Below are 94,807 nucleotides of genomic sequence, written 5' to 3'. Positions count from 1 at the left end.
CCCGGAAGTCCATCAGATCCGCCGCGACCGGCCCGCCAAGCGGCGCGCCCTCCGAAGCCGAGCCGACGCCGGCCGCCGAAACGCCCGCCTGCGCGGGCTCCACCGTCTGGGTCTTTCGCCAAAACATCTCCGCGCCCCTTTCGAGTATTCATGCGGTTCAATTGTTTGAAGTGAGCATGCCGTTTGGAGACGTTCACTCCGGTTTTGCGAGGTAATGATTCGCACGATCCTCTTAAAAATGGGTAAAGACCGTAAACATCATAAGGTATCAGAATTTTATATTATCATGATACAAAATATACATTGATGCACAATTTCGTATTAAATATTAAGTATCATGACGAAATTTGTGGTTAAGAATCTTTTTACACGTCTTCTCTTAATGTGTTCATCTTGTTACGCAAGCAACTCACCGGTGTGAAGGGATTTCTCGCGTGCCAGACGCCCCTGCTCTCCCTCCGTTCGGCGGATTGACCGAACCGCGGGTTCTGATCGTCGACGACCACTCCAGTGTGCGGATGGGCCTCAACAGCTGCGTTCGGGAGCTTTGGGTCAGGGCGTCCGTCACGGAGTGCGGCTCCTTCCAGGGGGCGCTCGAGGCGCTGGAACGCGTTCCCTACGATCTGGTCATCCTCGACCTCATGATGCCGAACGGCTCGCCCGAAGAGATGCAGCGCGTCGTGCGCGGCGCGGCCGGCGCGAAAGTTCTGGTGATGTCGATGGTCGAAGACGCGGAGGTGATCAAACGAACGTTGGCGCTCGGCGTCGCCGGATTTCTGCCCAAAAGCGCCTCGCTTGCGGCGACGCGTCTCGCCCTCGCGATGGTGATGGACGGCGAAACCTACGTCCCGGCGCAGATCCTATCGGGAGGGCGCGAAGCCTATGAGCGGACCGCGCGCCACGCCCCGTCGCCCGTTGCAGGCGGGCGCGCGGACAGGGCCGGATTGACCGCGATGCAGATGCGCGTGCTTCGAGAGATGAACACGGGCGCCAGCAACCAGATGATCGCGAACGCCCTTGATCTTGCGCTTCCGACCGTCAAGGCGCACGTCGCGGCCGTGATGCAGAAGTTGAAGGCCAAAAACCGCACTCAGGCGGTGCTGATCGCTCAGGAAGCGGGGCTTCTTCAGCTTGAAGTACCCGGCGTGTCGACGCAGTGATCGGCGCAACCTCTCACGCCTAGCGATGTCGGACCCCGAGCGAGAGGGATCGTGATTGGCTAGACACGAGCCCGAATTAGTCACCTTCTTCGCGCGCGCGCCCTCAGACAGAGGGGCCGCCTTTGCGGAGCGCGATCCAGACTTCCAAGCCGTCCTGGAGGCTGTCAGCGAAGACGACGCCGCACGCGCGCGCGCGCTCTTGCTTGAGTGCGCCGCAGGTCGAAAGCCGGCGGTCGACCTGACCCTTTCCCGCCGCGCGGGGGGTGAGCCGGGCTGGCGGCTTAAGGCGAAGCATGCGCCGGAGCTCGGCGGCTGCACCGTCGCCCTCGCGCGGGACCGCGGCGCGCCCGCGCAGAGCGTCGCCCAAGCGATCATCATGAGCGCGCCTTTCGAAATCAATCTGCGCGATCCGGAGCGCCGCTACGTTTTCATCAATCCGGTCTTCGAGCGCTTCTTCGACATGCCCGCCCGCGAAGCGCTCGGCCGGCGCAGCGACGAGGTTTTCGGAACCGAGGCCGGCGCGCGTTACGATGCCGACGTCGAGAAGACGATGCGGCATGGAGTCGTCAAGCATCTGGAACGCGGGCCGCACGGCGGTGCGGAGGAGTTCAGCGTCTTCACGGTCCGCTATCCGTGCGTCGACGCGACGGGCGGGCTTCTCGGCGTCGCCAGCATCAGCATCGACGTGACCGATCTTGACCGCGAGGCGCTCCGCTGGCGCGAGATGCTGGAGGCGACGCCCGACCCGGTGCTGGTCTGCGATGCGGCCGGCGAAATGCTTGCGGGCAATAGCGCCGCGATGGAATTGCTCGCCGCTGACGTCGATCGCGGAGCGAAGCGTCTGCGCGCCGCGCAAGATGCGTGGCGCGCCGTCAGCTGGCGCGATGAAGCCGGGACCGCGGTCAGGTTGCGCGAGCGCCTTCGGGCGGTCGCATCAGACGGGGGCGATGCGGCCGCCTCTCTGATCGTCCAAGCGCTTTTGCCGGCCGCCGGCGAGGCGGCCGCGTCGGCGCGCGCCCCCTGGTTTCAAGTGATCGTGCGCCCGATCGTGGGCTCGCGGTCCGACGGCTCGGGCGCTCTCGTGCTGCTGCAACGGTGCGAGGAGCTGCTCCGATTGAGGGAAGCCACGCGTCAAAGCGAGCGCTGGTATCGACTGCTCGCAGAGAACGTGGTCGACATGATCCTCCTGGTGTCGGCCGACCGACGGATTCGGTACGCCTCGCCCTCATTCAAGCGCGCCCTCGGCCTTTCGCCCTCCGACCTGCTCGACACGGCGGTCCTGCGGCTCCTCGACCCGAGCGTCCGTGAGGCGTTCGAGCGCCGCCTGCAACGTCTCATCGCGGGCGAGACGCCCGAGCGGGCGGAGTATCCGGTCCTCGACGCCGACGGCGAGCGGCGCCTTGTCGAATGCAACGCAACTCCCATCGTGAAAGGGGATTTCGGCGACGAAGCGGCGGTTGCGATGTGCTGGCGGGACATCACGTCGCGGCGCCAAGCCGAAGGCGAGCGTTACCTGCTGCAGCGAACCCTCGAAGGCATGACGCAGGCCGTGTGCCTTTTCGACGGTCGCAGCGGCGCGCCCGTGCAGTACAATCAAGCCTTCATCGACCTCTTGGGCGAGCCGCACGGCGGCTGTCAGGACTTCTGGCGGCGCCGGCTTTGGGATCCGACAGGGTCGGAATCAAGCGCGCTGTTGGAGGCGCTGGCCCTCGGCAAAGCGTTCGTCGGCGTGGTGATGGTGTCCGGCTCCGGCCCGCAGGCGCGCCGACCCGTGCGCGTCATCGTCGATTGGATCGACGATCCCGAAACCGGGACCAAGCGCCATATCGCCTGCCAATGCGTGGACTACAGCGCCGAGTACGCGCGCCTCGCCAGTTTGGAGGCGGCGTACGAGCGGCAACGATGCGCGCACACACGCCGGGAAGCGATGATACGAGCGCTCGGCCACGATCTGCGCCAGCCGGTGTTCGCGCTCGATCTGATAACCGGCGCCGCGGCGCCGATCCTCGAACGCGAGGCGCCGGAGATGGCGCTCGCGCAAAGGCGCGCGGTCGAATCGTTGAGAAAAATGCTCGGCGACCTCGCCGACGTCAGCCGGCTCTCCGGTCACGACGTCAAGCCGGCGCCGCGCTTCTTCGTCGTGCGCGAGCTCTTGGAGCGCGCCTTGCAAGAGTTCCTGCCGGTCGCCAACGAGGCCGGCGTCGCGATCCGAATCGCCGATCAGGCGAAGGCGGGTTCTCTCTACAGCGATCCCGACCTGGTGTTCCGGATCGTGCGCAATCTCTTGGCCAACGCGATCGATCATTCGGGCGGCCGCTTCGTCACCCTGGACGCCAGGCCTCACCGGTCGGGTTGGCGGATCGAAGTGTGCGACGACGGGCGCGGCGTGCCGCCCGACCTCGGCGCGCAAATCTTCGAGGCGTATGTCAGAAGACCCGGTCGGACCGCCGACGGCCTGGGGCTCGGCCTCTCGATCGTAAAAGGGCTCGCAGAGTTGCTTGGCGGTGAGGTCCGCTTGGAGGACGCGCAAGGCGGCGGCGCCCGTTTCATCGTCGACCTCCCCAATCTGGGCGAGACGCCGACGCACGAAAAGGCGGATCGGCGCGCCGACTGAGGCGGGGGCTTCCCAGGCGCTACATGCCGTAGGGCAGGATGTCGAAGCGTCGAACGCCGGCGTCGCGAACCTGCGCGAGCGCCTTGCCGTATTCGAGCAGGAGGGTCAGCGCGTAGTCGAGGCGGAAGCGGATATAGGCGTCGTCTTCAGAGGCCGGCTGATCGGGATCGTTCAGAACGTCCCGAACCCGGCGTACGATCACCTGCTCCGGCAAGTAGCAGATTTGGGTGTCCTTGTAACTGCTGAGGCGCAATTCCGTCGCGGGCGACGCGCCGCCCGAGCCGGAGGAGACGCCGACGATCACCGCCGGCCGATCGGCCAACTCATGCTCGGTGCAGTACAGGAAGAAGTTCTTGAGCGCCGGCGGCGCCATGCCGTTCCACTCCGGCGCGACGAGCACCAGACCGAGCGATTCGCGGATCTGAGGCCGGATCGGCGCCCAGGCGGCGTTCTGCGCCTCCTGCGCCTCGGGCGCGTCGCTCCACATCGGCAGGCTGGTTCGGGTGAAGTCGAGCACGTGGCAGCCGAGGTCCGCGCGCGCTTCCGCCAGTTTTCGCACGAAGCCGGTCACCTTGCTCGACTCGGCGTTCGGCCGCTGGCTGCCGTTTACGATCATCACATGAGGCATGGCGGGTTCCCTCTTTTTGGCCGCCGCGCGACCAGGCGGATCAAAGCAAGGCCGGCGCGATCGGCCCGAGGGCCGTCAGGCGCTCATTGTGGATGCGGTAGCGATGCGCCGTTCCGCTGCGCCCGAAGGTGACGAAGTCGAGCGGATAGGCGTCGGCGCGTCCGGGCAGGTCGAGCCAGGCGAGACCTTTCGAGAAATCGGCCTGATCGGGCGTGACGCAGAGCTTCTCGCCGGACTTGAAATCGCACAGCACCACCTCCGTGCGGTAATTGACCAAAACGAGGTAGCGTTCCGAGGCGTCCCAGATGAAGTCCTCGATCGTATTGCCGCAATCGGCGACATAGGGGCGCATCGCGCGGCTCTCCAAATCGAAGCGCCAGAGCTCTCCAGTGCGCACATAGATCAGCGTGTCGTTCCACCATTTCATGCGCTTGGGCCGGGATGTCTTGCGGGCGACGTGGAGCACATCCAGCGACTCCCCGTCGGCGATCACCAGATTGCCGCGCCGCTCTGCAAAGGCGAGGAGGTTGCGCGTCTCATGATAGGCGAGCGACCAGATCGGTTCGCGCAAACGGTCGTGATAGACGGCGACGATCTTGCCGTCCTCGGTGCGAAGCTTGCGCACCTCGCCGCGCTCCGTGCACACGAAGGCGGCCGTCTTGTCGGGATTGACGGCGATGTCGCGCAGTTCCTGGCCGATATCGACGAGCTGACGCACCCCGTGTTCGCCGACCTCCAGGACGCGGCCGTTCTTCTCCGCCAAGATCAGACCCGACGGCCCCATCGCCATGCGTTTGGTGAAAGAGGACGCGTCGGCGCCCCGTTTCTCCAACGCAGGGCGGAGCGCGACCTTGGCCGCCTTGGCGACCGGTTCGACGCCGTCAAGCGCCACCTCGCGAACGAGACCGCCCTCCCCGGCGAAGAACAGGCTGTCGCCCGCCCGCACGCTGGTCCAGACGGTGTTCGGCGTCTCCTTGATGCAGTCCAGGACGCGCTGGCTCGCAAGATCTACCTTGTAGAGTCCGCCATTGAAGCAATGGCCGATCAGGACGTTAGGATCGCGCTCCAACGTCTTCACCCAGCGCATCTTGTAAGGCGCGACCCAAGCGATGCGCGCGTAGTCGCAGCTCTCCGGATTGATTTCATAGACCGTTCCGTCGAAGCCGGCGACGAAGGCGCGCTTGGACGTGGAATTGTAGGTCACATGCTCCAGGTCGTCTCGGGTCAGGCGCAAACCGCGCAGCGGCGGCTTCCGGTCCTGGATGTCGAGGCGGATGACGTAGAGCTCGTCGCAGGCGATCAGATATTCGTCGTCCCCCAGCGGCTCGAACCAGTGCAAATTGAAGTCGCCGAGGGTCCAGCTGCGAAGCTCCTCGCCGTCGCGCGACAGCACGGCGTGACCGCCGGCGGCGCTGATCAGCGCGTCCCCGTCCTCGGTGTAGCGGACGGTCACCAGATCGATATCGCCGTGGAAGCGCGTGCAATGCCGCAGCGCGAACCGGTCGGCGTCGAAGTCCAGTTCCAGCACCCCGCCGCTGCCGCTGCGCGTTGCAAGGCGCCTGTCCGTCGGATGGAAGGTCAGCGCCTGACTGAGGGAATGGGTCGGGGACGCTGCGAAGGTGTCGTTGCGACAGGGCGTGTCGCGGAAGGTGAAGCGATCGAGTTGCGTCAGGGTCGGCGGCTCCGGGGTCGGATCGCCGGCGCCCGGACGCGTCATCAGGCTGACGCTGCGGTCCATCGACATGGCGGCGACGTAAGGCAGCCGCGGATGCGCCGCGATCGCCTCGATAGCGCCCGCATGAACGTGGCGGCGCGCCACGATCTCGAACGAGTCGATGTCGACGGCCAGGACGTCGCCGCCCATTGTTCCGGCGAACAGGATGCGCTCGTCCGGATCGACCGTGAAGGAGCCGATCTTCTGCGATGTCTGCATGGCACGCTTCTAGAGACCGGGGGCCGGGAAGCCCGAAAGGCTTCCCGGCTTTCGATCGCGGACGATTGACGCGAGATCAGATCACGGCGCGAACGCTGAAGCCGTGGTTGAGCAGCGTCGGGCCCGGCATACGGGCGGCCTCTTCGGCCGGCACGGTGACGACCTGTTCGTTGAACAGGGTTTGCATCACATAGCGGAATTCCGCGTCGTTAAGCTCAACGCCGAGACGGCCGCGGAACCCCTTCAGATGGGTGTGAAGCTCCTCAACCGCCTTCGCGCCCTCATCGGTCTTGAGACCGTTCAGCGCCTTCGACGCTTTGTCCAAATCGAGCATCATGTCAGTCTTCCCCCTAATCGTTGCGGATGCGGATCACCCGGCGTCGGCCGGATGTCGCGAACAGGCGCCGAGGCGAGGCCAAACCCGCTGACGGCCGCTCCCCACGCCCGCAAACCATATGGCGAATCGTAAAAGTTGTAAAGTTATTTAACTGCCCGTATAAAGGTGCAATAGGATTCTGTGGGGGCCGCTCGCAGGACGATCGCGACAGGGGGCGGCGGCAAAAAATGGACGCTACGCCTGCGGCCGATTGGGAAAGAACGGCGGCGCCGTTTGGGGACGCGTCCGGCGGCGAAGCGTCGCCCGGTCGGAAGTTGTGCGCCGCGACCCGCGCGGACCTGCTTCACCTGGCCGCCGCCGGCCGCAACGCCTGCCTGCTCTCCCTCGGCGTTGAAAGCGGCGTGTTCGTCCGACTGGCGCAGGGACCGGCTTCGCTCAGCGAACTCGCGGCGTCCCTGCGCTTGCCGGACCCGGCGGCGCGGGCGTTGCTCGGCGGGCTGGGGTCGATCGGGCTGGTCCAGCGACAGAACGAGCGCTACGCCGTGCCGGGGGATGTCGCGGCGATGTTGGGGGCCGGTCCATGCAGCGTTGCGCCGGAAATGCGGCTGCACGCCCGCGAACACGCCGTCTGGCTTCGCGCGGCGGCGATCCTCGCGGAACGCGAGGCCGCGCCGGACGCCTATCGCTTGGAGCTCATGCAAAGTCAGCTGGGTCGCTATCGCGGCATTGTGGCGATGAACCGAATCCTCGGCGCGGAGATCGCCGAGCGTCTGGCGCCGATCTTAAGCGGGCCGGCGCGGGTTCTGGACGTCGGCGGCGGCGACGGGGTGTTGGCGCGCCTGTTGTTGGACCGCTTTCCCGACATCTCGGTCGAGATCCTTGATCTGGAGGGCGGCATGGAGATGTGCCGCGGCGAGCGCGACCGATTGGAGAACGGTCGGCTGCGCCTCACCGTCGGAGACGCGCGCCGACTCTCGCCGGAGGGACGCTACGACCTGGTTCTGATCAACGAACTGCTGGAGCTTTTCCCGACGGCCGAAAAGCGCGCGATCGTCGAGAACGCCTGCGCCGCACTGGCGCCTGACGGACGGATCGCCGTGGTGAAATTCTCTCTCTCGCCGGACGGGACGCGCCCGGCCGGCGCGGCCCTCTTCGCTTTCCGCATGGCGATGAAATACCGCAACGCCTACCTCGAGAGCGACGCAGAGGCGGCGGAGATGCTGGCGGCGTGCGGGTGCGGCGCGCTCACGCTGCATGACTTGGCCGGGGTCAAGTCGATGCTCGTCGCCCGGCGCGGCCCGCCCAACGATCCCTTCCCCCCACACCCACGCGATGGAGAGAGCGAGCCCGTGACGTCATCCCCTGACCGGTCCGAGACCCAAATCACGCTGTGGCGCGAGTTGGTGTCGGTCGCGACCAGCTTTCGGCCGGCCGCCGTTCTGTTCGCGGCCGCCGAACTCGACCTGTTCTCGAAGATTCCGCAGGGGGGCTGCGATACGCCCGACGCTGCGCGGCGGCTCGCCCTTTCCGAGACGGCGGCCCGCGTTCTGCTGAACGCCTTGGCGGCGATCGGGCTGCTGGTCAAGACGGGCGAGCGCTACGCCGCGCCCGAGGACGTGCGCGCCCTGCTTGCCGATGGACCGCACAGCATTCTACCGGAGATCCTGGCCTATCGCCGGGAAAATGAGATCTGGCTGGAGCTGGCCGCTATGCTGCGCGATCCCGATGCGCGCCCCGAAGACGCGGGCCTGATGCAGGGGGAGCGGCTGCCCGGCTATCTGACGGCGGTGGAGCTCAGCAATCTGCCTTCGATCGACCGGTTGGTCGAGCGGCTGGGTCCGAAGCTCGCGGACGGGGCGCGGGTGCTCGATCTCGGCGGCGGGGCGGGCTCCTTTTCGACGCGGCTCATGGCGCGCGCGCCCTCCGTCGCGGTCACGCTGTTCGACCGCGCCGACGTGATCGATCGCAACGCCGCGCGATTGGCCGAAGCGATCGACAGCGGGCGTCTGTCGCTGGTCGCCGGCGACGCGCTGGCTTTCGAACTGCCGACGGCGTTCGACCTCGTTCTGATGAGCGATCTGCTGCATTACTTCGCGCCGGAGGACAAACGGCGCGTCCTGCGCAACGCCGCCGCAGCGCTGGCGCCGGGCGGGCTGCTTGCGGTGGCGAAATTCGCGCTGGGCGAAAGCGGGGTCGAGCCGCCGGCGGCGGCGCTCTTCTCATTGCGCCTCCATATCCAAGAGCCCAAGGCCTTTCTGGAGACGGACGAGGAATTGGCGGCCATGATGGCCGAACTCGGGCTCGAGGAGATATCGCACGAGTCGCTGGGGCCGGCGAAGACGTTGGCGACCGCGCGAAAACCCAGGTGAGCGAACGACCATGACGGCTTATCTCGAGCACATCCAATATGTCAGCCCCGATCTCGATCGGATGGTGGAGTTCTACTGCTCCGTGTTCGGCTGGCGGCTGCGCGGGCGCGGCGTCGAACAGGCGGCGGACCGCAGCTACGGCTGGGTCCATATAGGAACGGACGAGAGCTATGTCGCCTTTCGCACCCCCTATGACGGCGCGCGCTACAGCGAGGACATGGCGCAGCGCCAAACGCATTTCGGCGTCGTCGTCGACGATCTGGACGCGGTGGTGGCGCGGCTGAAAAGCCGGGGTTTTTCGGTGCGCCCGAAGGGCCGCCATCCGTTCCGCGAGCGCGTCTACACCCGCGATCCCGACGGCAACGAGATCGAGATCATCCGCTATCTGAGCGACAAGCCGAGCGAACGCAACGACTACGACCTGGACGGATGACAATGTCCGACGCCCCCCACGCCCAGCCGGCGGACGCCGCCGACGCCGCGCGCCAAACGCCCGACCATGAGGCGCTCTCGCAAGCGCTCCAGGATCTGATGGGCGATGCGGAAATCTGGCGGCCGCGCATCCTGATGTCGGCCGTCCGGCTCGACGTCTTCAGGGCGCTCGCCGAAGCACCCGCCGCGCCGGACGCGCTGGCCGCTCGGATCGGAGCGGACCCCGAGGGGACGGACCGGCTCCTGTGCGCCTTGAAGGAGATGGGATATGTCGAGGAGGGCGCGGATCGGCGTTTCGCCAACGCCTTCGTCTCCCGTCATTTTCTGGACCCGGCCTCGCCCTACTACGTCGGGTCGTGGTTTCTCTTGAACGACGCCGACTGGTCGGCTTGGGGCGGCCTCAGCGACGCGATCCGCACCGGCGCGCCGCCGACGGGCGGCGGGGTTTTCGCGGATCCTGAGCGCCTCGCCCCGTTGCTTCACGCCGCGCACGAGCGCGCGCGGTTGTTCCATCTCGGCGAGGCGCTGCAGGCTCTCGATCTCCGGGGCGCGGGATCGCTGCTTGATCTCGGCGGCGGGCTCGGAACCTATTCCCTCGCCTTTTGCGAGACCTATCCGGACCTCGTCTGCACGCTCTTCGATTTGCCGGCCGCGATCGATCTGGCCCGGGCCGAGATCGCGCGCCACCCCGTCCAAGACCGGATCCGACTGATCGCCGGCGACTTCACACGCGACGCCTTGGGCGGCCCCTACGACGTCGTCTTCATGAGCAATGTACTGCACGGCGAACCGCCCGAGTCCGCGCAAGCCCTGGTCGGCGCCGCGCGGCGGGCGCTGACGCCGCAGGGGCGGCTCGTCATCCGCGACTCGTTCCTGGAGGATGACGGCGTAAACGCCTTCAACGGCGCGATCTTCAGCTTGACCTTGATGATAGAAACCGAGGCCGGCCGCACCCATAAGCGAGCCGCCGTCAAGGATATGCTGGCCCGCGCGGGATTCGGCGCGATCGAAGAGCCGACACCGAAACTGATCGTGGCCCGCGCCGGCTGAAGGCGGCCCTCACGCCCCCCAGCCCGGAACCACGTAGCCGACATCGACGCCGATGTGGGAATAGACTTCGATGACGTGCTCGTCGGGATCGGCGAAATAGAGCACGGTGCGCACGCCGTCCGGGGTGACGTAGGTCTCCGCGCGACCGGTCGGCTGCGGGCCGACCACTTGAGGAACGCCGAGCGACTCGAGCTTGCGGGCGAAGGCGTGAACGCCCTCGGCGCTGGTCTCGACGCCGAAATGGAACTTCGGATGCACGGCGAGCGGCGGCGCCTCCTCAAGGAAGAAGTCGAAGCCGCCGACGTTCAGGATCACCTTGCGCTCGTTCAGATGGCGGACATAGGCGAAGCCCAGTTTGCGCACATAGAAGTCGAGCGACCTTTCGATGTCGCCGACCGGCAGGTTGAGGTGCTTGAGAGTCATTCCGGCGTCCATCGCTCGCCCTTTCGTCGCTTGACCGATCGCACCCGGCGCCGCCTTACATCGCCGTCGGAATCTCGAAGACCAGCCCGTCGTAGGACGCGGCTAGGAAACGCTTGAGACCCGCGTCGTAGCAAAGCGACGAGATCCCGGCCGTCGTGGGGCGTCGGATCGCCGCCCACCGCCGTCGTCCGGCGTCGTAGAGAGCCACCTTGCCGTCGTAGGCCCCGCACGCGACCCAGCGCCCGTCCGCGGACGCGGCGACGCACTTGACCGAATGATCGTGCGGCGTGGGGATCGCCTCGACATCGGCGCCGCGCCAAAGCCGCAACACGCGATCGCGGCTGACGCTGGCGAAGCGGCCGTCCGGCAAAGCGGTGCAGCCGTTGGCGATCCGGTCGTGCGCCCGCTCGATCCGTGCGCATTCGCCGAGATCTTCTATCGCGAACCAGGCGGCCCCCGCGTCGGCGCTGACCGTGAACAGGCGGTCGGCGGAGGCGGCGACCGACTTCACCGCATTGGCGTGGCACGCCAACGTCGCGACCAAGCGGAGCGCGCCCCCCTCGCCCGCGGCGAAGACCAACCCTTCGCCGGTGTAGGCGCCGACGATCAGATGCGAAACGCCGGCGCGCGTGAAGGCGGTCGCGCAATTCAACGGAGACGAATGCTGATGCAGCACCGCGCCGGTGCGCGCATCCATCACGGCGCCCATCTGACCGCCGGTGACGATCCGACCCGCAAAGGGTGTGAGGAAATTGCACAGGCTGCCGACCTCGCCGGCCGGTCGACCGTCGATTTTCAGCACGCCGGCGTCGCCGATGGTCAGGCGCTGGTCGGCGTGAACGGCCACGGCGTTGATCCCGTCGGTCGGCCCGACCCCGTCGAGATCCCATCGGTTCGCCGCGACGTCGTAGACGGCGTAGCTCGACCCGAACGTGGCGAAGACGAGGGCGCCGCCGTTCAGAAACGCGCAGGATCGGGCCCACACCGCCGCCGGCAGCGTAGCGCTTGCGACCGGCGTCAAGCCGCCGTCCGGATCGTCCGCCGCCGCGCCGCCGGGCGACCAGATGCGCATGGTCCGATCGTAGCTTAGGCTGACGAGCAGATTCTCGCGCGGCTCATAGACCAGCCGCTTGACGCCGGCGGCGTGCGCGGCGACACGGCGGCGCCGGCCGCCGCGAATGACGAGGATCGCCCCTTCGTCGTTGCCCGCATAAATCGCGCCGGCGCCGTCGATCGCGACGGTGTCGGTCTCAACCCCGCCGAGATCGATATCCTCCAGAAGCGCCGCGTCGGCGAGCGACCAGCGCTTGATCGTCCCGTCGTCGCTGGAGCTCACGAGCGCCGCGCCGTCGCTCGACCAGGCGAGCGAGATCACGTCGGCGGCGTGGCCCGCAAGCGTGGCCTGCAGCCCCCCCGAAAGGTCGAACAGGCGGACCGCATGATCGCGCGAGGCTGTGGCGACCAGCGGGGCGCTGGGATGGAACGCCGCCATCTCGACGTCGTCGTCATGATCGGCGAGCACCGCCAGCAGTTTGAGGTCGGGCACCGACCAGAGCCGCGCGGTGTAATCGCTGCTGGCGCTCACCAGTCGGCTGCCGTCCGGGCTGAAGGCGATCTGGTTGGCGAGATGGTCGTGGCAGCCGCGCCCCAACGCCGTTCTGCTGGCCGCGTCCCACAGGACGACCTGATTGTCGTAACCGGCGGTCGCGACAAGGCGCCCGCCATGGGCGGCCACGCCGCTGATCGGCGAGCGATGCGCGATCATCCGGCCTCCCCCTTCAGCGCGCAAAGCTCGGGGAGATGATGGCCGCGCGCCGCCTTGGCCTCCAGATAGCTCCGGTTGTCAGGCGTGAGGAAGGCGCCGGTCGGGATCTGCGCAACCACCTCGATGCCCGACTGCTCGAGTTGCCGGCGCTTCTCAGGATTGTTCGACAGCAACGCGATGCGGACGATGTCCAGCGCCTGGAGCATCTCGGCCGCAACGCCGTAGGTGCGCTCGTCCTCGCCGTGCCCGAGGGCGCGGTTGGCGGCGAAGGTGTCCATGCCGCCGCTCTGCAGCAGGTAGGCGTCGAGCTTCTCGTAAAGGCCGATGCCGCGCCCTTCCTGGCGTAAATAGAGCAACGTGCCGCCGGCCTCAGCGAGGCGGCCGATCGCTTCGCCGAGCTGGCGCCCGCAGTCGCAGCGCGTGGAGCCGAAAACGTCGCCCGTGACGCATTCGGAATGCAGCCGGACGGTCGGCGGTCGGCCGGGCTCGGCGCTCGCGGGGCGGTCGAACTGGATCGCGAAGTGCTCGCGCCCGTCGGCCAGTCCGGTGAAGCTGACGAAGCGCGCCGGCGCGGTCTGGCCGTTGGCGAGCGCGAGCGGTATGGGTACGCGCGCACGCACGCTCGGCCGTCGGCGCGTTTTGGCGGCGCCGGCTTGGTCGGCGTGGTCGGCTTGGCCGGCTTGGCCGCCTTGTCTGGCGTCGGTCTTTCCGACTGCTCGCTGCGTCATCGCTCGCCCCCCGATCCACGCCGCGCGTGCGGCCCTGCGCGCGGCGTCCGAACTCAAGAGTGACATACACGAGTTGCGTGCGTCGAGCCTTTCTATCCTCTATGAGTTGATTCTCCGTCTCGCAACCGCTCAAAGGGCGACGTACGGTTCGAGGCTCAGCCCTGTCCGTAAGTCGCACCGACGATCCGGCCCCTGCCTCGACCGGTGCGATCTCGATCCCGGAATTCGTCGGACGCTCAATGGATGGGACGCGCCGAACGCGGGCGCCGTTGCCGAAAGACCGAGCCCGCCCCAAATAACGCAGCGTCGCCGCATCGATCGAGCGACCCGGCGTGGATCAGGAGCGAGGACGGACGATGGACGTGGGCAAGTTGATGGAAAGCGTTCTGGGCGGCGGATCCGGCGCAGGCGGCGAGAAGTCCGGCGGCGGCGGGCTCGCGGGTCTCGCCTCCAACATTCCCGGCGGATTGGCGGGCGGAGCCGCGGCCGGCGGCCTGGTGGCGCTCATGTTGGGCAACAAGAAGGCGCGTAAGATGGGCGGCAAGGTGCTGACGTACGGCGGGATGGCGGCCGCCGCGGCGCTCGCCTACAAGGCCTACACCCATTATCGCGACGACCGTCAGGCGCCCCGCGCCGCGCCCTCGGCGCAGCCGGCCCAGGCCGCCGCCGCGCCGTTGCCCGACCCGGCCTTCGACCCGGCCCAGGCGCGCGACGCGCAGGGCGGCGACGTCCGACTGTTGCTGTTGCGCGCGATGATCATGGCGGCCAAGGCTGACGGCCATATCGACGCCAAAGAGCATGAGACGATCCGCGGCGAGATCGAGCGGCTTTCGCTGGGCGCCGAGGAGAAGGCCTATCTCTTCGACCTGATGGGCCGACCGGCGGATCCGCTGACGCTCGCCCGCGACGCGCGCGACGAGGCGCAGGCGAGCGAGATCTATCTGATTTCGTTGCTCGCGGTCGACGTCGACACGCCGGAGGAGCGCCGCTATCTGGAGCGCCTCGGCGACGCGCTGCGCCTGCCCGACGGCCTGCGGCAGGAGTTGAGCCGCCAAGCCGATCAAGCGAAGGCGGCGGCGGCGTGAGGCGGGCGGCGCATCCTCTCGCCTTCGTCGCGGCGTTGATCCTGCCGCTCGCCCCGGCGGCCGTCCCTCAGATCTCTCAGGCCCAGGCGCTGGAGGAGGAGACGCAGCTCGCCTACCTGACGGTCGAGACTCATGCGGACGGGCTCATGCACCCGTGGGGTCTCGCCTTCCTTCCCGACGGCGCGCTGCTGGTCACGGAGCGGCCGGGGCGGTTGCGTCTCGTCGAGCCGAACGGCGCGGTCTCCGACCCCGTTTCCGGCCTGCCCGAGATCGAGCCCGTGGGCCAGGGCGGGCTGTTGGATGTGGCGCTGGACCCTGACTACGCACAGACCGGGCGCATCTTCTTCTCCTTCAGCGAAGGCGGCGCCCGCGGAACCGCCGGCACGGCGGTCGCGAGCGGAGTCCTGGACCGGGCCGCCGGCGCGTTGAGCGACGTCCAGATCCTGTTCCGCCAGGAGCCGAAGACGCACGGCGGCCGCCACTTCGGCTCGCGCCTCGTCTTCGGCCGGGACAAGACGCTGTTCGTCACCCTCGGCGATCGGGGAGAGCGCGAGCGCGCGCAAGATTTCACCATCAACCGCGGCCAGGTGATCCGCATCAACCGCGACGGAACGATCCCGGCGGACAATCCCTTCGTCGGCGTCGAGGGCCGCCGGCCGGAGGTCTGGTCCTACGGCCACCGCAACCCGCAAGGCGCGGCGCTCCATCCCAACAGCGGCGCGCTGTGGCTCAACGAACACGGCGCCCAGGGCGGCGACGAAGTGAATATCCCCGAAGCCGGGAAGAATTACGGCTGGGCGCGCGTTCACTACGGTGAAGACTACGGCGGCGGTCAGTTCGGCGAAGGCACCAAGGCCCCCGGCATGGAGCAGCCGGTGTGGTATTGGACGCCCTCGATCGCGCCGTCCGGCATGGCCTTCTACACCGACGACGCCGTCCCGGCCTGGACCGGCGACGTCTTCGTCGGCGCGCTGAAATACCGGCTGCTGGTGCGCCTCGACGTCGAGAACGGCCGCATCATCCATGAGGAGCGGATGCTGGAGGAGTTGGGCGAGCGCCTGCGCGCGATCGAACAAGGACCGGACGGGGCGCTCTATCTTCTGACCGACGCGCGCGACGGCCGTGTGCTGCGCGTGACGCCGCGCGCCAAACGACGCTGAGGGAGGCGAGATCATGACCCGCACGCATTCTTTGAAACTTTCCCGCCGCGCGGCGCTCGCCCTGGGCGCCGCCGCGCTGCTTCTGGCCGTCGCGACTCCGGGCGCGATGGCGCATCACGGCTGGGCCTGGACCACCGGCGGCAACATCGAGCTGACGGGGGAGATCGTCGAGACGCGGCTCGGCAACCCGCATGGGATCCTGATCGTCGACGTGAACAGCGAGCGCTGGACGGTCGAAGTCGGCCAGCCGTGGCGCAACAGCCGCGCCGGCCTTGAAGACGGCGACCTCGCGCCCGGCGTCGAAATCCGCGCGATCGGGGAGCCGGCCGCCGACATGGCGGAGAAGCGCTTGAAGGTGGAGCGGTTCTACCTTGGGGACAAGGAATACGACCTCTACCCCAACCGCGACTGAGCGCAGGCCCGCGCGATGGAGACGCTCCTCGCCGCGGTGGAGGCGAGCGGTACGGCCGCCGCCCTGCGGACCGGGCGTTGGAGCTACGCCGCCGTCAACGCCGCGCACATTCTCGGAATCGCGCTGCTGGTCGGGCCGATCATGACGCTCGACCTGAGGATGCTGGGCCTCTGGCGCTCTGTTCCGTTGGCGCCGCTGGCCGTCGTGCTGCGGCCGGTCGCCGCGAGCGGTCTGGCGGTCGCGGTCGCCGCCGGTCTGGCGCTGTTCAGCGTCCAGGCGGCGCATTACGGCGATCTGGCGCTGTTTCAGGCGAAGCTCGCCTTGATCATCGCCGGCGCGGGCGGCGCGCTGGCGCTGCATCGCGCGGCGGGGCCGACGCTCGAGCGCGCCGCGCCCGGGCGGCTGCGTCTCCACGCCCTGCTCTCGATATCCTGCTGGCTCGGCGCGCTCGTCTGCGGCCGGCTGATCGCCTTCGTGGAGGGATGAGGGCCGCCCGCCCCGGATCGAGCCGGCGCCCCCCGCGGAGGCGGGGGCCTCAGGCGGGCGGCGGCGGAGGGAGCGCGGGGCGACGGAGGTCCCCGCCTGCGCGGGGACTCCCCTTATCGCCGACTTAGCGGCACGACGCCCTCTACTCCGCCGCTTGCGCGCGCGGGCGCTCGGGCGTGTAGGCGAGGCTGGGGGCGAGCCAGGTTTCGGTCTCGGAGACGCTCATCCCGATGCGCGCGGCGTAATCCTCGATCTGGTCGCGCCCGATCCGGCCGACGCCGAAATAGCGGCTTTCCGGATGGCTGAAATAGAGACCGGAGACCGCCGCCGCCGGCCACATGGCGCAGCTTTCGGTCAGCGTCACGCCCGCGGCCTTGGGCGCATCCAGCAGATCGAACAGGATGCGTTTCTCTAGGTGATCCGGGCAGGCGGGATAGCCGGGCGCGGGGCGGATCCCCTGATATTTCTCTGCGATCAGCTGCTCGTTCGGCAGCTCCTCGTCGGCGGCGTAGCCCCAGAACTCGCGGCGCACGCGCTCATGCATGCGCTCGGCGAAGGCCTCGGCCAGCCGGTCGGCCAGGCTCTTGACCAGGATCGCATTGTAATCGTCGTTCGCCTGCTCATAGGTCTTGGCGATCTCGTCGGCCTCCTCGCCGGCCTGGACGACGAAGCCGCCGATCCAGTCGGCGACGCCGCTTTCCTTCGGCGCGACGAAGTCGGCCAGCGCGAAGTTGGCGCGCTCCCCGGTCTTCTTCGATTGCTGGCGCAAGGTGTGCATCACCGTGCGCACCCGCTTACGCTCGGCGTCTTCATAGACCTCCAGGTCGTCCCCGACGGCGTTGGCCGGCCAGATCCCGACGACGGCGCGCGGGCGGAACCAAGTCTCCCCAACGATCCGCTGCAGCATCGCCTGCGCGTTGTCAAAGAGCTCGCGCGCGGTCTCGCCCTTCTCGGGGTCGTCCAGGATCTTCGGGTAGCTTCCCTTCATCTGCCAGGCGTGGAAGAAGGGCGTCCAGTCGATGTAGTCGACGAGCTCGGCCAGATCGTAGGCGTCGAAGACCTTTTCGCCGACGAAGGCGGGCTCAGGCGGGCGGTAGCTGTCCCAGCCGCCGTCGAAGGCGTTGGCGCGCGCCTCATCAAGCGTTACGCCCGTGCCCTCCTTCTCCTTGGCGCGGCCCTCTCGGATTTCGGCGCAGTCCGCCGTCACCTGGTCGAGATAGGCTTGGCGGCGCTCTTTCGAGAGCAGGGTCGAGACCACGCCGACGGCCTTGGAGGCGTCGTCGACATGGATCACGCCGTGCGCGTATTCCGGCTCGATCTTGATCGCCGTGTGCTTCTTGCTGGTGGTCGCGCCGCCGATCAGCAGCGGGATGTCGAAGCCTTGGCGGGACATCTCCGCGGCGACGTCGACCATGCGGTCAAGGCTGGGGGTGATCAGACCCGAGAGGCCGATCACGTCCGCCTTCTCTTCCCGCGCGCGTTCCAGGATCGTCTCAGCCGGGACCATGACGCCCAGATCGACGACGTCGTAATTGTTGCACTGAAGAACCACGCCGACGATGTTCTTGCCGATGTCGTGGACGTCGCCCTTCACGGTCGCCATCAGGACCTTGCCCTTGGCCTGTTTGACGCCCGAGGCCTCCTGCTCCGCCTCCATATAGGGGATCAGATGGGCGACCGCAGTCTTCATCACTCGGGCGCTCTTCACCACCTGGGGCAGGAACATCTTGCCCTGGCCGAACAGGTCGCCGACGACGTTCATCCCGTCCATCAGCGGGCCTTCGATGACGTGCAGCGGGCGTTCGGCGCGCTGGCGGGCCTCCTCCGTGTCGTCGACGATATGATCGGTGACGCCGTGGACCAGCGCGTGGCGGATTCGCTCTTCGACCTCCGCCTCGCGCCACTTCGGATCTTCTTTTTTCTGCGCCTCGCCCGAGCCCTTGTACGTGTCGGCGATCGCCAGCAGTCGCTCGGTGGCGTCTTTGCGGCGGTTCAGCAGGACGTCCTCGACATGCTCGCGCAGCTCGTCCGGGATGTCGTCATAAACGGTGATCTGGCCCGCATTGACGATGCCCATATCCATCCCCGCCTGAATGGCGTGATAGAGGAAGGCGGAATGCATCGCCTCGCGCACGGGATTGTTGCCGCGGAAGCTGAAGGAGATGTTCGAGACGCCGCCCGAGACGTGCGACAGCGGCATGGCTTCTTTAATGCGCCGGGTCGCCTCAATGAAGGCGACGGCGTAGTCGTCATGCTCCTCGATGCCGGTCGCGACGGCGAAGATGTTGGGGTCGAAGATGATGTCCGCCGGCGAGAAGCCGGCTTTCTCCACCAGCAGGTCGTAGGAGCGCTTGCAGATCTCGAATTTCCGCTCGGCCGTGTCCGCCTGGCCGTCCTCGTCGAAGGCCATGACCACGACGGCGGCGCCGTAGCGGCGCAGCAGACCAGCCTGCTCCAGGAAGGAGTCCTCACCCTCCTTCAGGCTGATCGAGTTCACCACCGCCTTGCCCTGCACGCATTTCAGACCGGCCTCGATCACCTCCCACTTGGAGCTGTCGATCATAACCGGCACGCGCGCGATATCCGGTTCGGCCGCCATGAGGTTCAGAAAGGTGACCATCGCCTCTTCGGAATCGAGCAGGCCCTCGTCCATGTTGACGTCGATGATCTGGGCGCCGTTTTCGATCTGCTGGCGTGCGACCTCGAGAGCGGTCGTGTAGTCGCCCTCCATGATGAGCGTCTTGAACCGGGCGGAGCCGGTGACGTTCGTGCGCTCGCCCACATTGATGAAGCTGGAGACGGCTTGGCTCATGCGGCTTCTCCCGTCGCGATGGAGGCGGCCTCGAACGGCTCCAGCCCCGACAGGCGCAGCGCCGGCGTGACCTCCGGGATAGGACGCGGCGTGTGCGGGGCGACGGCGTCGGCAATGGCGCGGATATGCTCCGGCGTCGTGCCGCAGCAGCCCCCGACGGCGTTGACCAGCCCGTCCTTCGCCCATTGACCGAGGGCGTCCGCCATCTGCTCGGGCGTCTCGTCATAGCCGCCGAATTCGTTCGGCAGCCCGGCGTTCGGATAGGCGCAGATCCGCGTGTCCGCGACCTGCGAGAGCGCCTTGACGTGTTGGCGCAGCTCCTTCGCGCCGAGCGCGCAATTGAGCCCGACCGACCAGGGACGGGCGTGCGCGACCGATATCCAGAACGCTTCCGGCGTCTGGCCGGTCAGCGTCCGCCCGGAGCGATCGGTGATCGTGCCGGAGATCATTACCGGCCGCTCTTCGCCGCGCGCCTCAAAGGTCTGGGAGACGGCGAAGATCGCGGCCTTTGCGTTCAGCGTGTCGAAGATGGTCTCCACCAGGATCAGATCGGCGCCGCCGTCGATCAGACCGTCGCAGGCCTCGGCGTAGATCTCGACCAACTCGTCGAAGGAGATCGCGCGGAAGCCCGGATCGTTCACGTCGGGCGAGATCGAGGCCGTCTTGTTCGTCGGGCCGAGCGCGCCGGCGACGAAGCGCGGGCGAGCGGGATCGTCCTGCTCGGCCGCGTCGGCCGCGGCGCGGGCGAGGCGCGCCGCCTCGACGTTCAACTCGCGGCTCAGATCCTCCAGCCCATAGTCGGCCTGACTCACCCGATTGGCGTTGAAGGTGTTTGTCGTCAGGATGTCGGCGCCGGCTTCCAGGAACTGTGCATGGATCTCTCGGATCGCCTCCGGACGCGTCAGCGTCAGCAGATCGTTGTTGCCGCGCAGGTCCGAGCCGTGCGCCGCGAAGCGCTCGCCGCGATAATCCGCCTCCGACAGGTCGAGGGCCTGAATCATCGTACCCATCGCCCCGTCCAGCACCAGGATGCGGCGGTCGGCCTGGTCATTAAGGCGGGCGAGACGGTCGTCGGCTGCACTCATCGGAAAAGCGCTCCAATCTTATGAGAAAAAGGGACGGCGCGCGCTCAGGCGGCCGCCTTGTGCGCGGCCCCGCGCACGCCGAGCGCGTGGCACACGGCGCGCGTCACCTGAGCGCGGTTGAGGGTGTAGAAGTGAAAGGATTCGGCCCCCTCGGCGCGCAGGCGCGTGCATTGGTCGATCGCCACCGAGGCCGCGAGCATCGAGCGCGTCTCCGAGTCATTTTCCGTGCCCGCGAACAACTCTGTCAGCCAGCGCGGCACGGTCGCCCCGCACGCGCGGGAAAAGCGGATCAGGCTCTCCATATTGGTGACCGGGATGACGCCGGGGACGATCTCGTGCCGGATTCCGGCGGCGGCGATGCGGTCGCGAAACCGCAGGAAAGTCTCAACGTCGAAGAAATACTGGGTGATGGCCCGCGCGGCGCCGGCGTCCAGTTTGCGCTTCAGATTGTCCAGGTCGGCGGCCGCGCTGGACGCTTCCGGGTGGACCTCCGGATAGGCGCCGACGCTGATCTCGAAGTCGGCCACGCGACGCAAACCCGCCACCAGTTCTGCGGCGAACGGGTAGCCGTCGGGATGCGGGGTATAGCGGTCCGCGCCCTGCGGCGGGTCGCCGCGCAGGGCGACGATGTGGCGGATGTCGGCGTCCCACAGCTCCTGCGCCAGCGCGTCGATCTCGGCCCGGCTCTTGCCGACGCAGGTAAGGTGATGGCCGACCGGCGCGCCGGAGATCTCGCGCACCCGCTCGACCCATCGCCGCGTGAGCTCCTGGGTCGATCCGCCGGCCCCGTAGGTGACCGTCATGAATTGCGGCGCGAGCGGCGTCAGCGCGTCGATCGCCTCCTCCAGCCGGGCCGCGCCCTGATCGGTCTTGGGCGGAAAGAACTCGAAGGAGACGCGCACGCCCCCCGTCCGGGCCGAGCCGCGCACGGCTCCGGATGCGGCGCCGCGCGCCCGCGGCGGGAAAGTGGGTCCAGTGGCCATGACGCTCGTCGCCTCTCCCGGTTCGGCGCGCTGTCGGACGGTCGCGCGCGGTTGTAGCCCCCGATCCTCGCGTCGCCGCCGTCTTTGGAGCGGCTAACGTCCCGAGCTTGTAGCAAATTCACAAAATCATATCAAGATATCTTTATATCGTGTTATTTGCATATTTAATTCCCCTTGCCCGGATGGGTTCACGAAAAGGTGTAGAGGTCTGATTCCCCGCCCGGGCCGTAGACTCTTACGATCCGCGTTGCGACGCCCCAAATCCGTCGCAATTCAGGCGGATCGTGCGCCGCCTTCTGAGCCCGACGATCGGCGTCGGACCGGCGGCAGACCTGCGGGAGCGAGAGGAAGTGGTTGATCTGGACGGCCGCGATCGGACGATCGAGTCGCATTTCAAAGGATCATTCGGCGATCTGACGGCGGACGGCCGGCGCGAGGGGGCGCGCTCGGTCTATGCTTGGCGGCGCGCCTTGGTGCTGGCCCTGAACGTTGCGACGGTGACGGCGCTGATCGCCCTGATGGCGGTGATCCTGGGCGCCGGGGGCTGGACCGTCGCGGAGGGCGTCATGCTCTTCTGCTTCGCGATCACCCTGCCCTGGTTGTCTATCGGGCTTTGGAATGCGCTGATCGGATTCGCGATCTATCGCCTCGCAAAGGATCCGGCGGGATACGTCACGCCAGCGCTGACGCTGGCCAAGCGCGACGATCCGATCGCCTACAAGAGCGCGGTCGCCATGACGGTGCGCAACGAGGACCCGAGCTACGCCGTCGCGCGCCTGCGCGTCGTGCAGGAGGATCTGGACCGCGCCGGGCTTGGCGGCCGCTTCGACCTGCATGTGCTGAGCGACACCGACAAGCCGGAGATCGCCGAGACGGAAGAGGCCGCGATCGCCGCCTGGCGCGCCGAGATCGGCGATCCCGACGGTGCGGGCCGGCGCGTTTATTACCGCCGGCGGACCAGCAACGAAGGCTTCAAGGCCGGCAACGTGTGGGAATTCGTGCAGCGCTCCGGCGACCGATACGATCTGTTCCTGCCGTTCGACGCCGACAGCCTGATGTCGGCCGCCGCGATCGCGCGCATGGTGCGCGTGATGCAGGCGAACCCGCGGATCGGGATTCTGCAAGGCCTCGTGGTCGGCATGCCGTCGACACGCTTCTTCAGCCGTATCTTCCAGTTCGGCATGCGCCACGGCATGCGCTCCTACACCGCCGGCTCCGCCTGGTGGCAGGGCGATTGCGGACCCTTCTGGGGGCACAACGCCGCAATTCGGATTCGGCCCTTCCGCGATCATTGCGCCCTGCCGACGATCCCGGGCAGAACGGTGCTGTCCGGCGACGTGCTGAGCCATGACCAGGTCGAGGCGGTGCTGATGCGACGCGCCGGCTACGAGGTGCGCGTGATCGCCGAAGAGGACGAGAGCTGGGAAGAGAACCCCCACACGCTGCCCGACTTCATCAAGCGCGACCTGCGCTGGTGCCAGGGCAACATGCAGTACTGGGCGCTGCTCGGCCTGCCGGGCCTGCCGGTGATGAGCCGCATTCAGCTGGCGCTCGCCATCCTGATGTATCTCGGCGCGCCGGGTTGGATGGCCTTCGTGCTGCTGGGCGCGGCGCACGCGTTCGTGCCCGGTTCGGGCGCCTTTCCGGTGACGCTGGGCGTCACGCTGTTCGTCACCGTCGTGACCATGAGCCTGATGCCGAAGCTGATGGGCATGCTGGACGTGCTGCTGAGCCGCCGCCAGCGCCGGCGCTATGGGGGCGGCCTTCGGGTCGCCGCGGGCTCGGTCACGGAAATCCTCACCTCGGCGCTGATCGCGCCGATCGTCAGCTTCGCGCAGGCGCGCTTTATCGGCGGGCTGCTGCTGGGCCGCAAGATCGGCTGGGGGACGCAACGCCGGGAAGGCGAAGCGCTCGGCTGGGCGGAGGCGGCGAAGGGCCTGTGGCCGCAAACGCTGTTCGGCGCGCTGCTGGCCGGCGTGCTGGCCTACAAGGTCCCGGGCGCGCTGCCGTGGGCGGCGCCGCTGCTGGCGGCCTTCCTGCTCGCCATTCCGCTTGCGGTCTGGACGGCCTCGCCCGCGCTCGGCCGGTGGAGCGCGCGCGTCGGCCTGTGCGACATTCCCGAAGACCGGGAGACCGCGCCCGCGCTGAGCGCGTTGGAGGCCAAGCTGGCGGCGCGGTGAAAACGGGGCGAGATCGGCTTAGACGGCCGGCTCGCGCCGGGCCATGACCGATCAATCGCCTGAATGACGCGGAACAACCGTCATCCCCGGGCTTGACCCGGGGATCTGGCGACGCGCTCTACTCCGCCCGCGCCGCGCGCTCCGCGCGGGCGGCGGTCGCTTCTGCGGCGGTCTCGCCATTGACGGTTTGGCCGGCGCCGGCGCTTTTCGTCTTCTCGCGCCAGGGCTGACGCTTAAGCATGGTGCACCAATAGGCGAAGCCGATCAGCACGGCCATGCCGCCCAGATTGATAAGCGCATAGGTCGCCGCGTGGCGCCCGATCAGGTCGAGGATCATACCGCCGATCCGCGCGAGCCCCATCGACAGCAGAAAGACGGCCAGCGAATTGCGTCCGACCGTCACCACCGGCATCGCCCAGCGCGAGAGCAGATGCGCCTCGCGCCCCTCGACGATCCGCAGCGCGAGATAGGCCAGCGCGAGGAAATGCAGATACCGCAGGATCCCGAAATCGGTCTTGCCCTGCAGCTCCCAGATCGCTTCGCGCACCCAGCGCAGCGTCTCGAAGTGCTGGGCGATCGGCCAATGGGCGGACGGGATGCTGACCAGCACGAACAGCGCGCAGGCCCAGGTCAGCGCGCGCGAACGCGGCGGCGCGGGCAGCCACCCCATAGCGAAGGAAAAGCCGGTGAAGAACAGCAGTTGCCAGGCCAGCGGGTTGAAGAACCATTCGCGCGAATAGCCCTCCTTCCACAATTCCGCCGGCAGACCCCAACCCAGCGTGAAGTTGAGCCAATAAAGCGCGACGCTTGCCGCGAAGGGTCCCAGAACATGCACGCGCGAAAGCGCCATCGCCGCCGGGATCATCACCAGCGCGCCGATATACATCGGCAGAATGTCGAAGTAGTTCGGCACGTAGGTCAGCGTGAAGACGCCGAGGATCGCCGTCGGCGCCTCCTCGAACAGGAAGGTGAGGTTCAGCTGCGCGATATAGTCCCGGGTCTCCAGCCAGAAGGTCCCGGCGGCGACGATCGCGGCGATGTAGAAGACCATCCCGATATGGGCGGCGTAGACCTGCCAGGTGCGGAACAGGATGCGCACGCTCCCGTAGCCGAAACCGGCCTTCAGGAACGTCCCGCCAAAGGCGATCGCGGCGGCGAAGCCGGAGCAGAAGACGAACATCTCGGTCGCGTCCGACCAGCCGAAGCGCGCGGGAATGTAGCCGACCCAGGCGTTGCCCGGGACGTGCGCGATGAAGATGATCAGCATGGCGATCCCGCGGAAGAAATCGAGCCGCGGGTCGCGGGGTTTCCTGGCCGGCTGCGGGGCGGCGGGGGCTTGGGTCATCAAAGGCGCTCTCAAGCAGCGATGTCGCCTGCGTCTGGGACCACGCAAAGGCGGCGGAACGAGGGCGACCATACAGCGCGCGTCCGCCCGCGGCGAGACGCCGCCGGATGACCTTTCGTCACAATCGCGTCATGCCGACTTTCGGGGACGCAATGCTAAATCGCCCGCCGGACGCCGCCGGGTCCGGCCGCCGCGCTCGATCTTCAATTATGACGCCCCCGAAATAGCGGGGCGGTTTACAGATCGCCCGGGCCGGCTATCGTTCGCCGCCCTGGGATTGAACCGAACAGTGAGGAGCCCCGATGAGCGACGCGCCCGTGCGCCTGGAGCGAGATGGAGAGATCGCCGTCGTCGTGATCGACAATCCGCCCGTCAACGCGTTGAGCCAGGCCGTGCGGCAGGGCCTGCAGCAGGCGCTCGATACGGCGGAGGCGGACCCGGCGGTGAAGGCGATTCTGTTGATCGGGGCCGGCCGCACCTTCATCGCCGGCGCCGACATCAAGGAATTCGGCAAGCCGCCCCTCGAGCCCGGCCTGCCGGACGTGATCGCCGGGATGGATCGGCTGACAAAGCCGACGATCGCGGCGCTGCACGGCACGGCCTTGGGCGGCGGGCTGGAGACGGCGATGGGCTGCCACTATCGGCTCGCGCTCAAAGGCGCGCAGGTAGGGCTGCCGGAGGTGAAGCTGGGCATCCTGCCCGGCGCCGGCGGCACCCAGCGCCTGCCGCGCCTGACGGGCTCGGACAAGGCGCTCTCCATGATGACGACGGGCGCCTTCGCGCCGGCGGACGAGGCGCTGGCCTGCGGCATCGTCGACGCGGTGAGCGAGGAGAGCGACCCGCGCGCGGCCGGCCTCGCCTTCGCGCGCGAGATCGTCGCCGACGGCCGAACGATCCGCCGGGTGCGCGATCTGCCGGCGCCGGAGGTCGACCCCGGCGCCGTCGCGGCCTGGCGCGTGAAACTCGAGCGCGAGGCGCGCGGCCTGTTCAGCCCTTTCCGCATCCTGGAGTGCGTCGAGGCGGCCGGCGCGCTGTCCTTCGACGAAGGCATGGCGCGCGAGCGCGAACTCTTCCGGCAATGCATGGAGAGCCCGCAGCGCGCCGGCCTGATTCACGCCTTCTTTGCGGAGCGCGCCTGCCAAAAGATCGCCGATCTTCCGGCTGAGGCGAGCGCACGCGCCGTCGACGACCTCCTGCTGGTCGGCCAGGCGGCCGCAAGCGACGCGGTTCACGCGCGCTTGGAAAAGGCGAAGATCGCCGTCGACCGCGCGCCCGACCCCGCGTCGGCCGGCGCGGCGCTGGCCGACGCGCCGGTGATCCTGGAAGCCGATCCCGACGGGGCCGCCGCGATCGCCGCCGGCGCCCGCGAGGGGGCGGTGCTGGTCAGCCTGAGCGCAGGCGGCGACCTCGACGCCCACGCCGGGGCGGCGGGCCGGTCGGAAGCCTGGGTCGGCCTGATCCCGCCGCAAGCCGGCTCGACGGGCCGCCTTTTCGAGATCGTACGCGCCCGGGCGACCGGCGGCGACGCGCTGGCGACGGCCCAGGCCCTGGTGAAGCGGCTCCGCGGCGTCGGAATCCCGGTGCGCGCCGGCGGCGGATCGATCGCCGGGCGGTTGGCCGACGCCTACCGCCGCACGGGCGAGGCGCTGAAGGCGGAAGGCCTGAGCGAGGAGGCGGTGGACGCCGCCTGCGTCGCCTTCGGCATGGCGGCCGGCCCCTTTGGCGGAACCGAGCCGGCGGACGGCGAGCCCGAGACGGCGATCGCCGATCGGCTGCTGCACGATCTGGCGCGCGCCGGCGAGGCGCTGCTGGCCGACGGGACGATTCAACGCGCCCTCGACGCGGACATGGGCGCGATCCTGGCGGTCGGCTTCCCCAGCTTCCGCGGCGGACCGCTCTTCGCGGTCGGCGTTAAGGACCAGTGATCCTCGCCCGCTTGACGCACATCAAAGCCCTTCCTTAATCGAGGGTGTTCGCTTCGGAACGCAACTTTCAACCGCCCCGACCCGCCGGCCCGGCGGGCGGGCGAGACGAAGGAGGCATTCGGAATGAAAACCGACGAAAGCCAGGCGGGCGATCGGTCCGCGGCGCGGCCGAGCTTGAGCGCTTGGCCAAGCTTCTTCGAGCCGTTCCGTCAGGTCGGCCAAGCGGTGGCGACTCTGTTCTCCCCCTCGGCCGACGCCAGCCACGTCGACGACGCCTATCGCATCCGCCTGGAATTGCCGGGCGTCGAGGAGGACGACGTTGAAGTCTCCGTCCATGACGGCGTGCTGACGATCAGCGGCGAGAAGAAGGAGGAGCGCGAAGAGACGGACGACGAGCGCCGCGTCTATTTCAGCGAACGCAGCTACGGCGCCTTTGAACGCGCCTTCCGCATCCCCGATACGGTCGATCAAGACCGGATCGAGGCGGATTTCGACAAGGGCGTGCTGACGATCGCCTTGCCCAAACGCGCCGATAAGAAGAGCGAGAAGAAGGTGATCGACGTCAAGCGCCGGTGAACGCCCGGCCGACGCGCCGCGAAAAAGGCGCGCGCCCCGCCGACGCCCGGCGGGGCGTTTTTTTGCACAGGCGTCACGCCGCGGTCACGCAGACTGCGCTAGGCTGACGCCCAGTGCCTGAACCAGCCGAAGAGCCGCGCCATGTCGCTTTCCCGCGCCCCCGTCCCCGCCTCGGTTCGCCGCGCGACGGCGGCGGCTTGTCTCGCCGCCGCCGGCCTCATCGGCGCCGCCGACGCGCTGCAGGCGGCAGAGCCCGTCCCGACGGCGATCGAGCTCGGCCCCCGCCCCTACTATCTGCTGCAGCAGTTGGAAGAGGGGCCGCTCAGAGAAAAGCTCAGCGCCTGCGTCGACCGGCCGGCCCGGCGCACCGATTTCTCGATCGGCCATCGCGGCGCGCCGTTGCAGTTCCCGGAGCATTCGAAGGAAAGCTATCTCGCCGCCTACGCGCAAGGCGCGGGCGTCCTGGAATGCGACGTCACCTTCACGAAGGACCGGGCGCTGGTCTGCCGCCACGCGCAGTGCGACCTGCACACGACCACCAACATCCTGGCCACGCCGCTGGCCGCAAAATGCAGCGAGCCCTTCACGCCGGCCGACCCCGCGACGGGGCGCGAGGCGTCGGCCAAATGCTGCGCGAGCGACCTGACCTTGGCCGAGTTCAGGACGCTGTCCGCAAAAATGGATGCGGCCGACCCGCAAGCGATCACGCTCGAGGCCTATATGGACGCGACCGCCGGCTGGCGCACCGACCTGTACAGCCCCGGGACCGTGATGAGCCATCAAGAGAGCGTCGCCCTGTTCCGACGCCTCGGCGTCAAGATGACTCCCGAACTCAAGGCGCCGGAAGTCGTCATGCCGTTCGACGGCGAGTATCGCTACGAAGACTACGCCGACCAGATGCTGGCGGACTATCGCGCCGCCGGGGTCGACCCGGCAGACGTGCTGCCGCAAAGCTTCGATCTGGATATCGTGCGGCATTGGATCGCCAACCATCCCGATTTCGCCGATCAGGTCGTCTTCCTGGACGCGGGCCCTTGGCGCATGGGGATGGATCAGGCGATCGCCCGCCTCCCGGACTTGGCCGCCGAGGGCGTGAAGATCGTCGCCCCGCCGCTTTGGGTGCTGGTGACGCAGGAAGACGGCCGCATGGCGCCGTCGGCCTACGCCAAGGCCGCGAAGGCCGCGGGTCTGAAAATCATCACCTGGACGCTGGAGCGCTCAGGCCGGCTGGCGGACGGCGGCGGCTGGTACTTTCAAAGCGTCGCGGATCTGGTTGACGACGACGGCGCGGCGCTGACCCTGCTCGACGTGCTGGCGCAAGAGGTCGGCGTGATCGGGGTCTTCAGCGACTGGCCCGCGACCACCAGCTTTTACGCCAGCTGCCTGGTGAAGTGAGCGGCTCGCTCACCAGGTCAACAGCAACCGCTCCGAGACCCGCTCCCCCTCCACGCTTCGCCCGCGGAGCTGGAAGCGCCTGAGGCGGGAGCGGTCGAGTTCGACCGCCACCGCGCGATCGAACAGCCCGTCCGGCAGATCGACGGGCAACGTCTCCCCCCGTTTGGCCCCGTCCAGACTGAGCGCGACGAACACGCCGGCCGATTTCAACCGTGCGATCTCCTCGAACAAATCGGCCAGCCGAAAGGCCTGCGCGCCGTAAAGGATCGCCTGGGCGTGACTGTAGGGCGGATCGCAATAGACGAGGTCGCCCGGCCGCGCGTCAGCCACCGTGTCGCGAAAATCGGCGCAGCGGAATCGCGTTCCCTCCGTGCGCCGCGCCCACTCCGCGACCCGGCGCGCGAACTTGTCCGGATGCAACAAGCGGTGCGGCCCGCAGGGCGTGCTCATCGCGCCGTCCTTCTTGCGGAACCGCACGACGCCGCCGTAGCAGGCGCGCACCAGATAGAGCAGGTCCGGCCCGTTGGGATCGGCGTTGAACCGCGCGCGCATCCGCTCGTAGACGGCTTTCGGATCGCCCTCCTGGGCGGCGGCCCATCGCTCGCGATACCAGCCGACGAGGCCGTCCGGATCCGCCGCCAGCTTCTCCCAGATCCCCATTAACGGTCCGTAGGCGTCGCCGGCGACCGCGCACGGCGGCGCGAGCGTCCCCAGCACGCCGCCGGCGCCCAGGAAGGGCTCGAAATAGGTCCCGAAGCGCGCCGGAAAATGCCGGGCGATCAGCGGCGCGGTGCGCTGCTTGCTGCCGATCCATTTCAGAAGCGGCATATTGAAGGGCGCGATCGCCGCGCGGGGATCGGGAACCGACTGAGGCATGTCGGCGCGCATCGTCGCGCGATTCATCGGCGGCGTCGAGCGGCCGTCGATCGGGCCGCGCGCCTTGCAATCGGGCCGCGCGCCCCTTTTTAGGGGAGGGACAGTATGGAGGACGGACCGAATCATGAGCATCAAACGATTAGCCGGCGCGCTGGCGCTGAGCGCCGCGGCCTTGGCTTCGTTTTCGGCGGCGGCGGACGACGCGCGCGACGGGGCCGCGCTGTTCGGCGACATCGAGGAGCGCGCGCTGCGCTACGAATTCCGCGTGGAGGGCGAGCGCGTGGGAATCGGCGAAGGCCGGATAACCCGCACGGCGCCGGAGACTTGGCGCGTCGAAATTTCGTACGACATCAAGGTCGAAGTGCTGGGCGTCGACCTCTACACGCTCGACATGGACGCAACCGAGGTCTATCGCGGCGCGCGGTTGGTCGCACTCAAGAGCCGGGCCGTCGAAAACGGGGACGAGCACGAGATCGACGGCGCCGCCGAGGGCGAGCTATTCCGCTACACCCATAACGGCGAGCCGGGCGAGGTGGCGGCGGACGTCGTGCCCAGCACCCAGTTGTGGCGGCGCGATTTGCTGACGCGCACGCGCGTGCTGCACGTCGTGGAGGGCGAACCCTTCGACCGGTCGACCGAGCGCATCGGAACGCGGACCTTCGAGACGCCTGAGGGCGAGCGGCCGCTGGACGGCGTCCATATCGACACCCCCTACGAGACTGCGGAGCTTTGGTTCGACGAGGAGGGGCTGATGCAGCGCTGCGAGCTTGAGCGTATGGGGGTCACGATGCATATCCGCCGCCTGCGCGACGAGGGCTGAGCGCCGCCGATCCGGACTTGCAAAGCGCCGACGCCTCACGCATTCATGACGCCCGATTCCGCCCCCGCGAATGAGCGTTGAGAGAAGCGAGCGTCATGGCCAAAACCGCCCTGCCCGTCACCCGGGCCGACAATTTCGCCAACTGGTATCAGGAGGTGATCCGCGCCGCCGACATGGCGGAGCATTCCGGCGTGCGCGGCTGCATGGTGATCAAGCCGTGGGGCTACAAGATCTGGGAGCGCATCCAGCAGCTGCTGGACCGTCGCATCCAGGAGACCGGGCACGACAACTGCTACTTCCCGCTCTTCATTCCGCTGTCGCTGATCCAGAAGGAGGCGAGCCACGTCGAGGGCTTCGCCAAGGAGATGGCCGTCGTCACCCATCACCGGCTGGTGATGGAGGACGGACAGCTGAAGCCGGCCGCGCCGTTGGAGGAGCCGCTGGTCGTGCGCCCGACCTCGGAGACCATGATCGGCGAGGCCTTCGCGCGCTGGATCGAGAGCTACCGCGACCTGCCCTTGAAGCTGAACCAGTGGGCCAACGTGGTGCGCTGGGAGATGCGCCCGCGGCTGTTCCTGCGCACCAGCGAGTTCCTCTGGCAGGAGGGCCACACCGCCCACGCCACGGCCGAAGACGCGCTGGACGAGACGCGCACCATGCTGGAGGTCTATCGCGAGGTGGCCGAGGACATGATGCGCATCCCGCTGATCCCGGGTCAAAAATCCGCCGGCGAGCGCTTCCCCGGCGCGGTCGAGACCCACACGATCGAGGCGATGATGCAGGACGGTCGGGCGCTGCAGGCCGGCACGTCGCACTATCTGGGCCAGAACTTCGCCAAGGCCGCCAACATCGCCTTCCAGGATGAAAACGGCCGGCAGCAACTGGTCCACACCACCAGCTGGGGCGTCTCGACCCGTCTCGTCGGCGGGCTGATCATGACGCATGCGGACGACGACGGGCTGCGCCTGCCGCCGGTCATCGCGCCCTATCAGGTCGTCGTGCTGCCGATCATCCGCGACGAGAGCGCGCGCGGCCCGGTGATGGCGGCGTGCGAGCAGTTGGTCGCGCGCCTGAACGATCAGAGCTTCGCCGGCGCGCCCGTGCGCGCCTATCTCGACACCCGCGACGACCACGCCGCGACCAAACGCTGGAACTGGATCAAGAAGGGCGTTCCGTTGATCTGCGAGATCGGCCCCCGCGACATCGAGAAGGGCTCGCTCGCCCTCTACAAGCGCACGCTGGCGCCGAGCGAGAAAAGCTTCCCCGATCAGGGCGAGTTCGTCGCCGCCGTCGCCGATCATTTGAGCGAAATCGACGCCGCCCTGTTCGAGCAGGCCAAGGCCTATCGCGCCCAGAAGATGCGCGACGATCTGACGACCTTCGAGGAGCTGAAGGCCCATTTCGACGGCGAGAACAAGACGGGCTTCGTGCGCGCCAAATGGTCCGGCGCGGCCGGGACCGAGGACAAGCTGGGCGACTTCGGCGTCACCATCCGCTGCATCCCCTACGACCAGAGCGGGACGGCCGGCAAATGCATCGTCACCGGCGAGGACGCCACGACGGACGTGATCCTGGCGAAGGCTTACTGACCCGCCGCTGCGACAGCCCCCCGCGAAAGCGGGGGCCCCTGCGACCCGCGCCAGCGGGCGAGCGCGCCCATGAAGGTCCCCGCTTTCGCGGGGACTCCCAAACGATTGGGGCGCGAACAGGCGGCCTAGAGCCGCTCGAACGCCGCCCCCAGTCGTGCGGCGAGCGCGTCAAGCGCGCGCTCGATTTCAACCAGCGCGGCCTCCGCGGCCGGGGAAAGCGGGCGGTCGCGCTTGGTGATCAGGCCGACCGTGCGGCGCGGCGCGGCGTCGGGCGCCATCTCCAGGAAGATCAGATCGCTCTCGCCCGTCGGCGCGACCAGACGCGGCAGGATGGTGACGCCCAGACCCGCGCGGACAAGCGCCAACGCCGAGGTGACCGTCAACGCCCGCAACGGCGCATCCTCCGACGGCGCACGCGCCGCCGGGATTTCACCGGCCACCGCATGGGTGAGCAGGGTGCGCCCGTCGAGGTCCGCCCATCGCACCGGCCGGTGCAGGTCCGCCAGCGGATCGTCGCAGCGCACGGCCAAGCCGATCGCGTCGCGAAACAGCGGGCGGAAGGCGAGCCCGTCCGCGATCGGGTCGGCCGGATCCGGCGGGCCGGCGATCCCGATCTCCGCCGCCTCCTCCGCCACGTCGGCGGCGACGTTGGCGCTGTCCGTATCGCGCAGCAGGATCTCGACGCGGGGGCGGGCCGCCCGGAACGCGGCGAGCGCGGCCGGCAACGCCTGCTCCGCGACCGACGGCGTGACCGATAGCGACAGCCGCCCCGTCTCGGCGGCCGCGAAGGCGCGGATCGCCTCCGTCGCCCGATCGAACCGATCCAACGCCGCCTCCGCTTCCGCCAGCGCAAGGCGGCCTGTCGGCGTGAGGCGCGTCTTGCGCTCTCCGTCGAACAACGGGCGGCCGATCGCCTCCTCCAATTGCTTTAGGGTCATCGACACGGCCGACGGCGTACGACGCACCGCCGCCGCCGCCCGGCTAACGGAGCCGGACCGCGCGGTCGCGGCGAAAACCCGAAAGGCGTTAAGCGTGACGGCCATAGGGTAGTATTTCAGTTTTTCTGAATTTTTGTAAATATTTTCCGATTTGACTGAACTCAAGTTCAGCCCGCAAGCTCCGGCCCGATTCAAGGTCCAAGAAATTCGGGGGGAACGGCGCGCGATGTCGGAAATCTTTAAGAATTACATCGCCGGCGCCTGGGTCGAGGGCGCGACGAGCGTCGAGAACCTGAACCCCTCCGACCTCAGCGACAGCCTCGGTCGTTTCGCCCAGGCGGACGGCGCGCAAACCCATGACGCGATCGCCGCCGCCCGCGTCGCGCAGGCGCGATGGGCGGCGTCGGGGCTGGAGGATCGCTACGCAGCCCTGACGGCGATCGGCGAAGAGCTGAAAGCCAGGGCCGACGAACTCGGCCGCCAACTCTCGCGCGAGGAGGGCAAGCCGCTGGCCGAGGGCCGCGGGGAAGTCTATCGCGCCGGCCAATTCTTCACCTACTACGCGGCCGAGGCGCTGCGCCAGATCGGCGACGCCGCCGACAGCGTGCGCCCCGGAATCGAGATCGACGTGCGGCGCGAGCCGGTCGGCGTCGTCGCCGTGATCAGCCCCTGGAATTTCCCGATGGCGACCGCGGTCTGGAAGATCGCGCCGGCGCTCGCCTTCGGGAACGCCGTCGTCTGGAAGCCGGCCAATCTGACGCCCGCCAGCGCCTGGGCGCTGGCCGAGATCGTCTCGCGTCAGCCTCAGATTCCGCCGGGCCTGTTCAATCTTGTGATGGGGCCGGGCGGCTCCGTCGGGCAGACGCTGGTCGAGAGTGACGGAATCGACGCGATCAGCTTCACCGGCTCCGTCGAAGTCGGTCGAGGCATCGCTGCCGCGGCGGCCCTCAACCGCACCAAGCTGCAGATGGAGATGGGCTCCAAGAACCCGCTGGTCGTGATGGACGACGCGGACCTGGATCTGGCGGTGCAGGTCGCGGTCGGCGGAGCCTATGGCGGGACGGGCCAGAAGTGCACCGCCTCCTCTCGCCTGATCGTGCATGAAGCGGTCCATGACGCCTTCGTCGAGAAGACGGCCGAGGCGGTGCGCGCGCTGACGGTCGGTCACGCGTTGGCCGAGGGCGTGAAGGTCGGACCCGTGGTGAGCGAAAGCCAGCTCAACACCAATCTCGATTACATCGCGTTGGCCGAGACGGAGGGCGCCGAGCGGATCTGCGGCGGCGAGCGGCTGTCGCTGGAACATGAGGGCTACTATCAGGCCCCGGCGCTGTTCGCGAACACGACCAACGCCATGCGGATCAACCGCGAGGAGATGTTCGCGCCCATCGCCTGCGTCATCAAGGTCGGCTCCTATGAGGAGGCGTTGGCGACGGCCAACGACACGCGCTTCGGCCTGACGGCGGGGATCGTGACGCGCTCGCTGGCGCGGGCGACGCATTTCAAGCGCAACGCACGCAGCGGCTGCGTGATGGTCAACCTGCCGACCGCGGGCACGGACTATCACGTCCCCTTCGGCGGCCGGGGCGACAGCTCCTACGGGCCGCGCGAACAGGGGCGCTATGCCGAGGAGTTCTACACCAGCGTCAAGACCGCCTACATCGCCGCCGGCGCGCCGGAGTGAGCGCCGCCCGCGCACGCCGAAGCTAGGGGAGACAGATGAGCCAGCGCCCGATCCGGATCGATTGTCTGCAGTATGCCAACTGGTCGGAGAAGATCTTCCGTCAGATGCGCAAGGGCGGGGTCGACGCAGTCCACGTGACGATCGCTTATCACGAGCTGTTCCGCGAGACGGTCGCGCGCTTCGAGGAATGGAACGAGCGGTTCGAACGCTGGCCAGAGCTGATCATGCCCGGCTACTGGGCGAGCGACGTCGAAGAGGCGCGGCGCACCGACCGCACGGCGATCTTCTTCGGTTTCCAGAACTGCAGCCCGATCGAGGACGACATCGGCCTGATCGAAATCCTGCATCGGCTGGGCGCGCGCTTCATGCAGCTCAGCTACAACAACCAGTCGCTGCTGGCGACGGGCTGCTACGAGGCGGAGGATCCGGGAATCACACGCATGGGGCGGGAGGTGATCCGCGAGATGAACCGCGTCGGGCTTGTGATCGACATGTCGCATTCGGCCGAGCGGTCGACGTTGGAGGCGATCGACCTCTCGGAACGGCCGATCGCGATCACCCACGCGAACCCCTCCTTCTGGCATCCGGCGCTGCGCAACAAGTCGGACGACGTGCTGCGTCAATTGGGGCGAAGCGGCGGGATGCTGGGCTTCTCGCTTTACCCGCATCACCTGTCCGGGGGCTCCGACTGCCGGCTGCAGGATTTTTGCGACATGATCGCGCGCACGGCGGAACTGATGGGAGTCGAGCGCATCGGCTTCGGCAGCGATCTGGTGCAAGACCAGCCGGATGAGGTGGTCGAGTGGATGCGCTGCGGGCGCTGGACCAAGCGCGTCGATTACGGCGAGGGCTCGAGGGACGCGCCGGGCTTTCCTAAACAACCCGATTGGTTCCGCGACAACCGCGACTGGCCGGGCGTCGAGAAGGGGCTGCGCAAGGCCGGGTTCTCGGAGGAGGACGTCGTCCGGATCATGGGGGGCAACTGGCTCGCCTTCTACGAAAAGAGCTTCAGGCCTGCGACGCGCGCGACCTGAGGAGGGGAGGAAAGACGACCCGTGCGGCGCGATCCGGCGTCGGCGGCGCAAAACGATCCGCCGAGTGCGGCGGGCGAATTCTGGGGAACGGAGGGGATCTCATGTCGGATCAGTCGTTGCGGGAGAAGGCCGACGTCCATCACATCAACGCGCCGCTGTTCATTATGACCGGCGGCTTCATCCTGGCGTTCTGCGCCGTCGCCCTGATTGATCTGGAGCTGCTGAGCGGCTGGGTCGATGCGGCTTTCGGATGGTCGGCCAGGTTTTTCGGCCTGTACTGGCAGCTTCTGCTGCTCGCGACCTTCGTGATCGGGCTTGTGCTGTGCGTCATGCCGGGCGGCAAGGTGAAGCTGGGCGCCGTCGACAAGCCGGAGTTCACGCATTTCCAGTGGGGCAGCATGATCATGTGCACCCTGCTGGCCGGCGGCGGCGTCTTCTGGGCCGCGGGCGAGCCGATGGCGCACTTCCTGTCGCCTCCGCCCGTGTTCGAGGGGATCGAGGCCAAGTCGGCCGAAGCCGCCTACCCCGCGATGGCGCAGAGTTTCATGCACTGGGGCTTCCTGGCCTGGGCGATCCTGGGCGCGCTGACCACCGTCATGCTGATGCACTATCACTATGACAAGGGCCTGCCGCTGGCGCCGCGGACGCTGCTCTACCCCGTATTCGGGGACAAGGCGATCAACGGGCCGATCGGCTGGATCGCAGACGCCGCCTGCATCATCGCGGTCGTGGCCGGGACGGTGGGGCCGATCGGCTTCCTCGGCCTGCAGGTCTCCTACGGGCTGGACGCGCTGTTCGGCGTCCCCGACGGCTTCGCGACGCAGGCGCTGGTCGTGGCGGGTCTGGTGACGCTCTACACGATTTCGGCCGTCACCGGCATTTCGCGGGGCATTCAGTTCCTGAGCCGCGTCAACATCATCCTCGCCTTCTTCCTGCTGGCCTTCATGCTGATCGCGGGGCCGACCGCCTTCATCATCGAGGTCTTCTTCGGCGGGCTCGCCACCTATGTCGGGAACTTCGCGGAGATGGCGCTTTACCGCGGGGAGGCCGGACTGTTCGGCTCGCCCGGCTGGCTCGGCTGGTGGACCGTCTTCTTCTGGGGCTGGTTCCTGGGCTACGGGCCGCTGATGGCGATGTTCATCGCGCGGGTCTCGCGCGGGCGCTCCACCCGGGCGATCGTCATCATGCTGGCGATCGTGGCGCCGATCGTGACCAACTTCTGGTTCTCGATCGTCGGCGGGTCGGGCATCGCGTTCGAACTGCAGAACGCCGGCGTCATCGCCAACGCCTTCGAAGGCTTCAACCTGCCGGCCGCGCTGCTGGCCATCACCCAGAACCTGCCGCTCGGCTTCCTGGTCTCGGTGCTGTTCCTGATCCTGACGACGATCTTCGTGGCGACGACCGGGGACTCGATGACCTATGTGATCTCGGTCGCGATGTCGAACGAGGACCGCTCCTCGACCCCGGTTCGGGTGTTCTGGGGCGTGGCCATGGGCGCGATGGCGCTGATCCTGATCTCGCTCGGCTCCGGCGGCGTCTCGAAGCTGCAAAGCTTCATCGTCGTGACTGCCGTCCCGGTGTCTCTGATCCTGCTGCCCAGCCTGTGGGACACGGTGCGCATCGTCCTGCAATTGGGCCGCGAGCGCAAAGCGGCGCTCGCCGATGCGGCGGCCGAATAACGCGCAGCCGGCCGCCGGCGGAGGGGGCGACAGTCCGCCCCTTCCGCCGGCGACCGTTTCGCATAAACTGGACGCATGGCGGACCCTCAAACGTCCCGCCGGCCGGAGATGCAGCGCATGACCACAGACCGCGTACAGTCCGATCGCCCCGACGCGTCCCCGACCGCGCCGATGCGCGCGCCGGATCAGGTGATGCGTCTGGCCCGCTTGGGCGCGTTTCATCAGACGCGACTGAGCTTCATGCGCGCCCTCTTGCGCCGGATCAAACGCGACGGCTGGCGCCTCGACCGACCGGTCTGGCGCATCGACGGGACCGGCGTCGGCGTCGCGGTCTATCGGGCGCAAACGGATACGGGCCGAACCTATTCCCTTGTCTGCTTCAGCCACGACCTTGATCCCAGCCTGCGTTCCGACCGGGTGATCGCCGAGGCCTGGGACGCGACCTTCACGCTGGTCGACGGCGCGCCGAACGAAGCCGACCTCAAGCGGCTCGCCGCCAACGTGCCGAAACAGGAGGCCGGGCGCGTCAGCGAGCAAGAGCTGGTGCTGAGCCGCGCCAACCGCTCTGTCCGCCTGTTCGACCACGTCGTCGCCCGCCTTGCCGAAGGCCGCCAGCCCGAACGCGCGGAAATCGAGGCCGTGGGCTATCTGATGCGCACGACCGCCGTCTACGGCAACGGCAAGTTCGGCTTGGCCGATCGGGAGCGTACGGCGGATCGGGAGGAGCTTTCCGGCCCCTTCCGCGCCGAGATGCTGGCGGTCTGGCTGATCCGCGCCTTCACCTGCGATCTGGCGGAGCATCTGGCCCGCGCGCGGGGCGGCGAGCGCGCGGTCGCCCTCGACCCGGCGCTGCGGCGCCGGTTGGGGGTCGGCAACTCCACCGGCCTCGGCATGGCGCCGTTTCTGGTGACTCACCCCTTGCTGCTGCATCGCTGGATCGCGGCGAAGGAGACGGCGCTCGCCCGCGTGCGCGCATTGTCCGACGCCGACGCGGCGGCGGCCGACGCTTTCCGCAGCATGCTGGACCGCGCGCGTCTCGGCGTCGACCAGTGGACGACCGACGACGCCCGTCAGCAGGCGCGGATCGGCGGCCTGCGCGCGGATCTCGCCCGTCTCGCCGAGGAGATCGAGACGGGCGCGCTGGCGCGCGCGCATCCGTGGGATGCGCTCATCCGCTGGAGCGAAGAGGCGCTGAGCCTCGAGGGTCAGGAACTGCTCGCGAGCCTTGTGATCGAGCCGCACGGCGAATTGGTCGACGATCTGACGCGGGAAATGGCGGCGGACGAAGAAAGCGTCTTCCGGATCGACGGACGACAAAGCGCCGGGACGCTGCGCAGACTGATCGAAACGCATTACGCCTGGGCGCTGGATCCCGACTACGACGATCCGGGCGCCTGCGCGCATTTTTGGTACGTCTCCGAGGAGAAGCTCGAACCGCGGCTGGGTCGCCGGCTGGAGGAGGACGGGGCGGCGCTCGAACAGCCGCTCGCCGTCGGCCGCGACGTGGCGGCGGCCTATCGCGCGCTGCAAACGGCGCCCCAGGACGCGCCCGTCGGCCAGTTCCTGATCGACCGCCCGGAACATCGCCACGCCGTGCGCCGGGTGCAGATCGCCGCCCGCCACGCCTACGCCGAAATCCGCGACAACCTGATCGGGGAGGAACTGCTGCCGATCGACCTGCTTCGCTGCAAGCTGAGCTTTTTCGGCGCGACGCGCTTCGACCCGCGGTCCGACCGCTGGGTGCGCATCACCATGTTTCAGGACGCGCCCTTTCCGCACGAGATCGCAGATCTGCCCGCCGACGATTGGGCCTACCCGCCGCGCCTGTGAAGGAGGGCCTGTTCAATGCCCCGCGCGTCCCTCAACGAGGTGGAGGCGCTGGCCCGCAAGGCCGCGCGCGGCGCCGGCATGAGCTGGGGCTTGGCCGAAGAGACCGGCAAGGCGGTTCGCTGGCTCGCCCTCTACGGTCTGCCCAGTCTGGCGCCGCTTGTCGATCTGTTGGCGGCCCAGGACGGCGCGGACTACGCTGATCTGCGGCCGATCGAGACGCTTGAAGGCGACGGCCGCGCCGTCTGGCGGGCGTCCGGCGGCGCGCTCTGCCCGATCGCTGCGGGCGCGGCTCTTGCGGACCTCGCAGCGCCGATCGCGGAGGGGCGCGAAACGCTGCTGGTCCAGCTGCGCGAACCGGTGCTGCTGCTGCCGTTCGTCGCCCGCGCCGCACGGTATGAGGGCGAGGCCTTCGCGGTGGAGGCGGCCGGCGTGCACGCCGCGCTAGGCCCGGGCGGACCGGCGCCTTTCGACGCCGCCCTGGCCGCCGCGCGCGGACCCGTCGACGTCACGGTCCACGCCGAGGCCGAAGCGCCTGCGCCGCAGCCGGAACCCGGCGTCGGCGGCGTCGCGGCGCCGGGGGACCTCTGGCGGCGCGCGGACGCGTTCGCGCACCGCACCTACGTGCCGGCCAGCGAGGCGTCACGCCTGTCCGGCGCCGGCGCGGGGACGTCGGACAACGACTGAGCGCCCCTCGCTTCGTGTCACATCGGCAGCCGGATGCGCGCGCGCAGGCCGCCGTGGGGGCTGTCCTCCAGCACCAAGTCGCCGCCGTGAACGCGCGCGACGTCGAGCGAGATGGAAAGGCCGAGACCCGTGCCGCCCGTCTCCGGATTGCGCGAACGGTCGAGACGGTAGAAGGGACGGAAAGCGTCCTCTCGCTGATCGGCCGGGATTCCGGGGCCGTCGTCGTCGACGGTGATTTCGATCGATTCGCCGCGCTTGCCCGCCCGGAGCCAGACGGTCTGTCCGTATCGACAGGCGTTCGCCACCAGATTGTCGACGCAGCGCCTGAGGGCGTTCGGCTTCACCCAGGCGACGACGCGCCCCTCCACGTGGCAGTCGACCGCGACGCCGCCCGACTTCCATTTATGCGCCACGTCCTGAACCAACTCCGAGAGCTCGGTCTCGACAGACCGCTCCCCGCCCTCGCCGCGCGCGAAGGTGAGATAGCCGTCGATCATCTTCTCCATCTCGAGGACGTTGGCCTTCAGCTCCGTGATCTCGGGGTTCTCGCCCAGCATGGCGAGTTGCAGGCGCATGCGCGTGAGGGGCGTGCGCAGATCGTGGCTGACGCCTGAGAGCATGTCGGTGCGCTGGCGCAGCTGACGGCGAATCCGTTCCGCCATGATGTTGAAGGCGGTCGCGGCCTGGCGCACCTCCAGCGAGCCTTCGAGCTTGTGCTGCTCCTCCATCTCCCGCCCCTTGCCGAAGCGATCGGCCGCCGTGGCCAGACGGCGTAGGGGGCGCACCTGATTGCGCATGAAGATCGAGGCGACCGCGAACAGGATCAGCGAGGTGCCCACCATCCACAAGATGAAGATGTAGGTGGTGGACGAGAAGAGCCGGCTGCCCGGGACGACCGCCGTCAGCACCGCGTCGGCCATCTGAACGTCGATCACCACGCGCTCGTCGAATTGGGAGCTGTCGATGCGGTAGGGGCGCTTGACCCGTTCGTCCAGCGCTTTGGCCAGCAACCCGTCGATGAAGCCGTAATCGGCCGGCTGCTCGCGGTTCGGCAGGATCTCGCCCGGTTCAAGGGTCAGATGCAACTCCATCGAGCGGCCGGCGTCCTCGAAGATGCGCGCGGCGTCCTCCGGCTGACGCCGCAATTGCTGCATGACGTTCGCGATGTCGCCTGCGACCGAGGAGGCGAGGCGCCAGGTAATGGTGTCCCAGTGCCGATCGTAAAAGATATAGGCCGACACCACCTGCAGCAGAATCAGCGGACTGACGATGATCAGCAGGGAGCGGCCGAGCAACGTCTTCGGCAGAAAGCGTTTTACGAAGGCGCGCGCGTTCATCCCGTCGCCGCCTCGTCTCAATCAGGGCGCAGCACGTAGCCGCGCCCGCGCACCGTCTGGATGTACTGAGGCAACTTCGGATCGGGCTCGATCTTTCGGCGGAGACGGTTGACCTGGACGTCCACAGTTCGGTCGCCGCCGTCGATCTCGCACAGGCGGGTCAGCTCCTCTCGGCTCATGATCCGTCCCGGCTCGCCGGCCAGCGCCCGCAACAGCGCGGTCTCCGTCGTCGTCAAACGAACGGGCGTCTCGCCTTGCAGCAGCAATTCGCGGTTCAAGTCGAAAAGAAAGCCGCCAAGACTGACGAGGTTGGGCCGCGCGGGCGTGTCCGGCGGCGGCGTGCGGCGCAGGATGGCGTTCATGCGCAGCACCAGTTCGCGCGGCTCGAAGGGTTTGGGCAGATAGTCGTCGGCGCCGGCCTCCAAGCCTTCGATCCGACTGCCGCTGTCGCCCATCGCGGTCAGCATCAGGATCGGCACGCCGCCCTCTTTGCGCAGCGTGCGGGCGAGGTCGAGGCCGCTCTCCCCCGGCATCATGATGTCCAGCACCAGCAGGTCGAAGGACAGAGCCGCCATGCGCCGGCGCGCGTCGGCGCTGTCCTGCGCGGTGGTCACTCGAAAGCCCTCCCGCGTCAGATAGCCCTTGAGCAGGTCGCGCAGACGCGTGTCGTCGTCGACGACCAGCACATGCACGTCCGCGCCGTCCGCACCCGTCATGGAAGAAAGCATCCGTCGTAAAGTGCGATCATGACGCCACTATAGACCGGGCCGTCCGTCGGGGCGATAGAGCGAGAGGCCCTCAGCGTCGGCCGGCGCGACCGGGGGGAATATCGTTGTTGCGATCGAACTTCTGCCGATCCTGCTGGTCGGTCATGATGCCGAGCATGACTTTGCGGAAGCCCTCGACCGCTTCGGCGCCGGCTTCGCGATAGGCCCGCGCGATGCGCCGGCGTTGGTTCTCAGTCAGCGCCTGCTCCAACTCCCGGCCGCGTTCCGTGAGTTCGAGCAACCGTTGGCGACGGTCGGAGGCGCCCGGGCTCTGCCGGATGTAGCCTTCCTGGACGAGTTGTCCCAGCACGCGGCTCAGACTCTGCTTGGTGATCTGAAGAATCTCGAGAAGCGCCGAGACGTGGAGGCCGGGATAGCGGCCGACGAAATAGATCACCCGATGATGAGCGCGCCCCAGTCCCCGTTCGGCCAGCATCTCGTCCGGCTCGGCGATGAAGTCGCGGTAGGCGTAGAACAGCATTTCGATGCCCTGACGCAATTCCTCTTCGCGCAGGAACAACGGGTTCGCCCCGGCCTTACCGACCGGCTTCGGCGTCGCCGCGCCCAATCGAACGCCGGCCGCTTCGCTCCGCGTCGCGGACTCGCGGCGATCTTCGGGACGGTCATCATCGAATTTTTGGTCAGTCATGTTGACTTATATGCCTCAGGATGTTACGTCACGCAAGATTAGGACGTAATAGATCGTGGCGAAAGCGCGGCGTAATTGGTAATAAAATTACACGCTTTTCGCAGAAGATCGGAAAATCAACAAGATGGCGGCCACGCCCCAAGGCGGACCCGCCGCGCAAAATGAGCGGAGCGGACCCATGGCCCTGATGCCCTTCGATGATCGCGACGGCTGGATCTGGCTGAACGGCGAAATGACGCCGTGGCGCGAGGCCCAGACGCATGTCTTGTCCCACGCGCTGCACTACGCGTCGGCGGTCTTTGAGGGCGAGCGGGTCTATGGCGGCGAGATCTTCAAGCTGACCGAACACACGGAACGGCTGATCGAAAGCGGGCGGATTCTCGATTTCGAGGTTCCCTATTCGGTCGCCGAGATCGACGAGGCCTGCCGGGCCGTGGTCGAGCGCAACGGCATCGACGACGGCTACGTCCGCCCGATCGCCTGGCGCGGCTCGGAGATGATGGGCGTCTCGGCCCAGAAGACGAAGATCAACGTCGCCATCGCGGCCTGGGAGTGGCCGGCCTATTTCTCGCCGGAGGCGCGGATGCGCGGGCTCAAGATGCGGCTGTCCGATTGGCGCCGCCCGGCGCCGAACACGGCCCCGACGAAATCAAAGGCCGCCGGTCTCTACATGATCTGCACGCTCTCCAAGCACAAGGCGGAGGCCGAGGGCTATCACGACGCGCTGATGCTGGACTGGCGCGGCTATGTGGCTGAGGCGACCGGCGCCAACATCTTCTTCCTAATGGCCGACGGCAAGCTGCACACCCCGACGCCGGATTGCTTCCTCGACGGCATCACGCGCCGCACGGTGATCGACCTCGCAAAACGCCGCGGCTACGAGGTGGTGGAGCGCCATATCGCGCCCGAGGAGATGGCCGACGCGCGCGAAGCCTTCCTGACCGGCACCGCGGTCGAGGTGACGCCGATCGCCTCGATCGGCGACTACAGCTTCGAGCCGGGGACGGCCTGCCGCACCCTGATGGACGACTACGACCGCGAGGTCCGCCGCGCCTCCAAGGAGGCGGCGCTCATCTCGGGATCGGCGGCGTAAAAAGGGTCGGCGGGGCGGCGACGGGGCGTCTACAGGGCGTCTCGAGGCGCGGCGCGCGGAGCGATCCTCGACGCCGCAGCCGACCCGTCCGGACAGTCGCAGGCGCAACGGCGGGCCGCCCCGCTCACGCCCCCGCGAGCTGAAACCCGATGGCGCGGCTGACGGCCTGGTACAGCTCGCCGGCCGTGATCGGCTTGTGCAGCACCATGGTGGCGCCGGCCTGGGCGACGACGTCGAGAACGAAATCGTCCGACTCGCCCGTCAGCAGCAGGACCGGCGTCTCCGGCGCGAGCTTGGTCTTGTTGCGCCGAACGGCCGCAGTGAAGGCCATGCCGTCCATGCCCTCCATGTGGAGATCGCAGATGACGAGGTCGGGCGTCTCAATCTCGCGATCGGCGAGCTTCGCGACCGCCTCGCGGCCGTCGCCGGCCTCGCTGACGCGGGTCACGCCGATCTGACGCAGCAATTGGCGCACAATCAGGCGCATGGTGCGCTGGTCGTCGATCACCAACACGGACAGATCTCGATGCAGTGGCGCGTTCATCCCTGATCCTCTCCCGGCGCGGCTGCGCTTCGACAGCGCGCCGATCCCCGTCCAAACGCCCGCTCCCAATTCACCTAAAGACTACAGGGAGACTACGATGACGGGAAGATCAATTGCTTAAAATACTCGCGATGTTTGTCTCAAGCCGCGCGCATAGCGTGCTACCGCAACAGCTCCAGGCGACGGTTCAGACGTCGCGCTTCAGGAAGGCGCCCGCGTCGGTGAAACCTTCGCGGGCGTAGAAGGCGCGGGTGCGGCCCCATTCGGGACCGGCCGGGATGTTCACCTCGATCAGCGACCAGCCGCGGGCGCGGCCGATGCGGATCGCCTCCTGAACCAGCCGGTCCCCGACGCCGGCGGAGCGCGCGTCGGGGACGACGTAGAGCTCCATGATGATCCCGAAGCGGCCCTGAGCGTAGAGCGCCACCGCCTCGTTCAGCGTCATGACGCCGACCGGCCGGCGGTTCTCGTCGAATGCGAGCAGCGCCTGAAAGCGGCCGTCCTCGCTCAACAGCTCGGCGCACACGCGCTGGATGTCTTCGCCGGAGATCGGCGCCCGCCAATCCGACATCTCGCGCAGCAGACGGTCGACCATGATGGCGACCAAGTCGGCGTCGTTTTCGCCGGCGATCTGGATGGTCAGCCCTTCAAGCGCAGCCGCCTCGCGCATCGTCAGCCTTTCTCCGCCCAGCGGGCGGCGGCGGCGTCGTCGCTGTCGCGCGCCTCGACCCAACGTTCCGCGCCGGCCCCGGTCTCCTCGACTTTCCAGAACGGGGCCTTGGTTTTCAGCCAATCGATCAGGAAATGGCAGGCCTCGAAGGCCGCCTCGCGGTGGGGGCTTGCAGTCGCGACCAGCACGATGCGCTCGCCCGGCGTCATTCGCCCGTAGCGATGGACGATCAGCGAGGCCTCCAACGGCCAGCGTCGATGCGCCTCCGCCTCGATCTCCTCCAGCTGGCGTTCCGTCATACCTGGATAATGTTCGAGGGTCAGCGCGCCCACGTCGCTCATCTGGCCGGCGACGTCGTTCATGTCGCGCACCAGCCCGACGAAGCTGCAGACGCCGCCCACCTTGGGATTGCCGGCGGAAAGGGCCTCGATCTCTCGTCCCGGATCGAAATCCTCGCGCTGCACCTTGACCGTCATGGCGCCTCAGCCCCCCGTAACCGGCGGGAAGAAGGCGACCTCGTCGCCGCGCTTCACCGGATGATCCAGATCGGCGTACTCCTGATTGACCGCCAGCTTGATCGCGCCCAGGTCCTGAAAGGCCTGCTCGTAGCCGGGTCCGCGCTCCTTCAACCAGGCGACCAGGGCGCGGACGTCCGCGACATCCGCCGGCGGGTCGACGCTTTCCTCGCCGACGCCGATCTTTTGCCTAAGCCAAGCGAAATACAGCACTTTCATCGCAACACCTCGGAAAAGGACAGGAAGGCGGCGGCCTCTCCCGCCTCTACATGGGTGCGGTCCTCGGCCAGTTCCACGAACCCGTCGGCCCCGACCAGCGAGGACAGCATCCCGGCCCCGCCGCGCCCATGCTTGCAGGCGACCGGCAGCGCGCCGTCGGAGGCCCCCGCGCCGCCTGGATCCTCAGCCAGGCGCACCCGAACATATTCACGCCGCCCCGGCTTCTTCTTGTAGGCGAAGTCGAGCCGCACGGGAAAGCGCCGCGGCTCGGCCGCGGTCTCGCCCTGCAGAATCTGCAGCAGCGGGCGGGCCAGCGCGATGAAGGTGGTCAAGGCCGCCACCGGGTTGCCCGGCAGACCGACCACCGGCGTCCAGCCGTCACGACCGTCCGGCAGCAGGCCCATGCCGACCGGGCGGCCCGGCTTGATCGCGATGCGCCAGAAGGCGAGACGGCCGAGCCGCTCAAGCCCCGCGCGGACGTGATCCTCCTCGCCCATCGACATGCCGCCGGTGGAGAGGACGGCGTCGGCCCGTTGCGCCGCCTCGCGCATCGCAGCCTCGATCCCCTCGCGCCGGTCGTGCAGCACTCCGAGGTCCAGCACCTCCGCCCCCAGCGCTTGCAGAGCCGCGCCGATGGTGAATCGATTGCTGTCGTAGAGTGCGCCCGCCGGCAGATCGCCGCCTGGCTCCGCCACCTCGTCGCCGGTGGAGAACAAGGCCACGGTGAGCGGCCGGAAGACCCTGACCTCCGCTCGACCGCACGCGGCCAGCATGCCGACGTCGGGGGGCGTCAGGCGCTTGCCGGCGCGCAGCACGACCGCGCCCTCGGCCACGTCCTCGCCGGCGTCGCGCCGATTCGAGCCGCGCTTGAGACCCGGGGCGAGCGCAACGCGATCGCCGTCCAGTCGACAGTCCTCCAGCATCATGACCGTATCGGGCCCCGGTCCGCCGTCGGCCCCGGCGGGCATGGGCGCGCCGGTGAATATCTGCACCGCCTCGCCGCGCCGCTGCGGGCGGCCCAACGGATGGCCCGCGGCGACGCGCCCGCCGACCGGCAGGACGGTCTCCGTCTCGGCTGACAAATCGTCGGCGTAGACCGCATAGCCGTCGACCGCGGAGTTATCGTAAGGCGGCACCGGGGCGGGCGCCGCAACGTCCTCGGCGAGCACCCGTCCGAGCGCGGCGGCGGTGGCCGCCGTCTCAACCGGCGCAATCGGACCGACCGATCGCTTGAGGCGCGCCAACGCTTCGGCCGTCTCGATCAGCGGGCCGTCGAAGGCGAAGCAGTCGTCAGTGAGTTGGGCCATGCCCTTTCCCTCAGCCCTCGGCGATCCAGGCCTGGACGAAATCCGCGACCGCCTCGACATCGTTCAGCGGCAAGCGCGGGACGGAGATATCCGGCAGGTCGGCGTCGCTCGCCACCGCAACGACCTTCGGATCGTCGGCGGCCAGCAGCGGCGTGCCGTTCGCCGGTCGATGGACCTCCAGCTTCGGATGGTCGCCGTGCTTCCAGCCTTCGACAAGCACAAGATCGACCGATGCGAGCTTGGACAACAGGTCGTCCAGCGACGGCTCCGGCGCGCCGCGATGTTCGTGCATCAGCGCCCATCGGTTGGCGGAACTGACGAGAACCTCCGATGCGCCAGCCTGGCGGTGCTCATAGGAATCCTTTCCCGGCCGATCCACATCGAAGGCGTGATGCGCGTGCTTCACGGTTGAGACGGATATCCCGCGCGCGGTCAAGGCCGGGATCAGTCTGACCGTCAGCGTCGTCTTGCCGCTACCGCTATAGCCCGCGACGCCGAGAACCTTCATCGCGTTCCCTCCCCGTCGCCGGTCATGTGCCGCAAGCCGGCGCGCAGATAATCGAAGCCGGTGACGATCGTCAGGATCGCGGCCGCCCAAACCAGACCCTCGCCGATCAACTGCGAGGGGATCAGGTCCGGCGAGGCGGGTCCCACGATCAGGAAGCCGAAGGCGAGCATCTGCATCGTCGTCTTCCACTTCGCAAGGCTCGAGACCGGCATGCCGACGCGCACTTCGGCCAGGAACTCGCGCAGGCCGGAGACGGTGATCTCGCGCAGCAGGATCACGACGCCCGGCAGGATCGCGAGGCCGGGCAGTCCGCCGACGGCCGCCAACATCCCGATGATCGCCGCGATCAGAAGCTTGTCCGCAATCGGGTCGAGGAAGCGTCCCAACGGCGAGACCATGTTCATCGAGCGCGCCACATACCCGTCAAAGAAGTCGGTCACGCAGGCGAAGGCGTAGAGGCCGAAAGCCGTCCAGCGCGCCCAATCCTGATCGAAGAAAAAGAACAGGCCGACGATCGGCGCGATCACCGCGATGCGCGACAGGGTCAGGATGTTGGCGAGGTTGAACAGCATGGCGGGCGCGCACTCGCTTCGGATGAGAGGAGAACGACCGTCCGCGCGGCGGTTCCCCGCCCCGTTGGCCGCGTCATCCGATATGTACTAGCCGGGCGGCGGCTCTGCAATCGAGCGAGCGCGGGTCAGACGCTTGGCGCGGCGATCACGTCCTCGAACCTCTCATCGACGCCGAACCCGATGTCGATCAGCTCGCGCCGCACGACCTGCGCGCCGAGCAACATGCCCTGCCTCAGTCCCGGCTCGGCCCGGCCGATCTCGCAATCGCTGAACAGGATGAAGCCGTCGACCGTCGGGTCGTCCGAGGCCAAGGGCAAGCCGAGGCATTCGATCCGCCGGGACCGCCCGTCGCTATAGCGCTGATCGATCTCGGCGCGGAAGCCGCACGGCGTGTCGATCACCATGTTCATGGCGCGACGCGCTTGCTCTACACGCTCAGGCGGCACGAAGTCGTAATAGTTGCGCCCCACGGGGTTCATGCCGATGCGCGCCTTCATCTCCTCGCCGGCCAGGCGGTACAGGCACTTGTCCGGCTTGCTCACCGCGCTCAGCACCATATGCTCCATGACCGGGCCGAGGCGCGGCAGGTCTAGGCCGTTTTTGCGGGGAATCGCGCCGGTCTCCGCCCCGCGCCAGGCGAGGTAGGCGCGCACGAGGCGTCGCGAGGCCTCGCTGCGGCAGTACGGCTCCGCCTCGTCCAGCGGATAGACCGCAGCCGGCTTCATCCGAACCCAACCGCTCATAGGATCCATCACCTGCACAACCCGAAGGGGTGAGCCTAACCGGCGGTGCGCCGCTGCGAAAGACGAAAGCGCCTCCTCGCTCTTGCGTTCAACCGTTCGGATGAAAATGATCGTAGATCTTGCGCGCGACGGTCTCGGAGACGCCCTCCACACGGCGTAGATCGGCGAGGCCGGCGCGGCCCACCGCTTTGGCCGAGCCGAAATGCAGCAGCAGCGCCTTTTTGCGCTTGGCGCCGATCCCCGGCACGTCGTCGAGCGGTGAATCGCTCACCGCCTTGGCCCGCCGGGCGCGGTGGGAGCCGATGGCGAAGCGATGCGCCTCGTCGCGCAGTCGCTGGATGAAATAGAGCACCGGATCGCGCGGCGGCAGCAGGATCGGCTCGTCGCGCCCGGGCAATATCAAGCGCTCGCGACCGGCTTCGCGCTCCGGTCCTTTGGCGACGGCCAGGACCGGCACCTCCGCGTCGAGGCCGAGTTCCGCCAGCACGCTCATCACCGAGGAGAGCTGCCCTTTGCCGCCGTCGACGAGCACGAGGTCGGGCCATTTGCCGCTCTCCCGATCCGGGTCCTCCTTCAACGCTCGCCCGAAGCGGCGCTCGAAGACCTCCCGCATCATGGCGTAATCGTCGGCGGATTGCGGCGCGCCGTCGCGTTCGGCGGCGCGCGCGGCCTCCTCGCGCCCGACGCCCCGACCCGCGCTGGGGCCGCGGATGTTGAACTTGCGGTACTCCTTTTTCTCGAGCCCGTCGACGCCGGCGACGATCATGGCGCCCACCGGCTTGGCGCCGGCGGTGTGGCTGTTGTCGTAGACCTCCACCCGTTCGACGCCGGCCCCGATCCCGGCGAGCTCGGCCAGCCCGTCCAGGAGCTTGCGCTGGCTGGCGCTTTCGGCGAGGCGACGCTCCAGCGCCTCGCGGGCGTTGGTCTCGGCGACCTCGACCACCTTGCGCCGAGAGCCCCGGCGACCCACGGCGATCTCCACCTTGCGCCCGGCCTTCAGGGCCAGAGCCTCTTCCAGCAGCGCGCGTTCGGCCGGCTCCTGATTGAGCAGCACCAGCTTCGGCGGCGGCCGGTTCTCGTAGAACTGACCGAGGAAGGCGGCGAGCAGCGCGTCGGGCTCCATCTTCTGGTCGTGGCTCGGAAAATAGGCGCGGTTGCCGTTGTTCCGACCCGCGCGATAGAAAAAGGCCTGAATGCAGGTCTGACCGCCCGCCTGGTGCAGCGCCACGACGTCGGCGTCCGATATGCCTTCGACATTCACATCCTGCTGCGACTGGACGTGCGCCATCGCGCGGATGCGGTCGCGCAACAGCGCCGCGCGTTCGAAATCCATCGCCTCCGAGGCGGTCTGCATGTCCTCGACCAGCGCGTCGTGGATCTCCTTGCCGCGGCCGGACAGGAAGGCCTTCGCCTGCTCGACCGTCTCGGCGTAGGACTCCCGCGAAATGCGCCCGACGCAGGGGGCGGAGCAGCGCTTGATCTGATATTGCAGGCAGGGCCGGGTGCGATTCGAGAAAACGGAATCGGAGCAGTTCCGCAGCAGGAACGCCCGTTGCAGCATGTTGATCGCGCGATTGACCGCGCCCGCCGAGGCGAAGGGGCCGAAATACTCCCCCGGTTCGCGCCGCGCGCCGCGGTGCTTGAGGAGCTGCGGATAGTCGTGATCGGTCCGGATCCAGATGTCCGGGAAGGTCTTGTCGTCGCGCAGCAATACGTTGTAGCGCGGCGCGAGGCGCTTGATCAGGTTGTTCTCCAGCAACAGCGCCTCGACCTCGCTGCCGGTGGAGACGAACTCCATCGAGGCGGTCTCGGCCACCATGCGCTGAAGGCGAATCGGGAGCCGTTCCGGCCGGGTGTAGGACGCAACGCGCTTCTTCAGGCTGGACGCCTTACCGACGTAAAGCGGCTCGTCCTTAGCGTTCTGCATGCGATAGACGCCGGGTCCGCTCCCCAGCCGGTCGAGATAGCCGCGGATCACCGCGACGCCGTTCTCCAAACGCGAGCCGGCCTCCGGCGCCGCCGAAGCGGTCCGTCCCATGTTCGAGGGTCCCGGGTCGCTCTCGCGACCTGCGCCTTTTCCCGCCTTTCCGCTCATGCCGCTTTCGCCTCAACTTTACCTGAAAATCTCGATACCGGGGCGTCGAACAGATATCCACGATTCCTGTGGATAAGCTTGGGGGAAAGCGCGAGCGCATCACCTGCACGCCCGGATTCCCTAGGGGTCATACGACTTTGCCCAAATTTTGGGCAGCATATTCTAACGCGTTGTTTTTAAAAATATTTTTGTATGTCAATTCTGTTTCTCGCAAGATTTGCGGCTTTGCGAAAATTGCTTCGGCTGCCGAATTTGCCAGTTTTTTCGCTTGTGCAAAACTTCCCGGATCGCCGCCGTTCGGTCAGAAATTTCGCGCCGACTCAGGCCTTTAGCGCCGCATTCCCCAATTTCAAGATTGAACCGTCGCAAGCGCGGCGGACGCTCCTATTCGGGAACATGCACGCCATGGGCGTCTTGGCGCCAGCCCAAATGCTCGCCCCCGTCGAGCGCCAGCATCTGGCCGGTGACCGCGCGCGCCCGCGTCAAATACAGCACCGCCTCGGCGATCTCGCTCGGCTGCGTCTGGCGGGCGAGCGGCACGGCCCGCCACTGCGCCTCGAAATCCTCCGGGCTTTGGCGCGGCCCCTGTAAGGTCGGCCCCGGCCCGACGGCGTTGACGCGGATGCGCGGCGCAAGCGCCAACGCCATCTGGCGCGTCGCCGTCCACAGCGCCGTCTTTGAGGCGGTGTAGGCAGGAAAGAACGGCGTCAAGTTCCAGACCCGCTGATCGATCAGGTTGACGACCGCCCCGCCGAAGCGCTCGGGCAACAGGTCGGCGAACGCCTGGGTCAACAAAAGCGGCGCGCGGAAATTCACCGCCATATGGGCGTCGATCTCGGCCGCGTCCATCGTCCGCCAATCCGGCCCTTCGAAGATCGCCGCGCTGTTGACCAGCAGACCTATTTCGCCCAGCGCCTGCATCGCCGTCGGCAGCAGGCGCGCGACCGAGCCCGCATCCGCGAGATCGCCCTGGATCGCCGCCGCCTTCGGCGCGCCCGCCGCACGCAGCTCGGCGCAGGCGGCCTCGGCCTCCTCCTGCGATTCGTGATAATGGACCGCGATCGACCAGCCGTCGCCCGCCAGCGCGTCGCAAATCGCCCGGCCGATGCGCTTGCCGCCGCCGGTCACCAGCGCGGTCTTCGGGATCTCCAGATCTCGGGGCATGGCAAGGCTCATCGGCCGCGACCCTTTCCGCCCGCCTTGCGGCCCTTGCCGCCCTTGGCGCCGCGCCGCCCCTTGGGCACCGCGTCGGGGGTCTTCGAGATCAGCTGCGCCGCGATGTCCGCGTCGAGCGGCGCCTGGTGCGCCGGCATCTCCAGATCGTAGCTCTCCAGCCGCTTGATCTCGTCGCGCATGCGCGCCGCCGTCTCGAACTCCAGATCCGCGGCCGCCTGGCGCATCCGGTTTTCCAGGTCGCGAATGTAGGTCTTAAGGTCGACGCCGACGAGGTTCGACTGCGCGTCGTCGCCGGTCTCGACGGTGACCCGGTCGCGCTCGTAGACGCTCTCCAGGATGTTGCCGATCGACTTGCGCACGCTTTCCGGCGTGATGCCGTGCTCCTCGTTGTAGGCCTGCTGCTTCTCGCGACGGCGATTGGTCTCGTCGATCGCGTATTGCAGGCTGTCGGTCATCCGATCGGCGTACAGGATCACCCGACCGTCGACATTTCGGGCCGCGCGCCCGATCGTCTGCACAAGCGAGGTGCGCGAGCGCAGATACCCTTCCTTGTCCGCGTCCAGGATCGCGACCAGCGAACATTCGGGGATGTCCAGCCCTTCGCGCAGCAGGTTGATGCCGACCAGGATGTCGAAGGCGCCGAGGCGCAGATCGCGGATGATCTCGATCCGCTCCAACGTATCCACGTCGGAGTGCAGATAACGAACCTTCAAGCCCGCCTCGCCCATATATTCCGTCAGATCCTCGGCCATCCGCTTGGTGAGCGTGGTGACGAGGACGCGCTGATTCTTCTCGACGCGCTTGCGGCATTCGTCCAGCAGGTCGTCGACCTGATGCTCCGTCGGGCGGATGTCGCAGACCGGATCGATCAGGCCGGTGGGGCGGACCACCTGTTCGACGATCACGCCGCCGGTGCGCTCCAGCTCCCAGGGACCAGGGGTCGCCGAGACGTAGATCGTCTGCGGGCGCATCGCGTCCCATTCCTCGAACTTCAGCGGCCGGTTGTCCACGCAGGACGGCAGACGGAAGCCGTATTCGGCCAGCGTCGACTTGCGCGCGTAGTCGCCGCGGAACATGCCGCCGATCTGCGGGACGGTGACGTGGCTCTCGTCCACCACGAGAAGCGCGTCGTCCGGCAGATACTCGAACAGGGTCGGCGGCGGCTCCCCCGGATTGCGACCGGTCAGATAGCGCGAATAGTTCTCGATCCCGGCGCAGGAGCCGGTGGCCTCCAGCATCTCCAGATCGAAGGTGGTGCGCTGATCGATGCGCTGGGCCTCCAACAGCCGCCCGGCCCCCTCGAACTCGGCGAGGCGCTGCTTGAGCTCCACCTTGATCTTGCCGGCCGCCTGTTTGAGCGTCGGTTTGGGCGTGACGTAGTGGGAGTTGGCGTAAATCCGCGCCTCCTCCAGCGCGCCCCGCTTTTCGCCGGTCAGCGGATCGAACTCGTGGATGGCGTCGACCTCGTCGCCGAAAAAACTGAATCGCCAGGCGGTGTCCTCGTAGTGCGCCGGGAAGACTTCGACCACGTCGCCGCGCACGCGAAAGGTCCCGCGGATGAAGTTGTTGTCGTTGCGCTTGTACTGCAGCTCGACCAGCGCGCGCATGAAGTCGCGCACGTCGAAGCTGGCGCCGACCTTCACCGGCACCACCATGTTCGAATAGGTCTCGGGCGAGCCGATGCCGTAGATGCAGGAGACCGAGGCGACGATGATCACGTCCTCGCGCTCGAACAGCGCGCGGGTCGCGCTGTGGCGCATGCGGTCGATCTGCTCGTTGATGGAGCTCTCCTTCTCCACGAAGGTGTCGGTCCGGGGCACGTAGGCTTCGGGCTGATAATAGTCGTAGTATGAGACGAAATACTCCACCGCGTTGTCGGGGAAGAAGCTCTTCATCTCGCCGTAGAGCTGGGCGGCCAGCGTCTTGTTCGGGGCCAGGATCAGCGTCGGGCGCTGCACCTCCTGGATGGTGTGGGCGATGGTGAAGGTCTTGCCCGAGCCGGTGACGCCGAGGAGCACCTGATCGCGCTCCTGCGCGCGCACGCCCGCCACCAACTCCTCGATCGCCTTCGGCTGATCGCCGGCAGGAGCGTAATCGGACTGGATCTTGAACTCGTGACCGCCTTCGGACAGCGGCCGATCCACCGCCTTCGACAGCTTCACGGCCCGGCCTTCGGGCATCGGCGGTTTGAGATCGATTTCTGCTTGAACCATGCCCGCTATATAGCGCCCGCGGCCGGACGGGAACAGGGGGCATGGGGAGGCGGCGTCCCTAGCCGGATCGCCCGCGTCGAACGCCGGACGCAAGCGCGCCGCGACCCCCGGGCCATGCGCCGGCGGGAACAGCGTCCCGCGCGGATCGAGGAGGATACCGTCGGGCCGGAACAGGTCCGGCCCGACGCGGTCATGGGCGGATGTCGGCCAAGCGCCCGGCGGACCAAAACCGTTGGCGTCACCGCCCCGCCGCCTCCGCCGCCGTCTCCAGCGGCTCCGGCCAAGCGGTGACGACGAAGCGCTCAGGCCCGGCGGCGGCCGCGGCCTCGAACGGCCAGCAGGTGATCAGCACCAGCGCCGCCGGATCGTCCGGGACGGTCAGCGTTCGGGCGTCGGCGATGCGGGTTTCGGCTACGACATAGCGCCGCGGCAGGCGATCCGGCCCGGTGTAGGTCAGTCGGTCGCCGACCTCGATGCGCTCCAGAAACCGGAAGTGCGTGTCGTTATGGCCGAACAGCACCGTCGGCTTCAGAACGCCGGAGCCGGAAAGCCGGGTCGGCCCGAAGGCCAATACCCGCGCGCTGGCCCCGCCCAGGACGTAGCGCACGACGCCGTGGTCCGGCGCGCGCAACTCCGCCACCGGTCGGCCGTCCGCCCAGGGCCAGGGTTGCGGAGCCTTTCCGGCTTCGGCCTCGGCCCCGCGCCCCCAGGCGCGCTCGATCAGGATCGGCGCCGCCCAGGCCTTGGCCCACAGCAGCGCCGGCGGCGTCAAGACCGCCGCGCCCGCCGCGACCAGCAGCACCGCGGCGATCGTCCCGAAACGCCGCGCGATCATGACAGCGCGCCCAGGCGACGGCGCAGCAGCGGGGCGCCTCTGCGCGGCGCGCGCAGCAGCGCCAGCGCCAGCAGCCCCGCCAGAAGCAGCCCGAGGCCGAGCGCCGCCCGCCGGTCGAGGCCCAGCGCCGTCGCCGGGCCGGAGACGGCCAGTGCAAGACGCACCCGCTCGGATCCGCCGTCGAGCGCGGCGTCGCGTTCCGGCGGGATGCGCCGTTCGACGGCCACGAAGCTGGTCCAGCGGCTCATCAAGTCGTGGGCGAAGGCGGTCTCCAGAACCGCCTCGCGGACAGCCGCCTCGTCCGCGCCGAGCGGCAGCCGATCCATCAGCGCAGCGATGCGCTTGCGGGCCCAAGCCCGGGCGACGCCGGCGGCCGGCTGGAAGCGTGTCGACGGAACGCTCAGGCTGAAGGGCCGCCCGTCGCGCGCGCCGGTCAGCATTACGCCGTCCGGCATGCGATCGAGCTTCATGGCGAAGACCGCCGGCTCGCCCGCATAGAGGTCGGGCGTCCGGGCGGGGTAGCGAATGACGGCGCCGGCGTCGCCTTCAGTCATCAGCGACAGGTCGGTCAGCGCCGGCCGGGCGATGCGCCGATAGAAGCCGGCCATTCGGGCCTCCGCCTCCGACAGATCGGCGATGCGTAGACTGGCGCCGCGGCCGAACTCGGCCGCCTTGCGCAGGAACCAGTCGTTGGGCGCGGGTCCGAGGCCGATGGTGAAGAGCCGCGCCTCCTCCAGCTCGCGGGCGACCAGGGCGAACAGCTCGACCTCGGCGCCCACCGCGCCGTCGGTCAGAAAGACGATCTGGCGCAAGGCTCGGGCTCCGCCGCGTTCCGCCAAAGCGGCGGCGAGCGGAGCGGCCATCTCGGTGCCGCCTTCGGCCTTCGTGTCGGCGAGCACGGCCAGCGCCGCGTCGCGCACCGCCGGGTCCGCCGCCGTCAGGCGGCCGAACAGCCGGTCGAAGCGGTCGTCGAAGCGGATGACGTCAAAGCGATCCTGCGGGGTCAGCTGATCGATCGCCTGGGCCAGCGCGCGTTTGGCTTGCGCCATCGCCTCTCCGTGCATCGAGCCGGAGCGGTCCAGAATGAAGGTGACGTCGCGCGGCGGCGTACGGCCCACCATCGCCTCGCCGCTCGGCGGCAGAATCTGGCCCAGCAGATAAACGCCGTCCGGGCGCTCTTCCACGAAGACGGCGGTCGCCGGATCCTCCTCGACCTCCGGGCGCCAGCGCAGCACCACGTCGCCCCGGACGTCTTCGACCCCCTTTGCGAAGCGGATCAGATAGGCGGGAGCGTCGGCGCCGCCGGTCGGCCGCACGTCGATCGCATGGGTCGGCGACGCCGCTTCCGCCAACGTCGCGCCCGGCTTGAGGCGCACCAGCAGGTCGAGCGCATGGGCGCCCGTGCGCATGTCGGACGGGCCGACGCCTGCATTCTGGGCGACGTCGATCGCGGCCGCGTCGGCAAGGCGTTCGGCGAAGCGCCGCCAGAGGTCCTCTTCCGGGGCTTCTAGCGCCACCTGCAGGGCCGGTATGTAGCGCCGCGTGACGACCTGCGGAAGGCTGAGCTCATAGGCGCCGCCGACCCGTTGGGCGCGACTTTGGAAGGCGAGGTCGACCGACACCGTCGCCCCCGCGGGCACGTTGGCGAAGGCGGTGGTGAAGAGATTGGGGCGTTGCTGCTCCAAAAGGCCGGCGCGGCGTCCTTCGCGTTTGGCGGCCTGATAGCTGCGACGCGCGGCCTCGCGTTCTTTCAGAACGCCGTCGATGACCCGTTCGCCGATGCGAATGCGCATCGCATGGATCGCAGCGTCGGGCGGCAGGGGGAAGAGGTAGGCGGCCTCCGCGCTGGCCGGGCCGTCGTTGCGGAAGACCTGCCGCAGGCGCACTTCCGCGACCGGGCCGGCGACGTCGGCCGTCATTTCGGCCGAGATCAATCGCGCGCTTGTCGGCCGCCCCTCTTCGCCGCGCAGCAACAGACCGCGATCCGGCGTCGGCGCCGTTTGCGCGGCTGCGGCCGCCCCGGCCAGCGCGAGCGCCAGAGTCAGCGCGGCGAGCGCTGCGCGCGCGCGGCGGGGACCGATCGGACTGCTCTTTGTCATGGCCTTTTCTCCTCCATCGTCCTCGGGCCTCAGAAAGCCGCGAGAATGGGGCGCGCGCCGGGTCGGGGCCTGGGTCTTTTCCCGGCGCGGATAGGGCGGGAATAAGGCGGCGCCCGTCGGCGGCGCGTCGAAATCAGGGGCGAAATCAGTAGCTTTGACCAGAAGCCGCCGGTTGCAGGGCCGTTTTTGATTGGTAATCTTTCCGTCCCGTGTTCTCATGCCGGGAGGGAACCGACGCGTCCGCCGCAGTCGCCGCCCTGCCTCAGGTCGGACGATGCAAGGCCGATCCGGGATTCGGCCGAAAAAGAAGATCGGACGCGCTAGAACAGGGGCTGATGACCCGTCCATGACGGTCGTCCACCGACCGGCCTTCGGGCCGCCGCATCCCATCCGCCGCCGCGCGCCGCTTATGCGCCGCGCCGTCGGCCACGTCTTGTCCGACCCGAGCCGGGTCGCACGAACAACACGCTGAAGAACGGGAGAGACCCAATGACCTATAAAGAGCTTCAACAGCTGTACGCCGCCAACAAGATCAGCCGACGCGATTTCCTGGCCGGCGCGACCGCCATCGGCGTGCTGGGAACGACCGGCCTGATGGGCGCGCCCGCCGCGCGGGCGGCGACGCCGAAGAAGGGCGGGCACATGCGCGTCGGCCTCGGCACCGGCTCGACCTCGGACGTGCTGGATCCGGCGACATTCGACACCACCTTCAACCAGGTGCTGGGCTACGGCACGCTGCGCAGTTCGCTGACCGAGGTGACGCCCGAGGGCGAAGTCGGCCCCGAGATCGCGGAGAGCTGGGAGGCGTCGCCCGACGCCAAGACCTGGACATTCAAGATCCGCCAGGGGGTCGAGTTCCACAGCGGCAAGACGCTGACGGTCGAGGACGTCATCGCCTCGCTGAACCACCATCGCGGCGAGGACACCCAGTCCGCCGCCGCCCCGCTGCTGGCCACCGTCGAAGAGATCAAGGCCGACGGCAAGGACACGCTGGTCGTGCGCCTCAACGCCGGCAACGCCGACTTCCCCTACTACATGACGGACTATCACCTGGCGATGCTGCCCTCCGACGGCGAAGGCAACGTCGACGCCCTGTCCGGCGACGGCACCGGCCCCTACAAGCTGGAAAACTTCGAACCGGGCGTCAGCGCGATGACTTCGCGCTTCGAGAATTACTTCAAGGGCGAGGATCGCCAGCACTTCGACAGCTTCGAGATGCTGGCCCTGACCGATACGGCCGCGCGCACCAACGCCATGACGACCGGCGAAGTCGACTATATGGAGCGCGCCGATCTGAAGACCGTCCACCTGCTGGAGCGGCGCGACGGCGTCGTGGTGCTGAAGACCGACGGGACGCAGCACTACTCCATGCCGATGATCACCACGCAGGATCCTTACACGGACAACAACGTGCGTCTGGCGCTCAAGCATGCGATCGATCGCGAAGAGCTGCTGAACAAGATCCTGCGCGGCTACGGCGCGGTAGGCAACGACCACCCGATCGCGACCGCCAACCGCTACCACGCGGATCTGGAGCAGCGCACTTACGATCCGGATCAGGCGAAGTTCTACGCCAAGAAGGCCGGGATGGAGAACCTGACGGTCAACCTCAGCGCGGCCGACGCGGCCTTCGCGGGCGCGGTCGACGCCGCCGTGCTCTACAAGGAGCAGGCGGCGCAGGCCGGCATCACCGTCAACGTCGTGCGCGAGCCGAACGACGGCTATTGGTCGGACGTGTGGATGTCGAAGCCCTTCTGCATGTGCTATTGGGGCGGCCGGCCGACCGAGGACCAGATGTTCACCACGGCCTACGCCGAGGGCGTGCCGTGGAACGACACCTATTGGAGCCATGAGCGCTTCAACAACCTGCTGGTCGAGGCGCGGGCCGAACTCGACTCCGCCAAGCGCGCGGAGATGTACGCCGAGATGCAGCGCATCGTGCGCGATCAGGGCGGCGTCATCATCCCGCTGTTCGCCTCTTATGTGGACGCGCACCATGAGAAGCTGGCCCACGGGCCGGTCGGCTCCAACTACGCGCTCGACGGCTTCAAGCTGGCCGAGCGGTGGTGGTTCGCCTGATCCGCGGCTGACGCGCGGGGCCGGGCCGCAGGGGGCGGCCCGGCCCCGCACGCCGCGCCTTCCATAAACAGACCGGCGCGCAGCCGGCTGCGGCCTGAGGACAGGCCGACGTCCGCCCGAACCGGAGGCGGGCTTCCGTTGGGGGACGAGGGGTTTTCTCATGGCGTCTATCGTGAAGCTGATCGGACAGCGTCTGGCGCTCGGCTTGCTGACGCTCTGGATCGTCACGATCATTATCTTCCTGGCCGTCGAACTGCTGCCCGGCGACTTCGCCGAGGCGCTTTTGGGCCAGGCCGCGACCGATGAGACGGTCGCCGCCATCCGGCGCGAACTCGGCCTCGATAAGCCGGCGCTAGAACGCTACTTCATCTGGCTCGGCGACGTGTTGCAGGGGGATTTCGGGCGCTCGCTGGCGAGCGACAGGCCGATCGCGGAGCTGGTAGGCCCGCGGGTCTACAACACGCTTTTCCTGGCGGGCTACGCGGCCGCGATCGCGGTGCCGCTGGCGCTGACCTTGGGTGTGCTGGCGGCGCTCTACCGCAACAGCCTCTACGACCGGTCGGTCAATGTGGGCGCGCTGGCGGCGATCTCCTCGCCGGAATTCTTCGCCGCCTATATTCTGGTCTACTTCTTCGCCGTGCAGAACCAATGGTTCCCTGCCATCGCGCGGATGGACGAGGCCACGACCTTCCTCGACCGGCTGGAGCTTCTGTTCCTGCCGGCGGTCACGCTGACGCTGGTCACCATGGCGCACATGATGCGGATGACGCGCGCCGCGATCATCAATCTGATGGCCAGTCCCTATATCGAGATGGCGCGCCTCAAAGGCGTGCCGCGCAGCCGGATCATCACGCGCCATGCGCTGCCCAACGCGCTGTCGCCGATCATCAACGTCGTTGCCCTGAACCTCGCCTATCTGATCGTCGGCGTGGTCGTGGTGGAGGTCGTCTTCGCCTACGCCGGGCTGGGTCAGCTGCTGGTCGACAGCGTCGCCAAGCGCGACATGCCGGTGGTGCAGGCCTCCTGCCTCGTCTTCGCCGTCACCTACATCCTGCTCAATCTGCTGGCCGACATCCTGTCGATCCTGAGCAACCCGCGCCTGTTGCATCCGCGCTGATCGGGAGGCCTGAGAGATCCCATGTCGAGACCCGCGCACAACGCCTGGAAGCTTCTGAAGACCGCGCCGCCGACCGCCTGGTTCGGCATGATCATGATCGCGATCTACCTGATCACCGCCGTCTTCGCGCCGCTGATCGCGCCCTACGCTGAGACCGCCTCGCCCGGAATCGCAGGCCTTAACATCGGCGACGACCCCGCCTTCCTGCTGGGCACCGACCATATCGGGCGCGACGTCTTCTCGCGCATCGTCTACGGCGCGCGCAACACGGTTGGAATCGCCTTCGTCACGACGTTGCTGACCTTCCTGCTGGGCGCCGTCTTCGGGCTGCTGGCGGCCGTTATCGGCGGCTGGTTCGACCAGGTTTTGAGCCGGATCGTCGACGTGCTGATGGCGATCCCGCCGCTGATCTTCGCGCTGTTGATCCTAACGATCGTCGGCACGTCGGTCCTGAACATGATCGTCGTGATCGCCATCCTGGATTCGACGCGCGTCTTCCGACTGGCCCGCGCGGTCGGCATGAACGTCGCCGTGATGGACTATGTCGAGGTCGCGCGCCTGCGCGGCGAAGGCCTGTGGTGGATCATTCGGCACGAGGTGCTGCCCAACATCTCCGCCCCGCTGGCGGCGGAGTTCGGCTTGCGCTTCTGCTTCGTCTTCCTGTTCATCGCCTCGCTCAGCTTCCTCGGGCTCGGACTGCAGCCGCCGACGGCCGACTGGGGCTCGATGGTGCGCGAGATGTCGACGCTGATCACCTTCGGCCTGCCGACGCCGCTGTTCCCCGCCGCCGCGGTCGCGCTGCTTACCGTGTCGGTCAACTTCGTCGTCGACTGGTTCCTGCACAAGACCAGCGGCCTGAAGACCTGAGGCGAAGGAGACGGATCGATGGCCGCGAAAGACGACGACGTCATCCTGGAGATAAAGGGCCTTCGAATCGAAGGCCGCGCGGACGAGCAGTGGATCGAGATCGTCCACGGCGTCGACGTGACGCTGCGCCGGGGCGAAGTGCTGGGGCTGATCGGCGAATCGGGCGCCGGGAAGTCGACGATCGGGCTGGCCGCGCTCGGCTACGCGCGCGACGGCTGCCGCATCTCGGCCGGAGAGATCTGGTTCGACGGCGTCGATCTCGCCAAGGCCCCGCTGTCGCAGAAGCGTAAGCTGCGCGGCAGTCGCATCGCCTATGTCGCGCAATCGGCCGCAGCGGCCTTCAACCCGGCGCACCGGCTGATCGACCAATATTGCGAGGCCCCGACGCTGCACGGCGTCTTGAGCCGCGAGGAGGCTGAGAAAGCCGCTAAGGATCTTTACGAGCGCCTGCACCTGCCGGAGCCGGAGACCATCGGCTTCCGCTATCCCCACCAGGTCTCGGGCGGGCAGCTGCAGCGCATGATGACCGCGATGGCGATGAGCTGCCGGCCCGACCTCATCATCTTCGACGAGCCGACGACCGCGCTGGACGTCACCACCCAGATCGAGGTGATGGCGGCGATCAAGGATATCGTCCGTCAATTCAACACGGCGGCGATCTACGTCACCCACGACCTGGCCGTCGTCGCGCAGATGGCCGACCGCATCATGGTGATGCGCCACGGCGACCTCGTCGAAGAGGGCGAGACCCACGCGATGTTGAAGCAGCCGCAGGAGGACTACACCGAGCGGCTCCTGTCGGTGCGCGAACTCTCCAAGGAGGAGGCGCCGCGTCCGGAGGGCGATACGCCGATCCTGTCGGTGAAAAACGTCGACGCCGCCTACGGCAAATCGCCGGTGCTGTTCGACGTCAGCTTCGACGTGCACAAGAAGCGCACGGTCGCCGTCGTCGGCGAATCCGGATCGGGCAAGAGCACGACGGCGCGCGTCATCACCGGCCTGCTGCCGCCGACCGCCGGGCATGTGGAGTATAACGGCGAGCCGCTGCCCGCCGCCTACAACCAGCGGCCCAAGGATCAGCTGCGCCGCATGCAGATGATCTATCAAATGCCCGACACGGCGCTGAACCCGAAGCACAAGATCCGCGACGTGATCGGCCGACCGCTCAGCTTCTATCTCGGCCTGGAGGGCAAGAAGAAGGAAGAGCGCATTCGCGACCTCCTCCGCCTCATCGAACTCGAGCCGGACGACTATATCGACCGGCTGGCGACCGAGGTGTCCGGCGGCCAGAAACAGCGCATCTCGATCGCCCGGGCGCTGGCCGCGGATCCGGAGGTGATCCTGTGCGACGAGGTGACGAGCGCGCTCGATCAGCTGGTCGGCGAGGAGATCCTGAAGCTCCTGATCAAGCTCCAGGACGAATTCGACCTCGCCTACATGTTCATCACCCATGATCTCGCGACCGTGAAGGCGATCGCCGACGAGGTGGTGGTGATGCAGCAGGGCAAGGTCGTCGAATCCGGCCCCAAGACCGAGATGTTCACGCCGCCGCACCATTCTTATACGGACCTGCTGTTGAGCTCGGTGCCGGAGATGGACCCCGACTGGCTCGACCGCCTGCTCAAAGAGCGCGGCGAACAGCTCCGCGATCGGGGGATTTGAGGCGACGGCTCGACTCTCCCTCTCCCCTTCAGAGGGGAGAGGGACGGGGTGAGGGATGGCGGCTGCAAGTCCAGGTCTTTGCCGATCCGCGCCATCCCCTCACCCTCCCAAAGCCGCTGGCGCGCCCGCGGGCGCCTGCGCGGCACAACAGTCTATCCCGCCATCGGGTTGCGGTGCAGCAATCGGCGGCGTTTAGTGGGCGCGCCTGACCACAGACCCGAGACCGACCCTTGCCCGACCGCTTGCTCGGCCCGCTGTTGCTGTTGATCTCGCTCGCCGTCGCGGCGGCGGAGTGGCTGGATCTGCGCGCGGTCTATGTCGGCGCCGGCGGGGCGACGGCGCTGGCCTGGGCGCTGATCGCTCCGCAGGTCGGCAAGGGGCGCTGGCCCTTTCTGGCGGTGAGCGCGGGACTGACCGCCTGGGCGCTGATCGGGCGCGAGGCGCCCTGGCCGCTGATCGAGCGAGCCTTGGTGAGCGCGGGCTTCATCGCCGGGTTCTTCGTCGCGCTCGCCTGGCTGCGCTCGGCCGCCTCGGGCTCGCCGGCGATCAGCCGGTGCGGACAGTTCCTGGCGGACCAGCCGCCCGGTCGGCGCTATGCGGCGCTGACGGCGGGCGGCCATCTCTTCGCGCTGGTGCTGAGCTACGGCGCGATCGCGCTGCTGGGCGGGCTGGCGGAGGCGAGCGCGCGGGAGGAGAAGAACCGCGAGATCGCGGAGATCCGCGTGCGCCGCATGCTGTTGGCGATCCAGCGCGGCTTCACGGCGACCCTGCCCTGGTCGCCGCTCGCCTTCGCGATGGCGGTCTCGCTGTCGCTCGTGCCGGGGTCCAGTTGGGCGGCGGCCGCGCCCTGGTGCGCGGTCAGCGCGCTGTTGATGATCGGTCTCGGCTGGGCGGTGGACACGGTGGTGAAGCCGAAGATCGTCGGACCGCGCCCGGCGCGCCGACGGGCGGAAGGCGGCTGGAGCCGCATTCTGCCCCTGATCCTGCTGCTGACGATTCTGGTCGGATCCGTCGGGCTGTTGCAGCAGGCGACCGCCTTGCGGGCGGTGGCGGTGGTGATGGTGACGGCGCCGCTGGTCTCGCTCGCCTGGATCGTCTTGCAGGGCGGCGGCGGGAGACGGATCGCCGCGCGCGTCGCACGCTTCGTCGACGTCGAGTTGCCGGACTACCGCGCGGAAGTCCTGTTGCTGACGACAGCGGGCTATATCGGGACGCTGGGCTCGGCGCTGCTGGCCCCGTTGATGACGGATTTGGGCCTGGACCTCACGGCGCCGCCGGCGTGGGCGCTGCTGTTGGCGGTCATGTGGTTCATTCCGATCGCCGGCCAGATCGGCATGAACCCGATCCTGGCGGTCTCGCTCGTAGCGCCCTTGCTGCCGGGCGCCCCGGCGCTGGGCGTCCAGCCGAGCGCGGTGGTGGTCGCGATCACCGCCGGATGGGCGCTCTCCGGCGTCACCTCGCCCTATACGGCCACGACGCTCCTGGTCGGCTCGTTCGGGCATGTCAGCGCGCGGCGGGTCGGGCTGATCTGGAACGGGATCTACGTCGCCGTGACCGCCAGCGCCCTCAGCGCCTGGGTCGTCTTCGTCGCGACGCGATAAGGCGCGCTCGTCGCGGGCCGGTCGGGCCCAGCCCAATTGATCGCCCGGCGGCGCGGGCTTATGGTGCGCGCACTCGATTTTCCCGACCGACCCCTTTGGAGGACAGACGTCATGGGCTTCATCGCCGACCGTATGAGCCGCATCAAACCCTCGCCGACCGTCGCCGTGACCGCGAAGGCGAACGAGCTGAAGGCGCAAGGGGTCGACGTCATCGGGCTGGGCGCCGGCGAGCCGGATTTCGACACCCCCGATCACATCAAGGAGGCCGCCCACAAGGCGATCGCGGACGGCAAGACGAAATACGGCCCCCCGCCCGGCATCCTGCCGCTGCGCGAGGCGATCTGCCGCAAGTTCGAGCGCGACAATGATCTGAAATACACGCCCGACCAGATCTCGGTCGGCTGCGGCGGCAAGCAGACCATCTTCAACGCCCTGATGGCGACGATGAACCCGGGCGATGAGGTGATCATCCCCGCGCCCTATTGGGTCAGCTACACCGACATCACCATGCTGGCTGAGGGCGAGCCGGTGGTCGTCGACTGCCCCGCCGACAAGGGCTTCAAGCTGACGCCGGACCAGCTGCGGGCCGCGATCACGCCGAAGACGAAATGGCTGATGCTGAACAGCCCGTCGAACCCGACCGGCGCCTGCTACACGACGGACGAGCTGAAGGCGCTGGCCGACGTGCTGCTTGAGGACAAGCACGCCCACGTCCACGTCATGACCGACGATATGTACGAGCACATCGTCTATGACGGCTTCGAGTTCGCGACCATCGCCCAGGCCGCGCCCGACCTTTACGAGCGCACGCTGACGCTGAACGGCCTCTCGAAGGCCTATTGCATGACCGGCTGGCGGCTCGGCTACGCGGCCGGAAACGCCGATCTGATCAAGCAGATGAACAAGCTTAACTCGCAATCCGTCACCTCGCCCGCGACCTTCGTGCAGTGGGCGGCGATCGACGCGCTGGACGGCCCGCACGACTTCATCGACGCGCACAACAAGGTCTTCAAGGGGCGCCGGGACCTCGTCGTCTCCAAGCTGAACGCCTGCGCCGGCGTCGAGTGCCTGACGCCCGAAGGCGCCTTCTACGTCTACCCTTCCTGCGCCGGCGTGCTGGGCAAGAAGACGCCCGAGGGGGTCGAGATCGACAGCGACGAGGCCTTCGTGAAATACCTTCTGGAGAGCGAAGGCGTCGCCTGCGTCCACGGCGAGGCGTTCGGGCTGTCGCCCTACTTCCGGATCTCCTACGCCACCTCGACCGAGGCGCTGGAGGAGGCCTGCACGCGCATCCAGCGGGCGTGCGAGAAGCTCTCGTGACCGGCGACGACGAGGGTCCGCGCGCCCTCGCGCGCGCTCTGGCCGAGGCGCGCGCGGAGGGTCGCAAGCTCGACGCGCCGCCGGGCCCGGATCCGCAGAGCTGGGAGGCGGCCTACGCCATCCAGGACGCGCTGATCGCGGTGACCGAAAGCCCTGTCGTGGGTTGGAAGATCGGGGCCACCAGCAAGACCGCGCAGGACCGCCTGGGGGTCGACGGCCCCTTCATCGGGCCGCTGTTCGAACGCTGGGCGACCGACAGCCCGGCCGCGATCGCAACGCCGGCGCACGCGCTTCGGATCGTCGAGCCGGAATTCGCCTTCCGTATGGCGGTCGCCCTGCCCCCGCGCGACGCGCCCTATTCGCAGGACGAGGTGCGCGCCGCCGCCGGCACCCTGCACCCGGCATTCGAGCTGATCGACCGCCGGATCCGCGACCAGCCCGCAGTCGGCGCCGCCGGGACCGACGGCTTCGCCGCCAACCCCTTCTGGTTCGTCGCCGACTGCGGGGCCAACGCCGCCTTCGTGCTGGGCGAAGGGACGGCGGATTGGGCGGCGTTCGACCTTGCGGCGCTCGGCGTTACGGTCACGATCGACGGGGCCGCCAAGACGCGCGGGACCGGCGCCGCCGCGATGGGCGGGCCGCTCGCCGCGCTGACCTGGGCGGCGAACCACCTCTCGACCCGCGGGATCGGCCTGAAGGCCGGCGACGTGGTGACGACGGGCGTGGTGACGGAGATCTTCGCGCTCCAGCCCGGCCAGACGGCCGACGCCGAGTTCGAGGCGCTGGGGGTCGTGTCGGTGGAGATGGGCGAATACTGAGCGGGCGTCAGCGCGCCCAGACTTGGCCCATGTCCTTGAAGCCCTTGATTTCGATCGGATTGCCGCTGGGATCGCGGAAGAACATGGTCCATTGCTCGCCCGGCTCGCCCTCGAAGCGCGCGGTCGGCGGGATCACGAAGTCGAGGCCCGCCGCCTCCAGCCGGTCGGCCAGCGCCCGCCAGTCCTGATAGGGCAGAATCGCGCCCAGATGCGGCATCGGCACCTGGTGCGCGCCGACCTGGCCGGTCGCGGCCGTCGCGAACGGCTCTCCCATATGGAGCGACAGCTGATGGCCGAAGAAGTCCACATCGACCCACGTCGGCGCGCTGCGCCCTTCCCGGCATCCCAACAGATCGACGTAGAAGGCGCGCGCCGCGTCCAGATCGCGGACGTTGAAGGCGAGATGGAACAGGGCGTCGGGCATCCTCGCGTCTCCCAAGCTGAAGCTTCTCTTCGATAATCCCCCGCGCCGGTCCTGTCGATCCTTCGAAAATGGCGCTGGGGTCGCAGGGCCGGCGAGGCTATGAGGGAGACGTCCCGCGCGCGATCAGCCAGGAGCGCCCGCCCCCATGACCGACCACGCCAATCATCTGGGCCAACCGATCGGCCCGCCCGTCGACGACTGGACGCCGCGCCCCCGGCCGGACGGGCGATCCCTCGCAGGACGCTTCTGCCGTCTGGAACGCCTCGATCCCGCGCGCCACGGCCGCGCCCTGTTCGACGCCGACCGCCAGGACGAGACCGGGGCCAGTTGGACCTATTTGCCCTACGGCCCGTTCGAGCGGTGGGAGGACTACGCGGATTGGCTCGCCCGCATGGCCCCGCAGGAAGATCCGTTCTTCTACGCGATCCTGGAGACGGCGAGCGACGCGCCCGCGGGCCTCGCCAGCTATCTGCGGATCGCGCCGGAGGCCGGGTCGATCGAGGTCGGCCACATCCACTACAGCCCCCGCCTGCAGCGCACCCCCGCCGCGACGGAGGCGATGGCGCTGATGATGGGTCATGTCTTCGATGATCTCGGCTATCGGCGCTATGAGTGGAAGTGCAATGCGCTCAACGCCGCCTCGCGCCGCGCGGCCGAGCGCCTCGGCTTCACCTTCGAAGGCGTCTTCCGGCAGGCGGGCGTCTACAAGGGCCGCAACCGCGACACCGCCTGGTTCTCGATCCTGGATCACGAATGGCCGGCGATGAAGCAGGCTTTCTCCCAATGGCTGGCGCCGGAGAATTTCGACGAGGCGGGGCGGCAGCGCTCGCCACTGGGCGCTCTGACCCCTCCTCACTCTTGAGTCGGAGCCGCAAGGCGCGCTGCAAAGAAAGCTCCCGGCGCACAGCGCCGAGGCGGGCTTCCGGCGGAAGATCGCTCGCCCCCTTCCAAACTTCTCCCGGTAAAAGGGGGAGGCTGATTTTCTGAACGGCCTAATCCGTCCGCAGATCCAGCGGCGTCTCAGGAAAAAGGCGGCGGGCGTCCAGCGCATGACCGACGCGCTCCGTCGCGCGCTGGGCCGCGCCGGCGCTTGCCCGCACAGTCAGTTGCGCGCCGTCGCAATCGAACAGGTCGGCCGTGATCCCGAGGCGGCCGAGATAGAGGGACTCGCCCGCTCTCAGGTCGAAGGCCTGCGCGCGCCCGTCCAACTGCGCCGAATAGACCGCGCGGGTGAGCGGGGCGGCGTCGCCCGCGCCGCAGGGCCGGCCGTCCTCGACCGCCATCACCCGCACCGGGCGCCAGCGACCGGGCGGCAGGGCGCGGGCGATCGCGACTACGCCGCGCGGCGGGCGTGTTCCCGCGGGCGGGCGGAAGATCGCCTCGGCGCCGCCCGCCTCCTGCAGCACGAGCGCCCAGCCCGACAGCGTCCCCGCCGCCACGTCCGCGACCACGAGGCCGTATGCGTCGGGATCGTCCCGAAACCGTTGCGGGTCGTACGGAGCTGGCGGCGGTTCGAGGAGCGCGCAGCCGGCGAGCGCCGGCATTAGGAGTGCGAACAGCAGCGCCCGCATCAATCGGCGGGCGCGCCGCCTTCCTCCCGGCGTTTGGCGACGAAGGCGTCGAGCGCTTCGCGGCGCTCGGCCGCCATCGGCGGCGCCTCGTATTCGGCGAGATGCTGCTTGTAGAGCGCGTGCGCGCGCCGGGTCGCGTCGACCGAGCCGGCTTCGGCCCAAGTCTCGAAGTTCCGCCAATCGCTCAACATCGGGGCGTAGAAGGCGCTCTCATAGCGCGCCAGCGTGTGCGCCGTGCCGAAGAAGTGTCCGCCCGGCCCGACGTCGCGAATGGCGTCCAGGCCGAGCGTCGCCTCCGAGACCTCGATCGGCTGCAGATACTCCGCGATCATCTGCAGAATCTCGGCGTCCATGATCACTTTCTCGAAGCTGGCGCACAGGCCGCCTTCGATCCACCCCAACGCATGCATCATCATGTTGCAGCCGCCCATGACGGCGCCCCAGACGGCCATCTCGCTCTCATAGGCGGCTTGCGCGTCGGGCGCGTTGGAGGCGTTGACGTTGCTGGAGCGGAACGGCAGGCGATAACGCCGCGCCAACTGGCCGCTGATTTGCGCCGCGCGCGTGTATTCCGGCGTGCCGAAGGCGGGCGCGCCGGACTTCATGTCGACGTTGGAGGTGAAACCGCCGTAGAGGCAGGGCGCGCCCGGGCGCACCATCTGGGCGAAGGCGATCCCGGCCAGCGCCTCGGCGTTCTGCTGGGCGAGTGCGCCGGCGAGCGTCACGGGCGCCATCGCCCCCGAGAGCGTGAAGGGCGTGATCACCACGATCTGTCCGGCCCGGGCCATCTCGATGATCCCGAGCGCCATCGGGATGTCGAGCTTCAGCGGCGAATTGGTGTTGATGATGGTGAAAAGGCTGGGTTCGCGCGCCAGCGTCTGCGCGTCGACGCCGCGCGCGATGCGGGCAATCTCGATCCCGTCGCGGATGCGTTCGCGCCCCAGGCTGTAGGCGTGGAACGGTTTGTCAGTCAGCGTCGCCAGCGCGTGCAGCGCATCCAGGTGCCGGGTCGAGGGCGGCAGGTCGATCGGCTCCACCGGATAGCCGCCGTTAAGATGGCAGATGTTGAGCTGCTGGCTGAGCCGCAGGAAATCCTGATAGTCCTTGAAGTTCCCGCGTCGGCGGCCGCCTTCCAGATCGGAGCAGTTGGGCGTGCTGGCCACCATGCAGAAGGCGAGCGCGTCGCCGCCGAGCTCCAGATCATGGTCGGGATTGCGGGCGTGGAGGCGAACCCGTTCGGGCGCCTTCGCGATCAGCTCCATCACCAGGGCGCGATCGAAGCGCACGCGCTCCGAGCCTTCGCGCACGTCCGCGCCGTTCGTCTTGGCGATCTCGCGCGCCTCGCCGGAGAGGAAATCCACGCCGATCTCCTCCAGGATGGTTATGGAGGCGTCATGGATCCGATCGAGCGCATCGTCCGCGAGGATCTCGATCGGGCGATAGGGATTGCGCACGCGCCGCTGCGCCTGCTGCGGGCTTTTCGGCGGGCCGGCCTCGATCGCGGCGGCGGCCGCGCCGCCGCGCCGACGGCGTCCGGTTCTCTCGCGCATGGCGTCGCTCCTTCCGGGAAAGGTCCTGGGACCCTGCGTCCCTGCGCGATTTAAGAAGGCGAACGGAGCCGCTGTCGAGAGGGAATTCTAGGAGCCGACATAATGCTGCACGACGAAGGAGACCGTCGGCACCGACGCGACCGTAGAGACAAGGATGATCGCCGCCGCGCGCTGGACGTAGACGCCGTAGCGCTCGCCCACCACGAAGATGAGGCTGCCGGTCGGCAGCGCCGCCATGATGACGGCGCAGGCGACGTAGATCGGCGGCATCACCAGCACCTCGCTGGCGATCCACCAGGTCAGCAGCGGGTGGGCGATCAGCTTTAGGACGCTGACCCAGCAGACCTCGACCGCGCCTCGGCGGATCGACTGCCCCACCAGGAAAAGGCCCATGGCGAAAAGCGCGCACGGACCCGCCGCATCGCCCAGCAAATCCAGGAAGGTGACGACCGGCCCGGGCAGTTGCACCTGCAGAGCGGAGAGCGTGAGGCCCAAGGCGGCGCTCAGCACCAGCGGGCTTTTTACGAGTCCCAGGCCGACGTCCTTGGCGATATTGGCGAGCGAGCCGGAGGAGCGGTCGATCTCCAGAATCACTGTCAGGAACGCCATGACGACCGCGCCGTTCGCGACCGTGACGATGACGGCCGGAAGCGTCGCCGCATCGCCGAAGGCGGTCATCAGCAACGGAATGCCCATATAGCCGGTGTTCGCGAAGATCGCGGCGATCGAATGCATGCTGAGCGCGCCCAGCCGATCGCGAAAGACGAAGGTCGCCAGCAGCAACGCCAGCGCGAAGACGCCCAGCTGTCCGCCGTACCAGGCGGCGAGGAAGGGTCCGTTGAAGATCTGCTCGAACGGCGCCTCGGCCATCGCCTTGACGAACAACGCCGGCAACGCCACGAAATACACGAAGCCGTTGAGCGCGGCGGTCGAATCCTGACCCAGCAGCCGGAACCGGCCGGCGAGATAACCGGCCAGCATGATTCCGAAGATCGGCATCGTGACGGTGATGAGGGCGTCCATGGGAGCGCGACGGTAGGACCCGGGGCCGGCTTTGTCGAGCGGGCGCTCTTGCCCGCGCCGCCCGCCTCCAGTAGTGACAGGGGGCCAAGGGGGAGGCCGCAGCCGATCCACGATGACATTTCGCCGAAGGACGACGACCGCCTCATGCTCTCGAAATACGATGCGCTGATCTACTGCATGGTTCTGACCTCCGCCGCGGACGAGCAGGTGAGCGACACCGAGCTCGAGTGGATCCGCAGCCTGATCGCCAGCCTGCCGGTCTTCCGAGACTATGACGCCTCGACGATGAACCAGACGGCCGCCGACTGTCTGGCCATGCTCGACGACGAGGACGGCATCGACCTCATCATGACGCAGGTGAAGCAGGCGCTGCCCGAGCGTCTGCGCGAGACCGCCTATGCGCTGTGCGTCGAGGTCGCGGCCGCCGATCTGCACGCCAGCGAGGAAGAGCTCAACCTGCTGCAGATCATCCGCCAGAAGCTGGAGCTCGACCGGCTGATCTGCGCCGGGATCGAACGCGGCGCGCGCGCGCGGTTCGCGATCGCGTGATGAGCGACGAGGCGCGCCCCGATCTGACCGGACGCCGCGTCGCGGTCGTCGGCCTCGGCCTCATGGGCAAGCCGATGGCGCGCAATCTGCGGACCGCCGGCGCCGACGTGATCGTGCACAATCGGTCCGTCGGGCCGCAGCGGGAATTGGCCGCAGACGGGTTCGCGACCGCCGACAGCCCGGCCGAGGCGGCCCGCGCAACCGGCCCTGAGGGCGTTGTGATCGTCATGGTGACGGACACCCCCTCCGCCCGCGCGGTGCTGATCGACGGCGAGGCCAGCGTGCTGGCGGGCGTTGCACCCGGCGGGCTCGCGATCGACATGGGCACGACCCAGGTTATGGACGCGCGCGAGATGGGCGCGGCCTTCGCCGATAAGGGCGTCGGCTTCCTGGACGCGCCTGTCTCCGGCGGCCAGGTGGGGGCGCAGGAAGCCAGCCTGTCCGTCATGGCCGGCGGCTCGGACGCGGATTTCGCCCGCGCCCTTCCGCTTTTCCAGGCGCTGGGCCGCAATGTCACCCATGTCGGCGACGTCGGCGCGGGCCAGGTCGCGAAAACGGCGAACCAGATGATCGTGGCGCTGACGCTGGGCGCGGTGGCCGAGGCCTTCGTGCTGGCCGACAAGGCGGGCGTCGATCCGGCCAAGGTTCGCGAAGCGCTGTCGGGCGGGTTCGCCGGGAGCCGGATTTTGGAGCTGCACGGCGCGCGGATGGTCGAGCGCGCCTTCACGCCGGGCGGGCGCGTGTCAGTCCAGCGCAAGGACGTCGAGCAGGCGCTGGCGCTGGCGGCGCATGTCGGCGTCGACCTGCCCGGGCTGGCGCGCAACAAGCATCTCTGGGACGCGCTGATCGCGGCGGGCGGGGCCGATCTCGACCATTCCGCAATCATCAAGGCGATTGATCCCGACTGGTGATGCGGAGCGTTCAGGCCCCGCGCGCTCGGCGTCTGCGCATGGCGCGGATCGTCCCGGTCGAGGCATGCAGGAAACGCATGGGGGGAATGCCCATTCGGCCCTTCCAAAAAACCGGCCGGACTCATATGTAGACGGTGCTTCAGTTGCTGCATCGCAGCAACGCCGAGGGCGGCTCCCCGCCGCCCTTGGCCCTACGTCTCCCAGACGTGAAGCCTCCCTGTTCAACTTGCCCCCAAGCCTTTCGGCTTGGGGGTGATTTTTTGTCCGCGGAGGGACTCCGCGAAGCGGAAACCATTCCTCGTTCGGCCGATCGACAGGGGCGTCTGAAATTTTTCTAATTGCAAATTCAGATAGTTACGAAATGTAACAAATTTATCTTTGAAATTTACCCGGTATTTTAGGAAAATTTACGCTGTAGATGCACACCAGTTGGGGAGGGACGTGCGGTGACGCAGCAAGAAGAGATCGAGTCCTGGGCGCGCCTGTACAAGCGCACCTACGGGGATCGGGCGCGCGACGAGGCCTTGCGGACCTCTAAGGAGCGACAGCTCTCCGGCGACAAGGACGGCGCCGACAAGTGGCGAACGATCTCCCAGCGGCTATGACGCCGGCCGTTCGGCTTGGCGACGCCTCACGAAACCAAGCGAAAGGGCCGCGCTCGAGTCGGAGCGCGGCCCTTTCCGTTTGAGGACGACGAGCGACGGGTCAGCCGGCCTTCGATAGGGCCCGTATGACGTCGCGCATCACTTGGCGCGTCTTGTCGTCGTTGATCGCCCGCCAGTCGCGGGCGACCTTCGCAGCGTCACGATCGAGCGGTTCGACGGCGGCGCCGTCGTTGTCGATGTCCTGGAACAGCGCGCTAACCGGCACGTTTAGGATGCTCGCGACCTGGATCAATCTGGACGCGCCCATCCGGTTGGCGCCCTTTTCGTACTTCTGCACCTGCTGAAAGCTGACGCCGACCTTTTCGGCGAGCGTCTGCTGGGTCATGCCCGAGCGAATACGCAGTTCGCGCACCCGATTGCCGACCGCCACATCTACCGGATGAGCCATGATTTCCTCCACTGTCGCGCGTGCGAGCGCTGGGACGGACGCCGTCCCTCACGCGATGGGGCTCGGCGTCTCGCAACGGACGGGATGCGGATGCAAGTCTGCGCCGACATCTGGGGGCGCCGGCGCGCAGGGCCGCAAAACGTTGATGAAAGTATTACCCATCTTGCCTGAGTGTTTCAATGCCGTTGCGCCGGCTCAGAGAAAACGGGTTCTCGCAAAATCTATGCGCGACGTTCGATCCGCCGCCATCAGGCCTGCGCGGGGCCGTCTGGGCCAAAAGTCTGAAAATTGAGGAATTCGTTCGACGAAAAAAGCTTCACCTGCTCTACTCATGCGATATACTGCGATCCTTGAACACGCGATTTGCGAAGCGCGGGGTTGCATCGAGCGGCTCCGCCCCAACATCGGCCGGGGCCTCAAGGGCCTCAAGCGAGCGCGAGCCAGGAGGGGACGTGAGCGACAGCGACCGGATGCATCAAGCGCTTCGAGCGAACCTTACCGACTTGATCAAGCAGCGCGGCCTATCGCAACGCGCGCTATCCCGTCTGGCGTCTTTGGATGAGACGGCTGTGAAGCAGATCCTGAGCGGCCGGTCGCGCTCTCCGCGACTGGACACGGTGGCGCGCCTCGCCGCAGCCCTGGAAACCGACGTCGCCGGCTTGATCGGCGAACGGCGCTCGGACGTCGAATTGTTCGCTATTCTGGGGGCCGTGTTCGACGTCTTCCGCCGCTTCGGATTGATGGAGATCGACGAGCAAGAGGCCCGCGCCGTCGCGGCCGCGGTTGCCGAAGCGATCGCGCTGCAGGAGGGCGCCGAGGCGGAGCGCGCCGAACATGTGGCCTCTGTCGCGCGCAACGTCATCAATCTGCGGCGCTACCGCTCCGACGCCTCAACCGCGGGCGCAACGCAATCACCCGCCGCGAAACTAGGCAAGGTGCAGGGCTGATGCGCCAATCGACGGCCCCGAGACGGGGCCGCATTCTCTCGGCTAGCTAGTGGAACACGCTAGAGGGCCGCGCGCGATCCTGTCGCGCGCCTCGGTCCGGTCGGATCGGCGCGGGGCGCGACGCGCTTGGCCTCACCCGGAGGCGGGGCCCGTTCGCGCCAAAGTCCGGATCATATCCCGCACGATCTCGCGCGTGCCGCTGTCCTGAATGCGGATCCAATCCCGCGCCACCTTGGCGGCGTCCCGATCAAGCACGCTCGATTCCGGTTCCGGGGCGGCCGCGTCGCTGGTCTCCAGCCCTTGAAACAAGGCCTCCACAGGGACGTTCAAAACGGAGGCGATCTGAATCAACCTGGAGGCGCCCATTCGGTTGGCGCCCTTTTCGTACTTTTGGACTTGTTGGAAGCTCAACCCGATGCGCTCAGCCAACGACTGTTGGGAAAGGCCGGCGCGAATGCGGAGTTCGCGCACGCGAGCGCCTACGGCGACGTCGGTGGGATGCGGCATGCTTTGCTCCTCGCTCATTGTGCGGTCGTCGGCCAGCCGTCGCGCGGCCCGACGCGCGGACCGCGCCGCCGACCGTCGCGCCGATCGGCGCCGACGGCGCGACGCCCTCAACCCAAGACGCCCGCGCAACGCCCGAACGGCGACGTAGGCCCGCACGCCGGCACCACAATCGAGAGTAGGTCATTCCGCGGGGTTTGTCACCCCCGTCCCCGGTCTCGCGGGGTCCTTTCCCCGTAAGGTTGCGCCGCCGGGACCGTCAGCGCTCCTCTTCGGCGTCAAACGCCGAATCGATGAGGCCGATGATCTGTCGCCGAAGGGTTTCGTTGCTCAACTTGTGGAGTTTCGCCGCCGTGGCGATCGCTTTTCGGGACAACTCCGCCTGCTCCATCTCTGCGGGCTTGGGCCCGCCCTCCAGCCCTTCGAAGAAATAAGGGATCGGCAGGTCAAGGGCGATCGCCGTCGCCCAAAGGCGCGAGGCGCCGAGACGGTTCGTGCCTTTTTCGTATTTTTGGACTTGCTGAAAACTCACCCCTAAGAGATTGCCAAGTTCGGTCTGGCTCATCCCCTTCGCGACCCGCGCGTCGCGAACCTTTCGACCTACATGCACATCGGTCGGATGCGGCATACTCCTAACCTCCTGATACGCATGCGCAGGGCGTGCGCAACGCCGCCGCGCGTCGGACCTTGCAGAAGACGCCGCCACCCCCCTTTGCCGCTCGGCGTCCTGCTTCGATCAGACGGCTCGCGCCTCCCTCCAGAGACGCGATCTGCGCTGGGTTTCCGCTTCGTGAAACGGGGCACAAGCCCCGAAATCGCTCTGTCCGCCCGCCGATGAATCGCGCCGAAAGCTCTGCACGTCTTACGCGAGCGGAGCATCCTACCGCAGCGCGCAAGAGGGACACAAGGAGGAACGCAGATACATCTCCGATGAATTGGTACAAAAATAAAACAACTGATAAGCGGCTTTTAGCTCGTAACGCTTACCATGACGAGCGCCGAAATCGCCTTTATCGCGGCCGGGACTCAAACGCAGACCGCCGCCCGAACGGGGCGGCGGCCTTGGCGTCACGTCGGCGCGAGCGCGCCGCAGTCGGGCGGCGGCTGAGGGGTCAGGCGCTGTCCGGCGTCGTTCCTTGATCATCGTCGGCGATGATCAAGGTGATCGACATACCGTCGAGCGAGAGTTGATGCGTCCCGGCGTCGTATTCCTGGTCGCCGATCTTCACCGTGTCGTCCTGACCCTTGAGGATCGTCAGTTCGTTGTCCTCGTCGGTCATGGAAACCACGTCGTCGAGGCTGAGGTTGACGTCTACGACGCCCTCGGCCTCCGAGACGTCGAGCGCTTCGATGTTGGTCACGGCCTCGACGTCTTCGCCGTCGATCGATCCGTCGCTGGGCGCGCCGGCCAGCTTTAGCGTATCGTAGCCGCTGCCGCCGTCGATTCCGGAGCGGCCGCCGTCGAGGCCGTCGAGACCGTCGGCGCTGTTGGCGTCGAACGCCTGGTCGAGGGCGTCCGCGCGATCGCCGTAATCGACCGAGCCGCCCATCCCCGAAAGATCGTCGCCCGAAACCTCTAGCGTATCGTCGCCCGCCCCGCCGAGCAGCAGGTCGTCCTCGCCCTCGCCCACGATGCGGTCGTCGCCGTCGCCGCCGGCCAGAATGTTCGCCGCCTGGTCGCCGACCAACACGTCGTCGCCCCGGCCGCCGGCGACATGTTCCGCGCCGGTCCAGACGTCGCCGGACAGATTCACATTGAGCGCCTGCTCGACGCCCTCGGCCGCAGCGACCCAATCCTGACCGTCGCCCATATCCACGCCGTCGAAGAACTGACCGAGATCCTCCTCGTCCAACGCCTGCTCGCCGCCGGCCGTCTCAAGCAGCCAGCTGTCGAACGCATCGCCGTCCGGCGCGGCGGTCGCGATAGAGAACCCGACAGAGCCGCCTTGCAGCGCGACATAGCCGTCTTCGATCGACCCGGTCAGCGAGTCGGCGTCGCTTTCCGCCTCGAACACTCGATCGCCCAGTTCGACCCGGTTGACCAGCACGTTGGAGGCTTGGTTGAAGGCCTTGATCTCGATGTCGAGGGTCTCTCCCTCCGTGACGTCGATCCCCGGAATGTCGATCGTCTGCCAATTATCGAGTTGACCCAAGGCGACCGTCGCGGTGAAGACGCCGAGCGAGACCCCGTTGATCACCACTTCGAACTTGCCGTTCGAGCCCTGACCCTGACCGTTGGAGCCGACGCCGGTCTTGGCGACCGTCAGGCTCAGCGTCTCCGTCATGGTCTGCGGGGCCGCGTACTCGGCCAAATCCTCGACCACCGCGCCGTCGCCTGTCGCCTCGCTGACGAAGGCGACCGTATCGTTGTCGGCCGCGTCGGCGTCCTTCAGCGAGGGCGCCGCCGGATCGACGTCGACGCCCGCGGTGGCCGGCGCCGAGGCGACGCCGTCGTCGTCGGTCACGCGGACGGAAATTTCGCGGGCGCCCGGCGTGGGCGCTACGTCGTCGTTGATCAGCCGGACCGCCGCGATGGCTTCTTCGTAGGCGGCCGCCGGCGCGTCCCCGCCCAAGGTGAGGGTGAAGTTTCCATCGCCGTCGACGCCGGCGGACAGGATCGTGAGGCCCGTCGCCTCCAGCACCGACTCCTCGATCGTCAGCGCATCGCCGGACTGCATGCCCGAAGAGATCGTGACGCTCGCCTGCATCAAGGTCGGGCTGTCCGCGTCGTCGATCGCGACGTCGCGCGCCACTTGGACGCCGGCGAACAACGCGTCGGTGTCGATATCCAGCGGCTGCAGTCCAGAGACGGTCGGCGCGAAGGTCTGCTCCTGCCCGTCGACGTAGAGCTGCACGTCCTCGAAATTCTCGAAGCTGAGGCCCAGGCTGTCGACGGTCTGCAACGCGTCCGGATCAAGCTTCGCCGCCTTGATCGCCGCCGCCACGTCGGCCATCGCCTGGTCGAGTTGGTCCATGCCCGAGTTCAGTTCGATGCGCAGCGTGTCGTAGCCGTCGCCGCCGTCGAAACTGGCGCCGGGGCCGTCGGCCGAATAGGAGAAGGTCGCAAGGTCGTCGCCCGCGTCCCCGGATATCCGGTCCGCGCCGCCGCCCCCGGTCAAGGTGTCGTCGCCGTCGCCGCCCTTGATCACATCGTCTTCACCGCCGCCGGTCAATACGTCGTCGCCGGATCCGCCGTAGAGGCTGTCCCCGCCGTCGCCGCCGTCGATCTGATCATCGCCGTCGCCGCCGTCGATCACGTCGTCGCCGGCGCCGCCCTCGATCACGTCATCGCCGCCGCCGCCGGAAATGGTGTCGTCGCCCGCGCCGCCGGTCAGCTGATCGGCGTCGTCGCCCCCTTCGATCACCACCCCCTGGGTGCGAAGCGCCTCGACGCTGACGCTCTGCCCGTCGAGATCGAGGATGGTCAGACTCTCGACATTCTGGACCTTGAGGCTGAGGCTCTCGAACAAGCGTTCCTCATTCGCCGCAGGACCGCTCGCGATCCAGTCGGCGAGGTCGATCAAGTCGGAGACGATGTCGGCGTCCAGCAGGTCCATCGGACCGACGGTCAGCGTCAGCGCATCCGCGCCCGTTCCGCCGTCGACCACGTCCTGGCCCGCGTCCGGATCGACCGTGAGCGAAAGCGAATCGTCGCCGTCGCCCGCGATCAGCGTGTCCGCGCCGGTCCCGCCGTCAAGCACGTCGTCGCCCGCGCCCGCGCCTTGATCGATCGTGACGGTGAAGCTGTCGGTGAAGCTGGCGCTGTCGCTGCCGCCGTCGGGGTCGACGTCGGTAACGGTCGTCGTGACGCTGACCGTGAAGTCGCCGGTTCCGGCGGGCACGATCGCCTGCAGGCCCTGCAGCTGGTCCGGGGTGAAGCTGACGGTGTCGTAAACCGCGCCCGACGCGTCGGTCAGCACCACGCCGTTCGGCAGACCGGCGAGCGTGACCGTCAGGCTTTCCGACCCGTCGAGATCCGCGCCGAGCTGCGCGCCGAGCGCCAGCGAGACTGAGGCGGCCCCGTTCGCGCCGTCGCCGATCAACACGTCGTTCCCGGCCCCGCCGGTCAACGTGTCCGCGCCGCCGCCGCCGGTCAGCTGGTCCGCGCCCGACGTGCCGTTCAGCACGTCGTCGCCCGCGCGCGCCTCGGCGCCGGAGACGTCGGACACGGTGACGCTCGGCGCGTCCGCAGCGGCCGCGACGCTGACGCTCAGCGTCTTCTGCACGCTCTGCGCGTCGCCGCCGTCGCTGGCCGTCGCGGTGACGGTCAGATCGAAGTCGGCGGCGCTGTTCGCCGGCGGCGTCACGGTAAGGCCCGAGAGGTCCGCCGCCGTCAGGATGACGGAGCCGTCCGGCTGGATCTGGCCCGCCGAAAGGCTGGCGCCCTGGGGCAGGCCGGTGACGGTGATGGTGAGCGCGTCTGAATCCTGAACCGCCGCGGTGAGATCGAGCGGAATCGCCTGATCTTCCGACCCGGCCGCGTCGTTGACCGTCAGCGCGGGCGCGGCCGCAGACGCCGCAACGTCGACCGCGATCGACCCCGTCGCGACCGCGGCGTCGCCGCCGTCCGCCTCAGTCGCGGTCGCGGTGACGCTCAGCGTGAAGTCGGCGTCGCTGCCCGGCGCAGGCGTCAGCGTCAGGCCGTCAAGCTCCTCCGCCGTCAGCAGCACGGATCCGTCCGCCTGCACCTGGCCGGCGGACAGCGTCGCTCCGGAGGGCAGACCGTCGATGCGGATGGTCAGACTCTCCGAGCCGTCGATGTCGGTGAGCGCGGCTTGAATGTCGAGCGGAATGGCCGCGCCGTTCTCGACGCCGGAGACGCTGGTCTCGCCGATGGTCAAGACGGGCGCGTCGGCCTCCGCCGCAAGCGAGACGGCGATCTCCCCGGAAACGCTGGCGCTGTTCGCCCCGTCCGCGCTGGTCGCGACGACGGAGAGGGTGAAGTCGACGTCGCTGTTCGCCGGCGGCGTCAGGGTCAATCCGTCCAACTCATCGGCCGTCAGCAGGAGGGACCCGTCGGGCTGCACCGTACCGGCTGACAAGGCGGCGCCGTCCGGCAGCCCGGAGATGGTGATCGTCAGCGTCTCGCTGGCGTCCGTCGTGAGCGCCGTGAGATCGAGCGCGATCTCCCCGTCTTCCACACCGGCCGCGTCTTCGACGGCGAGGCTCGGGGCGTCGGCTGCGCCGGCGATCGAGAGATCGGCCGCCGAGCTGTCGCTCGCGCTCTCGCCGGTCAAGAGGTTGGTCGTCTCCGCGGTGACGCTCAGGCTGAAGTCGCCCGAGGCGTCTGCCGGCGCCAGGATCTGCAGGCCGTCCAGCTGATCGGTCGAAAGCGCGATGTCGCCGCCGCCCGCGAATTCGTCCCCGGCCGCGTTCACCAGCGTGTAGCCCGCCGGCAGGCCCGCCAGCGTCACCGTTGTGCTGAGCGCCGCGCTGTCGGGCGCGTCGACGGAGATCGTCAGATCGGTCGGAGCGTCTTCGACGCCAGGCTCAATGCTGAAGGAAACCGCGACGCTCGGGTCGGGGGAGGGACCGTTGAGCGTGACGCTCTCAAGATTGGAGACCGTGATTCCCAGGGCCTCGAACGTCCCTTGCTGGCCGGCGGCCAGCGCCTTCAAATCCGCCAGCACGCCGGAGTCCGCGAGGTCGGCTTCCGTGAAGACGATCTCCAGCGTGTCCGCGCCCGCTCCCCCGTCGATCACGTCGGCGCCGTCGCCGACCGCATAGCGGATCACATCGTCGCCCGCGCCGCCCAGGATCTCGTCGTCGCCCGCGCCGCCGATGATGACGTCGTCGCCCGCGCCGCCGGACAGATAGTCCCCGCTGTACTGGCTGGTCTCGTCGCCGCCGGCGTAGGCCCCGCCGGTGATGACGTCGTCGCCGTCGCCGCCTTCGGCGACCAGGCGCTTGTCGAGATCCGCGGCGGTGATCGTATCGTCGCCCGCGCCGCCGTCGATATAGACGGTCTCGTTGATGATGTCCGTGTCGCCCAGCGCGCCGACGTCGACGCTGTCCGAGCCGGAGCCGAGGTCGAGGCCGAGCTCCTCCACATCGTCCATGGTGATCACGGTGCCGTTCGATTCCGTGATGACCACCTGGCCGCTGGAGTCCTGACTGACGGTCCAGCCGGTGGGCACGGCGCTGGACGCCATGCTGATGGTGAAGAGGTCGACGCCCGAGCCGCCCGAAACGGACCCGACGACCGGATCGTTGGGATCGAAATTATAGCTGTAAGAGCCGCTGATCGAGCCGCCCGGAAGCGCATCGGAGCCGCCGTCCGCGACGCTTCCGGGACCGGCGTCGTCGCCGTCGAGCGTCCCGCTGGCGTTCGAGCCCTCGTCGACGCCCGTGTCGAACGGGTTGTTGTCATTGCTCGTATCGGCCGTCAGCACGCCGGACAGATCGCCGGAGCCGCCTTCGAGCAGCTGACTCATGAGACGCAGGAAAGCCGCGCTCTTGGTCACGGCGGCGATCGCGCCGCTGGGACCCGCTGCGGTTTCCAGGTCGTTCAACTGCTCCGCGAGTTCTTCCAGCGCCGCCTCGTCAAGAAGCGCCTGATCCCCGTCGGTCGGATCCTTATTGCCCTCGCCGGACTCCTCCAGCGGCGGCTGGGTCGGCGAGTAGGCGATCGCCTCGCCGAAGACGCGCGCCTGCTCCAGCGGATCCATCATTTCGATTTCGCCCGGCGCTCTCTCGAAGCCGGTGACCCGCGTCGTCTGGCCGACGGAACTCAGCACTTGCTCGCCGCCCGCGTTGCGCACGACGACCGCGCCCTCGAACAGGGTGACCGCGGTCTCGCCGTCCTGCGCGCCGACGTCGATGCCGTACTTAGTGCCGCGGATGCCGATGGTGGCGACCGGGGTGCGGACCTCCACATCCTCCGGGTTCGCCTTGCCGATGTGGCCGGAGGCGAAGACGAAGGCGCCCTGCACCACGTCGAACAGCTGATTGCCGGATTGGGTGCTGTCGTCATAGACCATCTGGTCGACCACGAGGCGGGCCTCGCCGCCCATCGACATCGTGCTGTCGTCGACGAACAGCACGCCCAGCGCGGAATCCGGCCCGGTCACGATGGTGTCGTTCTCAAAGATCTGGGAGCCGGCTTCCAACGGCTCTTCGGTTCCGTCGGCGCGGATGACGGTCGCCGTCCCCTTCATAGCGTCGACCGAGCCGATCGGCTCGCCCAGGGCTGCGTCGCTCGTCACGCCGCCGGACTGCGCGACCTGGCCGGCGGTCTCCGGGCCGGCCAGTTTCGCCGCCGTGTCGCCCAACAGGCGCGCGCCGGTCTCGGTGGTCAGCGTCGGCAACGCGTCGGGGCCGCCGGCGTAGAAATCGACGACGACGATAGTATCGCCGCTCGGCAAGTCGATGTGCAGATCGAAGCCTTCCCGGGCGAAGTCGCCTTTCAGCGCCTCGTTGCCCTGAGGCAGCAGAACGGGATCGCCTGCGTCGCCCGCTTGGACGAACAGGGTCTCTCCGCCGGAACCGGCGCCGGACTTGGGCGACTGATCGAAGGTTTGTACTTCGGCAGCGCCGTGAATTGGTGTGGGCGAGCTAATAGCACACCTCGCAATCTACAGCGCCCCATACACTCGGCCCGTCCGCACCGCCGCCTTCTGGCCGCGACGCGCTTGGACGCATCGGACCCGAGTGCTCCCAACCGCATTATGGCACGGGGAATGCGCTCCCTGCCAAACAAAAAAGACAAGGATTACAAAGTTTTAAATACAATTTGACGGAATTTTTACTAAAAGGCCGCCTAATTTCCTTACCGGAAATCGGCGGCCCTGTGACGATCATCACACCTATAGCGATTTGCGACGGCGCGCAAGAAAAAGGCGGCGCCGACGCGCCGCCTTCGCCCGAAAGCCCCATCGCGCCTCAGCGATAGAGACGGTCGCCGTACTTTTCCTCCAGCCCTTTGTACATGTCGGCGACGTACTCCCCGTAGCCGTTGAAGAGCTGGGTCGGCACGCGCTCGCCCGAGGAGAGCAGACGTTCGCTCGCCTGGCTCCAGCGCGGGTGGTCGACCTGCGGATTGACGTTGGCCCAGAAGCCGTACTCGCTGCGCTGCAGCTCTTCCCAGAAGCTGACCGGCCGCTCGTCGGTGAAGGTGAAGCGCACGATCGACTTGATCGACTTGAAGCCGTATTTCCACGGAAGGATCAGCCGCAAGGGCGCGCCGTTTTGCTTCGGAACCGGTTTGCCGTAAAGCCCGGTGACGAGCAGGGAGAGCTCGTTCGTCGCCTCCTCGATCGTCACCCCTTCGGTGTAGGGCCAGGGATACCAGCTGCTCTCCAGCCCCGGCATCACGGATTCGTCCGCCAGCGTCTCCATGCGGATGTACTTCGCGCCCGAAAGCGGCGCGGCTCGCTTCACCAATTCGGCGAAGGGAAAGCCCGACCAGGGCACGGTCATCGCCCAGGCTTCCACGCAGCGGAAGCGGTAGACCCGCTCCTCCAGCGGCATGGATCGGATGAGGTCGTCGATGTCGAGGGTCTTCTCCTCTTCCACCAGCCCGTCGATCTTGACCGTCCAGGGACGGATCTCCATCGCTTGCGCCTTGTCGGCGATCTCCTTGTTGCTGCCGAATTCGTAGAAATTGTTGTAGGAGACGGCGTCGCTTTCCTCGGTGAGCGCCCGATCCACCGTGTAGGTTTCGTTCCGCGGGACAGGGTAGAGATCGGCGGTCGGATCCTGCGCCGCCCGAGCCGAGCGCCCGGCGCCGAACAAGCCGCCGCCCAACCCGGCGCCGGCGGCGATCAACGGACCCGCGGCCAGCGTCTTGGCCAGCGCGCGGCGCTGATGAAAGTAACGCTCATCCGTCGCGGCGCTTTCAGGCAGTTCCCAGCCGCGTTTCACCTTGATCAACATCGCACGTCCTCTCCGGTTCGACCGATCGTCGCCATCGACCTGACGATATAGAGTTGGCCCGCGCCCGCGTCGCGTCAAACCCGATCACGGTTCGGTGACGCCCGGGGAAAGCCGCCGCGGCGCGCGCTCAGGCGTCGCAATCAGCCGCCGGGGCGCAGAAACGCCCGCGCGCCCTGCACCGCTTCGGCCAGCCCGACGCGCTGCACCTCGACGCCGTCCGGAAAGGCGCCGGTAAGACGGCTCGGCATCATCGGGTCGAGGAGGACGAAGACCCCGCGATCGCCTGCGCGTCGCACGAGACGCCCGAAGGCCTGCTTCAGCTTGAGCCGGGTGAGCAGGTCGTCATAGGCCCGCGCCCCGAAATGCTTGCGCCGCGCCTTGTGCAGGATCGTGGGCCGCGGCCAGGGCACCCGGTCGAAGACGAGGAGGCGCAGGCTGTCGCCCGGCACGTCGACCCCGTCGCGCACCGCATCGGTGCCGAGGAGACAACTGTCCGTCTCCGCCCGGAAGATGTCGATCAAGGTGGGCAGGTTGAGCGCGTCGACATGCTGACCGTAAAGCGTCAGCCCCGCCTCCTCCAAGGGACCGGCGATGCGCCGGTGAACCCCGCGCAGCCGACTGATCGCGGTGAAGAGGCCGAGCGCCCCGCCGCCCGCCGCCTTGAACAGCTCCCGATAGGCGGCGGCGACCAGATCGAGATCGTCCTTGCGCACGTCGTTCACGATATAGACGCGGGTCTGCGCCGGATAGTCGAAGGGACTGGGCGCGCGGGCGCGCATCGCGCCTTCGGGCAGGTGGACCGCGCCGGTGCGCTGCTCGGCCGCGCGCCAGTCGGCCTCCACGTCGCCGGAGCCGTCGGTCAGGGTGGCGGAGGTCACCAGCAGCCCGTGGCTCGGCCCCGCGACGGTCTCGGCGAAGGGGATGGTGGGATCGATCCAGTGTCGGCGCATGCCGACGTCTATGTCGCGGCCGTCGATCCGCTCGACCGCGAACCAGTCGACGAAGGCGGCCGGCGTGTCGCCGTCGAGCGCGAGCAGCATGTCGCCCCAGGCCTTCACGCTGTCCCCCACCCGATGGTCGAGGGATCGGCAGACCTGTTCGATCCGCACCCGCGTCGCGCCGTCGAGCTCGTCCGCCTCCTCGTCCAGGCGGCTGTACAGCAGGTCGCGCAGCGTCTTGGCCGGCGCGATCATGCGGTCGAGCTTCGACTTCAGCGCCTTGGCCGCCTCCATCACCGCCTCGCCGACCTCGGCCGCCTCGATCTCAAGGCCGTAGGGGCCGTCGCGGCCGTGGGCGCGGGCGTAGGTCAGATCGCGCACGGCGGCGAGGAACGCTTCCGCCGCGCCCTGGGGTCGGCCCTCCTTCAGGCGCATCTGCCAGCCTTCGCCCGGCAGCGCGCGGGCCGCGTCCAGCAGCGCCTCCAGCGCCTCGGCCGCCGCCTCCTGGCCGCCCAGAAGATCCTCCGCCCGCGCCTTCAGGCCCCGCACCCGGCCGCGCGCGCGGCCTTCGTTCCCGCGGATCCAGCGTCGAAGCTCCGCCGTCTCGAGGCCGGAGAGATAGGCTGAAAAAGCCCCGTCGGCGGCGTCGAAGACGTGATGCCCCTCATCGAACACGAGGCGCGTCGTCCGCCCGCCGAGGTCCAGCGTCCCGCGCGCCGCCTGCACCATCACCAGCGCGTGGTTCGCCACCACCAGATCCGCACGCCGCGCCTTGCGCACGCCGGCCTCAATGTAACATTTCTTATAATGGCTACAGGCGGTGTAGACGCACTCCCCGCGCCGGTCGGTCAGCCCGCTGGTGCGGCGCGCGCCCAGCAGATCGGTCAGCCAGCTGGGAAAGTCGCCGCCGGTGACGTCGCCGTCGCGCGTCGCCTGCGCCCAGCGCGCCATCAGGCCAAGCGGGACGGCGTCGACGCCGTTCACCTGCACGCCGGCGGCCGCCTCCTCCAGGTTCAGGAGACACAGATAGTTCTCACGCCCCTTGCGCACCACGACGCGATTCGCCTTGGTCTGCGCGTCCGGAAAGAGGCGGTCGAGCTCCGCGTCGATCTGATGCTGCAGATTGCGGGTGTAGGTGGAGATCCAGACCGGCGCCTCGTTCTTCTCCGCCCACAGGCTCGCCGGCGCGATGTAGCCCAGCGTCTTGCCGACGCCCGTGCCCGCCTCGGCCAGCACCATGTTGGGCGCGCCGCTCGCCATCTTGGGCGCGAAGGCCTCCGCCGCGGCGCTGGCGTAATCCGCCTGACCCGGCCGCTCTTCGGACTGACTGCCCAGAAGCTCGGCGAGGCGCCGGCGGGCGTCCTGCGGGTCGACGCCGCGGTCGCCGGCGGGCGGCGGCGGCGCCTGCTCCGACCATTCCTTCAAGCGCCGCCAGACGTCGAGGCCGGAGGTCGCGGCCCGCAGCATCACGTCCTCCTCCCCCTCCCCAAGCGCGGCGAGGACCGCCGGCCCCCACAGCCAGCCGCCGCGCGCCATCGCGCCGGCGACGCGCGGGGCCTGAGCGTCTTCCCCCGCTTGCGCGCGGCGCGACAGTTCTGCCAGCAGCGTCTGGGCGGCGCGCAGCAGCAGGGTCGGCGCGTCCTCGACGCTCTCAGGCCGCGGCAGGTCCAGCGCCTCGGCGAGGCCCCGCACCGTCGGCACGCAGAAGCGCGCCGGCCAGGTGAAGGCGAAGAGCTCGAGCAGATCGAAGGCGCGCGAGGGGCGCTCCCCGCCGACGCGCGCGGCGGTCGCGCCCGCATGGACGCAATAGACGGCGTCCGTCCGGCGCAGACGGCGTGCGGCCTCTTGCGGCGCGAGGCGCTCGATCTCGCCCTCCTCGCTCAACCACGCGGCCTCGCGCACCCCGGCGACGAGCGCGGGCGCGGGGGGCAGATGCAAACGGGTCTGGACGGCGGCGCTCATAGTGGGCGCATTGGGCGCGATTCCGCCCGCCGCTTCAAGCCGCGCGCCAGTTGACGCGCCCGGCCCCCGCGCCTAGTGTCCGGCCCGCTTTTCCGGGGGTTTGACGACGCCTCGGCATCTTTTCTCAAAGGGACGAACAAGACGATGAGCACGCTCCGGGACATGGCGTTGGAGGCGAAGGCGTGGCCGTTCGAGGAGGCGCGCAAGATCCTCAAACGCTATGAGAAAACCCCGCCGGAGAAGGGCTACGTCCTGTTCGAGACCGGCTACGGCCCGTCGGGCCTGCCGCATATCGGCACCTTCGGCGAGGTGCTGCGCACCACCATGGTGCGCCGCGCCTTCGAACTGATGAGCGACATTCCGACCAAGCTGCTGGCCTTCTCCGACGACATGGACGGGCTGCGCAAGGTGCCGGACAACGTCCCCAACAAGGAGCAGCTGCAGGCGGCGCTCAACAAGCGGCTGACCAAGGTCCCCGACCCGTTCGGCACGCATGAGAGCTTCGGCCATCACAACAACGCCCGCCTGCGCGCCTTCCTCGACGGTTTCGGCTTTGAGTACGAGTTCGCGAGCTCGACCGACTATTACTTCTCCGGGCGCTTCGACGAGGCGCTGATCCGCGTGCTGGAGGAGTACGAGGCGATCCAGAAGATCATGCTCCCCAGCCTGCGCGACGAGCGGAAGGCGACTTATTCCCCCTTCCTGCCGGTCGACCCGGAGACAGACGAGGTCTATCAGGTTCCGGTGATCGCCACCGACGCGAAGAAGGGAACCATCGTCTATCGCCGCGCCGACGGCGAGGAGATCGAGACGCCGGTCACCGGCGGGCGCTGCAAGCTGCAGTGGAAGCCGGATTGGGGCATGCGCTGGCATGCGCTCGGCGTCGACTACGAAATGTCGGGCAAGGATCTGATCGACAGCGTGCGGCTGTCCAGCCGGATCTGCCAGGCGCTGGGCGGCTGGACGCCGGAGACGCTGACCTACGAGCTGTTCCTGGACGACAAGGGCGAGAAGATCTCGAAGTCCAAGGGCAACGGCCTGTCGATGGACGATTGGCTCGCCTACGGCCCGAATGAGAGTCTGGCGCTCTTCATGTTCCAGAAGCCGAAGACGGCGAAGAAGCTCTATTTCGACGTCATCCCGAAGACCGTCGACGACTATCTGACGTTTCTGTCGAAGTTCGACGAAGAGCCGGCGGAAAAGCGGCTGGAGAACCCGGTCTGGCACATCCACGAAGGCGCGCCGCCGGCGGAGAAGCCGAAGCTCAACTTCTCGATCCTCCTCAACCTCGCGGCCGTCTGCAACAGCGAGGACAAGAGCGTCCTGTGGGGCTTCATCACCCGCTACGCGCCCGACGCCAGCCCGCAGCACGACCCGACGCTCGACCGCCTCGTCGGCCATGCGATCCGCTACTACCAGGATTTCGTGAAGCCGCATAAGGCCTATAAGGCGCCCGACGCGCGCGACCGCGCGGCGCTCGAGGATCTGCGCGAGAGCCTGGCGGCGCTGCCCGCCGACGCGGACGCCGAGACGATCCAGACCGAGATCTACGAGATCGGTAAGCGCCACGGCTACGAGCCGCTGCGCGATTGGTTCAAGGCGCTCTACCAGATCCTGCTGGGCCAGGATCAGGGCCCGCGCATCGGCAGCTTCTTTGCGCTCTACGGCTTGAACGAGACGATCGCGCTGATCGACCGGGCGCTCCGGGGCGAGGATCTGTCGGCGGCGTGAGCGGCGTCCCGCCTCGCGTCCTGGCGCCGGCTCGGCCGGACCGGTTCCGCGCGGCGGCGGCGCGGACGCGGGTCTAGTCCGCCGGCCTCGGCGTCAGACCCGCCGCCTCCTGCTGCGCGCGCTCGCGCAGGCGGCGGCTGGATTCCAGCGTCTCGTCGATCCGATCGTCGATCCTCTGTCGCCCCTTCTCGTCGGGCCGGACCTGCGCGCTGTAGGGCGCGGCCCGGGGACCGTCGGCGCCCGGCCCGCCCACGCTTGTCGAGACGCCGGGCCGGCCGACCGACGCGCCGCCGGCGCCGTAGCCGGGCTCCTCGGCCCGGGCCGGGAGAATGAGCGGCAGCGCGAGCGCCGCGGCGGCGAGGAAAACCGTTCGTCTCATGGGGCGGATATAGGACCCGACGGCCCAGCTTGCGAGGCGCGCGCCCTTGCGCTCCGCCGCGCGCTCGGCTACGCCGAAGCCTCAGGCGAAGATGCGACAGCCGAACGAGGCAGACCGATGAGCGTGAAAGCGCCCGATCCCGCGACCGTGATGAAGACCGTCCTCAAGCTCGCGCTGGTGAGCTTGCTGGTGGGCGTGGTGCTGAGCTGGCTCGAGATCCGCCCGCAGGACATCTTCGACAATTTCGGAGAAACGGTCGCCGCCGTCTTCGACAAGGCGACCGAACTCCTGGAGTGGAGTGCTGAATACATCGTCCTCGGCGCGGTGATCGTCGTGCCGCTGTGGCTGATCGTCACGGTGGTGAACGCGCTGTCCGGCCGGCGTCGGAAGGACTGAGCCGGGCGCTACTTGCCCGCGTGCGCGAATTCCCAATAAAGCTCCCGCGCCATGCGGAAGATCGGCCCGGCCTGCAGTTCGCGATCCTCGTAGCGGGTCACCGGCATGAGCTTGCCGTAATTGCCGGTGTTGAAGATCTCGTCGGCCTCCAAGAGATCCTTGGGCGTGACCCGGCCTTCGACCACCTCCTGACCGCGCTCGCGCAGCAGCTTGATCACCCGCTGGCGGGTGATGCCGTTGAGGAACGTGCCGTTCGCCGCCGGCGTGATCGCGACGCCGTCCTTCACTAGGAACAGGTTCGCGGTCGCGAACTCGGCGACGTTGCCGAGCGGATCCAGCATCACCGGGCTGTCGAAGCCGCGATCCTTGGCCTCGCGGATGGCGCGGCCGGCGTTGGCGTAGAGGCCGGACGCCTTGGCGTCGGTCGTCGCCATGTCGGGCGCGGGACGGCGGCGCGTCGACAGGCAGGCGGTGAATCCTTTGTCGCCCGGCATCGGCATTTCGTAAACCGTCAACGCGAAGCGCACCGTCTCGGGATCCGGGGCGACGAAGCCGCCGTCTGTCCAGACCATGGGGCGGATGTACAGCTCGGCCCCCGCCTCGAACTTGGCGACGCCTTCGCGCGCGATCTCCTCGATCTCGCCGGCGGCCATCGGCTGGCCGAGGCCGAGCGCGTTCGCCGAGTCCACGGTGCGCTGGCAGTGGCGGTCGAGATCGGGCGTGCAGCCCTCAAAGGCGCGCGCGCCGTCGAAGATGAAAGAGGAGAGCCAGACGCCGTGGCAGTTGGAGGTGAAGAGCGGGTCGTTCATATCCCGCCAGGATCCATCGACGTAGGTGTAACCGGTGGGCATCTCCAACTCCTCCAACACCGCAACTGTTCTGATCTTCTTTACTGTTGCGCCCAGATGATGCGGGACATCCAGGCGATCTCCTGCGCCATCACCGTCTCCTCGTCGTGGGGCGCATGGACGGCGGCGAACTCTATGCGATGGGCGGTCTGCCTTACAAGCTGGCGGATCATAATTCCGCCGGCCCTGTCCTTGGCCAGGACCCGATCGCCGCGCCGCACGCTGGCGTGCGGCGAGACGACCAGCAGATCGCCGTCTCGGTAGACCGGCGCAAAGCCGTCGCCCTCCACGAACAGGCCGAAGGCGTCCTTGTCGCTGAGCGCCGGGAAATCAACCTTGCCCCAGTCGGCGCCCATCGGAAAGCCGTCCTCGTCGAACATGTCGGGGCGCGCGGCGTCGGCGGCGTCGAGCGCCGGAATGGTGTAGGCGACCCCCGTCGCGCCGTCATGCATCAAGGCGACGAAATCGCCGAGCGACGCCTCGGCGGCGTCCAGGATTTTCGACAGACTCTCCGTCGTCGGCCAGCGTCGCTTTCCGTCGGCCGCGATGCGCTTGCTGCGGTTGAAGGTGGTGGGATCGAGCCCCGCTTTGCGCGCCATGCCGGAGACCGAAAGCCCCCGCGAATCCGCCAAGCGGTCGATACCGCGCCAGATATCCTCGTGTCGCATGAATCCGCCCGTCCGTCCCCGAACGACCGGGCCGCAGGCCTAGCCGATGTGAACAAAGAGTGTGGAGCCCCCCATACTCGGCGCTTACTCTAGCGGTGAATTCGAAAGGCTCAAGCTTTTCCCGTTCCCCTGAGGGGCGGTGGCGCGCATTTCCCTGAATGGAGCTATTTTTTGTATTTTTTATGTTCTTTTTTATAAATCTTAAGTCCGATTTTCGATTGACTCGCATTAGAATAGCGGGTACTTAGTCGTTTGACGCTCGCATTCCGTGTTCTTCGCGCCTTTCCGCCGCTCAGTCAAGGAGACCGGCATGGCGCGTACTCGATTCTCTCCCCGTCCCACTGAAGAGCCTCCGGGCGAGCCCTTCCCAACGGTCGAAGAAGCCTGGCTTTGGGCCGTCGAACGGTATGACAGCACCTTGGCCGGCGCGCGCGCCAGAGCCGGGCGCGGCGTCGTCCAGCGCGCCGGAGATCCGCGCGACGTGGTGAACGTCGCAGCCCGGCTGTTGCGCACGGGCGCCCTCACGCGCGATCAGGCGGCCGTTCTGTTCCAATGCGCGCGGAACAAACGCTTGCCGGATCCCCGCGTGCCCGAGGAGCGCGCGCAGTTGCGCGCCTGGCGCGCCGCATTGGCCCGGTTGGAGCCGCCGCTCGTCGCCAAGGGGTTGGTGAGCGCGGGATCGGGGGGCGCTCATGAATAACGTCAGCGCGTCCGACAGCCCGCCTCGCGTGGCCCTGGTCGTCTTCAGCGACCGCACGGGGATTCGTTGGATGCGGCTTCTGCCGCGCGGTTTTCGGCATTGCTTCGTGCTTTTACCGGATCCGAGCGGCTGGTTGGCCGTCGACTCCTTGGCCGACCGGGTGGTCGTCTCCTCCCTCGACGGGCCGGCCCTCGTTCGTCTGCTGCGCGCCGCGGTGCGGCGTGGCGACCGCATCCTTCCAACTGCGGCCGACCGCAGGAGCCCGCGCCGCAAACGCGCCATGCGGCCCTTCACCTGCGTGGAACTCACACTTCGGCTGCTCGGCCTTCAACCGCTTTTTGTTCTCACACCGATCGGATTGTTCCGATTTATTTCTCGCTTGAACGAATCTATGGTTGACAAATGAACATTTCACAACCATCGTGATTCACATCCGATAGGAAAGTACATTTCCTGAACATATGTCCGTCTCATGGCGGACGCCGAGACCCGGAAAGGAGACCCGCTATGGGCGGACTATTCAGCGCTCCCGCGCCCCCGCCGCCGCCGACGACGACGCCGGCGGCGATCGACCCCGAAGAGAAGGAGCGTGAAGCGCGCCTCGAGGCGATCGCGCGCCGTCGCCGCGGCCGCTCCGGCACGATCGAGACCAGCGCCAAAGGCGCCCTGGCGCCCGCCGCCTCCGCGGCAAGCGCGACCGGGGCCAAGACGAAGCTCGGGGAATAAGCGATGCAGCCAGTCACCCCAGACCAGCTGACCCGGCGCTACGAGCGGGCGAAAGCCCGTCGCAGCGCGTGGGAGGATCATTGGCGCGAGTGCTACGCCTACGCCCTTCCCCAGCGCGATGGGGCGCTCGATCGGACGACCCCCGGCGCCAAGAAGACCGACCGGCTCTTCGACTCCACCGCGCCCGACGCGGTGGAGCAGCTGGCCGCCTCCCTGATGGCCGAACTGACGCCGCCCTGGGCGCGGTGGTTCGACCTCGTCCCGGGCTCCGACCTCTCCGCGGAACAAAGCCAGTCCACGGCCGAGCCCTTGGAGGAGATTTCCGCGCTGCTGCAGGCGCATTTCGACAGCTCCAACTTCGCGGTCGAGATCCACCAATGCTATCTGGATCTGGTTACCGCAGGCACTGCGAGCCTGATGTTCGAGGAAGCCGATCTCGGCGAGCGAAGCGCGTTCCGCTTCACCGCCGTGCCGGTCGGGCAAGCGGTGTTCGAGGAGGGGGCGACCGGCGCCCTGGAGGCCACTTTCCGACGCGCCGAATTGACCGAGACCCAGCTTAGCGCCCGCTTTCCAGCCGCCCCCCTGCCCGAGACGGCGCGAACCGGCGAAGAAGATGACGGGGAAGCCCGCTACGCCGTGCTGGAGGCGGTGACCCCCGACGGGCCGCGCGGCTATCGATATGCGGCGATCCTCCAGACCGCCGACGGCCCCGATGGCGGCGACGTGCTGGCGGAAGGGCGCTTCGAAGCCTCCCCCTTCGTCAATTTCCGCTGGATGAAGGCGCCGGGAGAGACCTACGGCCGCTCGCCCGTGATGAAGGTGCTCCCCGACGTCAAGACGGCCAACAAGGTGGTGGAGCTGGTGTTGAAAAACGCCACCATCGCAGTGACCGGCATCTGGCAGGCGGACGATGACGGGGTGCTCAACCCGGCCACCGTCAAGCTCGCCCCGGGCACGATCATCCCCAAGGCGGTCGGCTCGTCAGGCCTCACGCCGCTCGCCGCGCCCGGGGAGTTCGACGTCTCGCAGCTGGTGCTGGAGGATGTGCGCACGCGCATCCGCCACGGTCTGTTGGCGGATCGCCTGGGGCAGGTCGACGCCCCGAAAATGACCGCCACCGAGGTGCTGGAAAGGTCGGCGGAGATGGCCCGAATCCTCGGCGCCACCTACGGCCGGCTGCAGAGCGAGTTGATGGTCCCGCTGGCTCGCCGCGCGCTGGCCATCTTGCGCCGGCGCGGCGAGATCCCGCCCCTGCGCGTCGACGGGCGCGAAATCGATCTTAAGATCGTCTCGCCGATCGCACGCCACCGGAAGAAAGCCGAAACCCAGAACGCCATGCAGTGGATCGAAATGATCCAGGCGATGGGGCCGGAGGCGATCGCGGTGCTAGACGCCCCGGCGGCGGCCCGCTGGCTCGCCAAGCATCTGGACGTGCCCGAGCATCTGCTGCGCACGCCGGATGAGACCGCCGCCGTGCGCGCAGGCGCGCCGATCGGCCGCGCGGCGTCGACGCCGGACCCCGGCGCCGCCAACCCATTGACCGGGGTGATCCAAAGCCTGACCGCCGCGGCGACTCCGGCGCCCGTCTCGGCCGCGACGGCGCCGGGCGTGGACGGCGCAGACGCGAAGCCCGTGCGATGACCCGCGCCTTCGACCCCAACCGCGCCCCCGACGCGGAGTCCGCCGCCGCCGAAAGGCGGGCGGCGGAGATCGCCTTCGCGCGCTGCTTCGGCGGTCCCGACGGCGAACGGGCTCTGGCCCATCTCGCCCGCGTGACCGTGGAGCGAACCTTGGGCCCAGACGCCGATGCGGCCGCCTTGCGGGATCTGGAGGGCCAGCGCCGCCTGTACCACGCCATCTGCGGCTTGATCGAGCGCGGGCGCACAGCCCCCGACGTCCGCGTTTGACGCCGCCTTTGCAGACCTGAAGGAAAAGCCCGATGACTGACCCCGATCCGACGACCGACCCGAAGTCCGACGCCGCAGGCGCCGCCAGCCCGCCGCCCCCCGGCGCGCCGCCGGGCGCCGTGCACGGCGCCGCCGCCCTCGCCCCGCCCGCCGCCAAGCCGGCGGATCTGCCGGAGAAATTCTGGGACGCAGCGCGCGGCGCGGTGCGCCTGGACGCGTTGATCCAGTCGTACCGAGCCTTGGAGCGCCGGCTCTCGGCCGGCGAGCCGGCCCCCGTCGCCGACCAGGGCGTCCCCGCCCGACCCGAAGAGTACCGCCTCGAGGTC

Annotated in this window: 82 protein-coding genes (1 of these 82 only partly in view); 41 read left to right on the top strand and 41 right to left on the bottom strand. The window is 68.1% G+C overall.

Annotated features, from left to right (window positions below; genetic code table 11):
• Window positions 1-434: 434 nt before the first annotated feature.
• Together RIB45_RS04780 and RIB45_RS04775 are read left to right on the top strand one after the other, a co-directional pair.
• Entirely contained in the window at window positions 435-1,160 is a 726-nt protein-coding gene (locus tag RIB45_RS04780) for a LuxR C-terminal-related transcriptional regulator (RefSeq protein WP_350049082.1), read from the top strand.
• 55 nt (window positions 1,161-1,215) lie between these two features.
• The gene (locus RIB45_RS04775) at window positions 1,216-3,774 is read left to right on the top strand and encodes a sensor histidine kinase (protein WP_350049081.1); all 2,559 of its coding nucleotides are present in this window, start codon (window positions 1,216-1,218) and stop codon (window positions 3,772-3,774) included.
• Between the two features lie 19 nt (window positions 3,775-3,793).
• On the opposite strand, the gene RIB45_RS04770 is transcribed toward RIB45_RS04775, so the two are convergent.
• The 3 genes from RIB45_RS04770 to RIB45_RS04760 all read right to left on the bottom strand — a co-directional run bounded on the left by RIB45_RS04770 (window position 3,794) and on the right by RIB45_RS04760 (window position 6,672).
• Window positions 3,794-4,402: an NAD(P)H-dependent oxidoreductase gene (locus tag RIB45_RS04770; protein WP_350049080.1), complete on the bottom strand. Its 609-nt coding sequence runs from the start codon at window positions 4,400-4,402 to the stop codon at window positions 3,794-3,796.
• A gap of 40 nt (window positions 4,403-4,442) precedes the next feature.
• Window positions 4,443-6,335: a WD40 repeat domain-containing protein gene (locus RIB45_RS04765; protein ID WP_350049079.1), complete on the bottom strand. Its 1,893-nt coding sequence runs from the start codon at window positions 6,333-6,335 to the stop codon at window positions 4,443-4,445.
• Between the two features lie 76 nt (window positions 6,336-6,411).
• Window positions 6,412-6,672: a hypothetical protein gene (locus RIB45_RS04760; RefSeq protein ID WP_350049078.1), complete on the bottom strand. Its 261-nt coding sequence runs from the start codon at window positions 6,670-6,672 to the stop codon at window positions 6,412-6,414.
• A 227-nt stretch (window positions 6,673-6,899) separates the two neighbouring features.
• Here RIB45_RS04760 and RIB45_RS04755 point away from each other — a divergent pair, with 227 nt between their 5' ends.
• The 3 genes from RIB45_RS04755 to RIB45_RS04745 are packed head-to-tail and all read left to right on the top strand — an operon-like array spanning window position 6,900 to window position 10,523.
• Window positions 6,900-9,041, top strand: coding sequence for a methyltransferase (locus RIB45_RS04755; protein WP_350049077.1), 2,142 nt, complete (start codon window positions 6,900-6,902; stop codon window positions 9,039-9,041).
• A gap of 10 nt (window positions 9,042-9,051) precedes the next feature.
• Window positions 9,052-9,474 (top strand): VOC family protein, encoded by a 423-nt coding sequence (locus RIB45_RS04750; protein WP_350049076.1) that lies wholly within the window; start codon window positions 9,052-9,054, stop codon window positions 9,472-9,474.
• 2 nt (window positions 9,475-9,476) lie between these two features.
• The gene (locus RIB45_RS04745; protein ID WP_350049075.1) at window positions 9,477-10,523 is read left to right on the top strand and encodes a class I SAM-dependent methyltransferase; all 1,047 of its coding nucleotides are present in this window, start codon (window positions 9,477-9,479) and stop codon (window positions 10,521-10,523) included.
• Window positions 10,524-10,532: 9 nt separating this feature from the next.
• Here RIB45_RS04745 and RIB45_RS04740 read toward each other — a convergent pair whose 3' ends face one another.
• From RIB45_RS04740 to ribA, 3 genes are read right to left on the bottom strand one after another with little or no spacing between them, the layout of a single operon-like run.
• Window positions 10,533-10,946: a VOC family protein gene (locus tag RIB45_RS04740; protein WP_350049074.1), complete on the bottom strand. Its 414-nt coding sequence runs from the start codon at window positions 10,944-10,946 to the stop codon at window positions 10,533-10,535.
• 55 nt (window positions 10,947-11,001) lie between these two features.
• On the bottom strand, window positions 11,002-12,711 hold the full coding sequence (locus RIB45_RS04735; RefSeq protein ID WP_350049073.1) for a WD40 repeat domain-containing protein: 1,710 nt from the start codon (window positions 12,709-12,711) through the stop codon (window positions 11,002-11,004).
• Entirely contained in the window at window positions 12,708-13,439 is a 732-nt protein-coding gene (gene ribA, locus RIB45_RS04730) for a GTP cyclohydrolase II RibA (protein ID WP_350049072.1), read from the bottom strand. Before ribA ends, RIB45_RS04735 begins: the two co-directional genes overlap by 4 nt.
• 332 nt (window positions 13,440-13,771) lie before the next feature.
• Here ribA and RIB45_RS04725 point away from each other — a divergent pair, with 332 nt between their 5' ends.
• The 4 genes from RIB45_RS04725 to RIB45_RS04710 are packed head-to-tail and all read left to right on the top strand — an operon-like array spanning window position 13,772 to window position 16,582.
• Entirely contained in the window at window positions 13,772-14,524 is a 753-nt protein-coding gene (locus tag RIB45_RS04725) for a tellurite resistance TerB family protein (RefSeq protein WP_350049071.1), read from the top strand.
• Window positions 14,521-15,684, top strand: coding sequence for a PQQ-dependent sugar dehydrogenase (locus tag RIB45_RS04720; RefSeq protein ID WP_350049070.1), 1,164 nt, complete (start codon window positions 14,521-14,523; stop codon window positions 15,682-15,684). The genes RIB45_RS04725 and RIB45_RS04720 overlap by 4 nt, the downstream gene beginning before the upstream one ends.
• Before the next feature lie 13 nt (window positions 15,685-15,697).
• The gene (locus tag RIB45_RS04715) at window positions 15,698-16,096 is read left to right on the top strand and encodes a DUF6152 family protein (RefSeq protein WP_350049069.1); all 399 of its coding nucleotides are present in this window, start codon (window positions 15,698-15,700) and stop codon (window positions 16,094-16,096) included.
• A 15-nt stretch (window positions 16,097-16,111) separates the two neighbouring features.
• Window positions 16,112-16,582: a DUF2214 domain-containing protein gene (locus tag RIB45_RS04710; RefSeq protein ID WP_350049068.1), complete on the top strand. Its 471-nt coding sequence runs from the start codon at window positions 16,112-16,114 to the stop codon at window positions 16,580-16,582.
• Window positions 16,583-16,724: 142 nt separating this feature from the next.
• Here RIB45_RS04710 and metH read toward each other — a convergent pair whose 3' ends face one another.
• From metH to metF, 3 genes are read right to left on the bottom strand one after another with little or no spacing between them, the layout of a single operon-like run.
• Window positions 16,725-19,394 carry a methionine synthase gene (metH, locus tag RIB45_RS04705; RefSeq protein WP_350049067.1) on the bottom strand — a complete coding sequence of 890 codons (2,670 nt, stop codon included), beginning with the start codon at window positions 19,392-19,394 and terminating at the stop codon, window positions 16,725-16,727.
• A complete protein-coding gene (locus tag RIB45_RS04700; protein ID WP_350049066.1) occupies window positions 19,391-20,479 on the bottom strand; it encodes a homocysteine S-methyltransferase family protein in 1,089 nt (362 codons plus the stop codon). Before RIB45_RS04700 ends, metH begins: the two co-directional genes overlap by 4 nt.
• Window positions 20,480-20,523: 44 nt before the next feature.
• Window positions 20,524-21,462, bottom strand: a complete 939-nt coding sequence (gene metF / locus RIB45_RS04695; protein ID WP_350049065.1) for a methylenetetrahydrofolate reductase [NAD(P)H] — start codon at window positions 21,460-21,462, stop codon at window positions 20,524-20,526.
• A gap of 284 nt (window positions 21,463-21,746) precedes the next feature.
• Between metF and mdoH the strand changes: the two genes are divergently transcribed.
• On the top strand, window positions 21,747-23,642 hold the full coding sequence (mdoH, locus tag RIB45_RS04690; protein WP_350049064.1) for a glucans biosynthesis glucosyltransferase MdoH: 1,896 nt from the start codon (window positions 21,747-21,749) through the stop codon (window positions 23,640-23,642).
• 118 nt (window positions 23,643-23,760) lie between these two features.
• On the opposite strand, the gene RIB45_RS04685 is transcribed toward mdoH, so the two are convergent.
• Entirely contained in the window at window positions 23,761-24,987 is a 1,227-nt protein-coding gene (locus RIB45_RS04685; protein ID WP_350049063.1) for an OpgC family protein, read from the bottom strand.
• A gap of 302 nt (window positions 24,988-25,289) precedes the next feature.
• On the opposite strand from RIB45_RS04685, the gene RIB45_RS04680 reads away from it, so the two are divergent.
• From RIB45_RS04680 to RIB45_RS04670, 3 genes are all read left to right on the top strand, one after another.
• Window positions 25,290-26,912, top strand: coding sequence for an enoyl-CoA hydratase-related protein (locus RIB45_RS04680; RefSeq protein ID WP_350049062.1), 1,623 nt, complete (start codon window positions 25,290-25,292; stop codon window positions 26,910-26,912).
• Window positions 26,913-27,035: 123 nt separating this feature from the next.
• Window positions 27,036-27,488, top strand: a complete 453-nt coding sequence (locus RIB45_RS04675; RefSeq protein ID WP_350049061.1) for an Hsp20/alpha crystallin family protein — start codon at window positions 27,036-27,038, stop codon at window positions 27,486-27,488.
• 141 nt (window positions 27,489-27,629) lie between these two features.
• On the top strand, window positions 27,630-28,883 hold the full coding sequence (locus RIB45_RS04670) for a glycerophosphodiester phosphodiesterase family protein (RefSeq protein WP_350049060.1): 1,254 nt from the start codon (window positions 27,630-27,632) through the stop codon (window positions 28,881-28,883).
• 9 nt (window positions 28,884-28,892) lie between these two features.
• Here the strand turns inward: RIB45_RS04670 and RIB45_RS04665 are convergent, their stop codons facing one another.
• A complete protein-coding gene (locus tag RIB45_RS04665) occupies window positions 28,893-29,771 on the bottom strand; it encodes a DNA adenine methylase (RefSeq protein ID WP_350049059.1) in 879 nt (292 codons plus the stop codon).
• A 112-nt stretch (window positions 29,772-29,883) separates the two neighbouring features.
• Here RIB45_RS04665 and RIB45_RS04660 point away from each other — a divergent pair, with 112 nt between their 5' ends.
• Window positions 29,884-30,579: a DUF6134 family protein gene (locus RIB45_RS04660; RefSeq protein WP_350049058.1), complete on the top strand. Its 696-nt coding sequence runs from the start codon at window positions 29,884-29,886 to the stop codon at window positions 30,577-30,579.
• Between the two features lie 95 nt (window positions 30,580-30,674).
• Entirely contained in the window at window positions 30,675-32,168 is a 1,494-nt protein-coding gene (gene proS, locus RIB45_RS04655) for a proline--tRNA ligase (RefSeq protein WP_350049057.1), read from the top strand.
• Window positions 32,169-32,293: 125 nt separating this feature from the next.
• Here the strand turns inward: proS and RIB45_RS04650 are convergent, their stop codons facing one another.
• Window positions 32,294-33,211, bottom strand: a complete 918-nt coding sequence (locus RIB45_RS04650; protein ID WP_350049056.1) for a LysR family transcriptional regulator — start codon at window positions 33,209-33,211, stop codon at window positions 32,294-32,296.
• 121 nt (window positions 33,212-33,332) lie between these two features.
• Here RIB45_RS04650 and RIB45_RS04645 point away from each other — a divergent pair, with 121 nt between their 5' ends.
• From RIB45_RS04645 to RIB45_RS04625, 5 genes are all read left to right on the top strand, one after another.
• Entirely contained in the window at window positions 33,333-34,787 is a 1,455-nt protein-coding gene (locus RIB45_RS04645; protein WP_350049055.1) for an aldehyde dehydrogenase family protein, read from the top strand.
• A gap of 35 nt (window positions 34,788-34,822) precedes the next feature.
• A complete protein-coding gene (locus RIB45_RS04640; RefSeq protein ID WP_350049054.1) occupies window positions 34,823-35,821 on the top strand; it encodes a membrane dipeptidase in 999 nt (332 codons plus the stop codon).
• A 101-nt stretch (window positions 35,822-35,922) separates the two neighbouring features.
• On the top strand, window positions 35,923-37,500 hold the full coding sequence (locus tag RIB45_RS04635) for a BCCT family transporter (protein ID WP_350049053.1): 1,578 nt from the start codon (window positions 35,923-35,925) through the stop codon (window positions 37,498-37,500).
• A 117-nt stretch (window positions 37,501-37,617) separates the two neighbouring features.
• Complete coding sequence (locus RIB45_RS04630) at window positions 37,618-39,330, top strand: hypothetical protein (RefSeq protein WP_350049052.1); 1,713 nt, start codon at window positions 37,618-37,620, stop codon at window positions 39,328-39,330.
• Between the two features lie 15 nt (window positions 39,331-39,345).
• Window positions 39,346-40,014, top strand: coding sequence for a DUF3726 domain-containing protein (locus RIB45_RS04625; RefSeq protein ID WP_350049051.1), 669 nt, complete (start codon window positions 39,346-39,348; stop codon window positions 40,012-40,014).
• Between the two features lie 17 nt (window positions 40,015-40,031).
• Here the strand turns inward: RIB45_RS04625 and RIB45_RS04620 are convergent, their stop codons facing one another.
• The 3 genes from RIB45_RS04620 to RIB45_RS04610 all read right to left on the bottom strand — a co-directional run bounded on the left by RIB45_RS04620 (window position 40,032) and on the right by RIB45_RS04610 (window position 42,599).
• Window positions 40,032-41,351: an ATP-binding protein gene (locus RIB45_RS04620; protein WP_350049050.1), complete on the bottom strand. Its 1,320-nt coding sequence runs from the start codon at window positions 41,349-41,351 to the stop codon at window positions 40,032-40,034.
• Between the two features lie 17 nt (window positions 41,352-41,368).
• Window positions 41,369-42,067: a response regulator gene (locus RIB45_RS04615; RefSeq protein WP_350049049.1), complete on the bottom strand. Its 699-nt coding sequence runs from the start codon at window positions 42,065-42,067 to the stop codon at window positions 41,369-41,371.
• Window positions 42,068-42,149: 82 nt separating this feature from the next.
• The gene (locus tag RIB45_RS04610; RefSeq protein ID WP_350049092.1) at window positions 42,150-42,599 is read right to left on the bottom strand and encodes a MarR family winged helix-turn-helix transcriptional regulator; all 450 of its coding nucleotides are present in this window, start codon (window positions 42,597-42,599) and stop codon (window positions 42,150-42,152) included.
• Between the two features lie 346 nt (window positions 42,600-42,945).
• Here RIB45_RS04610 and RIB45_RS04605 point away from each other — a divergent pair, with 346 nt between their 5' ends.
• Window positions 42,946-43,860: a branched-chain amino acid aminotransferase gene (locus RIB45_RS04605; RefSeq protein ID WP_350049048.1), complete on the top strand. Its 915-nt coding sequence runs from the start codon at window positions 42,946-42,948 to the stop codon at window positions 43,858-43,860.
• 124 nt (window positions 43,861-43,984) lie between these two features.
• Here the strand turns inward: RIB45_RS04605 and RIB45_RS04600 are convergent, their stop codons facing one another.
• The 13 genes from RIB45_RS04600 to RIB45_RS04540 all read right to left on the bottom strand — a co-directional run bounded on the left by RIB45_RS04600 (window position 43,985) and on the right by RIB45_RS04540 (window position 57,356).
• On the bottom strand, window positions 43,985-44,404 hold the full coding sequence (locus RIB45_RS04600) for a response regulator (RefSeq protein ID WP_350049047.1): 420 nt from the start codon (window positions 44,402-44,404) through the stop codon (window positions 43,985-43,987).
• A gap of 187 nt (window positions 44,405-44,591) precedes the next feature.
• Complete coding sequence (locus RIB45_RS04595) at window positions 44,592-45,074, bottom strand: GNAT family N-acetyltransferase (protein ID WP_350049046.1); 483 nt, start codon at window positions 45,072-45,074, stop codon at window positions 44,592-44,594.
• 2 nt (window positions 45,075-45,076) lie between these two features.
• Entirely contained in the window at window positions 45,077-45,550 is a 474-nt protein-coding gene (locus tag RIB45_RS04590; protein ID WP_350049045.1) for a molybdenum cofactor biosynthesis protein MoaE, read from the bottom strand.
• Between the two features lie 6 nt (window positions 45,551-45,556).
• Entirely contained in the window at window positions 45,557-45,808 is a 252-nt protein-coding gene (gene moaD, locus RIB45_RS04585; protein WP_350049044.1) for a molybdopterin converting factor subunit 1, read from the bottom strand.
• Window positions 45,805-47,115 carry a molybdopterin molybdotransferase MoeA gene (locus RIB45_RS04580; protein ID WP_350049043.1) on the bottom strand — a complete coding sequence of 437 codons (1,311 nt, stop codon included), beginning with the start codon at window positions 47,113-47,115 and terminating at the stop codon, window positions 45,805-45,807. Before RIB45_RS04580 ends, moaD begins: the two co-directional genes overlap by 4 nt.
• A 10-nt stretch (window positions 47,116-47,125) precedes the next feature.
• On the bottom strand, window positions 47,126-47,623 hold the full coding sequence (gene mobB / locus RIB45_RS04575) for a molybdopterin-guanine dinucleotide biosynthesis protein B (RefSeq protein ID WP_350049042.1): 498 nt from the start codon (window positions 47,621-47,623) through the stop codon (window positions 47,126-47,128).
• Window positions 47,620-48,195, bottom strand: coding sequence for a CDP-diacylglycerol--glycerol-3-phosphate 3-phosphatidyltransferase (gene pgsA / locus RIB45_RS04570; RefSeq protein ID WP_350049041.1), 576 nt, complete (start codon window positions 48,193-48,195; stop codon window positions 47,620-47,622). The genes mobB and pgsA overlap by 4 nt, the downstream gene beginning before the upstream one ends.
• A 125-nt stretch (window positions 48,196-48,320) precedes the next feature.
• A complete protein-coding gene (locus RIB45_RS04565) occupies window positions 48,321-48,938 on the bottom strand; it encodes a PAS domain-containing protein (RefSeq protein WP_350049040.1) in 618 nt (205 codons plus the stop codon).
• A gap of 88 nt (window positions 48,939-49,026) precedes the next feature.
• Window positions 49,027-50,976, bottom strand: a complete 1,950-nt coding sequence (gene uvrC / locus RIB45_RS04560; protein ID WP_502882549.1) for an excinuclease ABC subunit UvrC — start codon at window positions 50,974-50,976, stop codon at window positions 49,027-49,029.
• Between the two features lie 441 nt (window positions 50,977-51,417).
• Window positions 51,418-52,197: an SDR family oxidoreductase gene (locus RIB45_RS04555; protein ID WP_350049039.1), complete on the bottom strand. Its 780-nt coding sequence runs from the start codon at window positions 52,195-52,197 to the stop codon at window positions 51,418-51,420.
• Window positions 52,198-52,205: 8 nt separating this feature from the next.
• Window positions 52,206-54,422 carry an excinuclease ABC subunit UvrB gene (uvrB, locus tag RIB45_RS04550; protein WP_502882548.1) on the bottom strand — a complete coding sequence of 739 codons (2,217 nt, stop codon included), beginning with the start codon at window positions 54,420-54,422 and terminating at the stop codon, window positions 52,206-52,208.
• A gap of 238 nt (window positions 54,423-54,660) precedes the next feature.
• Window positions 54,661-55,257, bottom strand: coding sequence for a sortase domain-containing protein (locus RIB45_RS04545; RefSeq protein ID WP_350049038.1), 597 nt, complete (start codon window positions 55,255-55,257; stop codon window positions 54,661-54,663).
• A complete protein-coding gene (locus RIB45_RS04540) occupies window positions 55,254-57,356 on the bottom strand; it encodes a VIT domain-containing protein (RefSeq protein WP_350049037.1) in 2,103 nt (700 codons plus the stop codon). Before RIB45_RS04540 ends, RIB45_RS04545 begins: the two co-directional genes overlap by 4 nt.
• Before the next feature lie 489 nt (window positions 57,357-57,845).
• On the opposite strand from RIB45_RS04540, the gene RIB45_RS04535 reads away from it, so the two are divergent.
• From RIB45_RS04535 to RIB45_RS04505, 7 genes are all read left to right on the top strand, one after another.
• Window positions 57,846-59,435: an ABC transporter substrate-binding protein gene (locus tag RIB45_RS04535; protein ID WP_350049036.1), complete on the top strand. Its 1,590-nt coding sequence runs from the start codon at window positions 57,846-57,848 to the stop codon at window positions 59,433-59,435.
• Window positions 59,436-59,595: 160 nt separating this feature from the next.
• Window positions 59,596-60,552 carry an ABC transporter permease gene (locus RIB45_RS04530; protein WP_350049035.1) on the top strand — a complete coding sequence of 319 codons (957 nt, stop codon included), beginning with the start codon at window positions 59,596-59,598 and terminating at the stop codon, window positions 60,550-60,552.
• A 21-nt stretch (window positions 60,553-60,573) separates the two neighbouring features.
• Window positions 60,574-61,419 carry an ABC transporter permease gene (locus tag RIB45_RS04525; protein WP_350049034.1) on the top strand — a complete coding sequence of 282 codons (846 nt, stop codon included), beginning with the start codon at window positions 60,574-60,576 and terminating at the stop codon, window positions 61,417-61,419.
• A gap of 18 nt (window positions 61,420-61,437) precedes the next feature.
• Window positions 61,438-63,081, top strand: coding sequence for an ABC transporter ATP-binding protein (locus RIB45_RS04520; RefSeq protein ID WP_350049033.1), 1,644 nt, complete (start codon window positions 61,438-61,440; stop codon window positions 63,079-63,081).
• A gap of 230 nt (window positions 63,082-63,311) precedes the next feature.
• Window positions 63,312-64,682, top strand: a complete 1,371-nt coding sequence (locus RIB45_RS04515; protein ID WP_350049032.1) for a hypothetical protein — start codon at window positions 63,312-63,314, stop codon at window positions 64,680-64,682.
• Between the two features lie 111 nt (window positions 64,683-64,793).
• Window positions 64,794-66,002 (top strand): pyridoxal phosphate-dependent aminotransferase, encoded by a 1,209-nt coding sequence (locus RIB45_RS04510; RefSeq protein WP_350049031.1) that lies wholly within the window; start codon window positions 64,794-64,796, stop codon window positions 66,000-66,002.
• Window positions 65,999-66,820, top strand: a complete 822-nt coding sequence (locus RIB45_RS04505; protein ID WP_350049030.1) for a 2-keto-4-pentenoate hydratase — start codon at window positions 65,999-66,001, stop codon at window positions 66,818-66,820. Before RIB45_RS04510 ends, RIB45_RS04505 begins: the two co-directional genes overlap by 4 nt.
• A gap of 7 nt (window positions 66,821-66,827) precedes the next feature.
• Here RIB45_RS04505 and RIB45_RS04500 read toward each other — a convergent pair whose 3' ends face one another.
• Window positions 66,828-67,244: a VOC family protein gene (locus RIB45_RS04500; RefSeq protein WP_350049029.1), complete on the bottom strand. Its 417-nt coding sequence runs from the start codon at window positions 67,242-67,244 to the stop codon at window positions 66,828-66,830.
• Window positions 67,245-67,389: 145 nt separating this feature from the next.
• On the opposite strand from RIB45_RS04500, the gene RIB45_RS04495 reads away from it, so the two are divergent.
• Window positions 67,390-68,106 carry a GNAT family N-acetyltransferase gene (locus tag RIB45_RS04495; RefSeq protein WP_350049028.1) on the top strand — a complete coding sequence of 239 codons (717 nt, stop codon included), beginning with the start codon at window positions 67,390-67,392 and terminating at the stop codon, window positions 68,104-68,106.
• Window positions 68,107-68,236: 130 nt separating this feature from the next.
• Here the strand turns inward: RIB45_RS04495 and RIB45_RS04490 are convergent, their stop codons facing one another.
• The 3 genes from RIB45_RS04490 to RIB45_RS04480 form a co-directional block, all read right to left on the bottom strand.
• Entirely contained in the window at window positions 68,237-68,818 is a 582-nt protein-coding gene (locus RIB45_RS04490) for a hypothetical protein (RefSeq protein ID WP_350049027.1), read from the bottom strand.
• On the bottom strand, window positions 68,815-70,365 hold the full coding sequence (locus RIB45_RS04485; protein ID WP_350049026.1) for a trimethylamine methyltransferase family protein: 1,551 nt from the start codon (window positions 70,363-70,365) through the stop codon (window positions 68,815-68,817). The genes RIB45_RS04490 and RIB45_RS04485 overlap by 4 nt, the downstream gene beginning before the upstream one ends.
• Window positions 70,366-70,452: 87 nt before the next feature.
• Window positions 70,453-71,388, bottom strand: a complete 936-nt coding sequence (locus tag RIB45_RS04480) for an AEC family transporter (RefSeq protein WP_350049025.1) — start codon at window positions 71,386-71,388, stop codon at window positions 70,453-70,455.
• 144 nt (window positions 71,389-71,532) lie between these two features.
• Here RIB45_RS04480 and RIB45_RS04475 point away from each other — a divergent pair, with 144 nt between their 5' ends.
• From RIB45_RS04475 to RIB45_RS04465, 3 genes are all read left to right on the top strand, one after another.
• On the top strand, window positions 71,533-71,937 hold the full coding sequence (locus RIB45_RS04475) for a tellurite resistance TerB family protein (RefSeq protein ID WP_350049024.1): 405 nt from the start codon (window positions 71,533-71,535) through the stop codon (window positions 71,935-71,937).
• Complete coding sequence (locus tag RIB45_RS04470; protein ID WP_350049023.1) at window positions 71,937-72,848, top strand: NAD(P)-dependent oxidoreductase; 912 nt, start codon at window positions 71,937-71,939, stop codon at window positions 72,846-72,848. The genes RIB45_RS04475 and RIB45_RS04470 overlap by 1 nt, the downstream gene beginning before the upstream one ends.
• Before the next feature lie 446 nt (window positions 72,849-73,294).
• Complete coding sequence (locus RIB45_RS04465; protein WP_350049022.1) at window positions 73,295-73,453, top strand: hypothetical protein; 159 nt, start codon at window positions 73,295-73,297, stop codon at window positions 73,451-73,453.
• 100 nt (window positions 73,454-73,553) lie between these two features.
• Here RIB45_RS04465 and RIB45_RS04460 read toward each other — a convergent pair whose 3' ends face one another.
• Window positions 73,554-73,901: a helix-turn-helix domain-containing protein gene (locus RIB45_RS04460; protein WP_350049021.1), complete on the bottom strand. Its 348-nt coding sequence runs from the start codon at window positions 73,899-73,901 to the stop codon at window positions 73,554-73,556.
• Between the two features lie 452 nt (window positions 73,902-74,353).
• Between RIB45_RS04460 and RIB45_RS04455 the strand changes: the two genes are divergently transcribed.
• A complete protein-coding gene (locus tag RIB45_RS04455; protein ID WP_350049020.1) occupies window positions 74,354-74,848 on the top strand; it encodes a helix-turn-helix domain-containing protein in 495 nt (164 codons plus the stop codon).
• Window positions 74,849-74,980: 132 nt separating this feature from the next.
• Here the strand turns inward: RIB45_RS04455 and RIB45_RS04450 are convergent, their stop codons facing one another.
• From RIB45_RS04450 to RIB45_RS04430, 5 genes are all read right to left on the bottom strand, one after another.
• On the bottom strand, window positions 74,981-75,355 hold the full coding sequence (locus tag RIB45_RS04450) for a helix-turn-helix domain-containing protein (RefSeq protein WP_350049019.1): 375 nt from the start codon (window positions 75,353-75,355) through the stop codon (window positions 74,981-74,983).
• A gap of 256 nt (window positions 75,356-75,611) precedes the next feature.
• Window positions 75,612-75,980, bottom strand: coding sequence for a helix-turn-helix domain-containing protein (locus tag RIB45_RS04445; RefSeq protein ID WP_350049018.1), 369 nt, complete (start codon window positions 75,978-75,980; stop codon window positions 75,612-75,614).
• Between the two features lie 484 nt (window positions 75,981-76,464).
• The gene (locus tag RIB45_RS04440) at window positions 76,465-82,716 is read right to left on the bottom strand and encodes a FecR domain-containing protein (RefSeq protein ID WP_350049017.1); all 6,252 of its coding nucleotides are present in this window, start codon (window positions 82,714-82,716) and stop codon (window positions 76,465-76,467) included.
• 517 nt (window positions 82,717-83,233) lie between these two features.
• The gene (gene msrP / locus RIB45_RS04435; RefSeq protein ID WP_350049016.1) at window positions 83,234-84,226 is read right to left on the bottom strand and encodes a protein-methionine-sulfoxide reductase catalytic subunit MsrP; all 993 of its coding nucleotides are present in this window, start codon (window positions 84,224-84,226) and stop codon (window positions 83,234-83,236) included.
• A 140-nt stretch (window positions 84,227-84,366) separates the two neighbouring features.
• A complete protein-coding gene (locus RIB45_RS04430; RefSeq protein WP_350049015.1) occupies window positions 84,367-87,126 on the bottom strand; it encodes a helicase C-terminal domain-containing protein in 2,760 nt (919 codons plus the stop codon).
• A 144-nt stretch (window positions 87,127-87,270) separates the two neighbouring features.
• Between RIB45_RS04430 and RIB45_RS04425 the strand changes: the two genes are divergently transcribed.
• Window positions 87,271-88,857 carry a lysine--tRNA ligase gene (locus tag RIB45_RS04425; RefSeq protein ID WP_350049014.1) on the top strand — a complete coding sequence of 529 codons (1,587 nt, stop codon included), beginning with the start codon at window positions 87,271-87,273 and terminating at the stop codon, window positions 88,855-88,857.
• Between the two features lie 73 nt (window positions 88,858-88,930).
• Here the strand turns inward: RIB45_RS04425 and RIB45_RS04420 are convergent, their stop codons facing one another.
• On the bottom strand, window positions 88,931-89,236 hold the full coding sequence (locus RIB45_RS04420; RefSeq protein WP_350049013.1) for a hypothetical protein: 306 nt from the start codon (window positions 89,234-89,236) through the stop codon (window positions 88,931-88,933).
• A gap of 117 nt (window positions 89,237-89,353) precedes the next feature.
• Here RIB45_RS04420 and RIB45_RS04415 point away from each other — a divergent pair, with 117 nt between their 5' ends.
• Complete coding sequence (locus tag RIB45_RS04415) at window positions 89,354-89,632, top strand: DUF6460 domain-containing protein (protein WP_350049012.1); 279 nt, start codon at window positions 89,354-89,356, stop codon at window positions 89,630-89,632.
• An 8-nt stretch (window positions 89,633-89,640) separates the two neighbouring features.
• On the opposite strand, the gene RIB45_RS04410 is transcribed toward RIB45_RS04415, so the two are convergent.
• Complete coding sequence (locus RIB45_RS04410) at window positions 89,641-90,483, bottom strand: branched-chain amino acid aminotransferase (RefSeq protein ID WP_350049011.1); 843 nt, start codon at window positions 90,481-90,483, stop codon at window positions 89,641-89,643.
• Window positions 90,484-90,521: 38 nt separating this feature from the next.
• Entirely contained in the window at window positions 90,522-91,148 is a 627-nt protein-coding gene (locus RIB45_RS04405) for a S24 family peptidase (protein ID WP_350049010.1), read from the bottom strand.
• Between the two features lie 310 nt (window positions 91,149-91,458).
• On the opposite strand from RIB45_RS04405, the gene RIB45_RS04400 reads away from it, so the two are divergent.
• The 6 genes from RIB45_RS04400 to RIB45_RS04375 all read left to right on the top strand — a co-directional run.
• Window positions 91,459-91,848 (top strand): hypothetical protein, encoded by a 390-nt coding sequence (locus tag RIB45_RS04400; RefSeq protein WP_350049009.1) that lies wholly within the window; start codon window positions 91,459-91,461, stop codon window positions 91,846-91,848.
• Window positions 91,841-92,254, top strand: coding sequence for a hypothetical protein (locus tag RIB45_RS04395; protein WP_350049008.1), 414 nt, complete (start codon window positions 91,841-91,843; stop codon window positions 92,252-92,254). The genes RIB45_RS04400 and RIB45_RS04395 overlap by 8 nt, the downstream gene beginning before the upstream one ends.
• 101 nt (window positions 92,255-92,355) lie before the next feature.
• Window positions 92,356-92,574, top strand: coding sequence for a hypothetical protein (locus RIB45_RS04390; RefSeq protein WP_350049007.1), 219 nt, complete (start codon window positions 92,356-92,358; stop codon window positions 92,572-92,574).
• A 3-nt stretch (window positions 92,575-92,577) separates the two neighbouring features.
• Window positions 92,578-94,215 (top strand): portal protein, encoded by a 1,638-nt coding sequence (locus RIB45_RS04385; RefSeq protein ID WP_350049006.1) that lies wholly within the window; start codon window positions 92,578-92,580, stop codon window positions 94,213-94,215.
• Window positions 94,212-94,481 (top strand): Bbp19 family protein, encoded by a 270-nt coding sequence (locus tag RIB45_RS04380; RefSeq protein ID WP_350049005.1) that lies wholly within the window; start codon window positions 94,212-94,214, stop codon window positions 94,479-94,481. The genes RIB45_RS04385 and RIB45_RS04380 overlap by 4 nt, the downstream gene beginning before the upstream one ends.
• A gap of 32 nt (window positions 94,482-94,513) precedes the next feature.
• Window positions 94,514-94,807: the beginning of a capsid assembly protein gene (locus tag RIB45_RS04375; protein ID WP_350049004.1), read on the top strand. 477 nt of this gene lie beyond the right edge of the window; 294 of the gene's 771 nt are visible here — the first part of the coding sequence; its start codon is at window positions 94,514-94,516; its stop codon lies off the right edge, out of view.

Source organism: Marivibrio sp. (genome assembly GCF_040218065.1).
In the GTDB taxonomy this organism is placed as follows: domain Bacteria; phylum Pseudomonadota; class Alphaproteobacteria; order UBA8366; family Aestuariispiraceae; genus Marivibrio.
The sequence above is the reverse complement of the archived record's forward strand: the minus strand, read 5'-3'. Positions and strand labels throughout refer to the sequence as shown.

What these genes read in the sequence shown, in the direction of transcription:
- uvrB (WP_502882548.1), bottom strand. Translation starts at nt 54,422, where the DNA reads ATGGTTCAAGCAGAAATCGATCTCAAACCGCCGATGCCCGAAGGCCGG.
- pgsA (WP_350049041.1), bottom strand. Translation starts at nt 48,195, where the DNA reads ATGCTGTTCAACCTCGCCAACATCCTGACCCTGTCGCGCATCGCGGTG.
- RIB45_RS04645 (WP_350049055.1), top strand. Translation starts at nt 33,333, where the DNA reads ATGTCGGAAATCTTTAAGAATTACATCGCCGGCGCCTGGGTCGAGGGC.
- RIB45_RS04680 (WP_350049062.1), top strand. Translation starts at nt 25,290, where the DNA reads ATGAGCGACGCGCCCGTGCGCCTGGAGCGAGATGGAGAGATCGCCGTC.
- RIB45_RS04675 (WP_350049061.1), top strand. Translation starts at nt 27,036, where the DNA reads ATGAAAACCGACGAAAGCCAGGCGGGCGATCGGTCCGCGGCGCGGCCG.
- RIB45_RS04395 (WP_350049008.1), top strand. Translation starts at nt 91,841, where the DNA reads ATGAATAACGTCAGCGCGTCCGACAGCCCGCCTCGCGTGGCCCTGGTC.
- RIB45_RS04485 (WP_350049026.1), bottom strand. Translation starts at nt 70,365, where the DNA reads ATGCGCGAGAGAACCGGACGCCGTCGGCGCGGCGGCGCGGCCGCCGCC.
- RIB45_RS04600 (WP_350049047.1), bottom strand. Translation starts at nt 44,404, where the DNA reads ATGAACGCGCCACTGCATCGAGATCTGTCCGTGTTGGTGATCGACGAC.
- moaD (WP_350049044.1), bottom strand. Translation starts at nt 45,808, where the DNA reads ATGAAAGTGCTGTATTTCGCTTGGCTTAGGCAAAAGATCGGCGTCGGC.
- RIB45_RS04415 (WP_350049012.1), top strand. Translation starts at nt 89,354, where the DNA reads ATGAGCGTGAAAGCGCCCGATCCCGCGACCGTGATGAAGACCGTCCTC.
- RIB45_RS04405 (WP_350049010.1), bottom strand. Translation starts at nt 91,148, where the DNA reads ATGCGACACGAGGATATCTGGCGCGGTATCGACCGCTTGGCGGATTCG.
- RIB45_RS04590 (WP_350049045.1), bottom strand. Translation starts at nt 45,550, where the DNA reads ATGACGGTCAAGGTGCAGCGCGAGGATTTCGATCCGGGACGAGAGATC.
- RIB45_RS04500 (WP_350049029.1), bottom strand. Translation starts at nt 67,244, where the DNA reads ATGCCCGACGCCCTGTTCCATCTCGCCTTCAACGTCCGCGATCTGGAC.
- RIB45_RS04540 (WP_350049037.1), bottom strand. Translation starts at nt 57,356, where the DNA reads ATGACAAAGAGCAGTCCGATCGGTCCCCGCCGCGCGCGCGCAGCGCTC.
- RIB45_RS04610 (WP_350049092.1), bottom strand. Translation starts at nt 42,599, where the DNA reads ATGCTGTTCTACGCCTACCGCGACTTCATCGCCGAGCCGGACGAGATG.
- RIB45_RS04470 (WP_350049023.1), top strand. Translation starts at nt 71,937, where the DNA reads ATGAGCGACGAGGCGCGCCCCGATCTGACCGGACGCCGCGTCGCGGTC.
- RIB45_RS04425 (WP_350049014.1), top strand. Translation starts at nt 87,271, where the DNA reads ATGAGCACGCTCCGGGACATGGCGTTGGAGGCGAAGGCGTGGCCGTTC.
- RIB45_RS04650 (WP_350049056.1), bottom strand. Translation starts at nt 33,211, where the DNA reads ATGGCCGTCACGCTTAACGCCTTTCGGGTTTTCGCCGCGACCGCGCGG.
- RIB45_RS04510 (WP_350049031.1), top strand. Translation starts at nt 64,794, where the DNA reads ATGGGCTTCATCGCCGACCGTATGAGCCGCATCAAACCCTCGCCGACC.
- ribA (WP_350049072.1), bottom strand. Translation starts at nt 13,439, where the DNA reads ATGACGCAGCGAGCAGTCGGAAAGACCGACGCCAGACAAGGCGGCCAA.
- proS (WP_350049057.1), top strand. Translation starts at nt 30,675, where the DNA reads ATGGCCAAAACCGCCCTGCCCGTCACCCGGGCCGACAATTTCGCCAAC.
- RIB45_RS04385 (WP_350049006.1), top strand. Translation starts at nt 92,578, where the DNA reads ATGCAGCCAGTCACCCCAGACCAGCTGACCCGGCGCTACGAGCGGGCG.
- RIB45_RS04450 (WP_350049019.1), bottom strand. Translation starts at nt 75,355, where the DNA reads ATGCCGCATCCCACCGACGTCGCCGTAGGCGCTCGCGTGCGCGAACTC.
- RIB45_RS04445 (WP_350049018.1), bottom strand. Translation starts at nt 75,980, where the DNA reads ATGCCGCATCCGACCGATGTGCATGTAGGTCGAAAGGTTCGCGACGCG.
- metH (WP_350049067.1), bottom strand. Translation starts at nt 19,394, where the DNA reads ATGAGCCAAGCCGTCTCCAGCTTCATCAATGTGGGCGAGCGCACGAAC.
- RIB45_RS04760 (WP_350049078.1), bottom strand. Translation starts at nt 6,672, where the DNA reads ATGATGCTCGATTTGGACAAAGCGTCGAAGGCGCTGAACGGTCTCAAG.
- RIB45_RS04525 (WP_350049034.1), top strand. Translation starts at nt 60,574, where the DNA reads ATGTCGAGACCCGCGCACAACGCCTGGAAGCTTCTGAAGACCGCGCCG.
- RIB45_RS04625 (WP_350049051.1), top strand. Translation starts at nt 39,346, where the DNA reads ATGCCCCGCGCGTCCCTCAACGAGGTGGAGGCGCTGGCCCGCAAGGCC.
- RIB45_RS04735 (WP_350049073.1), bottom strand. Translation starts at nt 12,711, where the DNA reads ATGATCGCGCATCGCTCGCCGATCAGCGGCGTGGCCGCCCATGGCGGG.
- RIB45_RS04400 (WP_350049009.1), top strand. Translation starts at nt 91,459, where the DNA reads ATGGCGCGTACTCGATTCTCTCCCCGTCCCACTGAAGAGCCTCCGGGC.
- RIB45_RS04700 (WP_350049066.1), bottom strand. Translation starts at nt 20,479, where the DNA reads ATGAGTGCAGCCGACGACCGTCTCGCCCGCCTTAATGACCAGGCCGAC.
- RIB45_RS04420 (WP_350049013.1), bottom strand. Translation starts at nt 89,236, where the DNA reads ATGAGACGAACGGTTTTCCTCGCCGCCGCGGCGCTCGCGCTGCCGCTC.
- RIB45_RS04380 (WP_350049005.1), top strand. Translation starts at nt 94,212, where the DNA reads ATGACCCGCGCCTTCGACCCCAACCGCGCCCCCGACGCGGAGTCCGCC.
- msrP (WP_350049016.1), bottom strand. Translation starts at nt 84,226, where the DNA reads ATGTTGATCAAGGTGAAACGCGGCTGGGAACTGCCTGAAAGCGCCGCG.
- RIB45_RS04535 (WP_350049036.1), top strand. Translation starts at nt 57,846, where the DNA reads ATGACCTATAAAGAGCTTCAACAGCTGTACGCCGCCAACAAGATCAGC.
- RIB45_RS04660 (WP_350049058.1), top strand. Translation starts at nt 29,884, where the DNA reads ATGAGCATCAAACGATTAGCCGGCGCGCTGGCGCTGAGCGCCGCGGCC.
- RIB45_RS04460 (WP_350049021.1), bottom strand. Translation starts at nt 73,901, where the DNA reads ATGGCTCATCCGGTAGATGTGGCGGTCGGCAATCGGGTGCGCGAACTG.
- RIB45_RS04670 (WP_350049060.1), top strand. Translation starts at nt 27,630, where the DNA reads ATGTCGCTTTCCCGCGCCCCCGTCCCCGCCTCGGTTCGCCGCGCGACG.
- mobB (WP_350049042.1), bottom strand. Translation starts at nt 47,623, where the DNA reads ATGAAGGTTCTCGGCGTCGCGGGCTATAGCGGTAGCGGCAAGACGACG.
- RIB45_RS04755 (WP_350049077.1), top strand. Translation starts at nt 6,900, where the DNA reads ATGGACGCTACGCCTGCGGCCGATTGGGAAAGAACGGCGGCGCCGTTT.
- RIB45_RS04640 (WP_350049054.1), top strand. Translation starts at nt 34,823, where the DNA reads ATGAGCCAGCGCCCGATCCGGATCGATTGTCTGCAGTATGCCAACTGG.
- RIB45_RS04480 (WP_350049025.1), bottom strand. Translation starts at nt 71,388, where the DNA reads ATGGACGCCCTCATCACCGTCACGATGCCGATCTTCGGAATCATGCTG.
- RIB45_RS04750 (WP_350049076.1), top strand. Translation starts at nt 9,052, where the DNA reads ATGACGGCTTATCTCGAGCACATCCAATATGTCAGCCCCGATCTCGAT.
- RIB45_RS04555 (WP_350049039.1), bottom strand. Translation starts at nt 52,197, where the DNA reads ATGCCCCGAGATCTGGAGATCCCGAAGACCGCGCTGGTGACCGGCGGC.
- RIB45_RS04765 (WP_350049079.1), bottom strand. Translation starts at nt 6,335, where the DNA reads ATGCAGACATCGCAGAAGATCGGCTCCTTCACGGTCGATCCGGACGAG.
- RIB45_RS04630 (WP_350049052.1), top strand. Translation starts at nt 37,618, where the DNA reads ATGACCACAGACCGCGTACAGTCCGATCGCCCCGACGCGTCCCCGACC.
- RIB45_RS04635 (WP_350049053.1), top strand. Translation starts at nt 35,923, where the DNA reads ATGTCGGATCAGTCGTTGCGGGAGAAGGCCGACGTCCATCACATCAAC.
- metF (WP_350049065.1), bottom strand. Translation starts at nt 21,462, where the DNA reads ATGGCCACTGGACCCACTTTCCCGCCGCGGGCGCGCGGCGCCGCATCC.
- RIB45_RS04710 (WP_350049068.1), top strand. Translation starts at nt 16,112, where the DNA reads ATGGAGACGCTCCTCGCCGCGGTGGAGGCGAGCGGTACGGCCGCCGCC.
- RIB45_RS04605 (WP_350049048.1), top strand. Translation starts at nt 42,946, where the DNA reads ATGGCCCTGATGCCCTTCGATGATCGCGACGGCTGGATCTGGCTGAAC.
- RIB45_RS04565 (WP_350049040.1), bottom strand. Translation starts at nt 48,938, where the DNA reads ATGAGCGGTTGGGTTCGGATGAAGCCGGCTGCGGTCTATCCGCTGGAC.
- RIB45_RS04595 (WP_350049046.1), bottom strand. Translation starts at nt 45,074, where the DNA reads ATGCGCGAGGCGGCTGCGCTTGAAGGGCTGACCATCCAGATCGCCGGC.
- RIB45_RS04430 (WP_350049015.1), bottom strand. Translation starts at nt 87,126, where the DNA reads ATGAGCGCCGCCGTCCAGACCCGTTTGCATCTGCCCCCCGCGCCCGCG.
- RIB45_RS04745 (WP_350049075.1), top strand. Translation starts at nt 9,477, where the DNA reads ATGTCCGACGCCCCCCACGCCCAGCCGGCGGACGCCGCCGACGCCGCG.
- RIB45_RS04685 (WP_350049063.1), bottom strand. Translation starts at nt 24,987, where the DNA reads ATGACCCAAGCCCCCGCCGCCCCGCAGCCGGCCAGGAAACCCCGCGAC.
- RIB45_RS04495 (WP_350049028.1), top strand. Translation starts at nt 67,390, where the DNA reads ATGACCGACCACGCCAATCATCTGGGCCAACCGATCGGCCCGCCCGTC.
- RIB45_RS04390 (WP_350049007.1), top strand. Translation starts at nt 92,356, where the DNA reads ATGGGCGGACTATTCAGCGCTCCCGCGCCCCCGCCGCCGCCGACGACG.
- RIB45_RS04520 (WP_350049033.1), top strand. Translation starts at nt 61,438, where the DNA reads ATGGCCGCGAAAGACGACGACGTCATCCTGGAGATAAAGGGCCTTCGA.
- RIB45_RS04530 (WP_350049035.1), top strand. Translation starts at nt 59,596, where the DNA reads ATGGCGTCTATCGTGAAGCTGATCGGACAGCGTCTGGCGCTCGGCTTG.
- RIB45_RS04770 (WP_350049080.1), bottom strand. Translation starts at nt 4,402, where the DNA reads ATGCCTCATGTGATGATCGTAAACGGCAGCCAGCGGCCGAACGCCGAG.
- RIB45_RS04620 (WP_350049050.1), bottom strand. Translation starts at nt 41,351, where the DNA reads ATGAACGCGCGCGCCTTCGTAAAACGCTTTCTGCCGAAGACGTTGCTC.
- RIB45_RS04410 (WP_350049011.1), bottom strand. Translation starts at nt 90,483, where the DNA reads ATGCCCACCGGTTACACCTACGTCGATGGATCCTGGCGGGATATGAAC.
- uvrC (WP_502882549.1), bottom strand. Translation starts at nt 50,976, where the DNA reads ATGGGACGGACCGCTTCGGCGGCGCCGGAGGCCGGCTCGCGTTTGGAG.
- RIB45_RS04740 (WP_350049074.1), bottom strand. Translation starts at nt 10,946, where the DNA reads ATGACTCTCAAGCACCTCAACCTGCCGGTCGGCGACATCGAAAGGTCG.
- RIB45_RS04545 (WP_350049038.1), bottom strand. Translation starts at nt 55,257, where the DNA reads ATGATCGCGCGGCGTTTCGGGACGATCGCCGCGGTGCTGCTGGTCGCG.
- RIB45_RS04715 (WP_350049069.1), top strand. Translation starts at nt 15,698, where the DNA reads ATGACCCGCACGCATTCTTTGAAACTTTCCCGCCGCGCGGCGCTCGCC.
- RIB45_RS04475 (WP_350049024.1), top strand. Translation starts at nt 71,533, where the DNA reads ATGCTCTCGAAATACGATGCGCTGATCTACTGCATGGTTCTGACCTCC.
- RIB45_RS04665 (WP_350049059.1), bottom strand. Translation starts at nt 29,771, where the DNA reads ATGCGCGCCGACATGCCTCAGTCGGTTCCCGATCCCCGCGCGGCGATC.
- RIB45_RS04615 (WP_350049049.1), bottom strand. Translation starts at nt 42,067, where the DNA reads ATGACGGGTGCGGACGGCGCGGACGTGCATGTGCTGGTCGTCGACGAC.
- RIB45_RS04580 (WP_350049043.1), bottom strand. Translation starts at nt 47,115, where the DNA reads ATGGCCCAACTCACTGACGACTGCTTCGCCTTCGACGGCCCGCTGATC.